The sequence below is a fragment of the Rathayibacter sp. AY1E2 genome (assembly GCF_002932325.1).
Classification (GTDB): Bacteria; Actinomycetota; Actinomycetes; order Actinomycetales; family Microbacteriaceae; genus Rathayibacter.
Genome location: NZ_PSVO01000012.1, coordinates 1 through 109,322, shown reverse-complemented (window position 1 = coordinate 109,322; position 109,322 = coordinate 1). Strand labels below are relative to the sequence as shown.

Genomic DNA, 109,322 nt, shown 5'->3' with positions numbered 1-109,322 from the left:
TCTTTGACGCCCCACCCACCCCCGTGTTACGTTCGCTCTCGGACATGTGACTGGTCGTGCAGGCAGGATCCGACGAAACGCGTAATGAGCGTCGTCGGGTCCTTTTTTTGTGCCCGGACGCCTCCTGACGCTCCGCCGGAGCACCGATGACGGTGCCGGAGGGGGCGGGGACGGCGACGGACGGCCGGGCAGCACAGCGCAGGGAAGCGCGCGTCCCCACACACCCGGAGGAGTACCGATGAGTACCCAGGAGAGCGCGAAGGCGATCCTCGAGCACGTCGGCGGCGCCGCCAACGTGGCGAAGCTGCAGCACTGCTCGACCCGTCTGCGGTTCGCGCTGGCGGACGACGCGAAGGCCGACGTCGAGGCGCTGAAGGCGGTGCCCGGCGTGATCGGCGTCGTCACCGGCCCGCAGACGCAGGTCATCGTCGGCAGCGGCGTCAGCGAGATGTACGCGGCGGTCGAGAAGCTGCGCGGCGGCACCACCGCATCCGCAGAGCAGGCGAAGCAGCCGCGGTCCCTCAAGCGCCTCGGCGCGACGATCATGGACTTCGTGGTCAGCGTCTTCACGCCGATCATCCCGGCCATCGCGGGCGCCGGCATCTTCAAGTCGTTCCTCGTCCTCGCCTCGGCGCTGGGCTGGCTCGACCCCGCGAGCGACAACTTCAAGCTGCTGTCCGCCATCCCGGACGCGGTGTTCGGCTTCCTGCCCCTGCTGGTCGCGTACACGAGCGCTAAGAAGCTCGACGTGAACCGGCCGCTCGCGCTCGGGCTCGTCGGCGTCCTGGTCTTCCCGGCGTTCACGACGCTGCTCAACCAGGAGGGCGGCGTCGCGCTCTTCGGCATCCCGGTGCCGGTCATCGCCTACAACGCGCAGGTGTTCCCGGCGATCCTGGCCGTGCTGCTGCTCTCGGTCGTCGAGCGCTTCTTCACGAAGCACTCGTGGGGCCCGATCCGCACGTTCTACGTGCCGCTGATGTGCCTGGTGATCGTCGCTCCGGCCACGATCTTCCTGCTCGGCCCCCTCGGATACTGGCTCGGCTCGATGCTCACCGGCGCGATGATCGGCCTCTACGGGGCGCTCGGCTGGGTGGCCGTCGCGCTGCTGGCCGGCGTGCTCCCGCTGATCATCTCGGTCGGCATGCACAAGGCGTTCATCCCGCCGACCATCGCGACGATGGCCAGCGCGGGCAAGGACACCTTCTACCTCGCCTCCTCGCTCGCCCACAACGCGGCGGAGGCCGGCTCCAGCCTCGCGATCGCCCTGCGCACCAAGAGTGCGACCCTCCGCGCCACCGCCTTCTCGGGCGGCCTCTCGGCCCTCTTCGGGATCACCGAGCCGGCGCTCTACGGCGTCACGCTGCAGAACAAGCGCGCCCTCGTCTCCGTCATCACGGGCAGCGTCGTCGGAGGCGCCTACATCGGCGCCACGCAGGTCGCCGCGTTCGCGCTGGTCAGCCCCGGCGTCGCCAGCATCTCGATGTTCATCGACGGGCTGAACCCCTGGAACCTGCTCAACGCCGTGATCGGCCTGCTGATCTCGGTCGCCGTCTCGTTCGTCGTCTCCTTCGTCATCTGGCGCGACGACGCCTCCGCCAGCGTCCAGGCGCTCGGCGACGTGGCGGCCGACGCCGGGAGCCCGCTCGCGCTGCAGGCGCCGCTCACCGGCTCCGTCATCCCCCTCTCGGAGGTGCCGGACCCCGTGTTCTCGGCCGGCGTGCTCGGCGAGGGGCTGGCGATCCGCCCCACCGACGGAGCCGTCCGGGCGCCGTTCGCGGGCGAGGTCATCGCGCTGCTCTCCTCCCGCCACGCCGTGGGGCTGCGCCGCGCGGATGGCGTCGAGGTGCTCATCCACGTCGGCATCGACACGGTGCAGCTGGACGGCGCGCCGTTCGAGGCGCACGTCGCGGTCGGCGACCGGGTCGAGGCCGGGCAGCTGCTCCTCACCGCCGACCTGGCCGCGATCACCGCGGCCGGCTACGACACCACGACCCCGGTGCTCGTGACCAACTCCGCCGAGTACACCGTGCTCGTCGAGGCCGCCGAGCGGATCACCGCCGGCGACCGGATCATGACCGTGACGCAGAGAGAGAAGGAGCTCGCCGATGGCGCTTCCTGACGGATTCCGATGGGGCGGCGCCCTCGCCGCCAACCAGGTCGAGGGCGCGTGGCGCGAGGGCGGGCGCGGCCCGGCGGTCAGCGACGTCGCCTCCTACAAGCCGAAGGCGGACCCGAAGGAGTACGCGATCCACCACCGCAACACGGTGGAGAGCATCACGGCGGCGATGGCCGACGACGACACCGAGTACTACCCCAAGCGCCGCGGCATCGACTTCTACCACCGCTACCCCGGCGACCTCGCGCTGTTCGCCGAGATGGGCTTCACCACCCTCCGCGTCTCGATCGCCTGGACCCGCCTCTACCCGACGGGGGAGGAGGCGGAGCCGCTCGAGGAGGGCATCGCCTACTACCTCGCCCTCTTCACCGAGATGCGGCGCCTCGGGATCGAGCCGCTGGTCACGCTCTCGCACTACGACCCGCCGCTCGCGCTTGCGCTGAAGCACAACGGCTGGGTCGACCGCCGCACGATCGGGCTGTTCGAGCGCTTCGCCCGGACCTGCTTCGAGCGCTTCGGCCACCTCGTCGACATGTGGCTGACCTTCAACGAGATCGACGGCATCATCCGCCACCCGTTCACCTCGGGCGGGATCATCGAGGAGACCGTCGAGGGCAGCGTGGAGCAGGCCTGCTACACGGCGCTGCACCACCAGTTCGTCGCCTCCGCCTCGGTCACGAGGACGCTGAAGGAGCTGTGGCCCGAGTCGCGGATGGGCTGCATGCTCACGATGCTGACCACCTACCCCAACACCTGCCACCCCGACGACGTCGCGGCGACGCAGGCGAAGGAGCGGATGCTCTACCTCTGCACCGACGTCCAGGCGGGCGGCGCCTACCCGCGCCTGGCGCTGCGGGCGCTCGAGAGCCGCGGGGTCGAGATCCCGTTCGAGGCGGGCGACGTCGAGCTGCTGCGCGAGCACCCGGTCGACTTCATCTCGTTCAGCTACTACATGTCGATGACGGAGTCCGTCCGCCCCGACGCCGAGCGCACACCCGGCAACACGGTCCTCGGCGTCAAGAACCCGTTCCTCGAGTCGAGCGAGTGGGGCTGGCAGATCGACCCCGTCGGGCTGCGGATCTCGCTGATCGACCTCTACGACCGCTACGGCAAGCCGCTGTTCATCGTCGAGAACGGGCTCGGGATGCGCGACGAGCTGACCGAGGACGGCCGGGTCCACGACCCGTACCGGATCGACTACTTCCGCGCGCACTTCGAGCAGATGATCCAGGCGGTGGACGAGGGCGTGGAGCTGCTCGGCTACGTGAGCTGGGCGCCGATCGACCTGATCAGCGCCTCCAGCTCGCAGATCTCGAAGCGCTACGGGTTCGTCTACGTCGACATGGACGACCTCGGCCACGGCAGCACCGAGCGCTACCGGAAGGACTCGTTCTTCTGGTACCAGAAGGTCATCGCCTCCAACGGCGCGGATCTGGGATGATCCTCCTCTGCCCGGAGGCGCCGTCCGGCTCTCCGGGCAGAGGCCCCGCCACCCCCACCCCAGCCCTGACGCGGCCGTCGACGGAGACACGCATGCAGACCATCAAGAAGGTGCTCAACTCGAGCGTCGTCCTCGTCGTCGACGAGCGCGGCGTCGAGCGCGTGCTCCTGGGCAGGGGGATCGGCTTCGGAGCGAAGGCCGGCGAGGCGATCGAGCCCTCGAGCGTCGACCAGGTGTTCGTGGCGCTGGACGACTCGGATCAGCGCAACCTCGTCGAGCTCCTGGCGCAGATCCCGCCGGAGTTCGTCGAGCTCACCCGCGCGGTCGTCGCCGACGCGGAGAAGCAGGGGCTGAAGCTCGACCCGCACGTGTACCTCGCGCTCACCGACCACCTGCACTTCGCGGTGGAGCGGCAGCGGCGCGGGCTCTCGGTCGCCAACCGGCTGGCCTGGGAGATGCGGACGGTCTACCCCGTGCAGTACGCGGTGGGGGAGCGGGCGGTCGAGCGGATGCGCGAGCGCCTGGACGTGGAGCTGCCCGCCGACGAGGCCGCGAACGTCGCCTTCCACCTCGCCAACGCGGAGCTCGGCAAGGTCGGGATCGACTCGCTCCGGATCGTGCAGCTCATCCGCTCGGTGACCGCGATCATCCAGCACTCCAGCGGAGCCGCGCTCGACCGCGACGACCTCCGCTCCGCCCGCTTCGTGGCGCACCTGCAGTACTTCGCCGAGCGCTTCTTCTCGGGCGGCCTGCTCGAGAGCGAGGACGACTTCCTCTTCACCAGCCTCAGCGCCCGCTACCCGCGCGCGATCGCCTCCGCCGAGCGCGTGCGCTCCTTCGTGGCGGCCGAGTACCAGGCCGCCCTGCCCAACGAGGAGGTCGCCTTCCTGGCCCTCCACATCGCGCGCGCCGCTCCGGAGTAGCGCGCTGACCCCGGAGAACCGCATGCACCGCACCACCCCCGCCCGCCCGACGACGACCGCGAGCGCGCGCCCGTGAGCGGCACGATCCACCTCGTCCGCCACGCCGAGACCCTCTTCAACGTCGCCGGCCAGCTGCAGGGCTGGTGCGACTCGCCCCTGACCGAGCGCGGCGAGCGCCAGGCGGCGGCCCTCGGCGAGCGGATGCGCGACGTGCCGCTCGTCGCGGCGTTCACGAGCGACCTCACCCGCACCCGCACCACGGCGGCGGCGGCGCTCGCCGAGCACCCGTCGCTCGAGGCCGAGCCGATGGTCGAGCTCCGCGAGTGGCACTTCGGCGCCTTCGAGGGGCAGCCGAACGCCTCGCTCTGGGAGCCGGTGTTCGCCGACCACGGCTACTCCTACGTGCCCTCCTCCGCCGACTGGCCGCGGATGACCGACGCCGGTCTCGACTCGGTGCTCGACGCGATCCACCGCCACGACCCCTCCGGCCGGGCCGACAGCGGTGCCACCGTGCGCGCCCGCGTGGAGGCCGCGATCGCGCGGTTCGTGCCGGCGGCCGAGCACGGGGACGTGCTGGTCGTGACGCACGGAGCGGTGCTCGGGAGCATCCTCCGCGCGCTCGACCCCGCGCACCGGCCGCAGCGGGGCTACCCGAACTGCGCGGTCGTGTCGGTGACGGACGGCGTCATCGGCGAGGTCGACGGGAGCTGCGCGACGGCCTGACCCCGCCCCTCCTCCTCCACGGACGCCCCTGTGCGCTCCGGTCGCCGACCGGACGAGCACGGGGGCGTCCGTCGTGCTCGGGACGCAGGCGGCCCGCACCCGGGCCGCCCCCGGACCTGCACGCGCGGCCGCCTCGGGACCTGCACGTCCGGTGATGCGGGACCTGCACTTTCGGCCACCTCGGCGCTGTACCGAAGTACAGGAGCCCGTCGCGAGAGCGTCCGTAGCGTCTGAGGAGTCAAGAGAAACGACTTCGAGGAGATGACATGCGAGGGCTTCAGCTCAGCGGCGTGAGCCGTGCATTCGGCGGCCACCGGGTCCTGCACGACGTGGACCTGTCCGTGGGCCGCGGCGAGATCGTCGGCTTCATCGGCGGCAACGGCGCCGGCAAGACCACGACGATGCGGCTGATCCTGGGCCTGCTCACCCCCGACACGGGGACCATCACCTGGGACGGCGCGCCGATCACCGCCGAGGACCGCCGCTCGATCGGCTACATGCCGGAGGAGCGCGGCCTCTACCCGCAGATGCGGGTCCGCGAGCAGGTGATCCACTTCGCTCTGCTCGAGGGGCACGACGCCCGGGGAGCCCGTGAGACCGCCGAGGAGGTGATCGACGCGCTGGGCCTGGCCGAGCGGGCCGACACGCTGGTGCAGGACCTCTCGCTCGGCAACCAGCAGCGCGTGCAGCTGGCCGTGTCCCTGGTGGGCGATCCGTCGCTCCTGGTGCTGGACGAGCCCTTCTCGGGGCTCGACCCGGTCGCCGTGGAGACGATGGCCGGCCTGATCCGGCAGCAGTCCGCCCGCGGCGTCGGCGTGCTCTTCTCCTCCCACCAGCTCGACCTGGTCGAGCGCCTCTGCGACACCGTCTGCGTGCTCGACTCCGGCCGTGTGACCGCGAGCGGAGCGGTGGCCGAGCTGCAGGACGACGGCCGCAGCCGCTGGCAGCTGCAGTTCTCCCGCCCCCTGGACGACCTGCTCGTCGCCGAGCTCGGCGTCACACCGGGACTGTCGGCCGAGCCGGTCCCCGGTGAGCCGGAGTCGCTGCTCGTCTCGATCGAGGGCAGCGGCCGGGACGTCCCCGAGCAGGTGCTCGCGACCCTCACCCGCCACGGCGGCCTCCGGAGCATCCGCACCGCGCAGCGCTCGCTGACCGAGCTGCTGTCCGAGCGGCTCACCGCCGCCTCCACCCCTGCGGCCGAGCGCCGCCTCGAGATCCAAGGAGCAGGACGATGACCACCACGCACCCCCGCGCCGCCCACGCCCGGACCGCCGAGAGCTCCGCTCCTCCGACGCCGGCCCGGGGAGCCGCGACGATCGTCCGCCGCGAGATCCTGACCCGCACCGGGAACCGCACGATCCTCACCGCGACCCTCGCGCTGGCCGCGATCGCCGGCCTCGGCGCCGGGATCGGCGGCTGGTTCCTGGTCGACGCGACGAGGGAGGCGGGGACCGTGGTCCTCGACACCCGGATCCTGTTCGCGACCGCGATGATCAGCGCCCTGCTCGCCGCGATGGTCTACTCCTCGTCGAGTCTGGCCTCGGGGGTGGTCGAGGAGAAGTCGTCCCGGATCGTCGAGATCCTGCTGACGAAGATCGGCGTCGCCCCGCTGCTCGCCGGGAAGATGATCGGCGTCGGCCTGGTGACCCTGGCCCAGCTGCTCGTGATCGGCGGCGCCGTCGTCGGCGGGTTCAGCGTGGTCGGCGGGTGGTCGGTCCTCGAGATCGAGCTCGGCCCGAGCCTGGTCTGGTTCCTCGTCTGGTTCCTGCAGGGCTACGTGCTCTTCGCGCTCCTCAGCACCCTGCTCGCCTCGACCGTGTCGAGGCAGGAGGACCTGGGCACCGCCGCCATGCCGCTCTCCGTCGTGCAGATGGCGCTGCTGATCATCGCGCTCTACGTGGTGCCGGCGAACCTCGACGAGGCCTGGGTGCACGCGCTCTCCTTCGTCCCCCTCTTCTCCTCCTACCTGATGCCGATGCGCTTCGGCCTCGACTCGGTCGGCACCCCCGAGATGGTGATCGCCGCCGTCGTCGCCGCGATCACGGTGCCGCTGCTGTTCCGCCTGGTCGTCCGCGTCTACCGCAACAACGCGCTCCGCACCGGCTCCCGCGTCTCGCTCCGCGCCTCCCTCAAGGCCGCCGACGCCTCCTAGGCCCGGCTCCCGATATCCACCACCACCACCCCTCGGAAGGACACCACCATGACCACCTCGCGCACCGCCTCGACCCGCCCCTCGCCCCTCAAGAAGCTGCTCGTCAACACCGCCCTCCTCGTCGGGGGAGCGGGCGGCGCCTACCTCGTCGTCACCTACCTCTTCTGATCCGCTCGACCGACCGAAGGACACGATCGTGACTCTCCTCGCGACTCCCGGGCTCCGCCCCGCGACCCCCGGGCACCGCCCCGCGGATCCGGCGGCCCTCCGGGCGGCGGCCTCGACCGAGCGGCTGCTCGGCGGCGGACGCCACCGCGTCGCCGCGATCGACCGCCCCGCCTTCGCCGGCCGGAACGCGTCGTGGACGATGACCCTCGACGACGGCGCCCGCGTCTTCGTCAAGCACGTCTCGCCCCGGACGGCGGGCCCCGCGGCCTTCCGCCGCTCCAGGGACTTCGCCGGCTTCGCCGCCCGGAGCCCCGAGCACGCCCCGGCCGGACCCCGCCTGCTGGCGGCCGACGAGGACGACTCCCTGCTGGTGTTCGAGCACTGCCCCGGCACCAGCCTGGCCCTCCTGCTCGTGGAGGAGCGCGTCCCCGCGGACTTCCCCGAACAGGCCGGCCGGCTCCTGGCCCGGCTGCACGCCGGCCCGGTGGCGGGCCTCACCGCGACCTCGCACCCCAGCCCTCCCGTCGAGATGCTGCGCGTCGGCATCCCGCACACCCGCTACGTCGACCTCACCCTCGCCGAGCTCGCCTTCTGGGGCGACCTGCAGCACGACGAGCAGCTCGTCTCGGCCACGGAGGATCTCCGCGAGTGGGAGAGCGGCAACCGCACGGCCCCGATCCACGGCGACCTCCGCCTCGACCAGTTCCACCTCCGCGACGGGCGCCTCCAGCTGCTCGACTGGGAGGAGTTCGGGATCGGGGATCCGGCCCGCGACCTCGGCACGCTGGCGGGGGAGTGGATCCACCGCGCGGTGCTCGACACCGTGACCACCCGGGAGGGCGCCTCCGCTCCTCCCCTCGCCTTCGACACCGCGGCCGCGGACGCCCGCATCGCGGAGCGGATGGCGGCACTGGTCCCGAGGATCCGGCGGATGTGGCTCGCCTACGCCGCCGAGACCGCCGGCGCGGACGACGCCCTCGCCGTCCGCGCCACCGCCCACCTGGGCTGGCACCTCGTCGACCGCACCCTCGCCCGGGCCTCGATGGTCTCCCGCCTCCCCGGGATCGAGCGGGCCGCCGCCGGCATCGGCCGCCGCGTCCTGCTCGCCCCCTCCGCCTACTCCACCGCCCTCGGATTCGACAGGAGCCCGCGATGACCGCCCTCACCACCCGCTCCGTCCTCGACGAGGCCGTGATCAGCGTCGACGCAGCCCGGCTGCGGGCCGAGGTCGACGGGACCGTGATCGAGGCCACCGGGCCGATCGAGCTGCGGGCCCGACTCGCCGCCACCGTCTACACCCACCTGCACCTCCGGAACCCGCTGCTCGGCGAGACCGCCGGAGGCGACGGCCAGGACCTCGCCCCCCGGCTGATCGACGCGATCCCGCACCGCACGGTCCTGCAGCCCGCTCCCTCCGGGGTGCTCGGCTCCGCCACCGTGCAGGGGGAGGAGCGCCGGGTCGTCGAGCTGGGCCGCGTCCGGGTCCTCGTGCCCGAGGTCGATCTCGTCCGCTCCGCCGACGGGGCCGTCGCCGGCGTCCGGCTGCCGAGCTGGCGCACCCGCACCACTCCCGGCTACCTCCTCGCCCTCGGCCCGATGGGACTCGATCCCGCCGACCGGGTCGTGCGCCTCTCGCTCGTCGCCGACTCGGCGGAGGACGCGCTCGCCCTGTGGGGCCCGCTCCTGGAGGCGCTCGCCGCCTCCGGAGCCCGCCACCAGGCCAAGGCGCTCTCGGACCCGCGGGCCTTCCCCCGCTCCGACGCCCTCGTCGTCTACCTGCCCGCCGACTCCGCCGACGACGTCGCCCGGAGGATCACTCCGCTGCTCGATGCCCGGCCCTCGCCCCGCACCGCCGTCTCGGCCTTCGCCGAGAGGCTCGCCGACGGCCTCGCCTACGCCGAGGACCCGGCCGACGAGCGCTCCTCCTACCGCGGACTGAGCTTCGGCCAGCACCGCTCCCGCGTCCTCGCCGAAGCGCTCCTGCGCTCCTCGGCCGAGACGATCCCCGCCGCCGACGCCTGGGCCGACGCCGCCCGCGCCGCGCGCATCGACCCGGACCGCCCGGGACTCACCGCCCGCTAGGGCCCCACGAACCTCCCCTCGATCCCGAGGGGACCACCACCTCAGCCCGAGGTACTCCACGAAAGGGACACATCATGACCACCATCTCCACCGACGCCCAGTCCGCCGACCTCACCGCCCTCGCGGGAGCGCACGACACCTTCGCCACCGTCGACGAGCTCGGCTCGGACGCCGCGACCGAGGCGCCCGCCACCACGCCCCTGTGCGTCGGCATCATCGTCGGCGCCACCCTCGGCGCGGGCTGCTGACCCGGCCCTCCTCCCGCCCGGGTGCTCCCGCAGCACCCGCTCCCCGGCCCTCCGGCCGGACCACCCGCACCACTCCCCGCACGACCCGGCGGATCCGCCGCCACCACTCATCCAAGGAGAACACCATGTCGACCATCACCGCCCAGACCGTCCAGTCCGCCGACCTCGCCGAGCTCGCCACCGCCCACGACACCTTCACCGCCGCCGACGAGATCGGCACCGACGCCGCCTCCGAGGCGCCCGCCACCACCCCGTTCTGCGCCGGCGTCATCATCGGCGTCACCCTCACCGCAGGGTGCTGACGGGCACGGGGCGACCGGTCCTCGACCGCGTCGCCCCGGCCCCTCCCGGGCGCGTGCCGTCCGCTCGCGCCGTCCGCCCATCCCCGTCCGCCCTTTCCGCGGGCACGGTCCGCCCGTCCGCCGCCGTCCTCACCGCCGGCCGTGACCCGATCCGCCCTCCCGCCCGCCGCCCTCTGAGGAGACCGCCATGACCACCCCGCCCGGTGCGCAGAGCGCCGCACTCTCCGACCTCTCGCTCGGCCGCTTCGGCTACTCCCGGGTGGCCCTCGTCCTGACCGGCTCCGCCATGACCCAGGTCATGCCCTACTGGATCCAGTGGGCGCGCGCCGCCGCTCCGGCGACCGAGTTCCGCGTGCTCGTCCGCGACTCGGCCTACCGCTTCACCACCCGGCACAACCTGGAGTCGCGACTGCGCGGCCGGATCCAGGACGACCGCTGGGACGACGAGATCGTCGTCGCCCACGTCGACCTCGCCGAGTGGGCCGACCTCATCCTGATCTACCCGGCCACCCTCGACTACGCCTCGCGCCTCGCGCACGGCATCACCGACTCCCCATCGCTGCTCGCGGCCCTCACGACGGAGGCGCCGGTGTGCATCGCTCCGTCGCTCCCGCCGCGGGCGCTCGGCAACCCGGTCGTCGAGTCCACCCTCGCGCTGCTGCGCGAGCCGGCCAACTTCACCGTCATCGACCCCGTGCCCGGGCCGAGCGAGTCCAGCGACACGGCGCTCGCCTGGGTGCCGCCTGCGTTCCCCGCGGTGCTGCGCCACCTGGAGTCGCTGCGCACGGCACCGGCTGCCGCGGAGGAGGCGAGGTCGGCGTGAGCACCACTGCCCCTCCGCGGGCCCTCGTCACCGGGCTGCTCGTCACCGAGCTCTCGGCCGGACCAGACGGGACCACCGTCTGGACCCGCCGCCTCGGAGAGCAGGCGCCGCTGCCGTTCTCGCCGGTGCCCGTCCGCCTCGCAGCGCCCGATCCCCGGATCGTGCCGGGAGGCGCCGACCCGTCGATCCGCCGCTACCGCACCACCGCCCGCGCCCTGCTGCCCGCGCTCCTCCACGAGCTGTCGGAGGAGGCGCTCGTCTCCGTCGGCCGCGAGTGGAAGGGCGCGCTGGACGCGCTCCACGGCGCCCGGCCCGCCGGGGAGCCGCTCCCTCCGCGTCCGCTGCAGCGCGCCCGCGGCTGGCTCGCCGGTGGCTGGGCGCCCGCCGCCGAGGAGCTCGGCGCCGGCGGTCTCCTCGAGCTCGCCGACTGGGCGGAGGCGGTCGTCGCCTCGCCGGCCGCGGTCGTGGTCCACGGCCACCCCGGCCTCGCCCACCTCGTCGTCGACGGGACCCGCGTCGCTCTGCTCACGGGCGAGGACGTCGGGCTCGCCGACCCGGTCTGGGACGCCGCCTGGGTGCTCGGGGAGCTCGCAGAGCTGCACGCCTTCCACCCCGCGCTCCGCCCGGCCCTCGACGCGCTCCGCCGCGGACTCTCGCTCGAGGAGGACCACGACGCCGAGCTGCTGCGCGTCGGCACCGCGTTCCGGCTGGCCCAGCACGCCGTCGACTGGCACCGCTCCGGGGGCGCCAGCAGCGATCAGGCGCGGCTGCTGCTGCGCCTGTCCGCCGCACAGCTGGGGGAGCGGGCGGAATGAGCGCCCGCGACGTCCCGACCCTGTCCGCCGCCCTGCCCTCCGGCGCCCGCGCGCTCGTCGTGCACCGGCCGGAGGTCCGCAACGACTCGGTCGCCCTCGCCGTGCCCGCCGGCATGCGCCACGAGCGCGACGGCGAGGAGGGGATGCTGCACCTGATCGAGCACCTCGTCTACCAGGACAGCGAGGGGGTCGCCGGTCTCGTCCGGCAGACCCGCGTCGCCGAGAGCGGCGGCGTCCTCGGCGGTCACACGCACCTCGACTACTCCGAGTTCTTCGAGACGGGTTCTCCCGGGTCGGCCGCCGTGATCGCGGAGCGGCTCGTCGAGCAGGTCTTCCGCCCCGCCTTCCGGCCGGAGCAGATCGCGGAGCAGATCCGCGCGGTCGCCTCTGAGCGGGCCGCGCGCCTCGCCCCCGCTCCGGGCGGCGTGCTGCCGTGGCCGCACCTGACCGCCCGCTACTGGGCCGACGCCCCGAACGCGCACGACGGCAGCGGCGACCTCGACCTCGAGGGCCGCGCGACCGAGCCCGTCCTGCGCGCGCTGCACAGGCGCCACTACCGCCCGGCCGGCTCCGTGCTGGTCGGCGTCACGGCCGACGACCCCGCCCGGCTCCTGGACCGCCTGGTCGCGGTCCTCGCGGAGACGCCCGATCGCGCGGCAGGACCGGTCGCCGTCCCACCTGGGACGGCCCGCCCCGAGTACCGCGCCGAGCCCGCCGCCCGCCGGCTCGCCGCGACCGCCGCCGCGCCGTCGACCCGCGTCTCCGACGAGCTGCTCGGCGACCTGATCGCCGCTGAGGCGCTCGCTGCGCAGGCCGGACTCGACGCGAGCGCCGGACTCTTCGGCCCGGGCGACACCGTCGCCGACGACCTCTTCGTGCTGGTCGACGACACCGCCGTGCCCGTCGATCCGTGGCACCGCCTCCGCGCCCTCGCGGTGAGCGACGACTCCGCCCTCGAGCACGCCCGGCACCGCGCGGTGCTGCGTGCGGAGCGGCTGGTGCACGACGACGAGCGTCTGGCCCGCACCGTCGCCCGGGATGCCCTGCTGCGCGGTGCGCCCGGCTTCGCGGGCGAGCTCGTCGACTCCCTCGCCGCGCGGCCGCCGCGCCCGCTGCTCGCGGACGCCGCGGCCCGCCTCGCCGAGCAGCCCTTCGCCGCACTGGGCGTTCCCGCCGCCTCCACCCGTCCCGGAAGGAGGAGCCCATGACCGCCGCACCCCCGCTCGCCGTCGTCGACGAGCGCTCCCGCTTCGCCGTCGTCGCCCTCGGCTGGCGCGACCCGGCCGGAGACGACGGGCCCGACCGCGCTGCCCGCCTCCGCTCGGCCGTTCCCCCCGGAGCGGTCTCGCTCGCGTGGACGGCGACGGCCGGGGCGCAGAGCCTCACCGCGGTGCTCCCTCCGGAGGGCGCCGCGGCCTGGACCGCCCTGACGCTCGAGCGCGCCCAGGGAGCCGGGGATCCGGTGCTCGCCGTGGTCGGGCCCGAACGCGCCGTCCGCGAGACGTCCCGGCCCGTCTCCGTGCCCGCCGCGGCTCCGCTGCCGAGCGCTCTGCACCAGTCCCGCGAGCAGGGCTACGAGAGCACGATCGTCACCGGCGCGGACCCGTCCGGCGAAGTCGGCCACGCTGCGACGTTCCTGGCGCTGTGCCGCCTCACCGCGGGGGCCGAGCCGCTCGTCCCCGCCGCACTGCGCTCCGCCCGCGGCGATGCGGTCGCCCAGGTCGCGCGGGGCCTGCGCTCGAGCCGCCCCTCCCTCACCTGGCAGGTCGTCTCCCCGGCCGGCCAGGGCATCCCGACCCTCGAGACCGTGCTGCGCACCGTCCTCGACGGCCGCGCCGCGCACGGGGAGGGAGCACGCGCCGCGCACGCGTTCGCGCGGGCGAACCTCCTCCGCGCCTGGCGGTCGCCCGAGACGCTCGCGCGCACCCTGGTGGAGTACGAGGTGATGGGCTGGGGCGGCGCCCTGGTGCTCGATCCGGAGTCGGCGCTCGCCGCGGTCGACGAGAGTGCGCTCGAGCGGGCGGTCGCGGGGCTCCTGCGGCCCGTCGCCGACGTGGTCGGCTGGGGCTGAATCCGGCGGGCTCGATCAGCTCCGGCCGGGACGCGTCCCCAGGTCGACGAGCCCGTGCTCGATCGCCGAGACCAGGATCTGCACCCGGTCGCGCACGCCCAGCTTCTCCATCACCTTCACGAACCGCGCCTTCACGGTCGACTCGGTGACGAACAGCTCCTGCGCCATCTCGCGGTTGCTCATCCCGCGGGCGAGCAGGCGGATCACCTCGAGCTCCTTCTCGGTGAGCGCCTCGAGCAGATCGGGGTCCGGCACCGTCTCCGCCGGCACCGACTCCTCGAGCCCCTTCACCACGTGGCGCGTGACCTCGGCGGAGAGCACGGACTCGCCCGCGAGCACCGCGTGCACCGCCGCAATGATCTCCCGCGGCTTCGTGTCCTTGACCAGGTAGCCGGAGGCGCCCGCGCGGAGCAGGTCGACGACGTAGCGGTCCGTGGTGAACGTGCTGAGCCCGAGGATCGCGATGCCCGGGTGCTCGGCGTGGATCCGCTCGGTCGCGGCGACGCCGTTCATGACCGGCATCTGCATGTCCATCAGGATCAGGTCGGGCTGGAGCGTCGCCGCCTGCTGCACCGCGATCCTCCCGTCGGAGGCCTCGCCCACCACCTCGATCGCCGGGTCCTGCGAGAGGTAGTCGCGGAGGATCTCGCGGGTCATCGATTCGTCGTCCACCAGCAGCACGCGGGTCATCGCTCTCGTCCTTCGTCGGTCGCCCCCGCGACGAGCGCACCGGACGCCCGGCCCTCGAGGGGGATGGTCATGGTCGTGGTCCAGCGGCCGCCGCGGGCTCCCGCGTCCAGCCGCCCGCCGAAGACGGCGCAGCGGGCCGACATCGCCTCGATCCCGAGGTGCGAGGAGACGATCGGAGCCGCGGAGGCGATCGCGTTGGAGGAGCTCAGCTGCACCTCGCCCCCCGACACCTCGAGCCGGAGCTGCACCTCACCGGCGGTGTCGCCGTGCTTGAGCACGTTCGTGCCCAGCTCCCGGACCGTGCGCCGCAGCACCTGGCGGAGGCTCGCGGGCACCTGCGCCACGGAGCCCGCCACGTCGAGGCGGACCCGGAAGCCCGCGCGCTCGATCGCGTCGGCGACGTTCCGCACGTCGTGGACGAAGCCGACAGCGGTGGTCGTGGCGCCCGAGACCTCCGGGGTCCCGAGCAGGTCGGAGTCGCCGCGGGCGGGAGCGCCTGCCTCGTCCTCGTCCTGGAGGAGCGTCACGAGGCTCCGCAGATCCTGCAGCGCCTGCTGCGCCGCGTCGCCGATGCTCTCGAGGATGCGCTCGGTCTTGGCCGGGTCCTCGACCGAGGTCGCGCGGCGGGCCTGCATGGCGATGATGGTGACCTCGTGCGCGACGATGTCGTGCAGCTCGTGCGCGAGCCGGGTCCGCTCCTCGTTGCGGATCCGCGCCTGCTCCTCCTGGATGCGGTCGGCCCGGCGCTCGCTCCGCTCGCTGCGGCCCCGGAAGGCGTTCAGGCCCAGCCCGGCGGTGCCGCCGAAGAGGACGAACGCGCCCAGGACGTAGACGGCCGTGCCCATGGCGCGGTCGACGAGCAGCACCGCGGGCAGGAGGACGAGGGTGCCGAGCACGAAGACGAGCCCCGCGCGCCAGGGGAGGAGGAAGGTGACGAAGCCGACCACCACGATGGTCGGGAAGATCAGCGCCGCGAGCAGCAGCGGCGGGGCGCCGAGCATCAGGACGACGGCGTAGACGAGGTAGAGCGAGACCGCCGCGGGGATCGCGCCGGCGAGCAGCGCCAGGAGCGGCAGGTAGGGGAGCGCCAGCTCGATCCAGCCGCGGACCGACGTGAGGTCGACGCTGCCGCCCATCAGGTCGATGACGACGAGGAGCGTGAAGGAGCCGAGGAGGAGGGACCGGGTGATCCAGCCGCCGGGCAGCGTCCGCACGTCGTTCGTCCACCGCGTCGTCCCCACCACGGGACCAGGGTACCGAAGCCTTCTCCGAGCCCCGTCGGCCTTCCGTACAAGGGCGGACTGGTCTTTCGTACAGGAGCGGTGCGACGGGGCGTCGCCATGCTGGTGGAGCGGTCGAGCCGATCGCACCCCTCGATCACAGGAGAACGACCATGGCCCCGATCCTCGCCGCCGCCGCACTCGCCCTCGGAGCCGTCCTCGCTCCCGCCGCTGCTCCTGCCGCCGCTCCCGTGCAGGCCGCCTCGTCCGCCGGCGTGCAGACGGTCGCCGCCTCCTACGAGCTGCCGAAGGTGCAGAAGCCGGGCGGCATGGAGTCGATCCAGGACCGCGGCGCCCTCTGCAACCTCTTCGGGATGTGCTGAGCGCAGCTCTCGGACCGGGTCAGCCCTTCAGCGGGTCGTTGCCCCAGTTCATCAGGGAGTAGCGCCACTTCGTCTCGGTGACGTCGCCCGAGGGACGCTGCTTCGCGTGCCGGTGCACGTAGCCGACGACCTTCGTCATGTGGGCGTAGTCGTCGTCGCTCAGGTCGGCCTGCTTCGTGCCGAGCAGCTCGACGATGCGGCGCCCGCTCTCGTGGCCGACGGACTCGCCGCCGCCCTCCGGCTTCTGGCCGACCTCCTTCGACTCGTCGGTGCCGAGCCACTCCTCGAGCTCCTTCGCGGTCATGTTCACGGCGTCGTGGAACTCGTCGCGGGTCGTCCGCTTCTCGTCGTCGGTGGGCATCGCGGGGCTCCTCGGGTCGGTCGGTCCGGGTCGGTCGGTGACCTCCAGCGGAGCGTGTCGGAGGGGGAGAGGTCAAGCCCCGTGCGCGGTTCCAGGGCGCGCGTAGCGTCGGAGGAGTCCGCACCAGCCGACCACCGCCGGCGTCCGCCGCCGGCAGAGAAGAGGCCCACATGCCCTCCCGCAACACCCTCGTCCGCAGTCTCCACGACCTCGGAGCCGCCGCCTGGTTCGGCGGCTCGCTCATGGGCGCCGTCGGCCTGAACGGCGCCGCGTCCACCTCGTCCGACCCGGCGGAGCGCCTCCGCCTCTCCTCGAACGGCTGGGCCCGCTGGACCCCCGTGCAGCTCGCCGCGATCGCCGCCCACGGCGTCGGCGGCATCGGACTCGTCCTCGCCAACAAGACCCGCCTGGCCAACCAGCAGGAGAGCCGCACGAACACCGTCGTCAAGACCGTCGTGACCGGGCTCGCCGGTGCCGCCTCGGTGATCGCCGCGGTCGCCGGAGCGACGCAGGCCAAGCACGCCGACGAGGGCGCCCCCGGCGTGACCGAGGCGTCGGAGCAGAACTCGCAGGAGCTGACCACGGCCCTCCGCGTGCAGAAGGTCACCCAGTGGGCCATCCCCGTGCTGACCGCCGTCATCATCGTCCTCGGCGCCCAGCAGGGTGAGCAGCAGCGCCCCGTGAAGGGCCTCTTCGAGACCACGGCGCGGATGTTCCGCAAGTAGTCCCCGCGCTCGCGCGCAGACCGTCGGCCGAGAGTGCCCGCCGTCCCCCGAGGGTGGAGGCGGCTGCTCTCGGCCGACGTTCTGCGTGCGGGGTCCGGCTAGCGGCAGTGTCCGCGGCTGCTGCGGGGTCGACGACCGGATCGCGGAGGCGGACGCGCCTGTGCTCGTCTGCTCGGCGACGTCCCCCCGTGAAGGGTGATGCGTCAGCTGATCCCGCCCTGGTCATCGGAGGATCAGGGCGCCGATCAGGGCGGCGGGGCCGGAACCGACGCCGGTCCTCCTCGGACGGGGGCGGCGCAGTCGTCGAACGTTTGAGGGCCCGACCGAGGCCGAGGAGTGGCGTGGAATCGCCCGGACGCACGGAGGCGGTCCGATTGACCCCGCTATCTCTACATAGGTAGCGTCATCCGTGTGCAGCCACTCCCTCGCCTCACGCCCGCCACCGCGGACGTCCTCCGGACCCTCCTCGACGCCGACGGCCCGACCTGGGGCATGGTCGTGATCAAGGCCACCGGGCGACCGGCGGGCAGCGTCTACCCGATCCTGGAGCGGCTCGAGGGAGCGGGCTGGGTGGTCTCGGAGTGGGAGGCCGCGAGCGAGCGGAGCGGCCCGCGTCGCCGGCTCTACGAGCTGACCGCGGAGGGCGCCCCGGCAGCCCGGGCCGCCGTCGAGCGGATGCGGTCGACCGCGCGGTCGGCGCCGCGAGCGGCGGAGGCGACCGCGTGAGCGCGCTCCTGCGGCTCCTGTCGCTGCTGCTGCCCCCGCTCGCCCGCGAGCGCTACCTCGAGGAGTGGCGGGCCGACCTGGCCGGGGCCGCCGAGCTGGGACTGCCCCGGCGCGGCGTCGTCCTCGGAGCGCTCGCCCTGCTCGCGAGCGTCGACCGCGACCTGCCCGCGCACACCGGCGAAGCGCGGGGCACGCTCCCGCGCCGCCTCGCCCGCCGCGGACTCGCGCTCTTCGCCGCGGCCGCGCTGATGCTCAGCGGCATCGCGCTGACCGGCGGCGGGATCGTCCCCGAGCCGGGCGCCGCCTCCGACACCGCCCTGGCCGCGGTCGGCGCCGCGCAGACCGCGGTGCTCGTCGCCGCCGTCGCGGTCGCGGTCCTCGGCGCGATCCACCTCCTCGGCGCCGCGGCGTCGGCCCGCACGGTGCTCGCGCGGATCTCCCTGGTCGCGGCCGTCGTCGGCCCGGTGCTCACCGCGGCCGGCCTCCTCCTCCCCGGACCCCTCGCCCTCGTCGGCCTGCCCGTCTCCCTCGCCGGACTCGTCTGCGGGGCGATCGTCCTCGGCGGCTCGCGGACCATCGCCCTCGCACCGCGGACGGCGACCCGCGCTCAGCGCCTCCCCGTCGCCCTCGCGGGCCTCGCGCTCGTGGCGGGCGTCACGGTGGTGGGCGCGGTGGATCTGCTGGTATGGAATCCGCAGGCGAAGGTCCCCGGCGTGGCCCTGGCGGAGATCTACGCGACCATGTCCGAGCGCGACGGCTTCGAGTTCGGCTCCCACGCGATCTGGGTCACCGGGTGGGCCGCGTTCTGGACGGCCGCCGCGATCGTCGTGACGGTCGGCGCCCTGGTCGGCCGGAGGTCGCCGCTGACTCCGCGGCGGATCGCGGTGCTCATGCTCGCCCTGGTCGCCGGCGCCGTCGTCTTCCGCTTCTTCGCCGGGTTCGGCTTCGGGATGTCGGTCGCCGACACCTTCGTCACGTCCGGCGGCGACGGCTCCCTGGTCTCGGCGATCCTGCCGCCGCTCGGACAGCTCGCGCTCGCCGGCGCCGCGATCGCGGTGGGCTGGGCGCCCCGGGTCGCCCGGCCGACGGCGGCCTCCGCGGCCTGACAGTGCTCGTGCCGGCGGAGACTTTCGCCCGGTCGGCTCGGGATGCGCGAGAACGGGGCAGCCTGCCGACGTACTTCCCTTCGTGGTGAACACGAACGGCCCGTTCCGGCGCGGCCGAGCGCCCTCCGACCTACTCCAGCCGCCGCAGGAAGCGGGCCGGCTGGTCGAGGAAGCCGCGCCAGGTCCGCACCAGGTCGAGGTCGTCGTAGCGGCAGGGGCGGAGGCCCGTCTCGTCGAGCTCGTAGAGGTCGGCTCCGGGGAGGGCGGCGAGGATCGGCGAGTGCGTGGAGAGGACGACCTGCGAGCCGCCGGCGACCAGGTCGCGCAGCTGCCCGATCAGGGCGAGGCAGCCCGACACCGAGAGGGCCGACTCGGGCTCGTCGAGGAGCCAGAGTCCGCTGATCCGGGAGCGGTTCGCCACGATGTCGAGGAACGACTCGCCGTGGCTCCGCTCGTGGTACCCGCCGTCGATCCCCACCTCCTCCAGGTAGCTGAAGAAGCCGTGCATCGTCTCGGCGCGGAGGAAGAAGCCGCGCTTGGACGCCCCGGCCCCGCGGACCAGCTGGAGGTGCTCGGCCAGGTCCGACTCCGAGGCGCGGGAGGAGTGCATCGCACCCGTGGATCCGCCCTCCGCGTTCAGCCCGTAGGCGAGGGCGACCGCCTCGAGCAGCGTCGACTTGCCCGAGCCGTTCTCGCCGGTGATCACCGTCACCTGGCCGAGATCCCAGCCCTCGGCCAGCACCTGCCGCACGGGCGCGAGCGTCGCGGGCCAGCGCGAGAGGTCGGCGGGGTGCTCGGGTCGGGCCTGCACGCGGCGCACCGGGAGGGTCGAGAACACCCGGTCAGTCAAGCAGGTCGACGCTCCAGCCGGCCTCGGCCAGCGCGCGGGCCGTGTCGGCGCGGGGGGAGTAGGGGAGGTCGTCGGCGCCGACCACGCGGTAGTCGGTGTCGCCGGGGCCGACCCAGAGGACGGAGTCGGACGGGCCGGCCCGGTGCAGCGCGGCGCGGACGGCGTCGGCCGGCTCCGCGATCTCGAGCACCTCGCAGCGCTCGACGCGGCGCGCGCCGTCGACCAGTGCGCGGCGGATCCGCGCCGGGTCCTCGAAGCGCGGGTGGTGGTCGGTGACGATCACCAGGTCGGCGCGCTCGGCGGCGGCCCGGGCCATCGGCGCGCGCTTGCTCGGGTCGCGGTCGCCGTCGGCGCCGAGGAGGACGAGCACGCGGCCGGGCGTCACCTCGCGGAGGGCGTCGACGGTGCGCGCGACCGAGTCGGGGGTGTGCGAGAAGTCGAGGAAGACCCGCGGCCCGTCGGCGCCGGACACGAGCAGCGTCCGCCCGGGCACGGTGACGTCGATCCCGGAGCCGACCGCCGCGGCCACCCGGTCGCGCGCGTGGCCCGCCTCGATCAGCATCACCAGCGCGAGGGCCGCGTTCGAGGCCATGTGGCGGCCGAGGAGCGGGACGGAGGTGGTCGTCGACCAGCCGTCGCGGGCGGTGAGCCGGAAGCGGGTGCGGTCGACCGCGGTCTCGAGCACGTCGATCCGCCAGTCGGCACCGTCCCCGGCCGAGAGCGTGACGACCGGGACGGAGGCCTCGCGGGCGACCCGGCGCCCCGCCTCCGTGTCGACCACCACGACGCCGCGGCGGCTCCGCTCGGGCGTGAACAGCCGCTGCTTGGCGCGGAGGTACTCGTCCAGGTCGCCGAAGTCGTCGAGGTGGTCGTGGCTGAGGTTGGTGAACCCGGCGACGTCGAGCACGATCCCCTCCATCCGGGAGCGCACGAGCGCCTGAGCGCTGACCTCGATCGCCGCCGCCTCGACGCCGTCCTCCGCCATCCGGGCGAGGAGAGCGTGCAGCTCGGAGGCCTCGGGCGTGGTGAGGCGGCTGGCGACCACGTGGTCGGCGCTGCGGCGCTCGGCGGTGGAGCTCAGCCCCGAGACGACGCCCAGCTGCCGGAGCACCGCGTCGAGGAGGTGCACGGTGCTGGTCTTGCCGTTGGTGCCGGTCACGCCGAGGAGCACCGGTCCGCTCCTCGTGCCGTACACCTGCGCGGCGACCGGGCCGAGGGCGGCGCGGGGGTCGTCGCTGAGGAGGACGGGCAGTCCGGAGGCGCGGGCCTCGTCGAGCCCGCCCGCGTCGGTGAGCACGGCGACCGCTCCTGCCGCCGCAGCATCGGCCGCGAACCGGGCCCCGTGGCTCCTCCCTCCGGGGAGCGCGGCGAAGAGGGCGCCGGGGCCCGCCTCGGTGTGCGCGACGGTCACCGCAGTGATGCGGACGTCGGAGCCGTCGCCGTGGAGGCGGAGCCGATCGCTCGCGAGGTCGGCGAGCGCGACACCGGCGGCATGGAGCGGTTCGAGGAGCCGGAACACCGGCATGCGGGCCTCCTGCGGGGCGGGCGGGGCGGTGTCGCCGAGGGCCCGCGGGCGCCGCCGGGCGACCGGAGGGGGAGGGCCGGGAGGCCCATGCCTCAGCCTGCGCGCCGCTCCCCCCGATCGGGGAGGCCCTTGCCACCGCCCGCCCGGGCCGCTACCCGCCTCCGCCTACTGCCGCGAGAACGCCTCCTGGTACAGCGCCGCGAGCTCGGGGGAGCTCTCGCCGCTGAGGCCGCAGGTCAGGATCGTGTCGCCGTCGGCCGCGACCAGGTAGTCGACCCCGGTCTCGAACACGATCGGGGCCCCATCCACCGCCGTGTCTCTGCCCTGGGTGACCGTGACGCCGTCGCCGACCTCGCCCGCGTAGCGCTCGAGCACGTGCAGGGTGACGGTGCTCCCGTCGATCGAGCGGACCTCGGCCCGGAACGCGAGCTGAGCGGGGGCCAGCGCGGCGGCCGTCACCGGCGAGCACGCGGCCATCGGCCCGCCCGTGCTCGGCAGGATCAGCGTCGAGGTGCTGCCCCCGCCCACGCCGAGTGCGAAGGGCAGCAGGAGGGAGGCGGCGGCCCCGGCGCTCAGCGCGCCGACTCCCACGATCAGCCAGGGGGACCGGCGGCGGGAGTGCACCGTCCGCGTGCCCTCACCCGTCGCGGCGGCGATCTGCTCGGCGAGCTCGTCGCGGTCGAGCGCGGGGAGGCTCCGCGCGGGGTCGACCGTGCGGAGGAGGCGGCGGACGTCCTCGTCGTCGGTTCCGGTCATCGGAGTCCCCCTTCGGGCGCGTGCGGGTCGGTGGAGTCGTAGAGCTCGGCGAAGCGGCGCCGCGCGCGGTGCAGGCGGATCGAGACGGCGTTCGCCGTGACTCCGAGGACCGCGGCGATCCCGCGGACGTCGAGCTCCTCCCACGCCCAGAGGCGCAGCAGCTCGGCGTCCTGCTCGCGCATCCGGGCGAGCACGAGGCGCACGGTCTCCTCAGTGCCCGACGCCTCGCCCTCGTCGATCTGCACCTGGGGCGGATCGACGACCGCGATCCGCTGGGCGAGCATGACCTGGCGGCGCTGCATCCGCCGGGCGTTCTGCAGCTGGAGCCGGGCGACGCCGATCGCCCACGGCACCGGGTCGTCCTCGGGCACGTCGGCGCTGCGGCGCCAGAGCACCGAGAGCGTCGCGGCGAGCACGTCGTCGGCGGTGGCGGAGTCGGTGCGCCGCCAGAGGTAGCGGCGGACGGGATCGGCGACCGCGGCGGCGACCGCGGCGAACCGGTCGGGACCCGCGAGGGGAGCTGGCATGTGCCTCATGCTCCCTCCTGTCCGGGATCGGCGCACATCTTTCACCGGCGCGCCGGGCGGGACTCCGCGCTCTCCCAGCAGCGCGGGAGCGCGGGTCGGCGCTCAACGCCGCGAGGCGCCCACGAACTCCAGCCAGCCGGCCACGAACGGCTCGATGTCGTCCACCTCGTCCAGCGCGAGAGCGTCCAGATCGACTCCGCGGCACTCCAGCGTGAGGACGTGCCCCCGCACCCAGGCGGCCGCGCGCACGGCCCCGGCTCCCTCCCAGACCTCGAAGGGCTCCGGAGCCCCGTCGACCGGGATCTCCGCGATCCGCGTGGGAGCGGGCAGCGCCTCCGGCTGCACGAACGAGACGGGCGCCTCCTCGCGGCAGCAGAGCAGCGCGACGTCGTGCCGCGGATCGCCGAGGGTCGTGCGGATCTCGACGGAGGGCCCCGGCCCGCCCGGGACCGCCTCGTCGGCGAGGAACGAGAGCCCCCGGGGGCCGCCCGTCAGCGTCCACTCCGCCAGCAGCCGCGGACCGCTCCAGCCCGAGACCGCCCAGAGCGGGAGGTCGCCGAACGACCCGCGGATCCGCGCGACCCGCTCGGCGAGGTGCGCGGAGAACTCCTCCTCGCCGAGACGCCGCGCTCCGTCCATGGCCCGATCGTAGGTCGGGTGCCGCGGCACGGCCAGACCCCTCGCTACTGTGAACGTCGACCCCCGCCTCCCTTCCCCGCCGAGGAGCCCCATGCCCATCTGGACCCTGCACGGAGACGGCCGCACCGTCGAGCCCGGCGCCGTCGTCGCCCCCGGCGAGCGGCTCGCCTGGCCGGCGACGATCGCCATCGGAATCCAGCACGTCGTCGCCATGTTCGGAGCGACGTTCCTCGTGCCCGTGCTCACCGGGTTCCCGGTCGCCACGACCCTGCTCTTCTCCGGAGTCGGGACGCTGCTGTTCCTCCTGATCACGCGCAACCGGCTCCCCAGCTACCTCGGCTCGAGCTTCGCCTTCATCGCGCCCGTCACAGCCGCGACCGCCGTCGGAGGGACGGGGTCGGCGCTCGCCGGAGTCGTCGCCGTGGGCCTCCTCCTGGCTGCCGTCGGCGTCCTCGTGCAGGTCGTCGGCCTGGGCTGGATCGACAGGCTGATGCCCCCGGTCGTCGCCGGCGCGATCGTCGCCCTGATCGGGTTCAACCTGGCTCCGACCGCGTACCTCAGCTTCAAGCAGGCGCCGATCACCGGGACGATCACGCTCGCCGCGATCATCCTGTCGAGCGTGTTCCTCCGCGGCTTCCTCGGCCGCGTCTCGATCTTCCTCGGCGTGGTCATCGGCTACGTCGTCGCCCTGCTGCGGAACGAGATCGACTACTCCGCGGTCGGCGCGGCCGACTGGTTCGGCCTGCCGCCGTTCACCTTCCCCGACTTCGCCTCCGGATCCACGTGGTCGGGCATCGCGATGTTCCTGCCGGTCGTGCTCGTCCTCATCGCCGAGAACGTCGGACACGTCCGCGGCGTCGCGACGATGACCGACGCCTCCGCCAACGCCAGCACCGGCCGGGCCCTGATCGCGGACGGTGTGGCGACCACCCTCTCCGGCGCCTTCGGCGGCTCCGGCACCACGACCTACGGCGAGAACATCGGAGTGATGGCGGCCACCCGCGTGTACTCGACGGCCGCCTACTGGGTCGCCGGCGTCACCGCGATCCTGCTCAGCCTCTCGCCCAAGGTCGGCGCCGTCTTCAACTCGATCCCGGCCGGAGTCCTGGGCGGCGCCACCACCGCGCTCTACGGCCTGATCGGCGTGATCGGCATCAAGATCTGGATCGACAACCGCGTCGACTTCTCGCGCCCGGTCAACCAGTACACCGCCGCGGTCTCCCTCGTGATCGCGATCGCCGGCTTCTCGTTCTCCTCCGGCGGCTTCGAGCTCGGCGGCATCGTCCTCGGCGCCGGCGCCGCCCTCGTGATCTACCACCTGGGCAACGCCATCGCCCGCTGGCGCCGCACCGGCGCCGACGACGGCGGCCCCCTCCCCGCCATCGGCCAGCTCGGCGGCGACCCGCAGGACCGCTGACCGCGGCCAGCGGCGAGGCGCCGCTCCAGCGCCGAGGCACCGGCCACGACGCGGTGTCTCGGTGCTGAGGGCGGTGTCCGGGTGCGGCGAGTCGCTTCGACGGGCCGGCGCCCCTCGATCGCCCGGGTCGTAGGGTTCGAGGGTGCTGGAACCCCTCGTCCCCGTGCTCTCCTTCACCCGCTACGACATGAGCGCCGCAGGATCGGCGGCATCGCTGTTCCTCGACCGCACCACTCTCTGCGGGATCTACGTCCTGGAGTTCGAGAACGGCCAGCGGTACGTCGGTCAGACCACGAACATCGTGAGCCGGTACGCGACGCACAGACGCCACCACGGCGACGTCGTCGCCTTCCGCTTCGCTCCGTGTCGACGTGACGACCTCGACCGCGCGGAAGTGGCCGAGATCCGGAGGCAGGAGGCCGAGCACAGCCTGCGCAACCTCGCGCTCACCGGCTGGCCGGGAGGCGTCGACGACCTCGGTGTCACCCTGGAGGAGGGGCGGAGCGTCCTTCTGCCCTGGAACAGGGCCGACCGTCCGCGTGTGGGCGAGGAGGGCGAGGCGACGATGCCGGGCCGGTTCTGGGAGCTGGTCCGCCGCGAGGACTACCTCGACCTCTCCGCCGCCCTGGGCAGGTACATCGGCGAAACGGTCCCCGATCCGTTCGGAACACAGCAGATCCTGTGGACGGTGTCCGCTCTGCCGTCCACGAGGCGGACGAAGAAGCGGCGCCGCCTCCTCACTCTGAGCTGCGGAGTGCTGGAGACGGTCTTCGTTCAGGAGGACCTGGAGACCGGGGAGATCGTCATCGCTGTCAATGTCGATGCACCGACGTTCGCGGAGCGGCTGGGTCAGCAGGGAGTCAGTGAGCTCCCGCCCGCTTTCGGCATCGAGTACTCGACCAGCTACAAGAGCGCGGAGGTCAGCGCCTGGGAGTTCGAGTCGTGGGAGCAGTTCTGGGAGGCGCTCGACTTCGAGCCGTTCGTCGAGGCCGCATACAAGCTCAATACGACGCTGATGCGGCGAGGCGGCAGCCCCCTCCGCCGTCATCACAACCCGTTCTTCGCCAGCGACCTGCTGTTCTCCGCGGTCAGGTTCGATGCCGAGGGCGATCGACCGATGGAGGAGCCGGCCGGCTGAGCGGCGCTGCCGCTCCCGAGACGCCGCCGTGCCGTCCGGACGCCGCCCTCCCGCGGACGTCCCGGCGCGCGCACCGCAGCACCGCCTCCGCTTACCACGTTCGGGTCAGTCCGCAACCCGGTGCGTTCCCAGGCGGCTCCCGCCTAACGTCGAGCGTGACGACCGCAGCAGCGGAACGCCGCACACCGAGTGAGACAGCAAGGAGCACCACCGTGCCGCAGATCATCGAGACCGTCGACGTCAACGTCCCCGTGTCCGTCGCCTACAACCAGTGGACCCAGTTCGAGGAGTTCCCGCGCTTCCTCGACGAGGTCGAGTCGATCCAGCAGGTCACCGACACCCTCACCGTCTGGAAGGTGAAGGTCGGCCCCGTCGAGCGCGAGTTCGAGGCGAACATCACCGAGCAGCACCCCGACGAGCGCGTCGCGTGGAACAGCACCGGCGGCGAGACCGACCACGCGGGCGTCGTCACCTTCCACAAGCTCTCCGACACCGAGACCCGCGTCACCGTGCAGCTCGACTGGGAGCCCAAGGGCTTCCTCGAGACGCTCGGCTCGCTCGTCGGCGCCGGCAGCCACGCCGTGAAGAAGGACCTGAACAACTTCAAGGAGTACATCGAGAAGCAGGGCACCCCCGACGGTGCCTGGCGCGGCGACGTCGAGGCCTGAGCCGTGACCGACGCAGCCACCTCGTCCGAGGGCGAGAAGAAGGCGAACGGTCTCGGCGACGACGAGACCATCCCGCACTCCGAGGACGGGCTGGCGGTGGGGGTCTCCGGAGACTCGCACTTCAACCCCGAGGAGGACGCTCCCGAGGAGCCCTCCGAGAGCTGACGCTCTCCTCCGGGGAGCCCGACCGCTCTCCTCCGCGAGATGCCACTTGTGCACACGACACGCCGCGAGGCACGCGCACAGGTGGCATCTCGCGGTTGAAGGCTCAGCGCCAGGCCCGGGTGTACTGCGGCGGCACCGGCAGGTCCGCGCCGAGCTCGTGCGCCATCCGCACCGGAGCGTTCGGATCGCGCAGCAGCTCGCGGGCGAGCAGCACGACGTCGGCGTCGCCGTTCGCGACCACGCCTTCCGCCTGCTCCGCCGTGGTGATGAGTCCCACGGCGCCGACCAGTGCACCGGTCGCCTTCCGCAGGTCGCGCGCGAACGGCACCTGGTAGAGCGGCGCCACCGGGATGCTGGCGTGCACGAGTCCGCCGGTCGACACGTCGAAGAGGTCCACGCCCTCGGCGCGCGCCCACTCCGAAACGGTGATCGTCTCCTCCAGCGTCCAGCCGCCCTCGGCCCAGTCGGTCGCGGAGAAGCGGACGAGCAGCACGAGCTCCCCGATCTCGGCGCGGACCGCGCGGACGACCTCGAGCAGCAGGCGCGCCCGGTTCTCGAGCGAGCCGCCGTAGGAGTCCTCGCGGGTGTTCGAGAGCGGCGACAGGAACTGATGGAGCAGGTACCCGTGCGCGGCGTGCAGCTCGATCACGTCGAAGCCGGCGTCCGCGGCGCGGCGGGCGGAGGCGCGGAACGCCTCGACGAGGCCGGGCAGCTCGTCCGCCGCCAGCTCGCGCGGCTCCGCATAGCCCTCGAACGCGACGGCCGAGGGAGCGACGGTCGGCCAGCCGCCGTCCTCCAGCGGCACGGATCCGCGTCCGCTCCATTCGCGGTAGGTCGACGCCTTCCGGCCCGCGTGGGCGAGCTGCACGCCCGCGAGCGCGCCCTGCCCGTGCACGAACTCGACGATCGGAGCCCAGGCGTCGCGCTGCTCGTCGTTCCACAGCCCGGTGTCCCAGGGGCTGATCCGCCCCTCGGGGACGACGGCGGTGGCCTCCGCGATGACGACGCCAGATCCGCCGCGCGCGAGCCCGCCGAGGTGCACGAGGTGCCACGAGGTGGGCACGCCGTCCTGCGCCTCCACCGAGTACTGGCACATCGGTGCCGCCCAGAGGCGGTTGCGCGCGGTCCTCGAGCGGAGCGTCAGCGGCTGGAACAAGGCGGTGTCGGTCATGTCTCTCCTGTCGTGCTTCTCCGCGGAACGCCGCTTCGGTACGCGATACGCCGGTGAGGGCGCACGCCGGCGGCATCTCGCGGAGGGGGTCACGTGCTCCAACCGGGAGGAGAGCCCCGCTATGCCCGGATCAGCGCGGCCAGGTCGACCCGGGCGCGTCCTGCCAGACGGTGCTCGGCGGAGCGAGCGACTCCAGCTCCTCGAACAGCGCGTCGGGGATCTCGAGCGCGTCGTCGGCCACGAAGGAGTCGTAGTGCTCGGCGGAGGTGGCGCCGACGACCGTCGTCGTCACGCGGAGGTCGCGCGTCGAGAACTGCAGCGCGGCGGCGGCGAGCGGCACGCCCGCCCGGTCGCAGACGGCTCCAATCGCCGCGACGGCGTCGACGATCTCGCGCGGCGCCGGCCGGTAGGCGTAGGAGGCGACCGGCTCCGGCCAGCGCGCGAGGGCGCCTCCGCCGTAGACCGCCGCGTTGACCACGATCACGCCGCGGTCGACGGACGCGTCGATCAGCTCCTCGGAGGAGCGGTCGACCAGCGTGAAGCGGTTGTGGGTGATCACGGCGTCGAAGAGGCCGGTGTCGACATAGTGGCGCAGCATCGGCGCGGGTCCGCCCGAGATCCCGATCGAGAGGGCGACGCCCGCCTCCTTCATCGCGACGAGCGCGCGGACCGGGCCGTCCTCGGCGAAGGCCTCGTCGTACGAGATGCGCTCCGGGTCGTGCAGGTAGAGCAGGGGGAGGACGTCCATCCCGAGGCGCTCGCGGCTCTCGTCGAGGCTGCGGCGCATCCGCTCGGCCGAGTAGCTGCCGGTGCTCGGGTCGCGGTCGAGCTTGGTGACCACGGTGATCCCCTCGGGGACGCCGCCGCGAGCCTGCAGGGCCTCCCCGATCAGGCGCTCGCTGTGGCCGCCGGCGTACTCGTTCGACGTGTCGACGACGGAGACGGCGCGGGTGGCGGCGTCGGAGTCGAGGACGCGCTCGAGGGCCGGCACCCGGTCGAGGTCGGCGACGCGCTCGGGGCGCCAGGAGGTGCCGAGGGTCAGCCGGGTGACGGTGGCGCCGGACGGGCCGAAGGGCCGGAGGCGGGAGGACTGCGGAGTCATCCGCTCAGCCTGGCAGCGCCGGGGTCCTCCCCGCATCCCGCGGAGGATGAACGGTCAGTGGACGAGAGTGCTCAGCCCGACCACGCCGAAGCCCAGGAGCGTCGTCGAGAGCGTCCCGGCGGAGAGGTGGGCGATCCGGAAGACGGCGATGGAGCGGAGCGCCGCGGCAACCTCCGAGGTCGACGAGGTGTCCTGCTCGACGGGGCCTTCCGCGGGGCTCGACGACCGGGCGGCGGACCGGCCCGAGGCCGCCCTCACGGCGGGACGCGGGCCGGTGGTGCGGCCTAGGCTCGGCACGTGACCGTCGATACCGCCGCCGCCGACTCCTCCGCCCGCTCCGCCGCGCTCGACGCTCTCGCCACTCCGGCGCTGGTGCTCGACGAGGCGGTGCTCGACCGCGACATCGCCGCCGTCGCCGCGGCTGCCCGCGAGCGGGGTCTGGCGCTCCGCCCCCACGCGAAGACGCACAAGTCGCTCGAGATCGCCCGGCGCCAGCTCGCCGCGGGGGCTGTCGGGCTCACCGTCGCGACCGTCTCGGAGGCCGAGGTCTTCGCTGCCGGCGGGATCCGCGACCTCTTCATCGCCTACCCGCTCTGGCTCGACGCCGAGCGCGCTGGGCGGCTCCGCCACGTCCTCGCGAGCGCCCGCGTGCGGGTCGGCGTCGACTCGGCGGAGTCGGCCGAGCGCCTGGCCGCGGCCCTGCCCGAGCGCGAGGGGCTCGAGGTCGTCGTCGAGATCGACTCCGGCCACCACCGCAGCGGTGTGCTCCCCGCCGAAGCCGGCGCGATCGCCGCGGCCGCCGTCTCGGCCGGGCTCGACGTCGCCGGCGTCTTCACCTTCCCCGGCCACAGCTACGCGGCCGGCAACGGAGCGGCGGCCGCCCGCGACGAGGCGCGCGCGCTCGCCGAGTCGGTCGCGTCGCTCGCGGCGTCCGGAGTCGAGGCCCGCGTGGTCAGCGGAGGCTCGACCCCCTCGGCCGCGTTCGCCGACTCCTCGGTGCTCACGGAGCTGCGCCCCGGGGTCTCGGCCCTCGGCGACGCCCAGCAGTGGGAGATCGGCACGATGACGCCCGAGGACATCGCCGTCACCGTCCTCGCCACGATCGTGTCCCGCCGCGGCGACCACCTGATCGCCGACGCGGGCAGCAAGGTGCTCTCCTCCGATCGTGGCGCGGCCTCGAGCGGCTTCGGCCGCCTGCCGAAGCACCCGGAGGCGCGCATCCCGGTGCTCTCGGAGCACCATGCGACGATCACCGGTGTCGACCTGCCCGTGGGGACGCGTGTGCGGATCGCGCCGAACCACGTCTGCGTCGCGGTGAACCTGGCCGACGAGTACCGCGTCCTCCTCCGCGACGGCGGCGGCGCCGTCTGGCCCGTCGACGCCCGCGGGCGGAACAGCTAGACGATCCGCGAGCGCGGGATCCGCAGGCCGAGCAGCGCGCTCGCCGCCAGCAGCACGAAGGCGGAGGCGAAGGCCGCGGTCGGCGACGCGGCGTCGGCGAGAGCGCCTGCGAGCAGCGGCCCGATCACGCCGCCCAGGTCGGACGCGGCCTGGAACACCGAGACCGGCTTGCCGCCGCGCTCGCCCGCGGCGTCACCGACCAGCGCACCCGGGGCCGTGCCCATGAAGGCGGCCGCCGCTCCGTAGACGCAGAGCAGCACGACGAGCAGCCACAGCTCCGAGACGAACGGCATCGCCAGCATCGCCACCGCGGCGACGGAGAACCCGCCGATCAGCGCCGGGCGCCGGCCGACCGTGTCGACGAAGCGGCCGGCGGGCGCGAGCGCGATCGTCTGCACCACCGCGGCGATCGCGAACGCGATGCCGGTCCAGGCGGGCTGCCCGCCGAGCCCCTCGACGACGAGCACGGGGACGAGCGTCGCGCGGACTCCCATCGCCGACCAGCCGAGGGCGAAGTTCGCCAGCACCGCGCTCTGGTACCGGCGGTCGCGGGCGACCTCGCGCAGGGGCTTCGTCCTCGCCGCGGCGGACGGTGCCGCGTCGCGCTCCGGCCGCTGCAGCAGGATCAGCCCGACGAGCCCCGCGATCGCGAGCGTGCCGGCGTAGAAGAAGAAGGGGGCGGTGAGCGAGATCGCCGTGAGCACGCCGCCCACCGCGGGGCCCGCCATGCCGCCGAGCAGGAAGCCGCCCTGGTAGAAGCCGATCGAGCGGCCGCGCCGCTCCGGGCTCGCGGTGCGCAGGAGGAGCGTCATCGCCGCGACGGAGAACATCGCGGAGCCGATGCCGCCGACTCCGCGCAGCAGGAGGAGGTGCGGGTAGTCGGAGGCGAAGCCGACCAGCGCCGAGGAGAGCGCGACGATGCCGATGCCGACGGCGAGCACGACCCGCTCGCCGAACCGGTCGACGAGCGGCCCCACGAACGGATTCGCGACCAGCCGCATCAGCGCGAACGCAGAGACGACCGCGCCGACCGCCGTGTAGTCGACGCCGAAGCTGCGCACGTAGGTCGGCAGCACCGGCACGACGACACCGAACCCCAGCATCACGAAGAAGGCGACGACCCCCAGCACGAGCACGTCCCGGGGCAGCCGCTCGCTGTCTCGGGAACGCCAGGGGAATCGCACCTGTCGACGCTACCCCTTCTCGAGGGCCCGGCCCGCGCCTCGATGTGTCGAGTTCGCGCCGACCGTCCGACACCCTCTCCGCGATGAATACGGTCCCAGGACCCGGCGGATCTGCCGGCGAATGAGGAGACGTCATGAAGAGTTCTATGTGGTTCGGGTCCGGTCTCGCTGTCGTCGCGCTGGCGCTGACGTCGGTTCTCGGGGCGCAGGTGGCCTCGGCCGCTCCGATTCAGCCGAACAAGAACTGCGAGTACGAGTTTCAAGGGGGTGCGTGAAGTGGTACACCGGCGTCTCGACCTGCGATCACATCTTCGAGACCAGTGCCCCGGAACATCGCAAGAAGGCCTGCGCGGTCTGGGTCACGACGGGGACGATGCACATCGAGCGATGAACGATGGTGGACCGCACGACCGCCTCATCGGCGGTACTCGTATCCGTGCTGCTCCTCGTGGGCTGCACCGAGCCGGGAGGCGATCAGCAGGCCGCTCCCTGCGTCCCGCTCGAGCGCGCGTGGAACGACTACGCGCCGGAACTCGATCCCGTTCTGCGTCCACCGTTCCGCGAAGCCCTCGCGGGCTTCGACGAGAGCTCCTCGAACTCGATCGCGTCCGACGCTTCTCGTCTCGCCACGAGCAATCTGCTCTCCGCGATCTCCGGGGATCGACGAGCGAGCGAGTACTTCTGGAACGCCATGGACTTGATCGGCCGTGAGTGCGCCGAGGCGGGAGTCCCGCTGTCGTTCGACCACCACGGCGAGCAGCTGACGACGGGGAGCAGCGCCGACCTTGGGCGCCCGCCCTGGGCTCTCGATCCGCCGCCTCAGCCGGAGAGCGGCACGATCGAGCCGACGATCCCGGAGTAGCTCACGTAGTAGAGGACGCCGTCGCGGTGGAGGACGCCGCGGCCGGGGTAGCTCTCGTCCGGTCCGTCGGGCCCGTCGAGGAAGCCCGGAGCCGCGGTGTCGGCGGCGGTGAACCCATCCGCGAGGAGCGCGGCGCTCCGGTCAGGCCACTCCGCGTCCGGGACCGCCAGCTGCCCGACCACGACCGACACGTCGCCCTGGCCGCTCCACCGGCAGAGCACCCCGTCCTCGGCGATCTCCTGCACGACGGGGTAGTCGGCGTCGTAGACCGTCGCCTCGGGTGAGAGGGCGAGACCGTCCTCGGCGAGCGACGCCTCCTCGTCGGCGGTGAGCAGGTCCTCGCAGGGGAGCAGGGCGGTGGCCGGGGTCGCGGTGGGCAGCGGAGTCGCGCTGCCGGCGCTCGCGGTCGGGACGGCACTGCTCGGCGTCGGAGCGCTCGAGATCAGCGGTGGAGCGGTCGTCGGGGCCGTCCCCTCGTCGGCGCTTCCCGTGCAGCCGCTCAGCGCGAGCAGCCCCGCCGCGCAGGCGAGCAGCGCACCGGCGCCCCTCGCGGTCGTCGTCCGGATCATCGCGAGCCCCCTCGTCCGCGGCGGCCGCGTCGCCGCCCCCTCGATCCTCTCCTCCGCTCTCGCCGGCTGTCCACCGCCCCGGGCCGGCGCCGAGGCGACTACCGCTTCGGCCCCGCGCCGATCGCCCAGACCCGCGGCGGCACGGTGCCGTTGACCGCGTGGTCGCCGACGATCCGCGCCTTGAACACCCACGGATTGTGGCTCGCGGCCGTGCGCGCGTTGCGCCAGTGCCGGTCGAGGTTCTTGCGGGTGCTCACCCCGGAGGCGCCCAGCGCGTCGAAGAGGTCGGAGGTCGCCCGGGTGGCCAGCTGCGTCAGGACGATCTGGGCCTGCGCCGTCTCGAGCTCGGCGAGGTCGTTCTGCCGCTCGTCCTCGAGCGGGTCGCCGTCGAGGGCCGCGTCGTGCGCCCGCTGCAGCGCGACCGCCGCGCGCTCCACGATCGCCGCTCCCGCATAGGCGGCGGCCGAGACCTGCCCCACCACCTGCAGGATCTGCGGATCCGCCGCGAACGACTCGGCGTTCCCGTGCGAGAAGATCCGCGTCCGCGCCCGCACCTCGGCTGCGATCTCGCGCTCGGCCCCCGCGATCGAGCCCGCCAGCACGGCCAGCAGCACCGCCTGGTAGAACGCGGTCTGGTAGCGGAACCGGGTCTCGAAGTCGATCACGTCCTCGGCCGCGACCACCGCCTCCGTGAAGGTGCTCGTCCCCGAGCCCGTGGTGCGCTGGCCGAAGCCGTCCCAGTCGTCGGCGTGCTCGACGCCCGCCTGGCGAGCGTCGACGATCGCGATCACCTTCTGCCCGGTGTCGGTGCGCTGGGCGAAGGTGTCGATCCAGTCGGCGAAGACGCTGCCGGTGGAGTAGTACTTCGTGCCGGTCACCGTGAACCGCGTCGGGTCGCCCTCGACCGGAGCGACCTTCGTCTGCACGTCGCCGATCGCGACCGTGCCGACCTCGGTCCAGGCGTTGCCGCCGAGCTCGCCGTCGGCGAAGCGCCGGAGCCAGCGCTCGCGGGTCCCGTCGGTCGCGAGGAGCCGGTCCTCGACCAGGGCGAAGTGGCCGCGGAGCGCCTGGGGGAGGTTGGAGTCGGCGGCGGCCAGCTCCGTCAGCAGGCGGAACAGCTGGGGGAGGCTCGCGCCGGCCCCGCCGGAGTCCAGCGGCACGCGCACCGCGCCGAACCCGGCGTCCGCCAGCGCTCGGATCTGCGCGACCGGCAGCTCGCGTGCGCTCTCCCGCGCCGCCGCTCCCGCCGCGATCTCGGCGAACAGCGGCCGGAACCGCCCCGCCAGCTCCTCGTAGTCCACCTCGGGCACGGCCCGCACGTCGGTCGCGGTCATCGTCGGCTCCTGTTCCGCTGCGCCCACCCCGGGCGGCTCGTGCTCGACGGTAGGGGAGGAGCCCGGTCCGCGGTCCGCCCGTGACGCCCGGTGTCCCTCCGTGACCTCCGGTGTCCCTCCGTGACGCCCGGATCGGGGAATGCCTCGCCCCCGGGGCTGTTAGCCCAGGGGATGTCCTCCACCACTCCCGTCCCCCCGTCCGACCCCCGCAGCGCCCTCGTCGTCGGTGCGACCGGCATCGGCGGCTCCGCCCTCGTCGACCTGCTGGCCGAGCAGGGCTGGCCGGTGACCGCGCTCTCGCGCCGCCCGATCGACGCGCGCCCCGGCGTCACTCCGCTCGCCGCCGACCTGCGCTCCGCCGAGGATCTGGCCCGCGTGCTCGCCGACCAGCGCCCCACGCACGTCTTCTTCACCGCCTGGTCGCGCCAGGCGACGGAGGAGGAGAATATCGCGGTCAACGGCGGCATGGTCCGCGACCTCCTCGCCGCGCTCGCGCACGCTCCCGTCGAGCACGTCGCGCTGGTGACCGGCCTCAAGCACTACCTCGGCCCGTTCGAGGCGTACGGGCAGGGCGCGATGCCCGACACCCCGTTCCACGAGGAGGAGGAGCGCCTCGACGCCCCGAACTTCTACTACGCGCAGGAGGACGAGCTCTTCGCCGCGGCCGGGCGCGCCGGGTTCACCTGGTCGGTGCACCGCTCGCACACGGTCATCGGGCACGCCGTCGGCAACGCGATGAACATGGGGCTGACCCTCGCGGTCGCGGCGTCGATCCACCGTGCCGAGGGCACCCCGTTCGTGTTCCCCGGCTCGCTCACGCAGTGGAACGGACTCACCGACGTGACCGACGCGACGATCCTCGCCGAGCAGATGCTCTGGGCGTCGACGTCGGAGGCGGGCCGAGACCAGGCCTTCAACGTGGTCAACGGCGACGTCTTCCGCTGGCGCTGGATGTGGACCCGGATCGCGGAGCACTTCGGCGTCGAGCCGGTCGGCCCGGGGGAGGAGCCGCAGCCGCTCGAGCAGCAGATGACCGGTGCCGAGCCCGTCTGGCGGCGCCTCGTCGACGAGCACGGGCTGATCGAGCCCGACCTCTCCCGCGTCGCCTCCTGGTGGCACACCGACGCCGACCTCGGCCGGAACCTCGAGGTCGTCACCGACATCGGCAAGTCCCGCCTCGCCGGCTTCACGGCGTTCCACCGGACGGTCGACTCGTTCACGGCGCTCTTCGACCGCTACCGCGCGGAGCGCCTGATCCCCTAGCGGTTCGCTGCGGCGCCCCTCGCGATGAGCACGTCCGGCGAGAGCTGGTGGCGCACGAAGCGGAGGGTGAAGCTGCGGCGGTCTCCTCCGGAGACCCGCTCGGCGAGGACGCGGATGCCGAGGACGGCGACGACGCGCCACTGCTCGGTCTCGTGGGCGACGACGGCGCAGAAGAGGTCGCCCGGGCGCACCTCGTCGACGGTGGTGGTGAGGCTGTTCGTTCCGTGGGTCATCTGGCCGCTCCTGGTTCCGGCGGACCTCGCGGACGGCGCTTCGGGTGCGCCGCGCAGCCGTCCGCCGGTCGCTCGAGAGGGGGGCCCGAGCGGCCGGCGGCCGGTCATGCGTGCGACAGCAGGGACGAGCCCGCCGGAACGACCCCGTGCCGCAGGAGCAGTGTAGGACTGCGACCCTGACCGTGGCGCGGAATGTCAACCACTTGCGAGCGCGCTCCCGGGGTTCTCAGGCCCGGAGACGACGGAACCCGCCTCCCGGGCGGGAAGGCGGGTCGTGTCGGTGTTCGGCGGCGGAGCCTGATCGGGAGCGGCTCCGGCGCGGAGGGTCAGGCGGCGGGCTCGGCGCGGCGCAGCGGGACGGCGGCGTTGCTCGTCGGCTCGGGCACGATGCGGAGGCCGGCGCCGCTGTTGGCGCGCTCCATGAGTGCCTCGACCCACTCCGGGTTGATCGTGGGCTGGCGGCTGCCCTTGAACTCGAACTGGATCGGGATGGTCGGGTGCATCCACACGCCGCGGCGGCCGGTGCCGGCCTGGGGGCTCGCGTCGAGGGTGAGCAGGAAGCGCTCGTCGCGGCGGAACTTGTTGATGATGACGATCTGGAGGTGGGCGAGGGCGCGGTCCTCGACCTCGATGGCGGCGGGGGGAGTGCCGTACAGGATGTTGCCCATGGTGTGCTCCGATCTGACGTGCGAGTGGCTGACGTCCGTCACTCTATATCGCTAGAAAGACTTCCTACTAGTTGAGCTAGCTACTTACGTCGCGGACTGCGTTTTCTGTCCATCGCCGCCGGTCGCCTCGATTCTCCGACGGATCCAGGGCGCGGCAGAAGTCCCTCGGAGTGAACTCTCGGGGACGCACGGCCACGGCCGCGGGGACGCGCGTCAGGCGCGGCGTTGCTCCAGCACGCCGTCGGCGTACTCGCCGATCGGCTCGCCCGCGAGCTCCTGGGCGGCGTCGACCGTCTCGGAGTCGGCCGGGCGCTCGACGATGTCGCGCATCGTCTGCAGGAAGCGGATGACGGTCCCGGCCTCGGAGGGATTGAGCGTCTCGGCCGCCTCGAGCATGCGGCGGTGCATCTCGTCGAGCGTCTCGCGCACCTCGCGGTGGGAGGTGGGGGTGGCGACGATGCGGATGGCCCTGCGGTCGCTCGGGTGCGGCTCGCGGACGACGTGCCCGCTCTTGACCAGCCGGTCGATGAGCACGGTCGTGGAGGCGGAGGAGATGCCGAGGTAGGAGGCCAGGTCCTTCGGGCTGACGTGCAGGCCCTTCTGCTGTCGGCGCATGAGGAACTGCACGGCCAGCAGGTCGTTCTCGCCCATACCCATGGATCCGCGGGTCCGGCGGCGCATCGCGGCCTCCGCCGTGCGGAAGGCGCGCATCGCGGCGAGGACCTCCACCGCTCCGGGCTCGGTCGCCTCACCCGAGAACCAGAAGGCCCCGGGTCGCTTCAGCGTGACCTCATCCATGCCGAACAGTCTAGACAGTCTCGTAGCAAGAAGATCTAGACAAGCCAACCTCCCCCGAGGTGCTTGCCTGGAAGGGCGGCGACCACTACGAAGGGACTACTAGTTAGACGAGCTAGTGACTCATTCGCGAAGGGAGCTGCCCGTGCTGGACGAACTCGACCGCCTGCAGCCGCTCCTGGCCGACGTCGTGGATCCGCTGGTCGGCTCCACCCTCGCCTGTCGCTACCTCGTGCTCGAGCGGGTGGGGGAGGGCGGCAGCGCCGTCGTCTACCGCGCCCGCGACCTCCGCCTCGCCCGCCAGGTCGCGGTCAAGGTCCACCGCGACGTCCCGGACACCCCCAACGAGCGGGCGCGTCGCGAGCGCGAGATCCGCTTCCTGATCGACTCGCGTCACGCCTCCGTGGTGGACGTCCTCGACCAGGGCGAGATCCCCGGCGAGGAGGGGGACCTCGCGTTCCTCGTCCTCGAGTACTTCGACCGCAGCGACCCGGCGGCCGACTGGTTCGCCTCCGGCGACCAGCGGCTCGTCGCGGAGGTCGGCGCCCAGGTGGCCGACGCTCTCGCGCACCTGCACGCGCAGGGCGTCCTCCACCGCGACGTGAAGCCCGAGAACGTCCTCGTCCGCTCGCGCGCCACCGCATCCGGCTTCTCCGCGCACGAGGCCAAGCTCAGCGACTTCGGGATCGCCCGCTCGGTCGACGACGCCCGGCTCACCCGCTCCGACGTGCTGGTGGGCACCGCCGCGTACCTCAGCCCCGAGAGCCTCGGCTCCGGCCCGGTCGGACCGGCGTCCGACGTCTACTCGCTCGGGCTGGTCCTCCTCGAGGCCGTCTCGGGCCGCAGGGCCTACACCGGCACGACGCTCGAGATCTCGATCCAGCGCCTCCACCACGCGCCCGTCGTCCCGGAGACGGTCCCGGCGGAGTGGCGCGAGCTGCTGACCGCGATGACCGCTCTCGATCCGGCCGACCGCCCCTCCGCCGAGGAGGTGGCACGCCGGCTCTGGGCGCGCCTGGCCGGCGGCCCCGCCGCAGCCCCCTCCCGCAGCGGAGTCACGGGCACGGTCGCCCTCGTCGCCGCGGGCCTGGTCGGCGCGGTGACGGCCCTCTCGCTCACCGGCTGGCTGGGCTGAGCACCCCGAGCGGTCCCCGTCCGCTCAGGTTCCTCGCGAGCGTGCTCCCGTAGGCTCCGGGCGACCCTCGACCGACCCCGAGCCGCGTCGCCGCGGACCGAACGGAGCCGATCCCATGAGCCCGCGCCGCCTCTTCCGCCTGCTGTCGATCGTCGAGGCGGTGACCTGGACTCTCCTGATCGTGGGGATGCTGCTGAAGTACGCGGCCGGAGCCGGCGACTGGCCGGTGAGCGTCGCCGGGCCGATCCACGGGTTCGCGTTCCTCGCCTACGGAGCCGCGGCCCTGGTGCTCGCGGTGAACCAGCGGTGGTCGGCGGGCGCGACGGCGCTCGCGGTCGTCAGCGCGGTCGTGCCCTATGCGACGGTCCCGCTGGAGCGCGGCTTCGAGCGCCGCGGCCTGCTGGAGGGCCCGTGGCGGACGCACGCCACGGACGACCCGCGCGACCGGCGCGTGACGAGCCGGCTCCTCCGCTGGGCGCTCGCGCGGCCCGTGCTCGCCGGGGCGCTGGTCCTGGCTCTGGTCGCCGTCGTCTTCGCGGCGCTGCTGGTGGTCGGCCCGCCCGGGGGCGGCGAGGCCTGATCCCGCGCGCGGCGCGCCTCAGACGGGGCGCGTCTCCGCGTCGATGAGGATCTCGGCGGCGCGACGCGCGTGCAGGGCGGCCTCCGGGGTTCCGGCGATGGCCGCGGTGGTCTGGGCGCCCTCGGCGAGGATCGCGAGCTGCGCGGCGAGCTCGGCGCCGCCTCCCGCCTCCTCAGCGAGGGTCGCGAGGAAGCGCTGGAACGTTTCCTTGTGGTCGCGCGCCATCTCGGCGACCATCGGGTTCGACGAGCCGAGCTCCCCGAAGGCGTTGATGAAGCCGCAGCCGCGGAACGAGTCCTCGGAGAACCAGTCGAAGAGGAAGTCGTAGATCGCGAGCAGCTTGCCGCGGGGTCCGTCCGCCGCGGCGACCCGGGTGGTCACGCCGAGGGTCCACTGCTCGTGCCGGCCGTGCAGGACGGCGACCACCACCGACTCCTTGCTCGGGAACTCCGAGTAGAGGCGCTTCAGCGAGACGCCCGCGGCCGTGCGGAGCTCGTCCATCCCGACGGACTGGATGCCGCGCTCGTAGTAGAGCCGGTCGGCGGCCGCGAGGATCGCCTCGCGGGGAGGGCGCTCGTCGAGGATCGGGGACATCCCTTCATGGTAGGCGGTACCAGAACGGGCGTTCTCGGTCGGCTGCCGCGCTCGCCGCAGGGGGTCCGGGGGTCGGACGCTGCTGCTAGCGTCGCGCTCGGGTGCGCAGGCGCCCGGGGACGGGAGGCGGACGCATGGTCGTCGCGATGCAGGCCGAGGGATTCGACGGGCCGGAGGCGCTGCGCGCCGTCGAGGTCGATCCGGGGGAGCCGACGCCCGGCAGGGTGCGGATCGCGGTACGCGCCGCGGGCGTGAACCCGGCCGATGCGAAGCTCCTGCGCGGGATGTTCGGGCGCGGTCGGGTGCCGGTCCGGCCGGGCAGCGAGGTCTCCGGAGTCGTGACCGCGGTCGGCGAGGGGGCCGAGGGGCCGCTCGGACCGATCCGCGTGGGCGACGAGGTCGTGGCGTTCCGGGTCTCCGGCGGCTACTCCGACGAGCTGGTCGCGCCCGCGAGCGCGGTCCTGCCCAAGCCCGCCGGGCTCGGCTGGGCGGCGGCCGCGGGCCTGCTGCTGGCCGGGACGACCGCCGAGCACCTCGTCGAGGCCACCCGCGTCTCCTCCGGGGTCACCGTCCTGGTGCAGGGGGCGAGCGGAGCCGTCGGCTCGCTCGCTGTGCAGCTCGCGGTCGCCCGCGGAGCACGGGTGCTGGGCACCACGAGCGAGCGCGGCGAGGAGGTCGTCCGCCGCTTCGGCGCGGAGCCGGTCCGCTACGGCGCCGGGCTGGAGGAGCGCGTGCGCGTCCTGGCCCCCGGCGGCGTCGACGTCGCACTGGACACGGCGGGCACCGACGAGGCGCTGGACGCCTCGGTGGCTCTGGTCGCCGACCGCTCGCGCATCGCCACCGTCGCCGGCTTCGAGCACGCCGCCCGCCTCGGCGGGATCCTGATGCTCGGTGGCGGACCGGGAGCCGATCCCGGCACCGCGCTCCGCGACGCCGCCCGGCCGGGCCTGCTCGACCGCGCCGGTCGCGGGGAGCTCGAGGTCGTGCTCGGGCCCTCCTTCCCGCTGACCGAGGCGGCCGCCGCGCTCGCCCTCGTCGAGTCGGGCCGCGCGCGCGGCAAGACGGTCCTGCTCCCCTGAACGAGACGTCCTCCCTCGACCTGCCGGCCCTCGGGCCCTTCGACTCCGCCGGCGCCGCGAGCCTCCTCCGCAACCACGCCCTCCCCGGAGTGGAGCGGGTCTCGGCCGACGGCCGGCGCCTGGAGCGCCTGCTCACCCTCGACGGGGCGCCGCGGCCGATCGTGCTCGAGGTGACGGAGACCGGGCTGCGGGTGGAGGCGGAGCCGGACGTGCTGACGCCGGCGGCCGCGGTCGTCCGTGCCTGGTTCGACCTCGACTCCGACGTCGTGGCGATCGGCGCCGAGCTCTCGCGGGACCCGCTGCTCGCCCGCTCCGTCGCGGCCCGACCGGGGCTGCGCGCGACGCAGTACCCGGAGGCGTTCGAGGCGGCGGTGATGGCGGTCCTCGGCCAGCAGGTGTCCGTCGCCGCGGCCCGGACCTTCGGCGGACGGACCGCCGCGGCCTTCGGCGCCCCGGGGGAGCGCGGTCTGCTGGCGTTCCCCGAACCCGCCGCCCTGCTCGCGCCGGAGTTCGAGGCGCTGCGCTCGGCGATCGGGATCACCAACGCCCGGGCGCGGACGGTCCGTGCCGTCGCCGAGGCCTTCGCCGCCGGACCCGTGCTCGACCGCGCGGGCGACCTGCCGGAGCAGCGGCGCGCGCTCCTCGCGATCCCGGGCATCGGGCCGTGGACGGCCGACTACCTCGCGCTCCGGTTCCTCGGCGATCCGGACGCCTTCCCCGCCGGCGACCTGGTGCTGCGGAAGGCGCTCGGCCGGGTGAGCACGGCGGAGGCGGAGGCGGCGTCGCAGGCGTGGCGGCCGCACCGGGCGCACGCGGCGTTCCACCTGTGGGCGAGCACCGGAGCGGTCTGAGCGGGCGGACGACCCGAGTCGAGAGCCGCGCCCGGACCGGCGGCCGGGACCGGCCGCCGACGGATCAGGTCAGGTACTCGACGTCGTCGTACAGGATCGGCGCGTCCTCGGCGTCCGGATCCTCGACCGGGACGTCCTCGTGCTCGAGGATGACCGCGACGCCCGGGGAGACCAGCACGCAGACCTCGCGCTCGCCGGCGACCGTGAAGCTCACCATGTCGCCGCGGTTGCGCACGGCCTCGACCAGGCGCTTCTCGAGCTCCTCGGTGTCGAGGGAGACGGCGAGGAGGAAGCGGCGGCCGTCGATGCTGAGCGTGGTGCGCCGCATCGTCGCCTCGGGCTCGGGAGGCGTGCCGCGTCCGCCGCGGCCCGGCGTGACCGCCTTGACCCGCAGCGACGAGGCGTGCATCCGGATGACGGCGTTCACGAGCCCGCCTCCGGGCGCGACTCGTGATGGCGGCGGCCGCCGGAGCGGCGGTCCTCCTTCATCTCGGACTCGAAGAGGTGGCGGCGTCCGCCGGCGAGCTCGTCGCGCGCGGCGCGCTCCTGCTCCCGGAACGCGGCGTAGTAGGTGTCGTCGTAGTCCTCGACGATCTGGAAGGTCCAGCGCCCCTCGATGACGTTGCGGCCGACGAGCTCGGCCTCGATCCGCTCGGCGGTCGCGGCGTGGCCGGCCTCGCGCAGCGCGTCGACGGCCTCGCCCAGAGCGAGGTCGGCCGCGCCGGTGAGCCGGTGGAAGCCGTAGAGCAGACCGCGGGCGTGCTCGACCGTCTCGAGCGCCTCCGAGAGCTTCCCGAGCGCCGCCACGGTGGCGTCGTCGAGACCCTCCGGGCGCAGGTGCGCGGAGTCGGGGTGGTCGTGTGAGCTGCTCATCCAGGTGAGCTTAGGCCGACCTAAATGCTCTGTGACCCCCTTGCGCCGCCGCCGGGAATGGTTCGTGCCCGGAGCGGCAGGGCGGTCAGGTGCACGTCGCGGAGCGCTCCGTCGTCGGCGACGGCGGTCAGGAAGGTGCAGGCCGGCTGGCGCCTCCGATCCGTCGGGGAGCCCGGATTGAGCAGGCGGAGACCCGCCGGGGAGACGGTGTCCCAGGGGATGTGGCTGTGCCCGAAGACGAGCACGTCGGCACCCGGATGGGCGGCGTCGGCGCGGGTCTCGCGGCCGGTCGCCGCTCCGGTCTCGTGCACCACGCGGACGTCGAGGCCGGCGACGCGGGCGCGCGCGACCTCGGGCAGGCGGGCGCGCAGCGGCTCCGGATCGTTGTTGCCCCACACGGCCAGCAGGAGCGCCGCCCGCTCCTCCAGCGCGTCCAGCGTCGCCTCGTCGACCCAGTCGCCCGCGTGCACGACCAGGTCTGCCTTGTCGACCGCGCGCCACACCTCGTCCGGGAGGGCCTTCGCCCGCTTCGGGAGGTGCGTGTCGGCGAGCAGGAGGAGGCGGACCGGACCGTCGACCTCGGGTGGAGAGCCGTCGGGGCCGGGCTGGAGCAGGGGCATCAGCGGGCGGGGCCGGGCGTCGGCTCCACTCCGCCGTCGGCACCGGGCTCGGTCGCGGTCCCGGAGCTGCGGAGGCGGGCGTCGAGCGCCTCGAGGTCGGCGGCGAACCAGAGGTGGTCGCCGCGGTTCGACTCGACGACGAAGGCCTGCAGCGCGCTCGACTCCGCCACCGGCCCGCTGACGTCGCCGAGGATCACCAGCCGCTTGCCGTACGAGACGAACTTCTGCACGAACTCGCCGGCGATGCCGGAGCGCAGGCGGAGGAACTCGGGGTCGAGCCGGCCGACGGGCACCACGATCGTCTCGACGTCGCCGCCGTAGGTCTCGCCGATCAGCGCGATCGCGTCGTCCGGGGTCGAGAGCGCGCCTCCGTCGTCGTCGACGAGCAGGAGGGGGACGCCCTGACGGGTCTCGGTTCTCATCGGGCCAGCCAATCACGTCGGCCGGGGAGAGGCGAGCAGTGCCGTCCGGGCCTCCGCTCGGATCGTCCATTCCTGGGCCGGCCGTGCTCGCGGGGACAGCCGATCGGGCGTCCGGACGGGCTGCCCGCGCCGCCGCTACGAGCCCGGCAGCTCGACGCGGCGCTTGAAGCCCACGTGCGAGTCGACGAAGCCCAGGCGCAGGTAGAAGCGGTGGGCGTCGGTGCGGGCGGCGTCCGAGGTCAGCTGGACGAGAGGCGTGCGGAGCTCGATCGCAGCCACGTCCAGCACCCAGCGCATCAGGGCCGTGCCGATCCCGGCCGACCGCTCGGCGCTCGCCACCCGGACCGCTTCGACGAGCAGGCGGGAGCTGCCCCGGCGCGCCATCCCGGGGATCACGGTCAGCTGCAGCGTCCCGACCACGGCTCCGGCGCCGTCCACCGCGACCACGAGATCGTTGCCCGGGTCCTGCGCGATGCTCCGGAAGGCGGCCTCGTAGGCGGCCTCGTCCTCCTCGGCGGCGACGTCTCCGCGCCCGGCGCTGATCGGGTCGTCGGAGAGGAGCCGGACGAGCGCGGGGAGGTCGTCGAGCACCGCGCGGCGGAGGAGGAGGAGGCTCCTCTCCCCGGGGCCGACGTCGCAGGGGAGGGTCAGGTCGGCGATCATGCCCTCATCCTCCCGCGGCCGCTCGCTGCTCCACCCCGGGAGCGGTCGTCGGAGGCGGGCACGACGCGGCTGAGAGCGGCAGGGGGATCCTGGTGCCCGGTCCGCACGTCCACGCGCCGCGTCCCGCAGCCGACGCAGCGGACGTACACGACGACGCCCTCGCTGGTCCGGTGGGCCGACTCGGTCGTCCAGCCGTGCTCGTGCGGATCGACGGCGGGAGCGAGCGGCTCGGAGGGGTGCGGGGAGGGGGTGGAGGTGCGCATGGGAGCCACTGTGCTGTCATGGTCTTATGCAGCTCAACCCTTACGGCGAGTACGCGGTCCTGCTCGCCGCCTCCCTCGCGAACGACTGGCCGTCCGACCGCGAGGGCATCGAGGCGCGCACGCGCGAGTTCGGCATGACGATGGCCTTCGAGTCCGGCCCGGACGACCACGCCCGGACACGCGACGTGATCGACGAGTGGCTGGAAGTGGTCGACGCGCCGACTCCGAGCGACCGGGCGACGTCGCTGAACCGCCAGATGGCCGCGATCGCCGCGTATCCGCGCCTGACCGACCACGACGACGAGGGCTGGCACCTGCACTACCGCGACCAGGACCAGTCTCTGGCGCACGTCCTCCACGCCGTCATCGCGGTGGGCACGGCGCTGCACCTGACGACCCGGGGGATGAGCCGTCTCCTGCGGTGCGAGGCCGGTCGGGCGCCGGGCGACCACTGCAGGAACGTCGTCGTCGACGTGACGCGGAACGGCCGGCAGCGGTACTGCTCCGTCCGCTGTGCGAACCGGGCCGCGGTCCGGCGGCACCGCCTGCGGCACGCGGAGTGAGTCCGCGCCGCCCCGTCACTCCGCCGCGTCGCCGCCCGGCTTCATCCAGAACGGGGAGTAGTGGTAGCCGTCGAGGTCGTCGAACTGGCGCTGGTACATGAAGGGGTAGTCGTCGGTGTCGCCGGTCCGGCCGCCTGCGGCGGCGGCCCGCTCGACGAGCTCGTCGACGGCCTCGCGGCTGTCGAGGTCGAACGAGACGGTCACCTTCGAGGGGGTGCCGGGGGCGCCGATCAGCTCCTCGGTGGCGCCGACGCTCTCGTACATCGCGCGGCTCGCCAGCATGACGGACGTGTCGGGACCGATCGCGAAGCAGGAGACGTCCTCGCGGGACATCTCGGTGTTCAGGGTCCAGCCGAGCGCGGTGTAGAAGGCGGTGGCGCGCTCGACGTCGTCGACCGGGCAGGTGATGAAGAGGCTCATGCGCTCACCCTCGCCATCCGCGGGCGGGCCGTCAAGAGCTCCGCGAGGGAACTCCGGACGGCCCGCCGGGACTCAGCGGAACGACCGCAGCCGCAGGCTGTTCAGCACGACGAAGACGCTCGAGAACGCCATCGCGGCGCCGGCCACGAGCGGCCCCAGGAGTCCGGCCATCGCGAGCGGGATCGCGGCCACGTTGTAGGCGAAGGCCCAGAAGAGGTTGCCCCGGATGACCGCGAGGGTGCGGCGCCCGAGGCGCAGGGCGTCGGGCACCCGGCCGAGGTCGTCGCCGACGAGGGTGATGTCGCTCGCCTCGATCGCCGCGTCCGATCCGGCGCCCATCGCGATCCCCACGTCCGCGGCGGCCAGCGCGGCGGCGTCGTTCACACCGTCGCCGACGAAGGCGACGTGGCGGCCCTCCGCACGGAGGCGCTCGATCACCGCGAGCTTCTCCTCCGGCAGCACCTCGGCGACGACCTCGTCGATGCCGACGGCCGAGGCGACGGCCTGCGCCGCCCGCGGGTTGTCGCCGGTCAGCACCATCACCCGCAGGCCCCGCTCGCGCAGGGCGCGGACGGTGCGGGACGCCTCCGGCCTCGGCTCGTCGCGGAGGACCGCGAAGCCGCGCAGCGCCCCCTCCCAGCCGACGCCGACGACGGTGCCGCCCTCGGCGGTCGCTCGCTCGGCGCGCTCGGCGAGACCGCCCGGCGCGAAGCCCCACTGCTCCTCCAGCCAGCGCAGCCGGCCGGCGACGACCAGGCGGCCCTCGACCCGGGCACGCACGCCGAACCCGGTGCTGGAGCGGAATCCGGTCGCCTCGGGGACGTCGAGGTGCGCGGCCCCGGCCACGATCGCCGCGGCGAGCGGATGCTCCGACCCGCGCTCGACGGCGGCGAGCAACCGCAGGCTCTCGTCGTCGCTGGACTCGACGACCTGGAACGCGCCGGTGGTGAGCGTGCCGGTCTTGTCGAGCACGACCGTGTCGATCCCGCGCCCGGCCTCGAGCACCTCCGGCCCGCGGAGGAGGATCCCGAGCTGGGAGCCGCGGCCGGTGCCGACGAGGACGGCGGTCGGGGTGGCCAGGCCCAGCGCGCACGGGCAGGCGACGACGAGGACGGCGACGGCGGGAGAGACGGCGGCGGCGAGGTCGGCGCCGGCGATCAGCCAGCCGGCGAGGGTGGCCAGGGCGAGCACCACCACGACCGGCACGAAGACGGAGGAGACGCGGTCGGCGAGCCGCTGGACGCGCGCCTTGCCGGCCTGCGCGTCCGAGACGAGGCGGCCCATCCGCGCGAGCGTGGTCTCGGAGCCGACGCGGTCGACGCGGACGGAGAGCAGGCCGTGGGCGTTGAGCACTCCGCCGGTCACGGTCGAGCCCGGGCCGACCTCGACCGGCACGCTCTCGCCGGTGAGCATGCTCGCGTCGATCGCGCTCGAGCCCTCGAGCACGGTGCCGTCGGCGGCGACGGTCTCGCCGGGGCGCACGCGGAGGAGGTCGCCGACGGCGAGCGAGGACGCGGGCACGCGCTCCTCCTGCCCGTCGGCGGCGACGCGCACGGCGTCCTTCGCGCCGAGGCGGAGGAGCGCCCGGAGTGCCGCACCGGCGTCGCGCTTCGACCGCGCCTCCAGGTAGCGGCCGGCCAGCACGAGGACGGGGACGGCGGCGGCGACCTCGAGGTAGATCTCGTCGTGGCCGGAGCGGCTGCCCAGCAGCTCGAACGGCATGCTCATGCCGGGCCGCCCCGCGTCGCCGAGGAACAGAGCCCAGACCGACCAGGCGAAGGAGGCGCTGACACCGAGGCTGATCAGGGTGTCCATGGTGGTGGAGCCGTGCCGCAGCGCCCGCCAGGCGTTGCGGTGGAAGGGGAGCGCGCCCCAGACCGCGACCGGTGAGGCGAGGGCGAGGCACAGCCACTGCCAGTTCGCGAACTGCAGCGGCGGGATCATCGAGAGCAGGACCACCGGCACGGCGAGCAGCGCGGAGACGCGGAGCCGGGTGCGCAGGGCGCGCCGCTCGCGGTCGTCGTCGCTCTGCTCCTCCTGCTCCTCCGTGGGAGCCGCCTCGCCGATGGAGGGGACCGACGCGCTGTAGCCCGCGGCCTCGACGGCGGCGATCGCGTCGGCCGGAGTCGTGCCGGGCGGGAGGGTCAGCGTCGCGCGCTCGAGGGCGAGGTTGACGGTCGCGTGGACGCCGGGGAGCGCGTCGAGGCGCTTCTCGACCCGCGCGACGCAGGAGGCGCAGGTCATCCCTCCGATGGCGAGCTCGAGCGGGGTGCCGGTGGTCTCGGCCACGTCAGCTCAGGGGAGCGAGGCGGTAGCCCGCGTCGGCGACGGCGGCGGCGATCTCCTCGCGGCCGAGCGGCCGGGAGGAGCCGACCGTGACGGTCGAGACCCCGTCGGGGGCGAGGGACACGTCGACAGCCGAGACCTCGGGGTAGGCGGCGAGCTCCTCGGTGACGCTGCGGACGCAGTGCTCGCAGGTCATGCCCGCGACGCCGAAGCTCTGCACGGACGCGGCCGACAGGGAGCCCTGCGCCGCGTGGCCGGCGTCGGAGCGGCCGGCGCCGCCGTGGCCGCCGCACGCGCAGGCGCCGCCTCCGCCGCAGCCGCAGCCTCCCGTCGATCCGCTCGCGGTCAGGCCGAGGTCGATCCTGGTGCTCATGGGTCCTCCTGTGTCGTGCGTCCGGTCCGATCCGGTCGATCGGCCCGGTGGGCGTCCGGTCGGCACGCCGGTCGCGGCATACCCCCGGGGGGTACTCCATGGTAAGCCCGCCGAGCCCTCTCGGCAAGGCGGGAGGGCGGAGGAGGGATGATCTCAGGGGCGGCTCGGAGCCGCGCGAGGAGGGAGGGGCGCATGGATCCCGCATCGACGCCGCACTGGGGCGAGCCCCCGCCGCGCACGCCGCCGGCGGTCCCGCTGCCCCCGCGCACGCGGTTCGAGCCGACGGCGCTGCTCGCCGCGCCCCTGCCCGCCCCGGCCGCCGTCCGGGCCCGGGTCCGTCAGGCCGCCCCGGAGCGGCAGCGCCGGCTGGCGGCGCTCGCCGCCGTCACCGAGGGGTTCGCCGTCCTGCGCACTCCCGAGCTCGCCCGGGCGCTGCGCCGGATCGCGGCACCCGCCTCCGCCGCTCCGGCCGCCGCCGCCGCGGTGCTGGCCGTCGGCCGCGACGGACTCGAGCTCGCCGCCGAGCGCGCGGACGCCCTGCGCATCGCCGAGTGGGATCGGATCGTCTCGGTGGGCGTCGGCACCTCGCCCTCGGGTGCCCACCGGGTCCGCGCACTGGTCCTGGCGGTCCTCGCCCCGCCGCCCGCCTCCGCCGTCCTGCGTGCGGCGAGGCGGCGCCCGCGCACCGTCCTCGTGCCCCTGGTCGTCGCCGCCCCGGCCGCCCTCGGCTGGCGCGTGGCCGACGACCGCACGTTCCTCCTCGCTCTCGACCGCCTCCAGCGCGCCCTCGAGGAGCGTGCCCGGTGAAGGCGCGGCTCCGCTTCGCCCTCGCGGCCGTCGCCGTGCTCGGCCTGGGCCTGGCGCTGCGGTTCGTGCTCACGGGGCTGCTCGCCGACCTCGCCGGCGGAGTGGCCTACGTCTTCCTGGTGGCGCTGCTGATCGCGGTGCTCCTGCCGCGCATCCCGGGCGTGACGGCTGCCGGGATCGCGCTGGCCTGGTCGATCACGATGGAGCAGCTGCAGGCGATCGGAGTCGCAGCGCGCCTGGTCGAGCTGTGGGCGCCGCTCCGCCTCGTCGTCGGCACCACCTTCTCCTGGCTCGACATCGCGGCCTACGTCCTCGGCGCGGTCGTCGCCGCGGCCGTGCACCTCGCCGTCGCTCCGCGCGAGCAGTCCGCCTGACGGGAGTCCGCGCCCCCCGTCTTCTGTTCGCCCGTCGGCCGGGCTGCCGCGGGGCGTCCCGGCGTCCGCCGAGGCGCCGGCCCCGCCCCCGGGCCACGGCCGAGGTGTCCCTGCGCTCCCCGAGGCGCCGCCGTCCCCGCGGTGCCTCGCCGGCGGACGCGGTGTCTCGGCGGAGCAGCGACACCGGCCGCCGGAGCGGCGCGGTCCCTCCGCCCCCGCGCCCCTGATTAGGGTGAAGCCATGAGCGAGCCGGCACTCCCCGAGACGACGGCCCCGCGGGCCTCGGCCCCGCACGACCACCGCCGCGACCGGCGCATCCCCGAGCCGGTCGACCGGTTCGCCACCGGCGAGGAGTACCCCGAGTACCGCGTCGACCTGGAGCGGATCCGCTTCTCGCCGTACTTCGCCCGACTCTCCGCGGTGACCCAGGTCATCTCGCCCTCGGGCGTCGGCCAGGTCGTGCACAACCGGCTCACGCACTCGATCAAGGTCACCGCGGTCGCCCGCGCGATCGCGATGCAGCTGACCACCACCGATCCCGCCCAGCGCGAGCTGGTCGAGCGGCTCGGCGGCTGCGACCCGGTGGTCGTGCAGGCCGCGGCCAGCGCGCACGACCTCGGCCACCCTCCGTTCGGCCACCTCGGCGAGCAGGCGCTCGACCGCCTCGCGCGCGAGCGGCTGGGGCTCGCGGAGGGCTTCGAGGGCAACGCGCAGTCGTTCCGGATCCTCTCCGAGCTCGACGTCTGCGAGACGGTGGAGGTGGGGCTGAACCTCACCGCCGCCTCCCGAGCCGCCGTGCTCAAGTACCCGTGGGGGCGGACGGTCCACCGCCCCGGCATCGACTCCGCCGACCCGACCGAGCTGCCCCGCGGCTCGACCGCCAGCCGGTGGGAGACCGCACCGCCGAAGTTCTCGGCGTACACGCTCGACCTCGACGACCTGCTCGACGCCCGCTCCGGCTTCGCCGCGATCGCCCCCTGGCAGCAGACCCTCGAGTGCTCGGTGATGGACGTCGCCGACGACATCGCCTACTCGCTGCACGACCTCGACGACTTCTACCGCGCGGGGGTGCTGCAGCAGGCGGCCGTCGCCGTGGAGTTCCGCGCGTTCCTCCGCGAGCAGAACGCGCTCGCCGCCCTCGACGCCGAGGAGCTGTGGGCGCGGGCCCCCGGGCACTCGCTCGAGATGCTCCGCCGGAGGCTCGTGGCCCGCGACCCGTGGATCGCGAGCGACGAGCACTTCCGCGCCTCCGTGGAGCGGGTGTCGACCGAGCTGGTCGAGGGGCTCCTCGCGCTCCCCTTCGACGGATCGACGCGCACCGAGCGCGCGATCGAGGCCTTCGTCTCCTCCTGGATCGGCCGTCTGCAGCGCTCCGTGGTGGTGCTCGCCGAGCCGAACGTGCGCTCGGGCCACCTCTCCCTCCTCCCCGACGCCTGGCACGACGTGGCCGTGCTGAAGTTCGTGCACACCCGCTTCGTGATCGATCGGCCGGACTTCGCCACCTACCAGCGCGGCCAATCGCAGGTGCTCGAGACGCTGGTGACCCACCTCGACGCCTGGCTCGAGGATCCGCGCGACGGCTCGCGGGCTCCGCAGAAGCTGCTCGACCTGATCGAGCTCGCGACCGACGGCTACTTCCGCCTGCGCGCCGACCACCCCGACTGGCTCCCGTCGGACGAGCGCGGCCGGCCGACCTCCGACCCGGCCGCGCTGCAGCGGCTCGGCCGGGGGCGCGGTGTGGTCGACTACGTCGCGACCCTGACCGACGAGCAGGCGATGGCGCTCGCCGCCCGCCTCCGCGGCGATCGCGAGCCGTGGGCGATGGGGACCTGACGCCCCGGCGGGTGGGTTGACACCGCGCGTCGCGTGTGGCATCGGCGGCTCCTCGCCCGTCGTTCCGGGGGAGGAGCCCCCGCCCGGCCGCCGAGGACGCGTTCCGCGACCGCCCAGCGGGCGTCCAGGAAGCGCAGCCTGAACGACAGCGTAAAATCACGGAGGCACATGCCAGGATCGACAACTCGACAGGGAGTTCCGTTGGACGGAAACGCAACGACCACGCACCGCAACGTCGCATTGCTGTCCGTCGCGACCACGCTGGCTCCGCGCGTGACCACCTCGGCCGAGATCGAGGCGCGGCTCGCTCCGGCGCTCAAGCGCCTGCGGCTCCCCACCGGGCTCCTCCAGCGCGTCGCCGGAGTGCACGAGCGCCGCAACTGGGGCACCGAGCAGGGCTTCGACGGAGCGGCGATCGACGCGGGAAAGCGCGCTCTCGCCGAGGCCGGCGTCCGCGCCGACCAGATCGGCCTGATCATCAACACGTCGGTGACCCGCAAGCACCTCGAGCCCTCGGTCGCCGTGCGCCTGCACCACGGGCTCGGCCTGCCCTCGTCGGCCATCAACTTCGACATCGCGAACGCGTGCCTCGGCTTCGTCAACGGCATGACCCTCGCCGCGCAGCTGATCGACTCCGGCCAGATCCGCTACGCGCTCATCATCGACGGCGAGGACGCCGACGAGATCCAGGTCAACACCATCGAGCGCCTGAGCCGCGAGGGCGTCAAGCGCAAGGACTTCATGAGCGAGTTCGCGAGCCTGACCCTCGGCTCCGGCGCCGCCGCGGCCGTCCTCGGCCCGGCCGACGAGCACCCCAAGGGCCACCGCATCCTCGGCGGCATCACCCGCGCGGCCACGCAGTTCAACGAGCTCTGCGTCGGCAGCGTCGACGGCATGTTCACGGACGCGAAGGCGCTGCTCAAGGGCGGCATGGAGCTCGTCCTCTCGGCGTGGAAGGAGGCCACCCGCGACTGGAACTGGAGCGGGATGGACCGCTACATCACGCACCAGGTGTCGGACGTGCACACCGACGCCCTGGTGAAGGCCGTCGGCATCGACCGCAGCCGCGTCCCCACGACCTACCCCACCCTCGGCAACGTCGGCCCGGCGTCGATCCCGATCACCCTGGCCCAGGAGGCCGAGACCCTGCAGCCCGGCAACCGGGTGCTGCTCATCGGAGTGGGCTCGGGCATCAACACCGCGATGCTCGAGATCGCCTGGTGACCGCGCCCCACCCGGCCGAGCGGATCCGCGGAGCGCTCGGCTCCACGGCCGCCGCGCAGCTGCCCCCGGCCGGGCTCGACGGGCTCGATCCCGCGTGGTCGCGCCTCGTCGACGCTCCGGACGCCCAGGGCGTGCCGCGCCGCTGGCACCTGCTCGACACGGGCGAGGCCCTCGGCACGGAGCCCGTCGGCACCGTCCTCTGCGTGCACGGCAACCCCACCTGGTCCTACCTCTGGCGCCGCCTCGCGGCCGCCACGCTCGAGTCCGCCCGCCGCGGAGGCCCCGCATGGCGGGTGGTCGCTGTCGACCAGCTCGAGATGGGCTTCTCCGAGCGGACCGGCGCCCTGCACACGCTCGCCGACCGCGTGCGCGAGCTCGCCAACCTCACCGACGTGCTCGGCCTCGACGACGTGGTCACCCTCGGCCACGACTGGGGCGGAGTCGTCTCGCTGGGCTGGGCGGTGGACCACCCGGAGCAGCTGCGCGCCACGATGCTCCTGAACACCGCGATCCACCAGAGCGCGGACGAGCCGATCCCGGCCCCGCTCCGGCTCGCGCTCGCCTCGGGCGTGCTCGGCGCCTCGACGGTCGGCACGCCGGCCTTCCTCGAGACGACCCTCGCGCTGGGGCACCCCGCCCTGCCCTCCGCGGTGAAGGAGGGGTACCGCGCGCCCTACCGGTCCGCGTCGCGCCGCGGCGGAGTGGGCGGCTTCGTCGCCGACATCCCGGTCGACTCCGCGCACCCGAGCGACCCGGAGCTGCAGCGCATCGCCGAGGGCGTCAGCGCCCTGACGACGCCGGCCCTGATGCTCTGGGGCCCGCTGGACCCGATCTTCTCCGACCGCTACCTCGACGACCTCGTCGACCGCCTCCCGCACGCGCAGGTCCACCGCTACGAGGGAGCGGGCCACCTGGTGACCGAGGACGTCGACTACTCGTCCGCCGTCCTCACCTGGCTGGGCGACCTCTCCGACGGCGAGGAGCCGTTCGGCGGCGACCCCGCCCCCGACGTCCGCCGCCCGACCGCGCCGGTCGAGCCGCTCTGGGCGCACCTCGACCGCAACGCGCAGGACGACTCGCTCGCCCTGGTCGAGATGGCGCCTCCCGGAGGCGGCGGGCCCCGCTCGGTCTCGTGGCGCCTGCTCTCGCAGCGGGTCCGCGAGCTCGCCGCCGGGCTCCGCGCCTCCGGCGTCTCCCCGGGCGACCGCGTCTCGCTCCTCGTGCCGCCCGGCGCCGACCTGACGGCGCTGCTCTACGCGTGCCTGCGCATCGGAGCCGTCGTGGTCGTGGCCGACGCGGGCCTGGGCCTGCGCGGTCTCACCCGCGCGGTCCGCGGCGCCTGGCCGGATCTGGTGGTCGGCGCCCTGCCCGGCCTCGCCGTCGCGCGGGCCCTCCGCTGGCCCGGCGGCCGGGTCTCGACGCAGACCCTGCCCCGCGCCTCCGCCTCGGCTCTCGGGGTCGACACCTCGCTCGGGCAGCTGATCGAGCTCGGCCGCGCCGAGCTGGCCGCCGACCCGGAGGCGCTGGGCGAGGCGCCCGCCGCCGACGCCGTGGCCGCGATCCTGTTCACCTCCGGCTCGACCGGCCCCGCCAAGGGCGTCGTCTACACGCACCGCCAGCTCGCCGGCGTCCGCGACGCGCTCGCCCGCCAGTACGGGATCGGACCGGGCACAGGGCTCGTCGCGGGCTTCGCGCCGTTCGCTCTGCTGGGCCCCGCGCTGGGCACGCGCTCCGCGACTCCGGACATGGACGTCACCGCGCCCCGAACGCTCACCGCGGCCGCCGTCGCCGCGGCCGCCGCCCGGGTCGACGCGACCGTGCTGTTCCTCTCGCCGGCCGCACTGGCCAACGTCGTGGCCACCGCCGGCGCGCTCGACACTGACGACCACCGCGCCCTCGCCGGCGTGCGCACCTTCCTCTCGGCCGGGGCCCCCGTCTCGGCGGGACTGCTCGGCGAGGCGCAGGCGCTCATGCCGAACGCCTCCGCCCGCACTCCCTACGGCATGACCGAGGGGCTGCTGCTCACCGACGCGTCGCTGGAGGGCATCCGCGAGGCCGCCTCCGACGACGATCCGCGCGGAGGCGTCTGCGTGGGCGTGCCCGCCGCGGGCGTCCGGCTGCGGATCGCCCCGCTCGACGCCGACGGCCGCGCCGCGGACGAGCCGGAGGAGATCACCGGCACGACCGGCGAGATCGTCGTCTCGGCAGGTCACGTCGAGGACCACTACGAGCGCCTCTGGCTCACCGACCGCGCCGCCCGCATCGGCGCCGTCCCGGGTGAGCGCTGGCACCGCACCGGGGACGTCGGGCGGATCGACTCCGCCGGCCGCCTCTGGGTCGAGGGCAGGATGCCGCACGTCGTCGTCACGCCCGACGGCGTGGTCACGCCGGTCGGACCGGAGCAGCGGATCGAGGCGCGCGTGGCCTCGGTCGCCCGCGCCGCGATCGTCGGAGCCGGCCCGCGCGGAGTCGCGCAGCTGGTCGCCGTGGTCGAGCTGCGCTCGGGCGCGCGCCGCGTGGTGCTGGCCGAGGAGGCCCTCGCCGCCGAGGTGCGCGCGGCCGTCGGCCGGCCCGTCGCCGCGGTGCTCGTCGTCCCGGCGCTGCCCACCGACATCCGCCACAACTCCAAGATCGACCGGGCCGCGCTCTCGCGTTGGGCCGAGGGCGTGCTCGCCGGCGGCCGGATGGTGGCTCCGTGAGGGTCCTGGTCACCGGCGCGAGCGGCCTGCTCGGCGGTGCGGTGGCCGCGGGCCTCGTCGCCCAGGGGCACGAGGTCCGCACCTTCCAGCGCCGGCCCTCCGGGGTCGCGGGCGTCGAGGAGGCGCGGGGCTCGCTGACGGATCCGCGCGCGGTCGAGGAGGCGGTCGACGCGGCCGAGGGCGTCGTGCACCTCGCCGCGAAGGTCTCGCTCGCCGGCGATCCGGGCGACTTCGACCGCGTGAACATCGACGGCACCCGGCGTCTGCTCGCCGCCGCCGCCCGCGCCGGTGTGAGCCGCTTCGTCCAGATCTCGTCGCCCTCCGTCGCCCACTCCGGCTCCTCGATCACCGGCGACGACGCCGAGCCCGCCGATCCGGACCGCGCCCGCGGCGACTACGCGCGCACCAAGGCCCGCGCCGAGCTGCTGGCGCTGGCGGCCGACGCCCCGGGCTTCGCGGTGGTCGCCGTGCGCCCGCACCTGGTCTGGGGTCCGGGCGACACCCAGCTTGTCGCCCGCATCGTCGAGCGGGCGCGCGCCGGCCGGCTGCCGCTCCTCGGGCACGGCCAGGCGCTGATCGACTCCACTTACATCGACAACGCCGCCTCGGCGATCGTCGCCGCTCTCGGGCGGGCGGAGGAGGTGCACGGCCGCTCCTACGTCGTCACCAACGGCGAGCCGCGCCCGGTCGCCGAGCTGCTCGCCGGGATCTGCCGCGCCTCGGGCGTCGAGCCGCCGCGCTGGTCCGTCCCCCCCTCCGTCGCCCGCGCCGCGGGCTCGCTCGTCGAGCGCGCGTGGGCCGTGCGGCCCGGCGCCGACGAGCCGCCGATGACCCGCTTCCTCGCCGAGCAGCTCTCGACCGCGCACTGGTTCGACCAGCGCCGCACTCGCGCCGATCTGCAGTGGAGCCCGTCGGTCACCCTCGACGAGGGCCTGGCGCGCCTGTCCGCCGCCCGCTGAGGCGCCGGCTCCGGAGACGACGGAACGGACGGGACTCCGTCGCCGAGGCGAGGGGGTCCCGTCCGTCCGGGGGCTCCCGCGACGGATCGCGGGAGGGGAGCCGAGGTCAGTCGGCGAGGATGAGGTACAGCGCGCGACGGGTCTCGTCGAGCTTGGCGGAGGCGGCGGCGCGCTGCGCCTCGGTCGCTCCGCGGAACTGCTGCACGACGCCCATCAGCTTGCCGACGTTCTCCATGAAGGCGCGATCGGCGTCGCTCGCGCCGGGAGTGGCCTCCCAGGCCGCGTCGAGCTCGTCGGCGTGCTCGCGCACGTAGGTGCCGCCCGCGTCCGTGAGCTGGTACTCGGTGCCGCGGCCCTCGCCGACGGCCGTGATGAGGCCCTCGTCGACGAGCTGCTGGAGGGTGGGGTAGACGGAGCCGGGGCTGGGACGCCACGATCCGTTCGTCTTCTCGGCGATGGCCTTGATCAGGCCGTAGCCGTTCGAGGACTTCTCGGAGAGGAGGGAGAGGAGGGCCGCGCGGACGTCACCGCGTCGGGCGCGTCCTCCGCCGCGGCCGAAGGGGCCGCCGAAGCCGGGGCCGAAGCCCGGGCCGAAGCCGAAGCCGGGCCCGAAGCCGCGGCCGTGACCGCCGGGTCCGCGGCGCTGTCCGCGGCCGGGGTGCTCGTGGCGGGAGGAGTGGTCGCCGTCGCAGGAGTCGCGGCGGTCGTCGGAGAAGAAGGTCCTGGAGTTCATGGGTGTGCTGCTCTCTGTCGTGAGGGGATCCCTTTCGATCGGATCCGGTCGCCCGTCGGGAGCGGCTGCTTCCGATCTGTCGGCGATGCAGTAACGATATATCGGCGACGGATCGGATGTCAACACCTGAACTGCCCGTAGCCTGGGAGCTCCCCGTCGATCGAGAGGTCCCGCATGCCGCGTCCCGACTCCGAGCTCGAGGCGTACCTCGACTCCTCCCTCCTCGCCGGGGACGTCCTCACCGGCCGCGCGAGCAACCTCGGCAACCTCCGCGGCCTCGCCGCCCGCGAGCCCGCGCACCTCTACGGGGTGGACGTGGCCGAGCACTGGACGCTCGAGAGCCTGCTCGCCCTGATGGGGGAGCGCGTGGGGATCAGCACCGACCCCTCCTTCGAGAGCGGGCAGGACCGGATCGACGCCCGCCTGACGGTCGCGGGTCTCGCCCGCTACCGCGACCGGTTCGCCGCCGCTGTCCGCGAGGGGGCGCTCCTCCTGTTCGCCACCGCGCACCCGGCGACCCTGATGGACGTCTACCGCCGCCTCGCTGCTGCCGCGACGGAACGGGGCGCTCGCGTGATCGACGTGAATGCGCTCCCGTTCGCCGCCCCCGACGGGATCCGCGTGCCTCTCGCGGACGAGCACCAGGCTCTGTGGTGCACCGGCGGGGTCACCTGCGTCTACCGCGGGGGAGGGCTGCAGCACACGCACTCGCCGGAGCCGATGGACGCGCTGCTCGACCGCCTCGACGAGCTCGGCATCCGCCCCGACCTGGTCGTCGCCGACCACGGCTTCGCGGGCGCGGCCGGCCGGCGGGGGCTGCCGGTCATCGCGATCGCCGACTGCAACGACCCGGCGGTGTTCGTCGCCGAGGCGCAGGGCTCGATCGAGGTGGTCGTCCCGATCGACGACGGGCTGGCCGTCCATCTCTACGAGCCGGTGATCGACTTCGTCCTCCGCGCCCTCTCGGAGCCCGCGCGCACCTGACGGCTCGTAGAATCGCCTTCGGCTCGTCGCGATCCCGGATCCGACGGGCCGACCGTTTTCGCGAGTCCCCGCGCTCGCCCACCACTGCAGACGGAGCATCCGTGACCCAGCCCCACGACGGCCTCCTCCCGCGCTTCGCCGTCGGCGTCGACATCGGGGGGACGTCGATCAAGGCGTCCCTCGTCGACGTCACCACCGGCGAGCGGGCGGCTCGGCGCTTCGCGGTCGCGAACCCGCTGGGCAAGGAGCCCGAGGACTTCGCCGAGGCGATCGCCGGCATCGTCCGCGACGTCTCGCCGATCGCGGGCACGCCCGTGGGCGTCGGCTTCCCCGGGATCGTCCGCGGCGGCGTCGTCCGCCAGACCACCCACGTCTCGCAGCGCTGGGTCGGGCTCGACGCGCAGGCCCTCCTCTCGGAGGCGACCGGGGTCGACGTCGTCGTCGTCAACGACGCGGACGCGGCAGGAGTCGCCGAGCGCGAGTTCGGGGCCATGCGCGGACGCGAGGGCCTCCTCCTGCTGACCACCCTCGGCACCGGTATCGGGACGGCGCTCGTCCACGAGGGCGTGGTGATCCCCAACTCCGAGCTCGGTCACCTGCACATCGACGGTCCCGACTTCGAGCCGAAGGTCGGCTTCTCGGCCGTCCGCCGCGAGGGCATCACCCTCGAGGAGTGGGCGGGTCGCCTCAGCGTCTACTACCGGCACCTCGAGATGCTGCTCTCGCCGCAGCTGTTCGTGATCGGCGGCGCGGCGGCGCACGTCTTCGACGAGTTCGCCCGCTTCCTCGACATCGGCACCGAGATCGTCCCCGCCCGCTTCGGCAACGACGCCGGATTCACGGGCGCCGCGATGGTCGCGGTCTCGCCCGACCGCCTCGCGCCCTGGTACCGCTCCACCCGCGGCGCCCGCCTCGACCCCGGGGCCCCCGCCATCGCCGACTGACCCCCTCCCTGCACCGAGGGGACCCCGACCCGTCGAGGTGACCCGGCGGAGCGGGGTCCGTCGACGGTCCGGGGTTCCTTCAGTGAGCCGACAGGCCGCGGTAGACGGCGTCCAGCCGGGCGGCTGCGGCCGGCCAGGAGTGGGCGGCCGCCCAGTCGACGCCGCCGCGGCGGAGGCGCGCCAGCTCACCGGGCGAGCCCAGCAGGGTCAGAATCGCCTCAGCCCACGCCGCGGGGGAGTCGGAGTCGAGCAGCACGCCGCTCCCGCCGTCGCGCACCGCGTCCACCAGGCCGGTCGTCCTGCGTGCGAGTACCGGAGTGCCGCTGCCGGCCGCCTCGAGCGCGATCAGCCCGAAGGTCTCGGCCGCCGAGGGCACGAGCGCCAGCTGCGCGCTCCGGAGCCGCTCCGCCACCCGGTCGCGGTCGGCGGCCCCCTCGATCAGCACTCGGTCTCCTAGCGGAGCCGCCGCGGCGCGCACCGCGTCGAGGTACGACTCCCGGCCCGGTGCCGCCCCGCCCACCAGCCGCAGCACCGGCCGCTCCGCCGGCGCGATTCTCGCGAGCGCCTCGACCGCCAGCAGCTGGCCCTTGAGCGGCTGCACCCGGCCGACCAGGACGACTCCGGAGCGCTCGCCGCCGCCCGGGCGGAACCGCGCGTCGACTCCGGGCGGCACCACGACGACCCGGTCCGGATCCGCGCTGTACCCGCTGACGACGTCCTCCTGCTCCGAGGCGCCCGCCACCACGATCGCGTCGGCGGAGGCGAGCACGGCGCGCTCCGCGTCGATCCGCTGCTGCGGCTCCGCGACGTCGCCCGGGGCGAGCCGGGCGTTCTTCGCGAGCGAGCCCGAGTGCATCGAGTGCACGTGCGGCCTGCCGGTGAGCGCCCCCGCGAGGCCCGACACCCAGTAGTGCGAGTGCACGACGTCGGCCCCCTCCGCGGCGCGCGCGAACTCCGGCGCCGCGGCCGCCAGCGCGTACTTGTCGCCCGCCGGCACCGGCACGCCGACCACTCGCACACCCGGCGCGAGCATCCGGACGCCCTCGCCGCGGGTCAGCACCTCGATCTCCCAGCCGAGCGCCGCCAGCTCCGGGAGCACCGCCGCGAGGTACACGTTCATCCCGCCCGCGTCGCCCGTCGACGGCTGCTCGAGCGGGGAGGTGTGCGCTGAGACGACGGCCAGACGGGGCATCCCTCCATCGTAGGGACGGCCGTGCGTCCTCCACGGATCCCGGCCCGCGGCTCGCAGCGCCTCCGGAATCGGGTTGAATAGACGGATGCGCTCGTTCGAGCGCGGAGAGCGTGAGGTCCATGGCCCGCCAGAGTCCCCCCGGTGAGGTGCTGCCGTCGGCCGCACCCGGGCCGGTGACCGCCGGCCACGAGCCCTTCTCCGAGCAGGACATCCGCGCCCTCGTCGGAACCGCCGCCGTCGAGAAGGGCACCGCGTACGCGGACGAGGGCCGCGTGCGCGAGCTGCAGTGGTTCGGCGGGCGCACCCGCCTCTTCGGCCAGGTCCGCGGATCCGGGCGCTCGCCGTACGCCGTGAGCGTGCAGCTCCGCGACGAGGGCGAGCACTGGACCCTCCTCGGCGGCGCCTGCAGCTGCCCGGTCAAGCACGAGTGCAAGCACGTCGCCGCCGTTCTCATCGAGGCCCTGCGCCGCGAGCGCGAGGGCGGAGTGGCCGGTCCCTTCCCGGGCGAGGCCGCTGTCGACGCCGTCCCGGAGTGGCGCAGCGCGCTCGCCCCGCTCCTCGCCGGCGCGGAGCGCTCGCACACCGGCATCCCGCTCGGCCTGCAGTTCGAGCTGCTGCCCGGCGAGCCCGTGCGTCGCCCGCCCGGCCGCTACAACTCCTACCGGCCGCCGCCCGAGCCGCGCCCGCGCCTGGGTGTGCGCCCGGTGCGGATGGGCGACCGCGACCGCTGGGTCCGCACCGGCACCAGCTGGCGCGACCTCGGCTACCTGCACTACAGCCACGACTACGACGAGCGCCAGATCGACGTGATCCGCGAGATGCAGGGCCTGCTCTCCGGGCACAGCGCCTCCAGCTACTACTCGCCCGACACCTGGCTCTACCTCGACCAGTGCCGGAGCGAGGCGATCTGGGCGGCACTGCACGGCGCCGTCCGCGCGGGCATCGGCCTGGTGATGGGCGACCGCGACCAGACGCCGCTGAAGATCCTCGACACGACGGCCACCGCCTCCATCGACGTCACGCGCACCGCCGCCGGCCTCGAGCTGCGCTCGCTCGTCGCGATCGGCGACCACCCGGCGCCCGAGGAGTTCGGCTTCATCGGCGACCCGGCCGTCGGCCTCTACACGTGGGAGGGCGGCGACGAGATGCGCGCCCGCCCGGTCACGCTCATCCCGTTCGCCGCGCCGCTGCTGTCCTCCGCGCGCACGTTCCTCTGGAGCCGCGAGGCCATCCGCATCCCGGTGGCCGAGGAGTCGGCGTTCCTCACCGAGCACTACCAGCGGCTGCACCGCCTGTTCGACATCGTCTCCCGTGACGGCTCCTTCGAGGCGCCCGCGGTGCCCGAGCCGCGCCTCGGCCTCACCCTCGAGCACACCGACGGCGCGGGCCTGCGCGGCTCGTGGTGGTGGCGCTACGGAGTGGAGGGGGCGCGCGGCGGCGTGGACGCCGAGCGGCTCCCGTTGCGGGTCGGCGAGGACGCGGGCTACCGCGACCCCGAGGCCGAGCAGCGGATCCTCGACTCCCTCGTCGGAGCGGGTCTCGACCCGGAGTCGACGCCCGCCCTGGTGTCGCCGTCGAGCAGGCGCCTGCGCCCCACCTTCGACCTGCGCGGCATGCAGACCGTCGGCTTCCTCACCGGCGAGGTCGAGCGGCTCCGCGAGCTCGGCACCGTCGAGATCGAGGAGATCGGCGAGCGCGTCGAGTACCGCGAGGCGCAGACCGCGCCCGTGGTCGCCGTGCAGACCGTCGCCCAGCCCGACAGCCGCGACTGGTTCAACCTCGAGATCTCCGTCACCGTCAACGACGAGGCGGTCCCGCTGGCCGAGATCTTCCTCGCGCTCGCCCGCGGCGACGAGTACATGGTGCTGCCCAGCGGCGTCTACTTCGCCCTCGACGACGAGCGGTTCGGCCGCCTCCGCGAGCTGATCGCCGAGGCCCGCGAGCTCTCGGACGACCCCGGCGAGACCCTGCGGATCAGCCGGTTCCAGTCCTCCCTCTGGGACGAGCTGGTCGAGCTGGGCGTCGTGGAGGCCCAGGCCGCCGCGTGGCGCCGCTCCGTGGAGGGGCTCTCCGGCTTCACCGCGACCGGTGCGCTGGAGTCGCGGGTCCTGCCCGAGGGCTTCGCCGTGGAGCTGCGGCCCTACCAGCAGCTCGGCTACGACTGGCTCTCGTTCCTCTACGACAACCAGCTCGGCGGCGTGCTCGCCGACGACATGGGCCTGGGCAAGACCGTGCAGTCCCTCGCCCTGGTCACCCGGGTGATGCAGGAGCAGCGCGCCGCGGCCGCGGAGGCGGGGACCTCGCCGCGCCCGTTCCTCGTCGTCGCGCCCACCAGCGTGGTGCCCAACTGGGTCGGCGAGGCCAAGCGCTTCGCCCCGGACCTCCGCGTCGTCGGGATCGACGAGACGTCGAAGAAGAAGCGGAAGGCGCTCTCGAGCGTCATCGGCGAGGCCGAGCTGGTCGTCACCTCCTACGCCCTGTTCCGGCTCGACTACGAGTCGTACTCGGGAATCCAGTGGTCGGGGCTCCTCCTCGACGAGGCGCAGTTCGTCAAGAACCGCCAGTCGGCGACGCACCAGCTCGCGCGCCGGCTCGACGTGCCCTTCAAGCTCGCCATCACGGGAACGCCGATGGAGAACAACGTGATGGAGCTCTGGTCGCTGCTGTCGATCGTCGCTCCGGGCCTGTTCCCCTCGCCCGCCGGGTTCGTCGAGTTCTACCAGAAGCCGATCGAGCGCGAGGCCGACAGCGAGAAGCTCTCGCAGCTGCGGCGGCGCATCCGCCCGCTGATGCTGCGGCGCACCAAGGAGCTCGTCGCCAAGGAGCTGCCGCCCAAGCAGGAGCAGACCCTCGAGGTCGAGCTCGGCCCGAAGCAGCGGAAGGTCTACGACACGTACCTGGCGCGGGAGCGGCAGCGCGTGCTGGGCCTGATCGGCGACTTCGAGAAGAACCGCTTCGCGATCTTCCGCGCGCTGACCGTGCTGCGCCAGGTCGCGCTCGACGCGGCACTGGTCGACGAGGCGCACGAGAGCGTGCCCTCCACCAAGCTCGACCTGCTCGACGAGCTGCTGGGCGACGCACTCGGCGAGGGGCACCGCGTGCTGGTGTTCAGCCAGTTCACGCGGTTCCTCGGCCGGGTCCGCGGGCGGCTGGACGCGGCGGGCATCGAGTACGCCTACCTCGACGGAGCGACGAAGAAGCGCGACGAGGTCATCGATCGGTTCCGCTCGGGCGCGGCGGGCGTGTTCCTGATCTCGCTCAAGGCCGGCGGCTTCGGGCTCAACCTCACCGAGGCCGACTACTGCATCCTGCTCGACCCGTGGTGGAACCCCGCCACCGAGTCGCAGGCGGTCGACCGCGCGCACCGCATCGGCCAGACCCGCTCGGTCATGGTCTACCGCCTGGTCGCGAAGGACACGATCGAGGAGAAGGTGATGGCCCTCAAGGAGGCGAAGGCCGCGCTCTTCGCCGCGGTCATGTCGGACGACGGCGCGGCGGCCACCGGCGGGATCACCGCCGAGGACGTGCGCGAGCTGCTGGGCTGAGCGCCGCCGCTACTCGCGCACCTGCTCCAGCAGGGTCGTGACGGCGGCGCGGGTGTCGGCGGCGAGCCGTCCGAGGCGGTGCGCGGCACGGATCGACACCGGCCGGTACGGGTGCACGAGCCGCCGGGCCGCCGTGCAGGGCAGCGCGAACGCCGCGACGACGCCCGCGTCGATCCCGTCGAGTCCGCCGTCGTCCCGGCCGAAGACGAGCTCCCGACCCTCGCGGGCGAGAGCCTCCGGCAGGTCGGCCTCGCCGATCGGGAGGCGCAGCACGGCGAGCAGGCCGGCCGCCTGCACCCGGCGCGGCAGCGGGCGTCCGAGGCGTCCCGCCGCGTGCACCGTGAAGAAGTCGGCCTGCCGCTCGAGGATGCCCGTGACCGTCTCGGCGAGGCGCTCCATCTCGGGGTGCAGCGAGAGCCGGGCGAGCCGGCGGTAGCCGTGCACCGCGACCCGGGCGTCCACCGCGAGGGCCAGCGCGACGGGGCCGGCGAGGGAGGCCGCGGCGCGGTCGAGGAGCGGGCGCGACCTCACCGTCGGCTCCGGCGGGCGGACGTCGATGCCGCGGATCTGCGGCGAGGCCGCGAGCACGTCGCCCAGGGCGTCGGCGATCCGGTGCCGCTCGGCGGCCCAGACGGACGCGAACGCGCGGACCTGCTCGTCGGGGTGGGCGCGCGCGAGGGGGAGCACCCGGGCCACGGTGGCGTGCTCGATCGCCCGCAGGTACGCGGTGGCGACGATGGCCTCGCGGTCCAGCGGCACCTCCTCGAACTCGCGCACCGAGAAGTGCTCGCGCAGGGCGCCGTGCGCGCTGCGGTGGTGGTCCTCGAGGTCGAACGGTTCCGCGATGCCCACGTCGTGCTCCTCCGCTAGTCCGGTCCCTCCATCCTGGGCCCCCGGTGCGAGAGGCGGAAGAGCACGCGCCCATCCCTGGGACACTGGGAGCCGGTCATCAGGCGGCCGGGGGAGCGAGGCGGGATGAGCGGGGCCCGGACCTCGGCGATCGGCGCCGTCCTCCTCGCCGCCGTCTGCTTCGGCACGACGGGGACCGCCCAGGCCCTCGGAGCGGCGGGCGTCGATCCGCTCCTGCTCGGGGCGGCGCGCATCGTCCTCGGCGGCGCCCTGCTGGCCGCTCTCCTCGGCGTGGAGGCTCTGCGCCGGCGGAGCCGCTCCCGCCCGACCCGCGCCGTCGTGCTGCTCGTCGTGCTCGGAGCGGTCGGCGTCGCCGCGTACCAGCCCGCCTTCTTCACCGGCACCGCGCAGAACGGAGTCGCGGTCGGCACGATCGTCGCCCTCGGCTCCGCTCCCGCCTTCACCGGCCTGCTGGAGTGGCTCGTCCTGCGGACGACCCCGAGCCCGCGCTGGTTCGCCTCGACCGCGCTCGCCGCGGTCGGCGTGGTGCTCCTCAGCGGCGGCGGATCCGGCGGCGTGACGCTCCCCGGCCTCGCCGCCTCGGCCGGCGCCGGCGCCTCCTACGCGCTCTACGCCGTCTGCAGCAAGCTGCTGCTCGAGCGCGGGCTCAGCCCCGTCGCCGCCATGGGAGCCCAGTTCGGAGCCGCGGCGCTGCTCGCGCTCCCGTTCCTGCTGCTGGGCGATCCGTCGCGGCTCTCCGGCTCGATCCCGGCCGTGCTCTGGCTCGGAGTGGTGACGGTCGCCGTGGCCTACACCTTCTTCGCGCGCGGCCTGCGAGCGCTTCCCGCGGCGACCGTCTCGACGCTCACCCTCCTGGAGCCGGCGACCGCGACTCTCCTCGGCGTGGCGGTGCTGGGCGAGCGGCTGACCACGGGAGCCGTCCTGGGCGTCGCGGTGCTGGTGGCGGCGGTGCTGCTGCTGGCGGTGCGGGGGCGCGGCCGGCGGTCGAGACGGGCCGAGTGAGGATCCGCGACGATCCGGAGGCGGCCGTCACGCGGTGGAGAGGTCCGCGGCCGTCGAGTCCGCAGCCCAGCTCGCCAGCATAGTCAGGCCGTCCTGGGAGCGGGAGGCGGCAGCGGCAGTGAAGACCAGCAGCTGGAGTCCCGGCTCCGAGGCGAGGTCCATGGCCTCGAAGTGGAGGTCGAGATCACCGACGAGCGGGTGGCGGATGCTCTTCGCGCCGGTGCTGTGCTCGCGGACGTCGTGGGAGGACCACATGCGGCGGAAGAGATCGCTGCCCGTCGAGAGCTCGTCGACCAGGTCGCCGAGGACCCGATCGAAGGGGCTCCGCCCCGCCTCCCTGCGCAGGACGGCGACCATCTGCCCCGCACCGTTCTCCCAGTCGCGGTAGAAGGTCCGGGCGCGCGGGTCGAGGAAGGTGAACCGAGCCGCATTCGCAGGGCCCGCCCGGCCGACGAGCATCTCCGAGAAGAGCGCTCGCCCCAGACGGTTGGTCCCGATGCAGTCGAGTCGCCCGTTCTGCACGTAGACCGGCACCGTCGACATCGCGTCGATCATCCGCTGGACGTCGGGACGGAGGGTCCGCGCGCGCGGCGCGGGGCGGCTTCCGCGGGTCGGGCGCCCTGGCGCGGCGCCGCGGACCAGGTCGAGCAGATGGGCGTGCTCCGCCTCGTCCAGGCGCAGCGCCCGGCTGATCCCCTCCAGGACGGCCTCGGAGACGCTGGCCGCGGTACCGCGCTCGAGTCTGCGGTAGTACTCCGGGCTCATCCCCGCGAGCAGAGCGACCTCCTCCCGGCGCAGTCCCGGGACTCGTCGACGACCGCCGAAGTCGGGCAGCCCGGCCTGCTCGGGCGTCAGGCGGGCGCGCCTGGTCGTCAGGAACTCCCTGAGGTCGTCGTGGCTGTCCATGTCTCGACGCTAAGGCCTGCGGCTGCTCGGAGCGGGGTACTGCCGGTGACCCCGTCGGCAGGGCCTCCCGCTCCTTCGAGCGACGAGCGGAGACTGGGGCGTCCCGATACGACAGAAGGAGCAGGGCATGAAGAACGCACGTCTCGGAGGCCTGACCGTCTCGAGGATCGGCCTCGGCGCCATGACCATGGCCGGCACTTACACGACCGGAGGAGCTCTCGACGACGACGAGTCGATCCGGACGATCCACCGGGCGCTCGATCGCGGAGTGACCCATCTCGACACCGCGGAGATCTACGGTCCCTTCCACAGCGAGGAGCTCGTCGGCCGGGCCGTCCGCGGCCGCCGCGACGAGGTGCGAATCGCGACCAAGTTCGGCCTCGTCTCGCACTCCGGGGGAGGACCAGGCGTCGTCGACAGCAGTGCGCGCAACATCCGGGCCGCTGTCGAGGGCTCCCTCCGCCGGCTCGGCACCGACCGCATCGACCTCTACTACCAGCACCGGGTCGACCGCGGGACGCCGATCGAGGAGACCGCCGGAGCTGTCGCCGAGCTGATCTCCGAAGGCAAGGTCCTCCACTTCGGGCTCTCCGAGGCCTCGCCTGCGACGATCCGGCGCGCCCACGCCGTCCAGCCGGTGTCGGCGCTCCAGACCGAGTACTCGCTCTGGACGCGCGACGTCGAGGCGGAGATCCTGCCGCTCCTCCGCGAGCTCGGGATCGGATTCGTGCCCTACTCGCCTCTCGGTCACGGGCTGCTCACCGGACAGCTGCGCTCGGTCGACGACATCCCCGAGGGGGACTGGCGGAAGTCGAACCCCCGCTTCATCGGCGACAACTTCCGCCGCAACCTCGCGCTCGCCGACGAGGTCCGCGCCATCGGTGCGGAGATCGGAGCGACTCCGGCGCAGACCGCGCTCGCGTGGATCCTGACCCGCGGAGACGACATCGCCCCGATCCCGGGGACCCGCCGCGTCGCTCGGGTGGAGGAGAACACCGCGGCCGACGCTGTCGAGCTCGGTCCCGAGCTGATCGAGCGCCTCGAGAGGCTCGAGCCGGCCGCGGGGGATCGGCACGACGAGGCGAACACGGCGACCATCGACCGGTGACCGCACCCGCTGCGGACCGGTGCGCCTCGGGGCGGACAGGTGCGACAGAGGCGCCGCCGCGCTCCGCGGAGTAGCGTCGACTCCCACCGACCCGACGACGAGGCGGAGCGCATGACCAACCCGTGGCTGGCCCGCCCTGGCAGCGGTCGGCGGCGCGCGCTGGTCGAGGAGTCGTGGGAGCGCGCGCGGCGGCGGCGCCTCGATCCGGACCGGCTGACTGCGCCGCTCTCGTTCTCGGGCGACGACCTCCGCGAGTACCGCACCGGGCATCCGCTCGCCTCGGTCCTCCCGGTGATCCGCCGCCTGCTGGTGCGCGACGCCGACGAGGACAGCGGCGTGCTCGTCGCGGTGGGCGACGCGCTCGGGCGGCTGCTCTGGATCGACGGGGACCAGCACCTCAAGAGCCTCGCCGAGGGGATGTCGTTCGTCGAGGGCGCCGCGTGGGCCGAGCCCGACGTCGGGACGTCCGCGCCGGGGACGGCCCTCGTGCTCGATCACGGCGTGCAGATCCACGGCGCCGAGCACTTCGCCTCGCTCGTGCACCCGTGGAGCTGCACCGCAGTCCCCGTGCACGACCCCGAGACGCACGAGATCCTCGGAGTGATCGACATCACCGGCGGCGCCGACGTCGTCGCCCCGCAGACCCTCCCGCTGATGGAGGCCACGGCCGCCGCCGTCGAGAGCGAGCTGATGGTGCAGCGGCTCCTTCGCCCGCGGCGGCCCGCTGCACGGAGCACGGCGGCGGCCCGGGCGCCGAGCCTGCGGGTCCTCGGGCGCGAGACGGGCCTGGTGACGGCCGCCGGAGCGACGCTCGAGCTCAGCAGCCGGCACGCCGAGATCCTGACCCTGCTCGCCTGGCATCGGGCCGGGCTCTCGGCCGAGCAGCTCGCCCTCCTGCTCCACGGCCGGGATGACGCGGTGGTCACCGTCCGCGCCGAGATGGTGCGGCTGCGCCGCGCGCTCGAGCCGACCCTCCCGCGCCTGGTGCCCCTCTCGCGCCCCTACCGCCTGGCGAGCCCGGTCGACCTCGACGCCCGCCAGGTGCTGGGCCTGCTCGACCGCGGCTCCCACCGCCTCGCCCTGGACGCCTACCGGGGCGCGCCGCTGCCCTCGTCCGAGGCGCCGGGGATCCGGGCGATCGCCGGCGAGCTGCGCCTGCGGGTGCGGGCGAGCGTCCTCGCCGATGCGGCGCCCGCGACCCTCCTCGCCTGGGCGGAGGGCCCTGACGGCCGCGACGACGCGGAGGTGTGGCGGGAGCTCCTGCGCGTCCTCCCGCCCCGCTCGCCCCGGCGTGCCGGTGTCGCCGCGCACCTCGAGACGATCGAGGCGGAGCAGCGCTGAGCCGTTCCGGTCGCTCCCGGGAGTGCCGCCGGAGCCGTCCGGCCGCGGAGCCGCCTCGCTAGCCTCGACGCATGAGCACCCTCGCACCACCTCCCCGGGCCCTCGCGAGCGGAGTCGCGGGGGGCCTGCTCCTGATGGCGGTCTTCACGATGTGGTGGGCGAGCGACACCACGGTCGGCTGGCCGGCACCGGCGGCGACGACCGCCGTGGCCGTCTGCGCGCTCGCGGCCGTGGTCTTCGCCGTGCAGGCCGTCCGCCTCCTCGTCGCCCGGCGGAGGATGGCGGTGGAGCTCACCGACGCCGACCACGCGGCGAAGCCGAACGGTCTGCTGTTCGGAGCGGTCTTCGCCGCGGAGGGCGTGCTGATCGGTGTCGCGGTGGGTGTCCTCACCGGCACCGGGCTCGAGCGGTTCCTCGTGCCGGCCATCGCCGTGATCGTGGGCCTGCACTTCTACCCGATGGCGAGGATCTTCGGCCGGACCCTCGACCTCTGGCTCGCCACCTGGACGACGCTGGTCGGAGCGATCGGAGTCGTCGTGGTCCTCGTCGACGGCTCCGCCTGGCCGCAGGTGTGGTCCTGGGTCGGCGCGGGGGCCGCAGCGGCCACGGTGACCTACGGCGTCTACATGAGCCGGATCGCCCAGCGCCTGCTCGCGAGCGTCTGAGGTCCGGGCCGCGGGGCCCTCCTCCTCGGGCGGCCGCGTCTCCGCCCGGCCGGTCCGGCCTCCGTCCTCGCCGCTCCCGCCGGTGCGTCGACCCGTGCAACGTCGTGCAACCCCCCGCGACGTAGCGTCAGGACCGGGCGCCCACCCCGCGCCCACGACAACGACGTCGATGGAGGTCCACATGACGCTGTACGCCGACCAGGTCGCCGAGCAGGCACCCCAGGAGCCCGGTTCCACGGTCTACGCGAATCCAGGCACGGAGGGATCCGTCGCCTCCTTCCGCTCGCGCTTCGACCACTACATCGGCGGCGAGTACGTCGCCCCCGCGAGCGGCCAGTACTTCGAGAACATCACCCCGATCACCGGGAAGCCCTTCTGCGAGATCGCCCGCGGCACCGCCGCCGACGTCGACCGCGCCGTCGAGGCGGGCTGGAAGGCGTTCGCGAGCTGGGGGAAGACCAGCCCCGCCGAGCGCTCGAACATGCTCCTGAAGATCGCCGACCGCATGGAGGCGAACCTCGAGCTGCTCGCCGTCGCCGAGACGTGGGAGAACGGCAAGCCCGTGCGCGAGACCCTCGCCGCCGACATCCCCCTCGCCATCGACCACTTCCGCTACTTCGCCGGAGCGATCCGCGCGCAGGAGGGAGGCGTCTCCGAGATCGACCACGACACGATCGCGTACCACTTCCACGAGCCGCTGGGCGTGGTCGGGCAGATCATCCCCTGGAACTTCCCGATCCTGATGGCCGTGTGGAAGCTCGCGCCGGCGCTTGCCGCGGGCAACTGCGTGGTGCTGAAGCCGGCCGAGCAGACGCCGGCGTCCATCCACGTGCTGCTCGACCTGATCGGCGACCTCATCCCCGCCGGTGTGCTCAACGTCGTCAACGGATTCGGGTTCGAAGCGGGCGCACCGCTCGCCTCCCACCCGCGCATCCGCAAGATCGCCTTCACCGGCGAGACGACCACCGGCCGCCTGATCATGCAGTACGCCAGTGAGAACCTCATCCCGGTGACGCTGGAGCTGGGCGGCAAGAGCCCCAACGTGTTCTTCGCCGACGTCGCCGCGGAACGCGACTCCTTCTACGACAAGGCGCTCGAGGGCTTCTCGTTCTTCGCCCTCAACCAGGGCGAGGTCTGCACCTGTCCGTCGCGGGCGCTCGTGCAGCGCTCGATCTACGACGACTTCGTCGGAGACGGCCTCGAGCGGGTCAAGCGGATCAAGCAGGGCAACCCGCTCGACACCGCCACGATGATCGGCGCCCAGGCCTCGAACGACCAGCTGGAGAAGATCCTCTCCTACATGGACATCGGCAAGCAGGAGGGAGCGAAGCTGCTCATCGGCGGCGACCGCGCCGACCTCGGCGGCGACCTCAGCGGCGGCTACTACGTCAACCCGACGGTGTTCGAGGGCCGCAACTCGATGCGCATCTTCCAGGAGGAGATCTTCGGCCCCGTCCTCGCCCTCACCTCCTTCGACGACTTCGACGACGCGATCGGCATCGCCAACGACACCCTCTACGGCCTCGGCGCCGGAGTGTGGAGCCGCAACGGCGCCCAGCTCTACCGCGCCGGCCGGGCCATCGAAGCCGGCCGCGTCTGGTCGAACACCTACCACCAGTACCCCGCGCACGCGGCGTTCGGCGGCTACAAGCAGTCGGGCATCGGACGCGAGAACCACAAGGTGATGCTCGACCACTACCAGCAGACGAAGAACCTCCTCGTCTCCTACGCGGAAGGACCGATGGGCTTCTTCTGAGTCGGTTCGCACGGGCTCCTCGTTCCTCGTCGCCCGTGCCGCGGTCGGTTCGCCGACGTGGCCGGGTGGGGAGGAGCGGGGAGCGTCCGCACCGAGACGGATCCGCTGGCACGCGGATCCGCCGTTCGGTGCTGGTTGGCACGGGCTCCTCGTTCCTCGTCGTCCGTGCCGCGGTCGGCTTGCGGAGGTGGCCGGGTGGGGAGGAGCGGGGAGCGTGCGCACCGAGACGGATCCGCTGGCACGCGGATCCGCCGTTCGGTGCTGGTTCGCACGGGCTCCTCGTTCCTCGTCGCCCGTGCCGCGGTCGGCTTGCGGAGGTGGCCGGGTGGGGAGGAGCGGGGAGCGTCCGCACCGAGACGGATCCGCTGGCACGCGGATCCGCCGTTCGGTGCTCGGCCCTTCGGGCGAGGCACCTGCGGCGCGCGGAAGGACGGTACTCGGCCCTTCGGGCGAGGCATCGGACGAGGGGGCGCCCCCTCATGTTGATCGAGTAGTCCGCGCAGCGGCGTATCGAGATGCCGCCCGGAGGAGCGTCCGCCGTCAGCGGGCGGGCGCACACAGACATTCCGCACCACGAGCGAAGGAGCACCAATCATGACCTCCACGAGGGTCGACGTCACTGCGGAGGCGGCCGGCATGCTCCGCCGGATGACGGCGCTGCACGGGCCGCTTATGTTCCACCAGTCGGGCGGATGCTGCGACGGCAGCTCCCCGATGTGCTTCCCCGCCGGGATGTTCCGCACCGGCGCCTCGGACGTGCTCGTCGAATCGCTCCGGCTCGACGGCCTGGATCCGATCGACTTCTGGATGTCCCGCTCCCAGTTCGAGTACTGGAAGCACACCCACCTCACCGTCGACCTCGTCGACGGACGGGGCAGCGGATTCAGCGTCGAAGCCCCCGAGGGCAAGCGCTTCATGATCCGCAGCCGACTGCTCACCGACGACGAGCTCGTCGAGTTCGGGCTCCTCCCCGCCGGAGCCGTCGGGCCCTGAGCCGGCTTCCCTGACCCGTTCCCCCTGACCCGTTCCCGTCGCAGATCCTCGCCGACCGGCGACATCCCGGTCCAGCGGTGTCAGCCGCCCGGAGCAGGAGCGGGCGGCGCCTTCCCCGTGCTCAGCTGCACGCCCACCACCGATCCCTTGTCCACGCGGGTGCCCGCGGCCGGACCGGTGCCGGCCACGGTGTTCATCGGCTGCGTCGAGTCGACCTGCGACGTCGCTCCGGGAGTGAGCCCTGCTGCGGTCAGCGCCTGAGCGGCGGAGTCGCTGGTCCGGCCCGACAGGTCCGGCACGGTGACCTGCGGCGCCGCGATGAGCGACTGGTCGGCCTGCGGGAAGTCGGAGCCGCCGTAGCGGGAGTCGATCGCCGTCATCAACGGCTTCCAGATCCGGTGGCGTGCCGAGGGCGCCCAGCCGCTGTCGAAGTCGATCGAGTCGAGGTTCACCCTCGAGCCGTCCGCGCGTGCCGAGATGCTGCCGACCCAGACCGCGAGGGAGGTCTCGGTCGAGGCCCCGATGGCCCAGGTGTCGGCGGAGTTGTCGGTGGTGCCCGTCTTGGTGATGTGCTGGATGCCGTTCTTCGGATCGTCCTCGACGCCCGTGCCCTCGGCGGTCACCTTGAGCATCGTGTACTGCATCGCCGAGGCGACCCTCGACGACACCGCCCGGCTGCAGGTCGTCTCCACCGGCTCGATCTCGCGGCCGTCGGCTCCGACGATCGCCGTGATCGCGACGGGGGTGCAGGTCGTGCCGTTCTCGGCGATGCCGGAGTAGGCGGTCGCCATGGTGAGCGGTGCGATCTCGTTGGTGCCGAGGACCGCTCCCGGCGACTGCACGAGCGCGGTCCCGTCCGCGCGGTGCACTCCGAAGGCCTCGGCCTGCTTGCGGATCTCGCACTGGTCGAGCAGGTGCGACATCCCGGTGAAGCCCGTGTTCAGCGAGTAGATCGTCGAGTACAGCGCCGTCTGGGTGTCGGTGTAGCCGCCGTCGCCGGCGTTCTTGGGGTTGTAGGAGTCGTAGTCCCAGGTGCCCTCGCAGCTGTCGGCGAAGCCGGTCCAGTTCTTCTGCTTCGAGTCGAACTGCTCGAGCAGGGTGTGCCCGCGGTCGAGCCACTCGGCGAGCGTGAACACCTTGTAGGCGGAGCCGGTCTGGAAGCCGTTGCCGCCGCCCGCGGACGCGTCGACGTTGAGGTTGATCGCCGAGAACTCCGGCCCGCTCGCGATCACGTCCGGGTCCTGGCTGTAGCGCTTGTTCTGCACCATCGTGAGGATGCGCCCGGTGCCGTTCTGGACGGCGACCGCCGTCGCCCCGACGTCGAAGCGCGGATCGGAGGAGGGGACCTGCTCGTCCATCAGCTCCTGCGCGGTCCTCTGCAGGTCGAGATCGATCGTCGTGTAGACCTTGATGCCGCCCTGCTTGATCGCCGCGTAGCGCTCGTCGTCGGTCGCTCCGAGCGCCGGGTCGTCGCGGAGGACGTGGGTCACGTAGTCGCAGAAGTAGGCCGCGCTGCCGGCCGTCTGGCAGCCGGTGGACGGTGGGGTGATGTCGGGGGTGATCGCCTCGGCGGCCGCGGCGTCGTGCGCGGCCTGGTCGATGCTCCCCGTCTCGAGCATCCGGTCGAGGATGTAGTCGCGCCGCTCGCGGGTCTGCGCGTAGCCGTTCGCCTCGCCGTTGGCCGTGTCGTCCGGTCGGTCGAAGCGGAACTTCTCGGGGTTGTTCACGATCGCCAGGAGCGAGGCGGACTGCGCGAGGGAGAGGTCGGCCGCCGTGATGCCGTAGTAGTACTCCGCCGCGGCCTCGATGCCGTAGACGGTGCCTCCGAACAGCGCGATGTTGAGGTAGCCGAGGAGGATGTCGTCCTTCGAGGACACCTTCTCGAGCCCGATCGCGAGCCGCATCTCCTTGAGCTTGCGCTCGGCCGTGGTCGCCGTCGCCTCCGCGTACGCGCGGTCGCGGTCCGCCTCGTCCGGGATCGACTCGGCCTTCTGCACCAGCACGTTCTTCACGTACTGCTGCGTGATCGACGAGCCGCCCTGGGTGTCGCCGTCGAGGAGGTAGGTGCTGGCGATGGCGCGGAGGGTGCCCTGCAGGTCGATCCCGCCGTGGTCGTAGAAGCGCGGGTCCTCGCTCGCGACGAGCGCGTCCTTCACGGAGTCGGCGATCCGGTCGGCCGGGACCTCGATCCGGTTCTGGTCGTAGAAGGAGGCCAGCAGCGTCGGATCGTCCGGGTCGCCCGCGTAGACGTCGCTCTTCTGCATCAGGCGCCCGACCTCGAGGTAGCTCGGGAGGGACTGGAACGCCGAGATGGTGCCGGAGGTCGCCGCGCCGGTGAGCGCGGCGGCGGGGGCGACCACGAGCGAGGCGAGCAGACCCGCCAGGACGCTGACGATCACGAATCCGAACAGCGCGCCGAGAGCCCCGTGGACGGTTCGACGGGGCTGGAAGACGGGGACGTTCGGTCGCTTCAGGATGGATCCTCTCGCTGCACCAGCACCCTAGGCGAGGCCTGCGACATCCCCGACGAGGCGCGCCACGGCCGCGCAGGACGCCCGTCCGCCCGGAGTCGGCGCGACGGCGCCCGCGCAGGCCCGGCGCCTGCGACAGCAGAAGGGGCCGACCCCGGAGGGATCGGCCCCTTCACGGGACGGGCGACGTCTCTACTCGATCAGGTCGCCGTTCAGGTCCGAGATGTCGTTCGGATTGGCCGGAGCCTTGCCCGTGCTCACCTGGAGGGGGATCACCCCGCCGGCGACCGCCGTCTCCTCCGCGCTCGGCGTCGTCGACACGACGGAGCCCTCCGGGATCGTCGCGGAGTCGACCGACTCGTGCATCCCGACGACGAAACCGGCGGCGGTGAGGATCGCCGTGGCGCTCTCGACCGTCTCGCCCGTGACGTCGGGGACCTCGGAATTCGCCGCCGATCGCGGCGAGTACGCGAGCATCGAGGCCGGCGGTGCCGTGAAGTCGTCGCCGCCGTACTTCTCGTCGAGCGCCGTCATGATCGGCTTCCAGATGGCGTGCCGGGCGTTGGAGGCGCGGATGGTGCCCTTCTCGCCCGTCAGGCTGATGAAGCGCAGGTTCTGCTTGGTGTTGTCGGCGAAGCCGTTGATGCTGCCGACCCAGACCGCCAGGGAGGCGGCCTTGCTGGCGCCCGCCGTCCACACGTCGGCGGCCTCGTCGGTGGTGCCCGTCTTGCCGATGTGCTCGATCCCGTCGAAGGGGTTCGAGGCGTAGGCCGTTCCGGAGGTCATCACCCGCTGCATCGCGTACTGCATCCCTCGGGCGACCTCGGGCGACACGGAGGGCGTGCACGCCGATGCCGGGGCGGCGACGGCGTTGCCCTCGCTGTCGGTGATCCGGTCGATGACGATCGCCGAGCAGGTCGTGCCGTCGTTCGCGATCCCCGCGTAGGCGTTGGCCACCGTCAGGGGCGCGATCTCGTTCGTCCCGAGGACCGAGGCCGGCCCGTTGGCGAGCTCGCGGCCGTCGGCGCGGTGCATCCCGAACGACTCGGCGGTGGTGCGGATGTCGCAGAGGTCGAGCTGCTGCGCCATTCCCATGAAGCCGGTGTTGATCGAGTTCGTGGTCGCGCCGAGCGCGCTCATCGAGCTCGCGTCCTCCGACGGGTCGTCGTTGCGAGGCGAGAACCTGCCGTAGTAGCCGCCGTCGCCCTCGACGTTGCACTTCTGGGGGTAGGAGCTGAAGCCGGAGGTGGGGGAGGCGAACGACTCGTTGACGGTGTGCCCCGCCTTCAGCCACTGCGCCAGCGTGAACACCTTGTAGGTCGATCCGGTCTGCACGCCGGAGCCGCCGCCCATGCTGAGGTCGACGTTGAGGTTGATCGCGCTGTAGCCGGGGTTCGCAGCGAGGAACTGCTCGTCCTGGCTGTACTGCGTGTTCTGCACCATGGAGAGCACGCGGCCCGTCTTCGCCTCGACGGAGGCGGCTGTCGCGCCGACCTGGAAGCGCGGGTCGACGGAGGGGATGTAGGCGTTGAGCGCCGCCTGCGAGACCTGCTGGATGTCGAGGTCGAGGGTCGTCACGACGTCGAAGCCGCCCTGGCGGATGCGCTGGTAGCGCTCGTCGTCGGTCGCCCCGAAGACGGAGTCGTTGCGGAGGACGTTCAGCACGTAGTCGCAGAAGTACGCGGCGTTGCCGGCGGTGGTGCAGCCGGTCGAGGGCTCCGTGATGTTCGGGGTGATCGGCTCGGCGACGGCGGCGTCGTGCGCGGCCTGGTCGATCCGGCCGTGCTTGAGCTCCTCCGAGAGGATGTAGTCGCGGCGCTCCTTGGTGGCGGCGTAGCCGTTGGCGGCGCCGTTCGCCTCGTCGCCCGGGTTGTCGAAGCGGAACTTCGCCGGGTTGTTCACGATCGCCAGCAGCGCGGCCGCCTGCGAGGTCGAGAGCTGGCTCGCGGGGATGCCGTAGTAGTAGTTCGCCGCGGCCTCGATGCCGTAGACGGTGCCCCCGAAGAGGGCGATGTTGAGGTAGCCGAGCAGGATGTCGTCCTTCGACGCCTCCTTCTCGAGTCCGATCGCGAGGCGCATCTCCTTGAGCTTGCGCTCGGGGGTCGGGTCCGTCGCCTCCTGGTAGGCCTTGTCGCGCGCGGCCTCGTCGGTGATCGACTCCGCCTTCTGCACCAGGACGTTCTTCACGTACTGCTGCGTGATCGACGACCCGCCCTGCAGGTCGTCGCCCGTGAGCGTGACGGCGATGGCCCGGAGCGTGCCCTGGAGGTCGATGCCGCCGTGCTCGTAGAAGCGCGGGTCCTCGCCGGCGACGGCCGCGTCCTTCGCGGACTGCGCGACGTCGTCCCAGCCGACCTCGACGCGGTTCTGGTCGTAGACGGAGGCGAGGAGGGTCGTCCCGTCGCTCGCGTAGACGTTGGTGCGCTGCATCAGCTGGCCCACGTCGAGGTAGCCCGGCAGGTTCTGGAACATGCCGATCGTGTTGCTCGTCGCCAGGCCCGTCAGCGCGAGGGCCGGCGTGACGCCGACGGTGATCAGGACGCCCGCCACGGCGCTCATCCCGATGAACCCCATGACCGCCCGCAGCGACATCCCGAGCGGCCGGACGGAGCGGCGGGATGCAGTGGGAAGTGCCATGGAGCGGTCGTCCTTTCGACGCGGCGCCGGGCCGCGGAGATGTGAGGGAGGGTGGCGAGAAGCCTCGCGAGCAGTCGCGCGATCCCCCGGGTTCATGGTACGTGACGGGTGCGCCCGCGGGGCGTCCTCCTCCCGGTGGAGATGAGGAGCTGGCGGGTGATGCGCAGGAGCGGGCGCGTCCGGGGTGCTGACCTCGGGTCGATGCATCCGTATCGTGGGGGGAGCGCCGCTCCGAGGGGCGCTGCAGCACCCGTTCCACCCACCGCTCCGGGGCCCCGGGCGGCCGGCCCCGGCAGAAAGCGCACACCATGGCACGCATCCACGACGACGTGACCCAGCTCGTCGGCAGGACCCCTCTCGTCCGCATCAACCGGCTGGAGGGCGCCGATCAGGCGACGGTCCTCGCCAAGCTCGAGTTCTACAACCCCGCGAACAGCGTGAAGGACCGCATCGGCGTCGCCATCATCGACGCGGCCGAGGCCTCCGGCGAGCTGCCCCCCGGCGGGACGATCGTCGAGGGCACGAGCGGCAACACCGGCATCGCGCTCGCGATGGTGGGCGCCGCCCGCGGCTACAAGGTCGTCCTCACGATGCCCGAGACGATGTCCGTCGAGCGCCGGGTCCTCCTCCGCGCCTACGGAGCCGAGATCGTGCTCACCCCCGGCAGCGAGGGCATGCGCGGAGCGGTCGAGCGCGCCCGCGCGATCGTCGACGAGACCCCCGGCGCGATCCTCGCCCGCCAGTTCGAGAACGCCGCCAACCCCGAGGTGCACCGCCGCACCACCGCGGAGGAGGTCTGGGAGGACACCGACGGCGCGGTCGACGTCTTCGTGGCCGGCATCGGCACCGGCGGCACCATCACCGGAGTCGGCCAGGTGCTCAAGGAGCGCAAGCCCGGCGTGCAGATCATCGGAGTGGAGCCGATCGACTCCCCGCTCCTCACCCAGGGCACCGCCGGGCCGCACAAGATCCAGGGCATCGGCGCCAACTTCGTCCCCGCGATCCTCGACCGCGAGGTCTACGACGAGATCATCGACGTGACGCTCGACGACTCCGTGCGGGTGGCCCGCGAGATGGCCGCGCAGGAGGGGATCCTCGGCGGCATCTCCTCCGGCTCGATCATGTGGGCCGCGCTCGAGGTCGCGAAGCGCCCCGAGAACGCGGGGAAGACCATCGTCGCCATCGTCTGCGACTTCGGCGAGCGGTACATCTCGACCGTCCTGTACGAGGACCTCCGCAGCTGAGCCCCTCGAGACGAGGCGGGACGCCCCGCTCCGGACGCGACGGTCGGCCGGAGCGCCGCGTCCCGTCCGGACCGGAGCGTCCCGGGCTCCTCGCCCTGCTCCGCGAGGACGTCCGCACCGCCCGGGAGCGCGACCCCGCCGCCCGGAGCGCGGTGGAGGTCGTCCTCTCCTACCCGGGAGTGCACGCGGTCTGGGTGCACCGCGTCGCGCACGCCTGGTGGCGGCGGGGCCTCCGCCTGCCCGCCCGGCTGCTCAGCCAGGCGGCGCGCGCGGCGACCGGAGTGGAGATCCACCCCGGTGCGACCATCGGCCGGCGTCTGTTCATCGACCACGGCATGGGCGTCGTCATCGGCGAGACCGCGCGGATCGGCGACGACTGCATGCTCTACCACTCCGTCACGCTGGGCGGGAGGTCGGCCCGGCGCGAGCGTCGGCACCCCACGCTCGGCGACCGGGTGGTCGTCGGCGCCGGCGCGGTCGTCCTGGGCCCGCTCGTGCTCGGATCCGACGTCAGCGTGGGCGCGAACGCCGTCGTGGTGAAGGACGCGCCCGACGGAGCGGTGCTCGTCGGCATCCCGGCCCGCGATCTGCGCGATCAGGGCGGGGAGGAGGACCCGCTCGCCGGGTCCGGCCGCTCCACCGGACCGGCGGGACGCGTCTAGCCGGCGACGCTCAGTCGTCGCCCCGCGGCGAGATGTCGCGCGGGGCGCTCTTGATCTGCGCGAAGGCGTCCAGCGCGTGCGCCCGCGTCTCCTTGAGGTCGACGAGGGGCGCCGGGTAGCCGTCCGCGCCTCCGGTCAGCGTGTCCTCGAGCGTCCACGGCTCGTGCACGGCGGCGCCCTCGACTCCGCCCAGCTCCGGCACGTTGTGGCGGATGTACTCGCCGGCCGGGTCGAACTTCCTCGACTGCGTGACCGGATTGAAGACCCGGAAGAACGGCGACGCATCGGCTCCCGAGCCCGCGACCCACTGCCAGTTCGCGGCGTTGCTCGCCGGGTCCGCGTCGACCAGGGTGTCCCAGAACCACTCCTCGCCCACCCGCCAGTCGACCAGCAGGTTCTTGATCAGGAACGACGCGGTCACCATCCGGACCCGGTTGTGCATGTAGCCGGTGCTCCAGAGCTCGCGCATGCCGGCGTCCACCAGGGGGTAGCCGGTGCGCCCCTGGTGCCAGGCGTCGATCGCCTCCTGGCCGGGGCGTCCCCACGGGAAGGAGTCGAACCGGGTGTCGAAGTTCGCGGTCGCCAGATCCGGCCAGTGGAACAGCAGGTGGTAGCAGAACTCGCGCCAGAGCACCTCGGAGAGGAACCGGTCGCTGCCGTCGCCGCGGTGCAGGCCCTTCGCGTGCGCCTCCTCCAGGGCGTGCCACACCTGGAAGGGGCTGATCTCGCCCCACCTCAGGTGCGGGGAGAGGTTCGAGGTGGCGTCCTCCGCCGGCCGGTCGCGGCCATCGGCGTAGTCGTCGAGCTGCTCCGCGAGGAATGCGCGCAGCCGGTCGGCCGCCGCCTTCTCGCCGGGGACCCAGCGCTCGCGCAGCCCTCCCGCCCAGTCGGGACGCGTGGGCAGCAGCTCCCAGTCGTCGAGGGAGTCGGAGGCGATGTCTCCCGTGACGCCGTCGAGCGAGCGGGGGCGGGGGAGCGGCGCGCGCGGCGTCGGCTTGGCGCGGCAGGCGCGGGCGAAGGGCGTGTAGACGGAGTAGGGGCCGCCGGCGCCGGTCTGCACGGTCCACGGCTCGAACATCAGCGAGCCCTGGTGGCTCTCGGCCTCGAGGCCGCCGTTGCGGAGCGATTCCTTCACCGCCGCGTCGACGGTGCGCTCGGCCCTCCCGTAGCGGCGGTTCCAGTGCACGGCTCCGGCGCCGATCTCCTCGGCGAGCTGGAGGACGACGGCCTCGGCCGGCCCGCGGCGCAGGATCAGCGGGGCGCCGTGCTCGCGCAGGTCGGCGGCGAGGGCTGCGAGGCTGCCGTGCAGCCACCAGCGGGAGGCGCCCCCGAGCGGACGGATGCCCGCCGACTCCTCGTCGAGCACGTAGCAGACCGCGACGGGGCCGCCACGGTCGATCGCGGCGCGCAGAGCGGGGTTGTCGGCCAGGCGCAGATCGTCGCGGAGCCAGACGAGGGTGGGGGAGGTGTCACTCATGGTGACCCCCATGATCCGCGAGTCCCGCGCCGCGGCGAAGACCTGGCCGGTCGCTGCGGCCCGTGCTAGCGGGGACGGATCAGGAGGAGGCGATGCCGTCGCGGAGCTTGTCGCAGAGCGCGGTCAGCTGCTTCAGCTCGTCCTCGTCGAGGACGCCGCCGACCTGCTCCGAGATGGTCCTCATGTGGGTGAGCGCGACGCGGCGGAAGAGCGCGTAGCCCTCGTCGGTGATCGCGATGATCGTGCCGCGGGCGTCCGCCGGATCCTCGCTCTTCTCGACGCAGCCGCGGGCGGCGAGCCGGTCGATCAGCCTGCTGACGCTGGGCTGCGTCAGGAGGACGTGCCGGTTCAGGTCGCGCAGCCGTGCGCGCCGACCGGGCTGCCGGGTGAGGTTGAAGAGCACGTCGTACTCGTTCATCGAGATCTCCCGCGAGGGGAACTCGGTGCTCAGGGTGCGCATCACCTGGACCTGGGCGCGGAAGAGCGACTCCCAGGCGGCGACGGCCTCTCTCGACCCCACTGGTCCTCCTTCTCGGCACTCAGGAAGCGGTTCCCTGACATCCAGACGCCGTACAGCCTACGCCGGGGAGCTGGGAAGAGGGGAGTCGGACGAGGGGGGCCGGGGGAATGACAGAAGGCCGGCCGCTGAGGCGAGCGGCCGGCCTTCGTTCCCTTGCACCAAGAGTGTCCTGCAATCACTTCTCGCGCTTCCCGCCACAGCAAACGGTCGACGCACTTGAACTATATAACGACCCGGTAACGACGCAACCCTCTCTTTCCTGAATCCTCCCTGAGCCCTCCCCGCCTGGCCCGCCGCCGCGCCCGCCCGCGCTCCGCACGACTCTCTCCTGACCCAGGACGCCCCGTCTGCTGCCTCTGACGTCCGCACCGAACCGCAGCCCATCCCTGACCGTTGACGGACACGACGAGCACCCCCTGCCCTCGTCCCCCGCCGACGCGGCCCGGCCCCGTCGTCCTGCCCCGTGAGGCGCGACCCGCCCCGCCACGGCTTCGACCACGCAGCGGGCCGTCGAGCAGCCCTCCCCATGTGAGGGGCGGTGCGCGCACATCCCCGGAGGTCGGGAGGACGTTCCGCCCTCGAGGCGAACGCGGGAAACGCGTGTCAGCGTTTCCCGCTAGCCGGTCGCGACCCGCTCTCCGAATCGCGACCACTGGTGAAGCCGACCGCGGTAAGGAGAGCGCAAGCGCTCTCCTTACAATTCAGAACAGATCCGGCGACGGCGTCGACGCGTAGCGGATGGCGACGTCGGCGTGGCGGTCGAAGCGGTAGCCGACGCCGCGGACGGTGCGCACGATCTCCTCGTAGCGGCCGAGCTTGGCGCGGAGGCGGCGGACGTGGACGTCGATGGTGCGCTCGTTCGGTGCGTCGTCGTCCGCGGCGCCCCAGAGCGAGGCGATGAGCTCGGCGCGCTCGATGGTGCGGCCCTCGCGGAGCACGAGGTACTGGAGGAGCTCGAACTCCTTGTAGGTGAGGGGGGTGGTCTCCTCGTCGAGGATGACGCGCTTGCGGGAGATGTCGATGACGACGCCGCCGGGTGCACGGTCGGGGTCGGGCTCGGCGTCGGAGCGGCGCTTGGCGACGGCGGCCGGGTCCTGCAGCGCGAGGCGGACCACGTCCACGTCGCGGCCGCCGGCGCCCTGCGGAGCGAGGGCGACGGAGGCGTACGTCTCGGCGTCGGGGGCGAGCTGCGCCGTGACGCGCTTGAGCTCCTCGACCAGGCGGCCGAGGTCGACTCCGGCGGCGCGGGCCTTGGCCTCGTCGATGCCGACGTAGAGGGCGAAGCCGCGGGCCTCGGTGCCCTGGGGGACGGCGCGGAGGCGGGGCGCTGCGGGCGCGGCGTCGGCGACCGGCTGGAGGCGGGGCGCCTCGGTGGGGGTGGTGGCGGTGCGGGTGTGGAGGAGGGTCATGACGAGTCCTTGGCTGGTCGGATCCGGGACGAGTGTCCGAGGGAGCGGATCCGGGTGTGTGCGATCGAGCCGGCCCGCGGTGCGCGGTGGCGGCAGAGACGGATGCGGAGCATCCAGGGGATCGTCCGCGCCTCGGACGCTCAGCCGATCGTGACGATCAGCGGGCGGAGGCGGTGCGGGGATCCGGCGAGGTCAGTTCCTCATGCACACATTCGACAGCACATGACGGGGCCACCGGCCATCATCATGCCGGCATTCCCGATGGCCTCGAGGGAGGTCGGGGCGTGCAGGGTGTCAGTCATGTCCGTCAGTAAAGCGGAGGCCGGTGCACGGCGTCAACACTTCCGTGGGGATGGACGGCGCGTCGGGGGTGGTTCCGGTGCTCGGGAGGAGGCGCGAGCCGTGACGGGGGATCCCGATGCGCCCGCTGCGCGGACTGGTCGATCAGCAGGACGGGCGGTGCCGGACGGCCGCGGTGGGGGGTGTCGAGACCCTCGCTGCGCCGGTCGACCGGCACGGCTCAGCGGGGCTCCCTGTTCCGGGGCGCGACGCGAGGCCCGCTCGTCCGGGGGCCGGCGGGCTCAGCCCGCGAGGCCGTAGAGGCGGTCGCCCGCGTCGCCGAGGCCGGGGACGATGTAGCCGAGCTCGTTGAGCTTCTCGTCGAGGGAGCCGAGGACGATGGTCACGTCGCGGTCGCCGAAGGCCTTCTCGACGGCGGCCAGGCCCTCGGGGGCGGCGAGCAGGCAGACGGCGGTGACGTCGACCGCTCCCCGGTCGAAGAGGAACTGGATGGCCGCGACGAGCGAGCCGCCGGTCGCGAGCATCGGGTCGAGGACGAAGCACTGGCGGTTCGACAGGTCGTCGGGCAGGCGCTCCGCGTACGTGGTCGGCTCGAGCGTCTCCTCGTTGCGCGCCATGCCCAGGAAGCCGACCTCGGCGGTCGGGATGAGCTTGACCATGCCCTCGAGCATCCCGAGGCCGGCCCGGAGGATCGGGACGACCAGCGGCTGCGGGTCGCTGAGCGCGAGGCCGGTGGTCTGCGTCACGGGGGTCTCGATGGTGACGGTGCGGGTGCGGACGCCGCGGGTGGCCTCGTAGGCGAGGAGCGTCATCAGCTCCTCGGCGAGCTGCCGGAAGGTGGGGGAGGGGGTGCGCTTGTCACGCAGCACGGTGAGCTTGTGGGTGATCAGCGGGTGGTCGGCTACGTGGACGCGCATAAGCTCAATCTACTGGCCGGAGCGGCGCCCCACCGGCCGCAGCGGGCCGCCGCAGGAGGGGGAGCGATGCGCGACAGCGATCTCCGCGTCCCCCGCCGCTCCGAGGAGTGGATGGGCCTGGCGCTCGACGAGGCGCGGCGGGCCGCGGGTTGGGGCGACGTCCCCGTGGGCGCGGTGGTCCTCGACTCGGAGGGGGTCGTGCTCGGGCTCGGGCGCAACGAGCGCGAGCTGCGGCGGGATCCGACGGCGCACGCCGAGGTGGTCGCGATCCGCGCGGCGGCCGAGGCCCGCGGCGACTGGCATCTCGAGGGCTGCACGCTGGTGGTCACGCTCGAGCCGTGCGTGCTCTGCGCCGGAGCGATCCTGGCGGCGCGGATCGACCGCGTCGTCTTCGGCGCGTGGGACGAGAAGGCGGGCGCCTCCGGATCCGTGCACGACCTCCTCCGCGACCGCCGGCACAACCACGTGGTCGAGGTGTACCCCGGGGTCCGCGCCGCGGAGTGCTCGCGGCTCCTGCTCGACTTCTTCGCCGACCGCCGCTGACGCCGACCGCCGCTGACGCCGACCGCCGCTGACGCCGAGCGCCGCCGAACCCCTCAGCTCGGAGCGCCCAGCCACTCCGTCAGCGCGAGCCGCGTCGCCGCGTGCATCCGCTCGAAGCGCTCCGCCGCGACGTCGTCGGCGAGCACGGCGGCGTCGTAGCCCGCCGCTCCTGCCCACTCCCCGTCGCCCTCGAGCCACTGCGCGGCCATCGTGCCGGTCAGCTCGGGGTGGAACTGCACGCCGAGGAGCCAGTCCTCCACGGCGAACGCCTGCACCTCGCCCGCCGGCGACGACACCAGCAGCGCCGCTCCGCTCGGCAGCGCGAAGGTGTCGCCGTGCCACTGCATCACGTGGACGCCGGCCAGGTGCCGGAGCGGGGAGCCGGCGCCCTCCTCCGTGAGCACGACCGGGCGGAAGCCGACCTCGCGGGCCGATCCGGGATGGACGGACTCGCCCAGGGCGGCCGCGATCAGCTGCGCTCCGAAGCAGACGCCCAGCGTGGGACGGCGGTGGTGCATCCGGTCCTGCAGGAGCGCGATCTCGGGGCTGATGAAGGGGTGCCGCGAGGTCTCGTAGACGCCGGCGCTGGAGCCGAGCGTGACGACGAGGTCGGGGGCGAGGATGTCGATCGCGTCGAGGTCCGTCCCTGCGACAGCGTCGACGGCGAACCCCCGCTCGGTCAGCATCGGCTCGAGCGCGCCGAGCCCGGCACCGCGCTCGTTGACGATCGCCAGGGCCCGGCGCATCTCAGGCGCTCCCGTGCGGCGCGGCCGGCGGGGAGGCGGCGGGCGGAGCGGAGGCGGCCGGAGCGACCGCAGCGGCCGTCCCTTCCACCTCCGTCACGGCCGGACGGGTCGCCGCCGATCCTGCGCGTCCACGGTCGACGTCGGGCTCGAGGTAGATCGTGGTGGCGGCGGGGACGGCCTCGCGGATCCGCTTCTCCGCGGCATCGATCCCGGCGGCGACGTGCTCGAGGGTCTCGGCGGCCGGGAAGGCGAGCTTCGCGGCCACGAGGATCTCGTCCGGTCCGAGGTAGAGGGTGCGCATGTGGATGACGCGCTCGACGTCGCGTCCGGCCTCGAGCGCGGCGCGGATCGAGGCGGCGTCGGCGGGAGTCGCCCCCTCGCCGACCAGCAGGCTCTTCGTCTCGACGCCCAGCACGATCGCCACCACGATCAGCAGGGTGCCGATCATGATCGTTCCGATCGCGTCGTAGACCGAGTCGCCGGTGATCACGGTCAGCCCGACCCCGAGCAGCGCGAATGACAGACCGGTGAGCGCGGCGACGTCCTCGAGGAGCACGACCGGCAGCTCCGGCGCCTTCGCCCGGCGGATGAACTGGAACCAGGACTGCGAGCCGCGGACCCGGTTCGACTCCTTCACTCCGGTGCGCAGCGAGTAGCCCTCGAGGCAGATCGAGATCACGAGGACCAGGATCGGCAGCCAGGCGTTCTCGAGCTCGTGCGGCTCGGCGATCTTCTCGATGCCCTCGTAGAGCGAGAAGACGCCGCCGACGGAGAACAGGATGATCGACACCACGAAGGCGTAGACGTAGCGCTCGCGCCCGTAGCCGAACGGGTGCTCCTCGTCGGCGGCCTTCCGCGACTTGCGGCCGCCGAGCAGCAGGAGCAGCTGATTGCCGGAGTCGGCGAGCGAGTGCACGCCCTCGGCGAGCATGGAGGCGGATCCGGAGAAGAACCAGGCGACGAACTTCGTCAGGGCGATGCCGAGGTTGGCCGCGAGCGCCGCGATGATCGCGGTGCCGCCTCCGGATGCGCTCACGTGGTCTCCTCGGGCTCGCCGCTGGATGGTCGGGCCATCCTACGAGGCGCCGGACCGCACCCGGACCCCCTTGCCGCGGGCTCTTCGTAGGATGAGCGGCGTGACCGATGCGCCCGTCCTGCTCCCGTCCATCGCCGTCCTCGGCATCGGCTCGATGGGGGGCGCGATCCTCCAGGGCCTGCTGGCTCCCGGCGTGCGCGTCGAGGGGGGCGTGCGGGTGACCAACCGCGACTCCGCGAAGGCCGCCGCGTGGGACGGCCACCCGGTGGTCACCGCCTTCGCCACCGCGGACGACCCGGAGGCCAACCGGCGCGCGGTCGAGGGCGCGGCGATCGTGCTCGTGGCCGTCAAGCCGCACATGGTGCCGGACCTGCTCGACGAGATCGCCGACGCGCTCGCCCCGGGCGCGGTCGTCGTCTCCGTCGCCGCCGGCGTGACCGCGGCCACGTTCGAGCGGCACCTGCCCGCGTCCGTCGCCGTGCTCCGCTCGATGCCGAACACTCCCGCGGTCGTGGGCCGCGCCGTCACCGGCCTCAGCGCGGGCACGCGGTCCGGCGACGAGGACCTGGCGCTCGTGCGCCGCCTGTTCGAGACGGTCGGCGAGGTGGTCGAGGTGCCGGAGTCGCAGCTCGACGCGCTCTCGACGATCTCCGGCTCGGGGCCCGCCTACGTGTTCCTGCTGATCGAGGAGCTCGTCGCGGCCGCTGTCGCGAAGGGCTTCACTCCGGAGCAGGCGTCGACGATGGTGGTCGGCACGTTCCGCGGCGCGGCCGAGCTGCTCGCGGACTCCGGCGAGGAGCCCGCGGAGCTGCGCCGGCGGGTCACGAGCCCGAAGGGCACCACCGAGCGGGCCGTCGCGGTCCTGCAGGAGGCCGACCTCGCCGCCCTCTTCACGCGGGCGACCGACGCCGCGCTGGCCCGCGCCCGCGAGCTCGCCGCCTCCTGACTCCGCCCTCCTCTCCGCGAGACGCCGCTCGGGTACGCGACACGCCGGAGCGGGCGTACCGGAGCGGCATCCCGCAGAGGAGGAGGCGGGAGGGGGCGCGGGTCAGGAGCCGAGGGCCGCGAAGCGCTCGATGTCGCTGGGGGTGCCGCTGACCACGATGAGGTCGTGGTTCGAGACGACGGTCTGCTCGGTCGCGTAGGTGAAGGGCTTGCCCGGGCTCTTGACGCCGACGACGGTCACGCGGTGCTTGCGGCGCACGCCCGACTCCGTGAGCGTCAGCCCCCGGATCGGCTTGGGCGGGTACATCTTCGCGAGCACGAAGTCGTCGTCGAACTCGATGAAGTCGAGCATGCGGCCCGAGACCAGGTGCGCGACGCGCTCGCCCGCCTCCGCCTCGGGGTAGATCACGTGGTTCGCGCCGATCCGCTCGAGGATCTTGCCGTGCGAGCGCGAGATCGCCTTCGCCCAGATCTGCGGGATCTTGAGGTCGACGAGGTTCGCGGTGATCAGCACGGACGCCTCGATGGAGGAGCCGACCGCGACGACGGCGACCTGGAAGTCCTGCGCGCCGATCTGCGCGAGGGCGTCGAGCGAGCGGGCGTCGGCCTGCACCGCGTGGGTGACCCGCTCCGACCACTTCTGCACGAGACCGGCGTCGGCGTCGATGGCGAGGACCTCGCGGTCGAGGCGGTCGAGCTGGCCGGCCGTGGCGGCTCCGAAGCGCCCGAGGCCGATCACCAGCACCGGGGCGTCGTACCTGATGCGGTCAACCAACGATGGGCCTCTCTTCCGGTCGTCTGAACAACTGCCTCCGCTGGCTCGCGGCGAGCGCGGCGGCGAGAGTCACGGTACCAACGCGGCCCATGAACATCGTCAGCGCGAGGATGTAGACCCCGGACGGCGGCAGCTCCGCGGTGAGCCCCGTCGAGAGCCCGGAGGTCGCGAAGGCCGAGATCACGTCGAAGAGCACGTGGTCGAGCGAGGCCTTGGTGATGTGCAGGATCAGGACGGACGACACGGCGACCGTCGTCGCGCCCCACAGCACGACCGAGACGGCCAGGCGCAGGACGTCGTTCGGGATCCGGCGGCCGAAGGCCTCCATGTCGTTGTTGCCGCGGGCCTCGGCGAAGGCGGCCAGGAACAGGATCGCGAGGGTCGTGACCTTGATCCCGCCGGCCGTGGAGGCCGATCCTCCGCCGATGAACATCAGCATGTCCGTCACGAGCAGGCTCGAGCCGTTGAGGTCGGGGACCGAGATCGTCGAGAAGCCGCCCGACCGCGTCATCGTCGAGAGGAAGAAGGACTGGAAGACGGTGTCTCCCGCATCGAGGCTGCCGAAGGTCCTCGGATTGTCGAACTCGAGCACGATGTAGAGGACGGCCCCGGCGACGAGCAGGATCACGGAGGTGACCAGCGTCAGCTTCACGTGCACCGACCACTTGCGCGGGCGCCGCCAGCCGCGGGAGAAGGCGTAGATGACGGGGAAGCCGATCGAGCCGAGGAAGACGCCGAGCATCAGGATGCCGAGGAACCAGTAGTCGTCCTCGAACGGGGTGAGTCCCGCGGCGTTCGGGGCGAAGCCGGTGTTCGTGAACGCCATCGCGGAGTAGTAGAAGGAGTGCCAGACGGCCTCGCCGATCGGGATCCCGTCGATCAGCATCCGCGGGAACAGCAGGAGCGCGACGATGATCTCGATCGCGGCGGCGCTGATCGCGACGGTGGCGAGCAGCCCGCCGATCTCGCCCAGGCGCACGGCCTGGCCCTCGGCGACGGGGCCGGAGTGGATCCGCAGAGGATTCGAGTCGCTGGCGACCATGAGCTTCGCCCGGAGCCCGAGGCGGCGCGAGATCGCCAGGCCCATGATCGAGGCGAGCGTCAGCACTCCCAGAGCGCCGATGTTCACGCCGACGAAGATGATCGAGTGGCCGAACGCCGACCAGTGCGTCGCCATGTCGACCGTCGCGAGGCCGGTCACGCAGATCACCGACATCGCGGTGAAGAAGGCGTCGTGCAGCGGAGTGACGGTGCCCGTGGTGCTCGACACCGGCAGCGAGAACAGCAGGGTGAAGACGAGCACGAGCGCCGAGAAGATGAGGATCGCGAAGCGGGACGGCGAGCGTCCGGCGAAGTCGTCGATGAGGTCGCGGGCCCGCTCGAACCCCGACCAGGGGGAGACGGGCGAGACGCCCACGGGGCTGCGGAACTGCTGCCGAACCACCACGGCGGATCCTCCACTCGATCGCGGCCATGCTACCCGCTCGGTGCCGGGCCCCCGGGGCGCTGACTAGCCTGGGCGCATGGCTGACATCTTCGGGGTGATCGCGGACGGGACCCGCCGGGACATCCTCGCCCTGCTGCTCGAGCAGCGGCGGGACGGCTCGGCTGAGGGCATGAGCGTGTCGCGGATCGTGGCCCGCCTCGAGCTGAGCCAGCCGACCGTCTCGAAGCACCTCAAGGTGCTGCGCGAGACCGGCCTCGTCACGGTGCGCGAGAGCGGACAGCACCGCTTCTACGCGCTCGAGTACGCGCCGCTGGCGGAGGTCGAGGACTGGCTGCTGCCCTTCCTCGCCGAGGACGAGGCGGCCGGCGCCCTGCTCGACGCTCCGACCGCGGCCCGGGCGGAGTCGCTGGGTCGGGCGCTCGCCGAGCGCACCCACCAGGTCAGCACCGTGGTGCAGGACATCCAGCGGGGCGTCAGCGAGGGAGCGACGAAGGTGGCGGAGGCGCTGCGCATCCGCAAGTGAGGGGCGCCGAGGAGCCGGAAACGGTGGAGCCCCGGGTCGTGTAAGCTCGCGGGAGCCAGTTTTTCGTAAGCGGCCGCCCGTCGGGCGGTCGACCCCCTGAACGTTGTGAGGTCTTCGTGGGTTCTGTCATCAAGAAGCGTCGCAAGCGTATGGCGAAGAAGAAGCACCGCAAGCTGCTTCGCAAGACTCGCCACCAGCGTCGCAACAAGAAGTAGGCTCGCGCCTCTTCCCACTCGAGCGTCCGCCCTTCCGGGGTCGGGCGCTCGTCTGCGTTCACGGATCATCCCGGCGGCGCTCGCCGTCTCGGCGCCCGTCGCCGGGGCCGCCGTACACTGACCGCATGGTGGACGTGGAGCTGACGCTCGTGGGCAAGCCGGGCTGTCATCTCTGCGACGACGCGCGGACCGTGGTCGAGCAGGTGGTCGCCGACCTGGGCGCCGAGGCGTCGGTCGCCGTCTCGGAGGTGTCGATCCTCGACGATCCCGAGCTGCACGAGCGCTTCGTCGAGGAGATCCCGGTGGTGCTGATCGACGGGCGCGTGCACACCTTCTGGCGAGTCGATCCCGTGCGGCTCCGGCGGGCACTCCTCCATCGCGGGTGAGCCTCGATCGGGCCGTCCGGACGGAAGCACGACCGCGACGTCCCTCTGACGGGGGACAGGACGGCTCGCGATAGCTCGCCTCTCGCCCTTACCCTCGTGAGGGGGGAGTGCGCTCCTCCGTGCGCGGACGCAGATCGTCGCCCGTGGAGGAAGGAACCGCCATGCCGTCATCCCGCCGACTCGCCCTGCCCGCCGCCGCTCTCGCGGCGCTCGTGCTCGGCCTGGCCCTCCCCGGAGCGGCCGTCGCGGCCCCCTCCGCCTCGACGGTCTCGACCACGGTCGAGCAGCCGGCCGCGACGACCATACCCGGCGTGCCGGAGGATCCCGAGCAGCCGGGCGACGGCGGCTCCGACCCCGTTCCCGGCGTCCCCGAGGAGCCGTCCGTTCCCGGAGTGCCCGAGGAGCCGGCAGAACCCGAGCAGCCCGCGCCCGTCGACCCCGCGCCCGTCGACCCCGCGCCCGTCGACCCCGCGCCCGTGGACCCCGCGCCGGTCGATCCGGCACCGGTCGACCCCGCGCCCCAGCAGCCGAGCCAGCCCTCCACCGGCGGCGGATCCACCGGCGGCGGATCCACTGGCGGCGGCGGCCAGCAGGGCGGCTCCGGCGGCGGCCAGCCCTCCACCGGCGGAGCGACGTCCGGCGGCACCTCCGGCGGCGGCACCACCTCCGGCACCACCACGTCCGGCACCGCCGGCTCCTCCGGTGCGGGCGCCGTCACTCCGGCGGCGTCGGCCCCCGGACGCACCGAGCTCGGCACCTCGACCGAGGGCGCGAAGCCGGCGGCCGGTGCCGCGACCGCGGACGTCTTCCTCACCCGCGAGCTCGCCGTGCAGCCGGAGGCGCTCACCGTCGAGCTCGCCCGCTTCTACGGCGTCGGCTTCTCGTACACCGGCTTCGCCAGCGGCGAGGCCGTCTCCGCGGTCCTCCGCGACCCGAACGGCACCAAGACCCCGCTGACCCTCGAGGCGGGGAGCGGCACCGCGACCGTGCCGACCGCGCTGATCACCAAGTCGGGCGCCTTCACGGTCGACCTCACGGGCGACCAGGGCTCCGCCGCCAAGGTCGTCTTCCGGCTCGCGCCCTCCACCGGCAACGGCCTCCTGCTCGAGCCGCGCGAGCTCGGCGACGGCAGCACCGAGGCGCCCCGCGGCGCCGTCTGGGGCTTCGACGCCGACGAGGAGGTCGCCGTGGGCGCCTTCGAGACCTCCGGGTCCCGCGCCGACCTGGCCGCCGGCGACGTCGCCGTGCAGTCCGACTCCATCGGCTGGGCCGAGCTGGCGCTGGGCGACGCGGTCATCGCCGACCCCGACCCCTCCGTCTACTGCGTCGTCGCCTTCGGCCGCGAGTCGCACCGCACGGCAGCCGTGACCGTCTCCTACCGTGACAGCGACACCACGGCCGCACCGTGGGAGGCGCAGCAGGTCTGCGGCACCGCGATCAGCGCCGCGCGCACCGCATTCATCAGCACGGCCGCCTCGGCGGGACCGGCCGGCATCACGCCGACCACCGCGCTGATGATCGGCGGAGGTGCGGTCGCCGCGTCGCTCGTCGCCTGCGCGGCCGTCCTGGTCGTGATGCGCCGCCGGCGCATGAACACGGACCTCTTCATCGGCGGACCGCTGCCGCGCACGCAGAGCGACTGACGCGTCCCGAGGACGAGGGAAGGCCCGCGGGACGCGATCCCGCGGGCCTTCCCTCGTCCTCTTCCGGCGCTCAGCCGGCCGCGGTGAAGCGGAGGAGGATCGTCCGTGCCTCCGGCCGCAGCTGGAAGTCGGGCCACACGTCCGGACCGCACGCACGGGAGCCCAGGCCGTGCTGGGCGGCGTCGATCACGAGGACCGCGCGCTCCGACGCCGGCAGCTCGTGCGGGTGCGCGGCGGCCGTGATCTCCTGCGGCGTGTGCCGCGCCAGGGTGAAGCCGGGAAGGCGCCCGTGCAGGTCGCGCGCGGCTTCGATGCGGAGCCGGGGCGAGCCCGCCTCCGTCAGCGTCAGCTCGCGCACGCTGCTGCGGTGACCGCTCTCCTGCGGGCGGGCGTACGGAGTCGTCAGCCGGTCCATCTCCGCCGTGAAGCGCCCCACCCGCGCGGCCCGGAGGCTGTCGGGGTAGGACTCGAGTGGGCCGGTGCCGAACCACTCCGCGCCGTCGATCGACGCGGGCAGGTCGATCCGGATGCCCAGCCGCGGCCAGACCGAGTCCCAGCCCCGGGTCGGCACGAGGTCGACGCGGAGGACCGTGCTCTCCCCGTCGACGCTCCAGCGCTCCTCCATCAGGAGTCCCGCATCGAGGTCCGCGGCCGAGAAGCGGGTCACGCGGCGGAGCCCGGCGGAGGCGTCGACCTCCTGCACGCGGCCGACCAGGCGGTCGAGTCCGGCCTCGCGCCAGCGGGCGGCGGAGGAGGGGGCCGGCGTCCCGCGGCCGTCGCCGTCGTACGGGTCGCCGGTGACGTAGCCGGGGAAGCCCGCGCCCTCGTCGTTGTCGGTCGGGGCGCGCCAGAGCTCGGCGCGCGGTCCGTCGACGGGCAGGCCGGCGAGGAAGGCGAGCCGGCCGTCGCGGAACCGCGCGACTCCGAGCGCGCCGCCCTCGAGGGGCGGAGCCGAGCGGACGGCGCGGGTCCACGCGGGCACCGCCGACGGCGCGGCGAGGAGGTGCTGACCGGTGGAGAGCACGTGGCCCTCCTCCGCCCAGGCGGTCGGGGCGTCGAGGACCGCGTCGACGGTGAGCCAGGTCTCGCCGCCGGGACGCACCTCGAGCGGGGGGAGCTCGACGTGCACGGCGTCGCCGGCCGCGATGACCGGGGCGTCGAGCACTCCCTCCGCGGTGACCCGCCCGTCCCGCTCGACCCGCCACGCGAAGCGCAGATCGGCGGTGGAGGCGTCGTGTCGGCGGTTCTCGATGACGACGCCGTCGCCGCGGACCGTGAGGCGCACCGGAGCGACGATCTGCTTCCACTCGAACAGGCCCGGGCTGGGCGTGCCGTCGGAGAGCACCATGCCGTCCATCACGAAGTTGCCGTCGTGCACCACCTCGCCGAAGTCGCCGCCGTACGCGTAGTACTCGACGCCCTCCGGCGTGCGCGCCCGCAGGCCGTGGTCGCGCCACTCCCAGACGAAGCCGCCGTGCAGCCGCGGGAAGCGGTCGACGAGGTCCTCGTACTGGTCGATCGCTCCCGGGCCGTTGCCCATCGCGTGCACGTACTCGCAGAGCAGGAAGGGCTTGGATCGCTGCCGAGCGGACTCGCCGGGGGAGCAGCCGAGCAGCGGAGTGAGTGAGCCGTCGGTGCCGATCCGCTCGGTCTCGGGGATCGAGGAGTACATCCGCGAGTACACGTCGGTGCACGCGCCGGTGTAGTCGCCCTCGTAGTGGACGGGGCGCTCGGGGTCGCGGCCGTGCACCCAGGCGGACATCGCGGCGAGGTTCGCGCCGGTGCCCGCCTCGTTGCCGAGGGACCAGAGCACGATGCTCGGGTGGTTCTTGTCGCGCTCGACGGTCCGCTCGATGCGGTCGAGGTAGGCCTCGCGCCAGGCGGGGTCGTCGCTGGGGTTGCCCGCCCAGCCGACCCGCTCGAAGCCGTGGGTCTCGAGATCGCACTCGAGGACCACCCAGAAGCCGAGCTCGTCGGCGAGGTCGAGCAGACGGGGATGCGGCGGGTAGTGGCTGGTGCGGATGGCGTTCACGTTGAAGCGCTTCATCATCGCGAGGTCCTCGCGGGCGGAGTCCTCGTCGAACGCTCGACCGCGGTCGGGGTGCGTCTCGTGGCGGTTGACTCCGTGGAAGACGACGCGCTCGCCGTTGACCAGGAAGCGGTCGCCGCGGATCTCGACCGTGCGGAAGCCGAGCCGCAGCGAGACCGTCTCGCCGGCTGAGGCGAGCGTCGCGTCGTAGAGGCGCGGAGCCTCCGCCGACCACGGCTCGACCTCGGGGACCTCGATCGCGGCGATCTCCTCCGCCGAGGCCCAGACCGTCTCGATCCCGAGCCCGGGCACGCGCAGCGTCAGCGGGAACGCGTCGGCCGCGGCGGTCACCTCCGCCTCGATCCGGCCCGCGCCGCCGGCGAAGGAGGAGCGCAGCCACACGTCCTCGATCCCGCCGACGGGGCGCGCGAGCAGGTGCACCGAGCGGAAGATCCCCGGCAGCCACCACTGGTCCTGGTCCTCCACGTAGCTCGAGGCCGACCACTGGTGCACGCGGACCACGACGAGGTTCTCGCCCGGGCGGACGACGCCGGTGACGTCGAACTCCTGCGCGAGCCGGCTGCCGGAGCCGATGCCGATCTCGACGCCGTTGACCCAGACGCGGTACCGCGACTCGACCCCGTCGAAGCGCAGGACGACCGCCTCGGCGGAGTCCCACTCCTCCGGGACCACGACGGTGCGGCGGTAGTCGCCCGTCGGGTTCGCGTCCGGAACGAACGGCGGCTCGGTCGGGAACGGGAACTGCACGTTCGTGTAGGCCGGCAATCCGTAGCGCCCGTCGCCCTGCAGCACCCAGTGCGAGGGCACCGGCATCAGGTCCCAGCCGGAGTCGTCGAACGACTCGTCCCCGACGGCGTCCACGCCCTCGCCCTCCGGCAGCACGCCGGCGCCGCCCGGGGTCCCCGGAGCGGCGGGGAGCAGGCGGAAGCGCCACTCCCCGTCCAGCGGGAGCGCCGGGGCGTCGGTGTGCAGCCACGAGCGGGGGGCCCGGCGGCGGCCGGAGCCCGGTCCGGTGTCCGTCAGGTAGTGGGAGGTCGTCGGGGGAGTCGTCACTTCACGGAGCCTTCCGTCAGGCCGCCGCGCCAGAAGCGCTGCAGCACGATCATGGCGATGGCGAGCGGGATGATCGACAGCAGGACGCCGCCGGTCGTCAGCTCGTAGAACTCGGGCAGGCGGTCGACCTGTCCGAGCCAGTTGTTCAGTCCCAGTGTGATCGGGAACAGGTTCGTGTCCGAGAGCATCACCAGGGGCAGGAAGTAGTTGTTCCAGATCCCGACCAGCTGGAAGAGGAACACGGTGACCAGCGCGGGAGTCAGGATGCGCAGCCCGAGCGTGTGGAAGATCCGCAGCTCCCCGGCGCCGTCGATGCGCGCCGCCTCGATGATCGCGGTGTCCACGGTCGCCTGAGCGTAGATCCGGCAGAGGAACAGCCCGAACGGCGAGACGAGCGAGGGGATCAGCACGCTCCAGTAGGTGTTCGCGATGCCCATCTGGCTGAAGAGCAGGAACAGCGGCAGAGCGGTCGCGGTGCCCGGCACCAGGACGCCCGCGAGGATCGTCCCGAACACGAGCCTGCTGCCGCGGAACTCGTACTTGGCCAGCGCGTAGCCGCCCGCCGCGGCGAGGTAGGTCGCGAGCAGGGCGCCCACTCCGGCGTAGAGGACGGAGTTGAGGAACCAGCGGACGAAGATGCCGTCGCCGTAGGTCAGCACTTGCGTCAGGTTGTCCCAGAGCGCGAACGTCGGGGCGAACCAGAAGCCGTAGGTGGCGAAGAGGTCCTCGGTCGTCTTGGTCGCCGCGACGACGACCCAGTAGACGGGGATGAGGAAGTAGACCGCCACGACGACGAGGATCGCGGTGACGATGATGGTCGAGGCGCGGTTGCGGCCGGCCGAGCGGTCGGGCCCGCGTCCGGCCTTCACGGGGCGGTCGGCGGTGACGACTCCGGTGGTCGTGGTCGGCGGGGTCTCGGTGCGGCTCATGACGACCTCCTGTTCGAGATCGAGAGGAACGTGAAGGAGAGCAGGAACGCGACCAGCGCGATCAGGACGGCCTGGGCGGCGGCGACGTTGTAGTCGTTGTAGGCGAAGGCCGTGGTGTACGCGCTGAGGTTCGGCGTGTACTGGCTGTCGATCGCCGGAGCGACCGTCTTCAGCACCTGCGCCTCGGCGAACAGCTGGAGCGTTCCGATGATCGAGAAGATCGTCGTCAGCACCAGCGCGGGGCGGATGAGCGGCAGCTGGATGCTGCGGGCGACGCGCCAGGTGGAGGCGCCGTCGACCTTCGCCGCCTCGTAGAGCTCGACCGGGATCGCCTTGAGCTGGGCGACGATGATCAGCATGTTGTAGCCGGTGTAGCTCCAGAGCGAGATGTTCGCGATCGACCAGAGCACCGTGTCCGCACCGAGGAAGTCGGGCTGGAGCCCGACCACGTTCGCCGCGTCGATGAGCGGGCTGAGGCCGGGCACGTAGAGGAACGACCACAGGATCGTCGCGATGACTCCGGGCACTCCGTAAGGGAGGAAGTAGGCCGCCCGGAAGAAGCCGGGGAACTTCGCCGACGCCGACTCGAGCATCAGCGCGAGGACGGTGCAGAGGGCGATCATCACCGGCACCTGGACGATGCCGAAGAGGAACATCCGCCCGATGGAGGCGATGAAGTTGCCGTCGGCGAGGGCCTGCGCGTAGTTGTCGAAGCCCGCGAACCCGCTGGTGACCCCGGCCTCGCCGAAGAGGCCGGAGCGCGTCACCTTCGTGAAGCTGGAGCCGACGGCGACGACGATCGGGACGATGAACGTGAGGACGAACAGGGCCAGGAAGGGTCCGAGGAGGATCCACGGGGCGCGGGCGACCGCGCGGCTGCGCCGGGGCGCGCCCGGCGTCCGCGTGGTGGCCGCGACCGCGGCGGCGGCGGGGGAGGTCGTGGTGGTCATGCGGAGGCCCTCCTGATGCTCAGGCCCTTGTTCTCGAAGACCGTGATGATCTGCTGCTCCGCCTCGGCGACCGCGTCCACGAGCGAGAGCCCGGACGCCTTCTTCCGGAAGCCGTCGCTGAGGATGTTGAAGGACTGCTGCGTGACGGGCCACCAGGACCAGTCGGGGTTCTGCTCCTTCGATGCGGGCACGAGGACGTCCTCGTTGTAGTTCTGCCCGCTGAAGAAGTCGCTCGGACCCTTGCGGGCCGTGCCGATCTCGCCGACCGCGGGAGACCAGCCGATGCCGCTGTTGGCGATCATCGCGTCGATGCCCTCCTGCGTGGTGGTCATCCAGACGGCGAACTCGATCGCCTCCTCCGGGTGCTTGCTGCTCGAGAACACCGCCGCGGTCGATCCGCCGAGGAAGCTCGAGCCGAAGCCGGTGTCGCCCCAGACGGGCATGGGAGCAGCGCGCCACTTGCCCGCGCCTCCGCTGACCCCCTCGATCAGGGCGTCGCCCCAGCTGCCGGTGGCGCAGGAGGCGATGCCGCCCTTCGCCGCGGCCGCGAACCACGCGGGGGAGTAGGCGCCGTAGCCGGTCTGCACCAGGTCCTGGTCGATGGCCGTGTCGAAGAAGGAGGCGACGCGCGTCGTGGCGTCGTCGGTCATGTCGATGACCCAGCCGTCCTCTTCCGGGCGCAGCCACTGCGCACCGGCCTGCGTCGCGAACGCGGCGAAGACCGAGGCGTCGGCGAGGGGGAAGCAGTCGATGTAGGAGCCGGCTCCGCGCAGCTCCGTCGCCACCGCTGCCCAGTCGTCCCAGGTCGTCGGCGGCTCCGCACCCACCTTCCCGAACACCTCGGGCTGGTAGAAGAGCGCCATCGGGCCGCTGTCCTGCGGGATGCCGTAGACGCCGCCGGTGTAGCTGACCTGGCCCCAGAGCGTGGGGTCGTACAGGTCGCGATACTGCTCGACGCCGTACCGGGTGAGGTCGACGAGGCCGTTGACGAGCATGAACTCGGGGACGGAGCGGATCTCGACCTGGCCGAGGTCGGGCCCGCCGCCCGCGGCGAGGGCCGAGTAGAGCTTCTGGTACCCGCCCGCGTTGCCGCCGGGGATCCAGACGGCCTCGACCTGGATCTCGGGGTGCGAGGCGTTCCAGACGTCGCAGACCTTCTGCAGGTCCTTCAGCCAGCCCCAGTACTGCAGGCGGACCGGGCCGGTGGCCGGGGCGATCGTCGGCGCTGTGTTGACCGAGACGGTGCCCGGTGTCGCGCAGGCCGTCAGGCTCCCGAGTGCCGCGGTGCCGAGACCGGCGGCGATGAGCTGTCTCCGGGTGAACGGATGCATCTTCCCTCACTTCGTCGTGGTGGAGAGCCGGGGAGTCTCACCCGGCGATGATCGGGACGCTACCACGAATTCGAGTAGGTACTCGAAATTGGCGGCACTGCTCCTCCGCCGCCGCTACGCTGGCCGTTCGAGGGGCACGGCGAGGCGCCTCCAGTGCGGAGGAGGGGTCGATGGCGGAGGCGACGAGGCGACGCGGCCCGTACGCGAAGTCGGCCGAGCGCCGCCGCGCCATCATCGAGGCCGCGCACCAGGTCTTCGCCGCGCGGGGCTACGCCCGCGGCTCCCTCCAGGAGGTCGCCGACCGCGTCGGGCTCAGCCAGACGAGCCTCCTGCACTACTTCCCGTCGAAGACCGACCTGCTCTTCGCGGTCCTCGAGCACCGCGACCTGATCACGGGCGACGGTTCCTCGCCGCCGGACCCGGAGGAGGGGCTGGTCGCCGGCGTCCTGCGGCAGACCCGCTACAACGAGACGGCGCCCGGAGTGATCGAGCTGTACGCCGTGCTCTGCGGCGAGTCGACGACGCAGGAGCACCCGGGGCGCGACTTCTTCGCCGCGCGGTTCCGCCGGCTCCGCAGCGAGTACGCGGCCGAGCTGCGCGAGCTCCAGGCCGCCGGGCGCCTGCGCGAGGGGTCCGATCCGGAGCGGGTGGCGGCGTCGATCATCGCGCTCTGGGACGGCGTGCAGCTGCAGTGGCTGCTCGAACGCGACGCGGTGGACATGGTGGCGTGCCTGGCCGACTACCTCGACCTCGTGGTGCTGCCGGCTCCCTAGCCGCCGGCGCGAGGGAACCCCGGCCCGTCGAGGGGACCCGCCGTCCGCGGCGGTCTCGATGGTCCGGGGTTCCCGCGACCGTGGTGCGCGCCTAGGGCAGCAGGCGGGTCGGGCCGCGGAACAGGTAGGTGACCTCGCGGAGGTTCGCCTGGTTCAGCATCAGCATGATCACGCGCGAGAGGCCCATGCCGAAGCCGCCGTGCGGCGGGACGCCGTAGCGGAAGAAGTCGAGGTAGAACTCGAGCTCCTCCGGGTCCAGGCCCTTCTCGCGGGCCTGCTCGACGAGGACGTCGACGCGGTGCTCGCGCTGCGCTCCGGTCGAGATCTCGACGCCGTTGTAGATGAGGTCGTAGCTGTTGGTGATCGTCCCGTCGCCCTCGCGGCGCATGTGGTAGAACGGCCGGATGCTCGACGCGTAGTCGGTGAGGAACACGAAGTCGTGCCCGAACTCCTCCTGCACGTAGGCCGCGATGCGGCGCTCGCCCTCGGGGTCCATGTCGTCGTCGGCGCGGGGCACCTCGTAGCCGCGCTCGGCGACGATGCGCTTGGCCTCGGCGAGCGGGATGCGCGGGAACGGCGTGGTCGGGACGGTCAGGTCGATGTCGAAGAGCGCCTTGACCTCGGCGCCGTGCTTCTCGACGACGGCGGTGAGGCCGGCGACCATCAGCTGCTCGTGCAGCTCCATGACGTCCTCGTGCGAGTCGATCCAGGAGACCTCGGCGTCGACGCTCGTGAACTCGGTCGCGTGACGCGAGGTGAAGCTGGGGTCGGCGCGGAAGGCGGGGCCGACCTCGAAGACCTTGCCGAAGCCGGCGGGCTGCGCCATCTGCTTGAAGAACTGGGGGCTCTGCGCCAGGTAGGCCTTCGTCTCGAAGTACTCGACCTCGAAGAGCTCGGCCCGCGACTCCGAGGCGCTCGCCATGAGCTTCGGGGTGTGGATCTCGATGAAGTCGTGCTCGATCCAGTACGTGCGCAGCGCGTGCTCGAACGTGGTCTGCACACGGGCGATGAGGTTCTGCTCGGGACGGCGCAGGTCGAGGAAGCGCCAGTCCATGCGCTTGTCGATGCCGGAGTCGGGCGCGATCGGCGCCTCCGGGATCGACGCGGCGACGACCTCGAGCGTCTCGAGCTTGACCTCGATGCCGCCGAGCTTCACGCGCTCGTCGTGCTTGAGCGCGCCGGTGACGGTGATGAAGGAGCCCTGGGCGAGGCCGGAGATCTCCTCGGTGATCGCGAGGCGCGCAGCCGACGCGTCGTCGCCCTCGACGGCCTCGCGCACGGCCGGGTTCACCAGCTGCACGGCACCCGACTCGTCGCGCAGGACGACGAACTGCACCTTCTTCTGGTCGCGCACGGTCTCGACCCAGCCGGACACGCGGACGGGTCCGTCCTCGAGCGCGGCGAGCTTCTTGACAGTGGTTCGGGGGAGGCGGGTCTCGTCGGTCACGGTAGGGGAGTCTACTCGGGGGCAGTTCGCGCGCCCTCCGAGTTCTCTGCAGCCCTTCGCGTCGATCCCGCTCGCGGAACCAGCGGAGTCTGACTTGAGCGGCCGAGAAACCGCCGAAAAAACATGACAGATGCTCGGATACGATCTAGAGGAATTGTGCATTTCTGAAATTCACTCGCTAATTGGCGAGCAATATACGTATGAAGCTTTTGTGATCCTGCGCGTCATCGTCGGTACACTTGTACCGTGGATCTTCAACGGATTGAGACTCAAGCGCGCGCATTGCTTCACGCGGCTAGTCGATATACACATCCTACCGAGAAACAGGCCTTTGCGGATCTGGCTGCCAATGGTGATGTGTCATGGAGAGAGGATCCCGAGCGGGTACGCCTGAATGCAAGATCAATTGACGTTCTTGAGCGGCTAAGGTTTATTGAACCCGCGATTAATGGATATGGTTCGCAAATTTCGCAGGCAGGTCGCCGAGCGCTTAGTGATCCTGCGCTTCTCACGGAGAAGGCGCAGTGGCTAGACGAATGGATTGAACTCGAAGAGCTTCGCGAGCAACTCGACCTAGAGCGAGCTTCATCGACAAATACCTTAAGCGAGCTGACGATAACGAATTGGAGACAGTTTTCCGCGGTGAGCATCGTCTTTCATTCCTCGCTCACCGTGCTGACTGGGGCGAATGGAGCAGGCAAGACTACGTTGCTCAACATTCTCGGACCACATTTCAACTGGCCAGCGCAGCTGCTGGTCAGTGGAGATGACCGCTCAGGCGCCGAAAAGACAGGTTCAGTCGGAACATTATATTACTCCAACGGGGCGCGAACGGACCTACTGCAGTCTCACGGTTCCGGAACGCGGAATGCTCCACTACAAATGAGTTCCATGCAGACCGTGCCGGGTATCTTCATAAATTCCCATCGGTCGGTCAGCTTTTATCAGCCACTAGAGTCTTTACCGCCACGCTTTTCGGAGTCGGACACCCTCCTGCAACAATTCTCCTCTGAAATTCAGGTGAGATATGCTGGCGGGGCTTCGAATCACTCTCCTCTCTACCGCATGAAGGAGGCATTGGTTGCTGCAGCAATGTACGCCTACGGGAACACTGCTGTGCGCCAAAATGAAGCGGCGCGCGACGTGTGGGAGGGTTACCAGCGAATTCTCCGGACGTTTCTTCCTAAAGCCCTCGAGTTTGATCGCTTACTAGTCGACGATGCGGAAATAATCCTCGTAACAAAAAACGCCGAGTTTCCGCTCGAGGCTGTGTCAGGAGGAATAGGCGCAATGCTAGAGCTCTCTTGGCAGATCTTTCTCCGGCAGAGAAACCAGTTGGCGTTTACGGTTTGCATTGACGAGCCGGAAAATCACCTCCATCCCGAACTTCAGAGGTCGCTTATACCTTCACTCTTGCGGGCCTTTCCTAATGTCAATTTTATCGTTGCTACCCATAGCCCTTTGGTTGTAACTGCAGTTCGCGACGCGAATGTTTACGCATTGAGCAAGGGCGAAGATGGTCGAGTTCGCTCCCGAAGGGTCGAGAATATCAACCCGACAGCTACGCCTGATGAGACGCTTATGTCTGTTCTTGGTCTTGACTCTGCGCTACCAATCTGGGCCGAAACTGAGCTTGAAGGTCTAATGAGTGGTCTCGGGGAAAGTCCGTCGGCAGATGAATTACGCGCCTTCCGCTCGGAGCTGAAGCGGTTGGGTCTTGATCGGCAATTTCCTGCTGCGGTTCGAGCAATCGAGGCGCGGGGCTAAATGCGAAGACTTAGCAAGAACTCGGCACCGGAATGGCTCCAGCTGCATCAGGAAGAAAAGACGCGCGAATATTTAGCAGCGCCGAAAGATCATAAACCCCGGCCGTGGAGTAACACTGAAGTGATAAATGCGCTGAAGATCGAAGCGTCACACAAATGCATTTACTGCGAAAGCATCATCGATGATGTCTCCTATTCTACGGTCGACCATATCAAGCCAAAAAAAGTGTTTCCAGATATGGTTCTCGATTGGAAAAATCTGGGAATTGCATGTTCGCGATGCAACACAAATAAGTCTGATTATTGGACGAATGATGAGGGCCTGAGACTGCTCAACCCATTTGAGGACGACATTGAGGAGCATCTACAGTTCCTTGGCCCTTTAACCGTCGCCCTTCTGTCGAGTTCTCGTGGTAAGAATACACTTCGGCAACTTAAATTTGTCGAACGGGAAGATTTGCTTATTTCAAGAATGCGCAGGATAGAGGACCTGGACCGGATATTACGAATCTGGGCAGACACGGACAATCCTGAGTACAGAGCAGTATACGCCGAGGATGTGCGGGACTGCATAGGCGAATCCCGAGAATTTGCAGGAGTCCTTCGTTCGTATGCAGCGTCTCTAGGATTTGAAGTTTAAGACCGACGGCGCCGACTCGGCTGGCCAAGGAGTACTGGTTTCGGGAATTTACTTACAAATTTTTGTGAGGTCATGCTGACTGACGGGTTTGCCAAGTCTGGTAGTTACTTGAACGCCTTGCTGGCAGTGCCGGAAATGCCACGCGCAGGATCGACGAGGGCTACTCGCGCGGCATGCTGTGACGCACGCCGATGCGATTAAGCCCGGATCTGCTGGCCTTCGTCCATGGCTGACGCTGAGGGCCCGCGAGGGAGGCGGGGTTGAGCGCCGGACTCGCGAGCGCCGACTCGCCGGTCCTGCGGTCTGGCGTGCGTGGAGGGAGGCCATGATCGCCTCTTGCGCGTCGGACGCATGCGGTCGCGAGCACGCGAGGGGCGTTACGGGCGCACCGAGGGAGGGGAACAGCGGATGCGGCACGTCACGCGTCTCGCCGGGTGGGTGCGGCGGATGCTGGTGCCGAGCGGGGACCTGCGCGAGCGGCGCATGTTCGGCGGGATAGCGTTCCTCCCCGAGCGCCGGCCCTTCGTCTGTGTCTCATGCCGAGAGGCGGCCTGGTGGCGCGGGTGCCGCTCGAGAGGGACGGGGACTTCGCGTCGCTCGTCGGCGCTCGCTGCCGAGCGATGGGGCGGTGCCGGCCGAGGGGCTCAGGCTGGATCGACGTCGACGCCGACGCCGTGGAGCGCGACGGCGATCTGTAGCGCTGAAGTGACGTCGCGCTTGACTTCCATACCTGCGGAGGGTTCGGAGGATAGGCGGAGCCAAGCCGCGGTGTCGCGCAGCCAGCCCCACTAGCGTCGCAGCATGAGCACCGCACTGATCACCGGCGCGTCCTCCGGCATCGGCCTCGCCTTCGCCCGGGCGTTCGCGCGCCGCGGCTGGAGCCTCGTCCTCGTCGCCCGCAGCGAGCAGCGCCTCCAGGAGGCGGCGGCCGGACTGCGCGGCCTCGGCGCCGCGGCGGTCGAGGTCCTGCCCGCGGACCTCGGCGACCGCGAGCAGGTCGAGCGCGTGCGCGCGCGGCTCGTCGATCCGGCCCGTCCGGTCCGCGTCCTCGTCAACAACGCCGGCTTCGGGATCGACGGGACCTTCGCCGAGCCGGACGTCGCCGCCCAGGACCGCGCCTTCGAGGTGATGGTGCGCTCGGTCGCCGTGCTCTCGGGCGCGGCGGCGGAGGCGATGACCACCCGCGGCCGCGGCGCGATCCTCACGGTCTCGAGCGTCGCGGGCTTCGTGCACCTCGGCCCCTACTCCGCGGTGAAGGCGTGGGCGACCGCCTTCGCGCAGTCGCTGGCCGTCGAGCTGCGCGGCACCGGCGTCCGCTCGGCCGCGCTCTGCCCGGGCTGGGTGCGCACCGAGTTCCACGAGCGGGCGGCGATGGACACCTCCTCCATCCCCTCCTTCCTCTGGCTCGATGCGGACGCGGTGGTGGAGGAGTTCCTCCGCGACGTCGCGCGCGGCTCCGTCGTCTCGGTGCCGTCGGTGCGCTTCGGGGTCCCGATGGCCGTGGTGCGGCACCTGCCCGGACCGCTCGTGCGGCGGCTGTCGGCGGCGGTCTCGGCGCGCCGCTGAGGCTCCGCTCAGGTCCGGCTCAGGCGACCCTTTCCCGGCGTTCCCCCACGCCGCGTTCCGTACACTTGACGCTCGTGGTTGCCGATCAGATCCATCTCGTGCGGCACGGCGAGGTGTTCAACCCCGACCGGGTCCTCTACGGACGACTCCCGAACTTCCGGCTCTCGGATCTGGGCCACCGGATGGCCCGCTCCGCCGCCGACGACCTGCTCGAGCGCCGGCGCCACGTCACGGCGCTGATCGCGTCGCCGCTCCAGCGCACGCAGGAGTCCGCGCAGCCCATCTCGCAGGCGTTCGAGCTCGAGATCCGCACCGATGAGCGGGTGATCGAGCCGAGCAACCGCTTCGAGGGGAAGTCCCTCGCCGCGCGCAACTCCGCCCTGCGGAACCCCAAGCACTGGCCCTGGCTCCGCAATCCCTTCGAGCCCAGCTGGGGCGAGCCGTACCTCTCCATCTCGGCGCGGATGTACGCGGCGATCGAGTCGGCGTGGGAGAGCACGGAGGAGGGCGACGCCGCGATCGTCAGCCACCAGCTCCCCATCTGGACGGTCCACCGCGCCCTCGCCGGCGAGCGCCTCTTCCACGATCCGCGCAAGCGCCGCTGCGCGCTCTCGAGCATCACGACCCTCGAGCGGCGCGGGGACGGCTTCGTCGAGGTCGGCTACTCCGACCCGGCCGCCGGCCTGCAGGGCCTGGCCACCGACGTGGGAGCGGTCTGATGCGCCGGACGGGGCGGCTCCGCGCAGCGGGCGTCCTCGCGCTGGCCGCCGCGCTCGCGCTGACGGGCTGCTCCGAGGATCCGCTCGCCGACCAGTACCGCAACGGCAGCAACAAGGGCTACATCTCGGGGGACGGCACCGTCACCGAGATCGCCGCCGCCGACCGGGACGACCCCATCGTCTTCTCCGGCACCGATGAGACCGGCGCCACCATCGACTCCGCCGACCTCGCCGGGCAGGTCGTCGTCGTCAACTTCTGGTACGCCAGCTGCGCCCCGTGCCGCGCCGAGGCCGCGGACCTCGAGACGGTGAACACGGAGTTCGCCGACAAGGGCGTGTCGTTCGTCGGCGTCAACGTGCGCGACCAGGCCCCCACCGCAGCCGCCTTCGCCGAGACCTTCGGGCTCGGCTACCCCTCCATCGTCGACACCGACTCGTCGGTGCAGCTCGCCTTCACCGGCACCGTCCCGCCGAACGCCGTACCCACGACGCTCGTCCTCGACAGGGAGGGGCGCGTCGCGTCGCGCATCCTCGGCCAGCTCCAGGAGGCGTCGATCCTCTCGACCCTCGTGGGCGACACGCTCGCCGAGGGGGAGTAGCGGCGTGGGCGACATCGTCGTCAGCGGTCAGCTCCTGCTGGCCGTGCCGATCGCGCTCCTGGCCGGGCTCGTGTCCTTCGCGTCGCCCTGCGTGCTCCCGCTGGTGCCCGGCTACCTCGCCTACGTCGGCGGATTCACCGACGCCGACGAGCGGGCGGCCCGCGGACGCCGCCGGGTCGTGCTGGGCGTCCTCCTCTTCGTGCTCGGATTCTCGCTGGTGTTCGTCCTCTACGGTGCGGCGGCGGGCACGGTCGGCTTCTGGCTGCGCCAGTACACCGACCTGATCACCCGCGTCCTCGGGCTCGTCGTGATCGCGATGGGGCTCGTCTTCATCGGCCAGTTCTCGTTCCTCCAGCGCACGCTCCGGCCCGGGATCCGTCCCGCCACCGGGCTGATCGGAGCGCCGCTGCTCGGCATCGTCTTCGGCGTCGGCTGGACGCCCTGCCTCGGCCCGACGCTGAGCTCGATCCTCGCCCTCAGCTACGGCGTGGGCTCGCCCTGGCGCGGCGCCCTCCTCGCCCTGGTCTACTGCCTAGGACTCGGCATCCCCTTCCTCCTCGTCGCCTTCGGCTTCAGCTGGGTGACCAGCACGCTCGCCTTCGTGAAGCGCCACATCCGCGTGGTCAACATCCTCGGCGGCGCCGCCCTCGTCCTGATCGGAGTCCTGATGGTCACGGGCATCTGGAACACCGTCGTCTACGGATCCCTCTCGGCGGTGATCGATGGCTTCCAGCCGGCGATCTGAGCCCGAGGAGAGCACGCGCCGCCCCGACGAGGCCGCGCAGCGGAGGACGGACGCCTCCTTCCGCCCCGCCGACCACTACGACTCCGACGGCACCGTCACGCAGCCGGCGCTCGGGTTCACCGGCTGGCTCCGCTGGATGTGGCGCCAGCTCACCAGCATGCGCACGGCGCTGTTCCTGCTGCTGCTGCTGGCGATCGCGGCGGTCCCCGGATCGCTCGTGCCGCAGCGCTCCTCCGACCCCAACGGCGTGACCCAGTACTTCGTCGACAACCCCGACCTCGCGCCCCTTCTCGACAGGGTGCAGGCGTTCGACACCTACACCTCCGCCTGGTTCTCGAGCATCTACCTGCTGCTGTTCATCTCCCTGATCGGCTGCATCGTCCCGCGCACGCGCCACCACTTCCAGGCCATGCGGTCGCGGCCGCCGCGCACCCCGGCACGCCTGCAGCGCCTCGCCGGCTACACCGTCCGCGAGGTCGAGGGCGCGACGGAGGAGGAGGCCGTCGCCTCCGCCCACTCCGTCCTGCGCCGGGCGGGCTACCGCGTCGAGCGCTACGACGACCCGCGCGGCCGCTGGTCGAGCGTCTCGGCCGAGCGCGGCTACCTCCGCGAGACCGGCAACCTGGTCTTCCACTCCGCCCTGGTCGGCATCCTCGTCGCCGTCGGAGTGGGCGGCGGATTCGGCTACAGCGGGCAGCGCGTGCTGGTCGAGGGCTCCCAGGGGTTCGCGAACAACCTCGCGGCCTACGACTCCTTCAACCCCGGCCGCTTCTTCGACAGCAGCCAGCTCGACCCGTACCAGCTGACCCTCGACAGCCTCGACGTGAAGTACGAGGAGCAGAACCAGTCGGCGCTCGGCCAGCCCGTCGACTTCACCGCGAACGTCACGACCTCCGAGCGCGGCGGGGGCACCGAGGACCGCACGATCAAGGTCAACGACCCGCTCGCGATCGGCGGCACGAACGTCTACCTCCTCGGCAACGGCTACGCCCCGACGATCACGGTCCGCGACCCCTCGGGCCGGGCGATCTTCACCGACTCGGTGCCGTTCCTCCCGCAGGACGCGAATCTGACCTCCGTCGGCGTCGTGAAGGTGCCGGACGGGCTCTCCGAGCAGCTGGGCCTCACCGGCTTCTTCTACCCGACGCAGGACACGCTGGCCTCCGGGGCGTCGACCTCGATCTTCCCCGACCTGCAGTACCCCGTGCTCTCGCTGAACGTCTTCGCGGGCGACCTCGGCCTCGACGGGGGAGTGCCCACGTCCGTCTACGTGCTCAACACCGACTCGCTGACCCGGCTCACCGGCGGCACCACCGGCGTCGCGCCGATCACCCTCAAGCCCGGCGACACGGCCGAGCTCCCGAACGGGCTCGGCAGCGTGACCTTCGACAACACGGGCGCCGACCCCACGCGGATCGGCACCGACAGCGTCAAGCGCTTCGCCTCGTTCGACATCCACCACGACGCGACCCAGGGCTGGGTGCTGCTCTTCGCGATCCTCGTGCTCGCCGGACTCCTCACCTCGCTGTTCGTCCCGCGGCGTCGCGTGTGGGTGAAGGCGACCGCCCAGGACGACGGCGGCCTCCTCCTCGAGTACGCGGGACTCGCCCGCGGCGAGGACCCCCAGCTGGTGCGCGCCGTGCGGACGATCGCCGACCGGCACGCCCCGCTCGACTGACCCGGCTCCCGGACGCGCCGGAGACCCCTCCAGAGGCGCCGCCCGGCTGGGCAGGGGCCGAGTCTGTGCAAGCGCGAAGGGGCGGGCGGGGCGGCGAGCGATTACCCTGAGGAGGTGATCGCGACCCTCTCGCAGTACTCGGTGCTGTGCCTCTCCTCCGCCATGGGCATCTACGCCATGGCGTTCGTCTTCTTCGCGATCGACCTCGCCCGCCGCGCCTCCCTGGCCGACGGCGAGTCGATCGAGGTCGTGCAGGAGGCGGAGCGCGTCGCCTCCGCGGCCGCCGCCGACCGCGCGGCCAGCGGCAAGGCCACCGTCGCCGCCGCAGGCTCCGGACGCACCGCGACTCTCTCCCGCATCGGCAGCCGCGTCGAGGACGAGGTCTACCGCGCCCCCGCCCGCTCGAAGACCATGCGCATCGGGTTCTCGCTCACGCTCCTCGGCTTCGTGCTCCACCTCGCCGCGACCGTCCTCCGCGGCGTCGCCGCCGGCCGCGTCCCCTGGGCGAACATGTACGAGTTCTCGATGACCGGGACGCTCATCATCATCGGCGTCTTCCTCGCCGTCCAGCTGCGCTGGGACCTCCGCTTCCTCGGAGCGTTCATCACCGGCCTCGTCCTGGTGCTCCTCGGCATCGCGACCGTCAACTACTACGTCGCCGTCGTCCCGCTCCCGCCGGCACTCCAGTCCTACTGGCTGGTCATCCACGTGCTCGTCGCGATCCTCGGCACCGCGTTCTTCGCCCTCGGCTTCGCGCTCTCGGTCACCCAGCTCCTCCAGGCCCGCCGCGAATCCTCCGGCGACAGCCCCCGCTCGGTCCTCCGCTTCCTGCGCACCCTGCCCAGCTCCCTCACCCTCGAGAACCTCGCCTACCGCGTCACGATCCTCGGCTTCATCCTCTGGACCTTCACGCTCATCGCCGGCGCCGTCTGGGCCGAGAAGGCCTGGGGCCGCTACTGGGGCTGGGACACCAAGGAGGTCTGGACCTTCATCATCTGGACCATCTACGCCGGCTACATCCACGCCCGCGCCACCCGCGGCTGGCGCGGCACCCCCTCCGCCTGGCTCGCCATCGTCGGCTTCGCCGCCGTCATGTTCAACTTCGGCGTCGTCAACGTGTTCTTCAAGGGACTCCACGCCTACTCCGGCCTCGACACCGGCATGTGATCGGCGGGGCCTGG

General features: G+C 72.8%; 109 protein-coding genes. 63 read left to right on the top strand and 46 right to left on the bottom strand.

Annotated features, from left to right (window positions below):
- Positions 1 to 238: 238 nt before the first annotated feature.
- The 14 genes from C5C49_RS10630 to C5C49_RS10575 all read left to right on the top strand — a co-directional run bounded on the left by C5C49_RS10630 (position 239) and on the right by C5C49_RS10575 (position 13,864).
- Positions 239 to 2,119 (top strand): beta-glucoside-specific PTS transporter subunit IIABC, encoded by a 1,881-nt coding sequence (locus C5C49_RS10630; protein WP_104307928.1) that lies wholly within the window; start codon positions 239 to 241, stop codon positions 2,117 to 2,119.
- Positions 2,106 to 3,557: a glycoside hydrolase family 1 protein gene (locus C5C49_RS10625; RefSeq protein WP_104291724.1), complete on the top strand. Its 1,452-nt coding sequence runs from the start codon at positions 2,106 to 2,108 to the stop codon at positions 3,555 to 3,557. The genes C5C49_RS10630 and C5C49_RS10625 overlap by 14 nt, the downstream gene beginning before the upstream one ends.
- Before the next feature lie 92 nt (positions 3,558 to 3,649).
- Positions 3,650 to 4,480: a PRD domain-containing protein gene (locus tag C5C49_RS10620; protein WP_104346132.1), complete on the top strand. Its 831-nt coding sequence runs from the start codon at positions 3,650 to 3,652 to the stop codon at positions 4,478 to 4,480.
- Positions 4,481 to 4,552: 72 nt separating this feature from the next.
- Entirely contained in the window at positions 4,553 to 5,203 is a 651-nt protein-coding gene (locus C5C49_RS10615; RefSeq protein WP_104346131.1) for a histidine phosphatase family protein, read from the top strand.
- Between the two features lie 266 nt (positions 5,204 to 5,469).
- Positions 5,470 to 6,438: an ABC transporter ATP-binding protein gene (locus C5C49_RS10610; protein ID WP_104225128.1), complete on the top strand. Its 969-nt coding sequence runs from the start codon at positions 5,470 to 5,472 to the stop codon at positions 6,436 to 6,438.
- On the top strand, positions 6,435 to 7,355 hold the full coding sequence (locus C5C49_RS10605; RefSeq protein WP_104225127.1) for an ABC transporter permease: 921 nt from the start codon (positions 6,435 to 6,437) through the stop codon (positions 7,353 to 7,355). The genes C5C49_RS10610 and C5C49_RS10605 overlap by 4 nt, the downstream gene beginning before the upstream one ends.
- A 196-nt stretch (positions 7,356 to 7,551) precedes the next feature.
- The gene (gene lxmK, locus C5C49_RS10600) at positions 7,552 to 8,679 is read left to right on the top strand and encodes a class V lanthionine synthetase subunit LxmK (protein WP_258059357.1); all 1,128 of its coding nucleotides are present in this window, start codon (positions 7,552 to 7,554) and stop codon (positions 8,677 to 8,679) included.
- Positions 8,676 to 9,605, top strand: coding sequence for a T3SS effector HopA1 family protein (locus tag C5C49_RS10595; protein ID WP_104225969.1), 930 nt, complete (start codon positions 8,676 to 8,678; stop codon positions 9,603 to 9,605). Before lxmK ends, C5C49_RS10595 begins: the two co-directional genes overlap by 4 nt.
- A 74-nt stretch (positions 9,606 to 9,679) precedes the next feature.
- Positions 9,680 to 9,853 carry a hypothetical protein gene (locus C5C49_RS17020; protein ID WP_181027122.1) on the top strand — a complete coding sequence of 58 codons (174 nt, stop codon included), beginning with the start codon at positions 9,680 to 9,682 and terminating at the stop codon, positions 9,851 to 9,853.
- Positions 9,854 to 9,978: 125 nt separating this feature from the next.
- Complete coding sequence (locus tag C5C49_RS17015) at positions 9,979 to 10,155, top strand: hypothetical protein (RefSeq protein WP_181027123.1); 177 nt, start codon at positions 9,979 to 9,981, stop codon at positions 10,153 to 10,155.
- A gap of 187 nt (positions 10,156 to 10,342) precedes the next feature.
- The gene (locus C5C49_RS10590; RefSeq protein WP_104225100.1) at positions 10,343 to 10,978 is read left to right on the top strand and encodes a flavoprotein; all 636 of its coding nucleotides are present in this window, start codon (positions 10,343 to 10,345) and stop codon (positions 10,976 to 10,978) included.
- Positions 10,975 to 11,793: a hypothetical protein gene (locus C5C49_RS10585; protein ID WP_104225099.1), complete on the top strand. Its 819-nt coding sequence runs from the start codon at positions 10,975 to 10,977 to the stop codon at positions 11,791 to 11,793. Before C5C49_RS10590 ends, C5C49_RS10585 begins: the two co-directional genes overlap by 4 nt.
- Complete coding sequence (locus C5C49_RS10580; protein WP_104346130.1) at positions 11,790 to 13,001, top strand: pitrilysin family protein; 1,212 nt, start codon at positions 11,790 to 11,792, stop codon at positions 12,999 to 13,001. Before C5C49_RS10585 ends, C5C49_RS10580 begins: the two co-directional genes overlap by 4 nt.
- Positions 12,998 to 13,864: a hypothetical protein gene (locus tag C5C49_RS10575; RefSeq protein ID WP_104346129.1), complete on the top strand. Its 867-nt coding sequence runs from the start codon at positions 12,998 to 13,000 to the stop codon at positions 13,862 to 13,864. The genes C5C49_RS10580 and C5C49_RS10575 overlap by 4 nt, the downstream gene beginning before the upstream one ends.
- A 15-nt stretch (positions 13,865 to 13,879) precedes the next feature.
- Here C5C49_RS10575 and C5C49_RS10570 read toward each other — a convergent pair whose 3' ends face one another.
- Together C5C49_RS10570 and C5C49_RS10565 are read right to left on the bottom strand one after the other, a co-directional pair.
- Complete coding sequence (locus tag C5C49_RS10570) at positions 13,880 to 14,554, bottom strand: response regulator transcription factor (RefSeq protein ID WP_104225096.1); 675 nt, start codon at positions 14,552 to 14,554, stop codon at positions 13,880 to 13,882.
- Positions 14,551 to 15,798, bottom strand: coding sequence for a sensor histidine kinase (locus C5C49_RS10565; RefSeq protein ID WP_258059356.1), 1,248 nt, complete (start codon positions 15,796 to 15,798; stop codon positions 14,551 to 14,553). Before C5C49_RS10565 ends, C5C49_RS10570 begins: the two co-directional genes overlap by 4 nt.
- A 149-nt stretch (positions 15,799 to 15,947) precedes the next feature.
- Here C5C49_RS10565 and C5C49_RS10560 point away from each other — a divergent pair, with 149 nt between their 5' ends.
- Complete coding sequence (locus C5C49_RS10560) at positions 15,948 to 16,157, top strand: hypothetical protein (RefSeq protein WP_104225965.1); 210 nt, start codon at positions 15,948 to 15,950, stop codon at positions 16,155 to 16,157.
- Positions 16,158 to 16,176: 19 nt separating this feature from the next.
- On the opposite strand, the gene C5C49_RS10555 is transcribed toward C5C49_RS10560, so the two are convergent.
- Complete coding sequence (locus tag C5C49_RS10555) at positions 16,177 to 16,518, bottom strand: DUF3140 domain-containing protein (RefSeq protein WP_104237815.1); 342 nt, start codon at positions 16,516 to 16,518, stop codon at positions 16,177 to 16,179.
- 170 nt (positions 16,519 to 16,688) lie between these two features.
- Between C5C49_RS10555 and C5C49_RS10550 the strand changes: the two genes are divergently transcribed.
- The 3 genes from C5C49_RS10550 to C5C49_RS17010 all read left to right on the top strand — a co-directional run bounded on the left by C5C49_RS10550 (position 16,689) and on the right by C5C49_RS17010 (position 19,075).
- Positions 16,689 to 17,243 (top strand): hypothetical protein, encoded by a 555-nt coding sequence (locus tag C5C49_RS10550; RefSeq protein WP_104225093.1) that lies wholly within the window; start codon positions 16,689 to 16,691, stop codon positions 17,241 to 17,243.
- 411 nt (positions 17,244 to 17,654) lie between these two features.
- Positions 17,655 to 17,969, top strand: coding sequence for a PadR family transcriptional regulator (locus tag C5C49_RS10545; RefSeq protein ID WP_104346128.1), 315 nt, complete (start codon positions 17,655 to 17,657; stop codon positions 17,967 to 17,969).
- Positions 17,966 to 19,075, top strand: coding sequence for a hypothetical protein (locus C5C49_RS17010; RefSeq protein WP_181135756.1), 1,110 nt, complete (start codon positions 17,966 to 17,968; stop codon positions 19,073 to 19,075). The genes C5C49_RS10545 and C5C49_RS17010 overlap by 4 nt, the downstream gene beginning before the upstream one ends.
- 130 nt (positions 19,076 to 19,205) lie before the next feature.
- On the opposite strand, the gene C5C49_RS10535 is transcribed toward C5C49_RS17010, so the two are convergent.
- From C5C49_RS10535 to C5C49_RS10515, 5 genes are all read right to left on the bottom strand, one after another.
- The gene (locus C5C49_RS10535; RefSeq protein WP_258068440.1) at positions 19,206 to 19,913 is read right to left on the bottom strand and encodes an AAA family ATPase; all 708 of its coding nucleotides are present in this window, start codon (positions 19,911 to 19,913) and stop codon (positions 19,206 to 19,208) included.
- A gap of 4 nt (positions 19,914 to 19,917) precedes the next feature.
- A complete protein-coding gene (locus C5C49_RS10530; protein WP_104346127.1) occupies positions 19,918 to 21,450 on the bottom strand; it encodes a Mur ligase family protein in 1,533 nt (510 codons plus the stop codon).
- A 165-nt stretch (positions 21,451 to 21,615) separates the two neighbouring features.
- Positions 21,616 to 22,206 carry a hypothetical protein gene (locus C5C49_RS10525; RefSeq protein WP_104346126.1) on the bottom strand — a complete coding sequence of 197 codons (591 nt, stop codon included), beginning with the start codon at positions 22,204 to 22,206 and terminating at the stop codon, positions 21,616 to 21,618.
- The gene (locus C5C49_RS10520; protein WP_181135755.1) at positions 22,203 to 22,733 is read right to left on the bottom strand and encodes an RNA polymerase sigma factor; all 531 of its coding nucleotides are present in this window, start codon (positions 22,731 to 22,733) and stop codon (positions 22,203 to 22,205) included. The genes C5C49_RS10525 and C5C49_RS10520 overlap by 4 nt, the downstream gene beginning before the upstream one ends.
- A 102-nt stretch (positions 22,734 to 22,835) precedes the next feature.
- Positions 22,836 to 23,372 carry a hypothetical protein gene (locus C5C49_RS10515; protein WP_104225957.1) on the bottom strand — a complete coding sequence of 179 codons (537 nt, stop codon included), beginning with the start codon at positions 23,370 to 23,372 and terminating at the stop codon, positions 22,836 to 22,838.
- 91 nt (positions 23,373 to 23,463) lie between these two features.
- On the opposite strand from C5C49_RS10515, the gene C5C49_RS10510 reads away from it, so the two are divergent.
- The 4 genes from C5C49_RS10510 (at position 23,464) to C5C49_RS17005 (ending at position 26,760) form a co-directional block, all read left to right on the top strand.
- Positions 23,464 to 24,789: a uracil-xanthine permease family protein gene (locus C5C49_RS10510; protein ID WP_104225956.1), complete on the top strand. Its 1,326-nt coding sequence runs from the start codon at positions 23,464 to 23,466 to the stop codon at positions 24,787 to 24,789.
- A 142-nt stretch (positions 24,790 to 24,931) separates the two neighbouring features.
- Positions 24,932 to 25,927: a GIY-YIG nuclease family protein gene (locus C5C49_RS10505; RefSeq protein WP_104249738.1), complete on the top strand. Its 996-nt coding sequence runs from the start codon at positions 24,932 to 24,934 to the stop codon at positions 25,925 to 25,927.
- Positions 25,928 to 26,139: 212 nt separating this feature from the next.
- Positions 26,140 to 26,595, top strand: a complete 456-nt coding sequence (locus C5C49_RS10500) for an SRPBCC family protein (RefSeq protein ID WP_104224157.1) — start codon at positions 26,140 to 26,142, stop codon at positions 26,593 to 26,595.
- 3 nt (positions 26,596 to 26,598) lie between these two features.
- Positions 26,599 to 26,760, top strand: coding sequence for a hypothetical protein (locus C5C49_RS17005; protein WP_167299017.1), 162 nt, complete (start codon positions 26,599 to 26,601; stop codon positions 26,758 to 26,760).
- Positions 26,761 to 26,863: 103 nt separating this feature from the next.
- Here C5C49_RS17005 and C5C49_RS10495 read toward each other — a convergent pair whose 3' ends face one another.
- The 3 genes from C5C49_RS10495 to C5C49_RS10485 form a co-directional block, all read right to left on the bottom strand.
- Entirely contained in the window at positions 26,864 to 27,931 is a 1,068-nt protein-coding gene (locus tag C5C49_RS10495; RefSeq protein WP_104282465.1) for an NADH:flavin oxidoreductase/NADH oxidase, read from the bottom strand.
- Positions 27,932 to 28,061: 130 nt separating this feature from the next.
- A complete protein-coding gene (locus tag C5C49_RS10490; protein ID WP_181135754.1) occupies positions 28,062 to 29,033 on the bottom strand; it encodes an aldo/keto reductase in 972 nt (323 codons plus the stop codon).
- 54 nt (positions 29,034 to 29,087) lie between these two features.
- The gene (locus C5C49_RS10485; RefSeq protein WP_146084876.1) at positions 29,088 to 29,291 is read right to left on the bottom strand and encodes a hypothetical protein; all 204 of its coding nucleotides are present in this window, start codon (positions 29,289 to 29,291) and stop codon (positions 29,088 to 29,090) included.
- 39 nt (positions 29,292 to 29,330) lie between these two features.
- On the opposite strand from C5C49_RS10485, the gene C5C49_RS10480 reads away from it, so the two are divergent.
- Positions 29,331 to 30,434 carry an alanine racemase gene (locus C5C49_RS10480; protein WP_104346121.1) on the top strand — a complete coding sequence of 368 codons (1,104 nt, stop codon included), beginning with the start codon at positions 29,331 to 29,333 and terminating at the stop codon, positions 30,432 to 30,434.
- Here C5C49_RS10480 and C5C49_RS10475 read toward each other — a convergent pair.
- The gene (locus tag C5C49_RS10475; protein ID WP_258068439.1) at positions 30,431 to 31,618 is read right to left on the bottom strand and encodes an MFS transporter; all 1,188 of its coding nucleotides are present in this window, start codon (positions 31,616 to 31,618) and stop codon (positions 30,431 to 30,433) included. The genes C5C49_RS10480 and C5C49_RS10475 overlap by 4 nt on opposite strands.
- A 134-nt stretch (positions 31,619 to 31,752) precedes the next feature.
- On the opposite strand from C5C49_RS10475, the gene C5C49_RS17000 reads away from it, so the two are divergent.
- On the top strand, positions 31,753 to 31,893 hold the full coding sequence (locus tag C5C49_RS17000) for a hypothetical protein (RefSeq protein WP_181135753.1): 141 nt from the start codon (positions 31,753 to 31,755) through the stop codon (positions 31,891 to 31,893).
- A 119-nt stretch (positions 31,894 to 32,012) separates the two neighbouring features.
- Positions 32,013 to 32,480 (top strand): hypothetical protein, encoded by a 468-nt coding sequence (locus C5C49_RS10470; RefSeq protein ID WP_104346120.1) that lies wholly within the window; start codon positions 32,013 to 32,015, stop codon positions 32,478 to 32,480.
- Here C5C49_RS10470 and C5C49_RS10465 read toward each other — a convergent pair.
- Positions 32,438 to 33,049 (bottom strand): hypothetical protein, encoded by a 612-nt coding sequence (locus C5C49_RS10465; protein ID WP_104346119.1) that lies wholly within the window; start codon positions 33,047 to 33,049, stop codon positions 32,438 to 32,440. The two genes, C5C49_RS10470 and C5C49_RS10465, sit on opposite strands and share 43 nt — an antisense overlap.
- Positions 33,050 to 33,147: 98 nt before the next feature.
- The gene (locus C5C49_RS10460) at positions 33,148 to 34,383 is read right to left on the bottom strand and encodes an acyl-CoA dehydrogenase family protein (protein ID WP_104346118.1); all 1,236 of its coding nucleotides are present in this window, start codon (positions 34,381 to 34,383) and stop codon (positions 33,148 to 33,150) included.
- Between the two features lie 171 nt (positions 34,384 to 34,554).
- Here C5C49_RS10460 and C5C49_RS10455 point away from each other — a divergent pair, with 171 nt between their 5' ends.
- Positions 34,555 to 35,646 (top strand): SDR family oxidoreductase, encoded by a 1,092-nt coding sequence (locus C5C49_RS10455; protein WP_104346117.1) that lies wholly within the window; start codon positions 34,555 to 34,557, stop codon positions 35,644 to 35,646.
- On the opposite strand, the gene C5C49_RS10450 is transcribed toward C5C49_RS10455, so the two are convergent.
- The 3 genes from C5C49_RS10450 to C5C49_RS10440 all read right to left on the bottom strand — a co-directional run bounded on the left by C5C49_RS10450 (position 35,643) and on the right by C5C49_RS10440 (position 37,345).
- A complete protein-coding gene (locus C5C49_RS10450; RefSeq protein WP_104225949.1) occupies positions 35,643 to 35,879 on the bottom strand; it encodes a hypothetical protein in 237 nt (78 codons plus the stop codon). The genes C5C49_RS10455 and C5C49_RS10450 overlap by 4 nt on opposite strands.
- 326 nt (positions 35,880 to 36,205) lie before the next feature.
- A complete protein-coding gene (locus tag C5C49_RS10445; RefSeq protein ID WP_104224199.1) occupies positions 36,206 to 36,547 on the bottom strand; it encodes an ATP-dependent DNA ligase in 342 nt (113 codons plus the stop codon).
- A 213-nt stretch (positions 36,548 to 36,760) separates the two neighbouring features.
- Positions 36,761 to 37,345 (bottom strand): MarR family winged helix-turn-helix transcriptional regulator, encoded by a 585-nt coding sequence (locus C5C49_RS10440; RefSeq protein ID WP_104282456.1) that lies wholly within the window; start codon positions 37,343 to 37,345, stop codon positions 36,761 to 36,763.
- A 142-nt stretch (positions 37,346 to 37,487) separates the two neighbouring features.
- On the opposite strand from C5C49_RS10440, the gene C5C49_RS10435 reads away from it, so the two are divergent.
- Both C5C49_RS10435 and C5C49_RS10430 read left to right on the top strand, forming a co-directional pair.
- Complete coding sequence (locus tag C5C49_RS10435) at positions 37,488 to 38,477, top strand: serine/threonine-protein kinase (protein WP_181135752.1); 990 nt, start codon at positions 37,488 to 37,490, stop codon at positions 38,475 to 38,477.
- A 115-nt stretch (positions 38,478 to 38,592) separates the two neighbouring features.
- Complete coding sequence (locus tag C5C49_RS10430) at positions 38,593 to 39,057, top strand: DUF3817 domain-containing protein (protein WP_104225947.1); 465 nt, start codon at positions 38,593 to 38,595, stop codon at positions 39,055 to 39,057.
- Between the two features lie 18 nt (positions 39,058 to 39,075).
- Here the strand turns inward: C5C49_RS10430 and C5C49_RS10425 are convergent, their stop codons facing one another.
- Positions 39,076 to 39,651, bottom strand: coding sequence for a TetR/AcrR family transcriptional regulator (locus C5C49_RS10425; RefSeq protein WP_104224170.1), 576 nt, complete (start codon positions 39,649 to 39,651; stop codon positions 39,076 to 39,078).
- 134 nt (positions 39,652 to 39,785) lie between these two features.
- On the opposite strand from C5C49_RS10425, the gene C5C49_RS10420 reads away from it, so the two are divergent.
- Positions 39,786 to 40,730 (top strand): NADP-dependent oxidoreductase, encoded by a 945-nt coding sequence (locus C5C49_RS10420; protein ID WP_258068438.1) that lies wholly within the window; start codon positions 39,786 to 39,788, stop codon positions 40,728 to 40,730.
- Entirely contained in the window at positions 40,727 to 41,581 is an 855-nt protein-coding gene (locus tag C5C49_RS10415) for an AlkA N-terminal domain-containing protein (protein WP_308471227.1), read from the top strand. The genes C5C49_RS10420 and C5C49_RS10415 overlap by 4 nt, the downstream gene beginning before the upstream one ends.
- A gap of 64 nt (positions 41,582 to 41,645) precedes the next feature.
- On the opposite strand, the gene C5C49_RS10410 is transcribed toward C5C49_RS10415, so the two are convergent.
- The 6 genes from C5C49_RS10410 to C5C49_RS10385 form a co-directional block, all read right to left on the bottom strand.
- The gene (locus C5C49_RS10410) at positions 41,646 to 42,008 is read right to left on the bottom strand and encodes a hypothetical protein (protein WP_104224172.1); all 363 of its coding nucleotides are present in this window, start codon (positions 42,006 to 42,008) and stop codon (positions 41,646 to 41,648) included.
- Positions 42,005 to 42,454: a hypothetical protein gene (locus C5C49_RS10405; RefSeq protein WP_104224173.1), complete on the bottom strand. Its 450-nt coding sequence runs from the start codon at positions 42,452 to 42,454 to the stop codon at positions 42,005 to 42,007. The genes C5C49_RS10410 and C5C49_RS10405 overlap by 4 nt, the downstream gene beginning before the upstream one ends.
- A gap of 20 nt (positions 42,455 to 42,474) precedes the next feature.
- Positions 42,475 to 43,074 carry a metallophosphoesterase gene (locus C5C49_RS10400; protein WP_104346115.1) on the bottom strand — a complete coding sequence of 200 codons (600 nt, stop codon included), beginning with the start codon at positions 43,072 to 43,074 and terminating at the stop codon, positions 42,475 to 42,477.
- Positions 43,074 to 43,496 carry a DUF4180 domain-containing protein gene (locus C5C49_RS10395; RefSeq protein ID WP_104247004.1) on the bottom strand — a complete coding sequence of 141 codons (423 nt, stop codon included), beginning with the start codon at positions 43,494 to 43,496 and terminating at the stop codon, positions 43,074 to 43,076. The genes C5C49_RS10400 and C5C49_RS10395 overlap by 1 nt, the downstream gene beginning before the upstream one ends.
- Before the next feature lie 135 nt (positions 43,497 to 43,631).
- Positions 43,632 to 44,159, bottom strand: a complete 528-nt coding sequence (locus tag C5C49_RS10390) for a GNAT family N-acetyltransferase (RefSeq protein WP_104346114.1) — start codon at positions 44,157 to 44,159, stop codon at positions 43,632 to 43,634.
- A complete protein-coding gene (locus tag C5C49_RS10385) occupies positions 44,156 to 44,422 on the bottom strand; it encodes a hypothetical protein (RefSeq protein ID WP_104346113.1) in 267 nt (88 codons plus the stop codon). The genes C5C49_RS10390 and C5C49_RS10385 overlap by 4 nt, the downstream gene beginning before the upstream one ends.
- Positions 44,423 to 44,448: 26 nt before the next feature.
- Between C5C49_RS10385 and C5C49_RS10380 the strand changes: the two genes are divergently transcribed.
- Positions 44,449 to 44,985, top strand: a complete 537-nt coding sequence (locus C5C49_RS10380; protein WP_104328864.1) for a CGNR zinc finger domain-containing protein — start codon at positions 44,449 to 44,451, stop codon at positions 44,983 to 44,985.
- Positions 44,986 to 45,000: 15 nt separating this feature from the next.
- Here C5C49_RS10380 and C5C49_RS10375 read toward each other — a convergent pair whose 3' ends face one another.
- The 3 genes from C5C49_RS10375 to C5C49_RS17375 form a co-directional block, all read right to left on the bottom strand.
- Positions 45,001 to 45,405: a VOC family protein gene (locus C5C49_RS10375; RefSeq protein WP_104346112.1), complete on the bottom strand. Its 405-nt coding sequence runs from the start codon at positions 45,403 to 45,405 to the stop codon at positions 45,001 to 45,003.
- Positions 45,406 to 45,477: 72 nt separating this feature from the next.
- A complete protein-coding gene (locus tag C5C49_RS10370; protein WP_258068437.1) occupies positions 45,478 to 47,694 on the bottom strand; it encodes a cation-translocating P-type ATPase in 2,217 nt (738 codons plus the stop codon).
- Position 47,695: 1 nt separating this feature from the next.
- On the bottom strand, positions 47,696 to 48,064 hold the full coding sequence (locus C5C49_RS17375; RefSeq protein WP_104233449.1) for a heavy-metal-associated domain-containing protein: 369 nt from the start codon (positions 48,062 to 48,064) through the stop codon (positions 47,696 to 47,698).
- Positions 48,065 to 48,256: 192 nt separating this feature from the next.
- On the opposite strand from C5C49_RS17375, the gene C5C49_RS16995 reads away from it, so the two are divergent.
- The 6 genes from C5C49_RS16995 to C5C49_RS10340 all read left to right on the top strand — a co-directional run bounded on the left by C5C49_RS16995 (position 48,257) and on the right by C5C49_RS10340 (position 55,960).
- Complete coding sequence (locus C5C49_RS16995) at positions 48,257 to 48,871, top strand: hypothetical protein (RefSeq protein ID WP_181067801.1); 615 nt, start codon at positions 48,257 to 48,259, stop codon at positions 48,869 to 48,871.
- Positions 48,868 to 49,245: a DUF2809 domain-containing protein gene (locus C5C49_RS16990; protein WP_181135751.1), complete on the top strand. Its 378-nt coding sequence runs from the start codon at positions 48,868 to 48,870 to the stop codon at positions 49,243 to 49,245. Before C5C49_RS16995 ends, C5C49_RS16990 begins: the two co-directional genes overlap by 4 nt.
- 240 nt (positions 49,246 to 49,485) lie before the next feature.
- Entirely contained in the window at positions 49,486 to 51,078 is a 1,593-nt protein-coding gene (locus C5C49_RS10355; protein WP_104224182.1) for a deoxyguanosinetriphosphate triphosphohydrolase family protein, read from the top strand.
- Positions 51,079 to 51,246: 168 nt separating this feature from the next.
- Complete coding sequence (locus C5C49_RS10350) at positions 51,247 to 52,302, top strand: 3-oxoacyl-ACP synthase III (RefSeq protein WP_104225938.1); 1,056 nt, start codon at positions 51,247 to 51,249, stop codon at positions 52,300 to 52,302.
- A complete protein-coding gene (locus C5C49_RS10345) occupies positions 52,299 to 55,001 on the top strand; it encodes an alpha/beta fold hydrolase (protein WP_258068436.1) in 2,703 nt (900 codons plus the stop codon). The genes C5C49_RS10350 and C5C49_RS10345 overlap by 4 nt, the downstream gene beginning before the upstream one ends.
- Complete coding sequence (locus tag C5C49_RS10340; protein WP_104346110.1) at positions 54,998 to 55,960, top strand: NAD(P)-dependent oxidoreductase; 963 nt, start codon at positions 54,998 to 55,000, stop codon at positions 55,958 to 55,960. Before C5C49_RS10345 ends, C5C49_RS10340 begins: the two co-directional genes overlap by 4 nt.
- Positions 55,961 to 56,066: 106 nt before the next feature.
- On the opposite strand, the gene C5C49_RS10335 is transcribed toward C5C49_RS10340, so the two are convergent.
- Positions 56,067 to 56,693, bottom strand: a complete 627-nt coding sequence (locus C5C49_RS10335; RefSeq protein WP_104224185.1) for a PadR family transcriptional regulator — start codon at positions 56,691 to 56,693, stop codon at positions 56,067 to 56,069.
- A 174-nt stretch (positions 56,694 to 56,867) separates the two neighbouring features.
- Between C5C49_RS10335 and C5C49_RS10330 the strand changes: the two genes are divergently transcribed.
- Both C5C49_RS10330 and C5C49_RS10325 read left to right on the top strand, forming a co-directional pair.
- Entirely contained in the window at positions 56,868 to 57,677 is an 810-nt protein-coding gene (locus C5C49_RS10330; RefSeq protein WP_104346109.1) for a phosphatase, read from the top strand.
- 101 nt (positions 57,678 to 57,778) lie between these two features.
- Positions 57,779 to 58,621 carry an ROK family protein gene (locus C5C49_RS10325; protein ID WP_258061252.1) on the top strand — a complete coding sequence of 281 codons (843 nt, stop codon included), beginning with the start codon at positions 57,779 to 57,781 and terminating at the stop codon, positions 58,619 to 58,621.
- Between the two features lie 79 nt (positions 58,622 to 58,700).
- Here the strand turns inward: C5C49_RS10325 and C5C49_RS10320 are convergent, their stop codons facing one another.
- On the bottom strand, positions 58,701 to 59,813 hold the full coding sequence (locus C5C49_RS10320; protein ID WP_104346108.1) for a glycosyltransferase: 1,113 nt from the start codon (positions 59,811 to 59,813) through the stop codon (positions 58,701 to 58,703).
- 119 nt (positions 59,814 to 59,932) lie between these two features.
- Between C5C49_RS10320 and C5C49_RS10315 the strand changes: the two genes are divergently transcribed.
- Positions 59,933 to 63,358 (top strand): DEAD/DEAH box helicase, encoded by a 3,426-nt coding sequence (locus tag C5C49_RS10315; RefSeq protein WP_104233442.1) that lies wholly within the window; start codon positions 59,933 to 59,935, stop codon positions 63,356 to 63,358.
- A 9-nt stretch (positions 63,359 to 63,367) separates the two neighbouring features.
- Here C5C49_RS10315 and C5C49_RS10310 read toward each other — a convergent pair whose 3' ends face one another.
- Complete coding sequence (locus C5C49_RS10310) at positions 63,368 to 64,210, bottom strand: hypothetical protein (protein ID WP_104249760.1); 843 nt, start codon at positions 64,208 to 64,210, stop codon at positions 63,368 to 63,370.
- 123 nt (positions 64,211 to 64,333) lie between these two features.
- Between C5C49_RS10310 and C5C49_RS10305 the strand changes: the two genes are divergently transcribed.
- Positions 64,334 to 65,230 carry an EamA family transporter gene (locus C5C49_RS10305; RefSeq protein ID WP_104346107.1) on the top strand — a complete coding sequence of 299 codons (897 nt, stop codon included), beginning with the start codon at positions 64,334 to 64,336 and terminating at the stop codon, positions 65,228 to 65,230.
- Between the two features lie 27 nt (positions 65,231 to 65,257).
- Here C5C49_RS10305 and C5C49_RS10300 read toward each other — a convergent pair whose 3' ends face one another.
- Positions 65,258 to 66,136 (bottom strand): helix-turn-helix transcriptional regulator, encoded by an 879-nt coding sequence (locus C5C49_RS10300; protein WP_104346106.1) that lies wholly within the window; start codon positions 66,134 to 66,136, stop codon positions 65,258 to 65,260.
- A gap of 127 nt (positions 66,137 to 66,263) precedes the next feature.
- Here C5C49_RS10300 and C5C49_RS10295 point away from each other — a divergent pair, with 127 nt between their 5' ends.
- From C5C49_RS10295 to C5C49_RS10275, 5 genes are all read left to right on the top strand, one after another.
- Complete coding sequence (locus C5C49_RS10295) at positions 66,264 to 67,244, top strand: aldo/keto reductase (RefSeq protein ID WP_104328855.1); 981 nt, start codon at positions 66,264 to 66,266, stop codon at positions 67,242 to 67,244.
- Between the two features lie 111 nt (positions 67,245 to 67,355).
- Positions 67,356 to 68,585, top strand: coding sequence for a GAF domain-containing protein (locus C5C49_RS10290; protein ID WP_104233439.1), 1,230 nt, complete (start codon positions 67,356 to 67,358; stop codon positions 68,583 to 68,585).
- A 71-nt stretch (positions 68,586 to 68,656) separates the two neighbouring features.
- Positions 68,657 to 69,250, top strand: a complete 594-nt coding sequence (locus tag C5C49_RS10285) for a hypothetical protein (protein WP_104346105.1) — start codon at positions 68,657 to 68,659, stop codon at positions 69,248 to 69,250.
- A 181-nt stretch (positions 69,251 to 69,431) separates the two neighbouring features.
- Entirely contained in the window at positions 69,432 to 71,006 is a 1,575-nt protein-coding gene (locus C5C49_RS10280; RefSeq protein ID WP_104346135.1) for an aldehyde dehydrogenase family protein, read from the top strand.
- A 594-nt stretch (positions 71,007 to 71,600) separates the two neighbouring features.
- Positions 71,601 to 71,999: a DUF779 domain-containing protein gene (locus tag C5C49_RS10275; protein WP_104247017.1), complete on the top strand. Its 399-nt coding sequence runs from the start codon at positions 71,601 to 71,603 to the stop codon at positions 71,997 to 71,999.
- An 80-nt stretch (positions 72,000 to 72,079) separates the two neighbouring features.
- Here the strand turns inward: C5C49_RS10275 and C5C49_RS10270 are convergent, their stop codons facing one another.
- On the bottom strand, positions 72,080 to 74,398 hold the full coding sequence (locus C5C49_RS10270; RefSeq protein WP_104337633.1) for a transglycosylase domain-containing protein: 2,319 nt from the start codon (positions 74,396 to 74,398) through the stop codon (positions 72,080 to 72,082).
- A 264-nt stretch (positions 74,399 to 74,662) separates the two neighbouring features.
- On the bottom strand, positions 74,663 to 77,107 hold the full coding sequence (locus C5C49_RS10265; protein WP_181028729.1) for a penicillin-binding protein: 2,445 nt from the start codon (positions 77,105 to 77,107) through the stop codon (positions 74,663 to 74,665).
- Between the two features lie 308 nt (positions 77,108 to 77,415).
- On the opposite strand from C5C49_RS10265, the gene cysK reads away from it, so the two are divergent.
- Both cysK and epsC read left to right on the top strand, forming a co-directional pair.
- Complete coding sequence (gene cysK, locus C5C49_RS10260) at positions 77,416 to 78,351, top strand: cysteine synthase A (RefSeq protein WP_104346104.1); 936 nt, start codon at positions 77,416 to 77,418, stop codon at positions 78,349 to 78,351.
- Between the two features lie 95 nt (positions 78,352 to 78,446).
- Positions 78,447 to 79,013 carry a serine O-acetyltransferase EpsC gene (epsC, locus tag C5C49_RS10255; protein ID WP_104224204.1) on the top strand — a complete coding sequence of 189 codons (567 nt, stop codon included), beginning with the start codon at positions 78,447 to 78,449 and terminating at the stop codon, positions 79,011 to 79,013.
- A 10-nt stretch (positions 79,014 to 79,023) separates the two neighbouring features.
- Here the strand turns inward: epsC and C5C49_RS10250 are convergent, their stop codons facing one another.
- From C5C49_RS10250 to upp, 4 genes are all read right to left on the bottom strand, one after another.
- Complete coding sequence (locus C5C49_RS10250) at positions 79,024 to 80,490, bottom strand: deoxyribodipyrimidine photo-lyase (protein WP_104237825.1); 1,467 nt, start codon at positions 80,488 to 80,490, stop codon at positions 79,024 to 79,026.
- A 79-nt stretch (positions 80,491 to 80,569) separates the two neighbouring features.
- A complete protein-coding gene (locus C5C49_RS10245; protein ID WP_104247054.1) occupies positions 80,570 to 80,950 on the bottom strand; it encodes a MarR family winged helix-turn-helix transcriptional regulator in 381 nt (126 codons plus the stop codon).
- A gap of 761 nt (positions 80,951 to 81,711) precedes the next feature.
- Positions 81,712 to 82,419: a winged helix-turn-helix domain-containing protein gene (locus C5C49_RS10240; RefSeq protein WP_104346103.1), complete on the bottom strand. Its 708-nt coding sequence runs from the start codon at positions 82,417 to 82,419 to the stop codon at positions 81,712 to 81,714.
- Positions 82,420 to 83,000: 581 nt separating this feature from the next.
- Positions 83,001 to 83,636, bottom strand: coding sequence for a uracil phosphoribosyltransferase (gene upp / locus C5C49_RS10235; RefSeq protein WP_104224850.1), 636 nt, complete (start codon positions 83,634 to 83,636; stop codon positions 83,001 to 83,003).
- Positions 83,637 to 83,702: 66 nt separating this feature from the next.
- On the opposite strand from upp, the gene C5C49_RS10230 reads away from it, so the two are divergent.
- Complete coding sequence (locus tag C5C49_RS10230; RefSeq protein WP_258068435.1) at positions 83,703 to 84,179, top strand: nucleoside deaminase; 477 nt, start codon at positions 83,703 to 83,705, stop codon at positions 84,177 to 84,179.
- Positions 84,180 to 84,232: 53 nt separating this feature from the next.
- On the opposite strand, the gene C5C49_RS10225 is transcribed toward C5C49_RS10230, so the two are convergent.
- Positions 84,233 to 84,925 carry a gamma-glutamyl-gamma-aminobutyrate hydrolase family protein gene (locus tag C5C49_RS10225; protein ID WP_104346102.1) on the bottom strand — a complete coding sequence of 231 codons (693 nt, stop codon included), beginning with the start codon at positions 84,923 to 84,925 and terminating at the stop codon, positions 84,233 to 84,235.
- A gap of 1 nt (position 84,926) precedes the next feature.
- Positions 84,927 to 85,961, bottom strand: a complete 1,035-nt coding sequence (locus C5C49_RS10220; RefSeq protein ID WP_104346101.1) for a cation diffusion facilitator family transporter — start codon at positions 85,959 to 85,961, stop codon at positions 84,927 to 84,929.
- A gap of 154 nt (positions 85,962 to 86,115) precedes the next feature.
- Between C5C49_RS10220 and proC the strand changes: the two genes are divergently transcribed.
- Complete coding sequence (gene proC, locus C5C49_RS10215; RefSeq protein ID WP_374953849.1) at positions 86,116 to 86,907, top strand: pyrroline-5-carboxylate reductase; 792 nt, start codon at positions 86,116 to 86,118, stop codon at positions 86,905 to 86,907.
- A 102-nt stretch (positions 86,908 to 87,009) separates the two neighbouring features.
- Here proC and C5C49_RS10210 read toward each other — a convergent pair whose 3' ends face one another.
- Together C5C49_RS10210 and C5C49_RS10205 are read right to left on the bottom strand one after the other, a co-directional pair.
- Positions 87,010 to 87,681: a TrkA family potassium uptake protein gene (locus C5C49_RS10210; protein WP_068255410.1), complete on the bottom strand. Its 672-nt coding sequence runs from the start codon at positions 87,679 to 87,681 to the stop codon at positions 87,010 to 87,012.
- Entirely contained in the window at positions 87,674 to 89,044 is a 1,371-nt protein-coding gene (locus tag C5C49_RS10205) for a TrkH family potassium uptake protein (RefSeq protein WP_244229642.1), read from the bottom strand. The genes C5C49_RS10210 and C5C49_RS10205 overlap by 8 nt, the downstream gene beginning before the upstream one ends.
- A 160-nt stretch (positions 89,045 to 89,204) precedes the next feature.
- Between C5C49_RS10205 and C5C49_RS10200 the strand changes: the two genes are divergently transcribed.
- From C5C49_RS10200 to C5C49_RS10185, 4 genes are all read left to right on the top strand, one after another.
- Positions 89,205 to 89,651: a helix-turn-helix transcriptional regulator gene (locus C5C49_RS10200; RefSeq protein ID WP_104224854.1), complete on the top strand. Its 447-nt coding sequence runs from the start codon at positions 89,205 to 89,207 to the stop codon at positions 89,649 to 89,651.
- Positions 89,652 to 89,767: 116 nt separating this feature from the next.
- Positions 89,768 to 89,866: a 30S ribosomal protein bS22 gene (locus C5C49_RS10195; RefSeq protein WP_003792170.1), complete on the top strand. Its 99-nt coding sequence runs from the start codon at positions 89,768 to 89,770 to the stop codon at positions 89,864 to 89,866.
- Between the two features lie 125 nt (positions 89,867 to 89,991).
- Positions 89,992 to 90,252 (top strand): glutaredoxin family protein, encoded by a 261-nt coding sequence (locus tag C5C49_RS10190; protein ID WP_104346099.1) that lies wholly within the window; start codon positions 89,992 to 89,994, stop codon positions 90,250 to 90,252.
- Between the two features lie 161 nt (positions 90,253 to 90,413).
- On the top strand, positions 90,414 to 91,895 hold the full coding sequence (locus C5C49_RS10185) for a hypothetical protein (protein ID WP_104346098.1): 1,482 nt from the start codon (positions 90,414 to 90,416) through the stop codon (positions 91,893 to 91,895).
- A gap of 70 nt (positions 91,896 to 91,965) precedes the next feature.
- On the opposite strand, the gene C5C49_RS10180 is transcribed toward C5C49_RS10185, so the two are convergent.
- The 4 genes from C5C49_RS10180 to C5C49_RS10165 are packed head-to-tail and all read right to left on the bottom strand — an operon-like array spanning position 91,966 to position 98,208.
- Positions 91,966 to 94,998 carry a glycoside hydrolase family 2 TIM barrel-domain containing protein gene (locus tag C5C49_RS10180; RefSeq protein WP_219814588.1) on the bottom strand — a complete coding sequence of 1,011 codons (3,033 nt, stop codon included), beginning with the start codon at positions 94,996 to 94,998 and terminating at the stop codon, positions 91,966 to 91,968.
- Positions 94,995 to 95,927: a carbohydrate ABC transporter permease gene (locus tag C5C49_RS10175; protein WP_104225919.1), complete on the bottom strand. Its 933-nt coding sequence runs from the start codon at positions 95,925 to 95,927 to the stop codon at positions 94,995 to 94,997. Before C5C49_RS10175 ends, C5C49_RS10180 begins: the two co-directional genes overlap by 4 nt.
- On the bottom strand, positions 95,924 to 96,877 hold the full coding sequence (locus tag C5C49_RS10170; RefSeq protein WP_104225918.1) for a carbohydrate ABC transporter permease: 954 nt from the start codon (positions 96,875 to 96,877) through the stop codon (positions 95,924 to 95,926). Before C5C49_RS10170 ends, C5C49_RS10175 begins: the two co-directional genes overlap by 4 nt.
- Complete coding sequence (locus C5C49_RS10165) at positions 96,874 to 98,208, bottom strand: ABC transporter substrate-binding protein (protein WP_104224859.1); 1,335 nt, start codon at positions 98,206 to 98,208, stop codon at positions 96,874 to 96,876. The genes C5C49_RS10170 and C5C49_RS10165 overlap by 4 nt, the downstream gene beginning before the upstream one ends.
- A gap of 170 nt (positions 98,209 to 98,378) precedes the next feature.
- Here C5C49_RS10165 and C5C49_RS10160 point away from each other — a divergent pair, with 170 nt between their 5' ends.
- Positions 98,379 to 98,981, top strand: a complete 603-nt coding sequence (locus C5C49_RS10160) for a TetR/AcrR family transcriptional regulator (RefSeq protein ID WP_104280984.1) — start codon at positions 98,379 to 98,381, stop codon at positions 98,979 to 98,981.
- Positions 98,982 to 99,072: 91 nt separating this feature from the next.
- Here the strand turns inward: C5C49_RS10160 and aspS are convergent, their stop codons facing one another.
- Positions 99,073 to 100,428 (bottom strand): aspartate--tRNA(Asn) ligase, encoded by a 1,356-nt coding sequence (gene aspS / locus C5C49_RS10155; RefSeq protein WP_244229585.1) that lies wholly within the window; start codon positions 100,426 to 100,428, stop codon positions 99,073 to 99,075.
- Between the two features lie 246 nt (positions 100,429 to 100,674).
- Here aspS and C5C49_RS10150 point away from each other — a divergent pair, with 246 nt between their 5' ends.
- From C5C49_RS10150 to ccsB, 8 genes are all read left to right on the top strand, one after another.
- A complete protein-coding gene (locus C5C49_RS10150) occupies positions 100,675 to 102,195 on the top strand; it encodes an AAA family ATPase (protein ID WP_104346095.1) in 1,521 nt (506 codons plus the stop codon).
- Positions 102,196 to 102,834, top strand: a complete 639-nt coding sequence (locus tag C5C49_RS10145; protein WP_104346094.1) for an HNH endonuclease — start codon at positions 102,196 to 102,198, stop codon at positions 102,832 to 102,834.
- Between the two features lie 801 nt (positions 102,835 to 103,635).
- On the top strand, positions 103,636 to 104,400 hold the full coding sequence (locus C5C49_RS10140) for an SDR family oxidoreductase (RefSeq protein ID WP_104262951.1): 765 nt from the start codon (positions 103,636 to 103,638) through the stop codon (positions 104,398 to 104,400).
- 74 nt (positions 104,401 to 104,474) lie between these two features.
- The gene (locus C5C49_RS10135; protein WP_104346093.1) at positions 104,475 to 105,119 is read left to right on the top strand and encodes a histidine phosphatase family protein; all 645 of its coding nucleotides are present in this window, start codon (positions 104,475 to 104,477) and stop codon (positions 105,117 to 105,119) included.
- Positions 105,119 to 105,718, top strand: a complete 600-nt coding sequence (locus tag C5C49_RS10130; protein WP_104249773.1) for a TlpA disulfide reductase family protein — start codon at positions 105,119 to 105,121, stop codon at positions 105,716 to 105,718. Before C5C49_RS10135 ends, C5C49_RS10130 begins: the two co-directional genes overlap by 1 nt.
- A gap of 4 nt (positions 105,719 to 105,722) precedes the next feature.
- A complete protein-coding gene (locus C5C49_RS10125) occupies positions 105,723 to 106,463 on the top strand; it encodes a cytochrome c biogenesis CcdA family protein (protein WP_258068433.1) in 741 nt (246 codons plus the stop codon).
- Positions 106,441 to 108,141, top strand: coding sequence for a cytochrome c biogenesis protein ResB (locus tag C5C49_RS10120; RefSeq protein ID WP_104225914.1), 1,701 nt, complete (start codon positions 106,441 to 106,443; stop codon positions 108,139 to 108,141). The genes C5C49_RS10125 and C5C49_RS10120 overlap by 23 nt, the downstream gene beginning before the upstream one ends.
- Before the next feature lie 162 nt (positions 108,142 to 108,303).
- The gene (ccsB, locus tag C5C49_RS10115) at positions 108,304 to 109,308 is read left to right on the top strand and encodes a c-type cytochrome biogenesis protein CcsB (RefSeq protein WP_104249832.1); all 1,005 of its coding nucleotides are present in this window, start codon (positions 108,304 to 108,306) and stop codon (positions 109,306 to 109,308) included.
- The last annotated feature ends 14 nt before the right edge of the window (positions 109,309 to 109,322 follow it).

Bases quoted from the DNA above. Each gene is read 5' to 3' on its own strand.
- C5C49_RS10530 (WP_104346127.1), bottom strand. From the start codon at position 21,450: ATGCCGGTGTTCCGGCTCCTCGAACCGCTCCATGCCGCCGGTGTCGCG.
- C5C49_RS10395 (WP_104247004.1), bottom strand. From the start codon at position 43,496: ATGAGAACCGAGACCCGTCAGGGCGTCCCCCTCCTGCTCGTCGACGAC.
- C5C49_RS10295 (WP_104328855.1), top strand. From the start codon at position 66,264: ATGAAGAACGCACGTCTCGGAGGCCTGACCGTCTCGAGGATCGGCCTC.
- C5C49_RS10460 (WP_104346118.1), bottom strand. From the start codon at position 34,383: ATGACCGCGACCGACGTGCGGGCCGTGCCCGAGGTGGACTACGAGGAG.
- C5C49_RS10380 (WP_104328864.1), top strand. From the start codon at position 44,449: ATGCAGCTCAACCCTTACGGCGAGTACGCGGTCCTGCTCGCCGCCTCC.
- C5C49_RS10445 (WP_104224199.1), bottom strand. From the start codon at position 36,547: ATGGGCAACATCCTGTACGGCACTCCCCCCGCCGCCATCGAGGTCGAG.
- C5C49_RS10355 (WP_104224182.1), top strand. From the start codon at position 49,486: ATGAGCGAGCCGGCACTCCCCGAGACGACGGCCCCGCGGGCCTCGGCC.
- upp (WP_104224850.1), bottom strand. From the start codon at position 83,636: ATGCGCGTCCACGTAGCCGACCACCCGCTGATCACCCACAAGCTCACC.
- C5C49_RS10285 (WP_104346105.1), top strand. From the start codon at position 68,657: ATGAGCACCCTCGCACCACCTCCCCGGGCCCTCGCGAGCGGAGTCGCG.
- C5C49_RS10495 (WP_104282465.1), bottom strand. From the start codon at position 27,931: ATGACCGACACCGCCTTGTTCCAGCCGCTGACGCTCCGCTCGAGGACC.
- C5C49_RS10490 (WP_181135754.1), bottom strand. From the start codon at position 29,033: ATGACTCCGCAGTCCTCCCGCCTCCGGCCCTTCGGCCCGTCCGGCGCC.
- C5C49_RS10515 (WP_104225957.1), bottom strand. From the start codon at position 23,372: ATGGACGGAGCGCGGCGTCTCGGCGAGGAGGAGTTCTCCGCGCACCTC.
- C5C49_RS10290 (WP_104233439.1), top strand. From the start codon at position 67,356: ATGACCAACCCGTGGCTGGCCCGCCCTGGCAGCGGTCGGCGGCGCGCG.
- C5C49_RS10425 (WP_104224170.1), bottom strand. From the start codon at position 39,651: ATGTCCCCGATCCTCGACGAGCGCCCTCCCCGCGAGGCGATCCTCGCG.
- C5C49_RS10250 (WP_104237825.1), bottom strand. From the start codon at position 80,490: ATGAGTGACACCTCCCCCACCCTCGTCTGGCTCCGCGACGATCTGCGC.
- C5C49_RS10130 (WP_104249773.1), top strand. From the start codon at position 105,119: ATGCGCCGGACGGGGCGGCTCCGCGCAGCGGGCGTCCTCGCGCTGGCC.
- C5C49_RS10225 (WP_104346102.1), bottom strand. From the start codon at position 84,925: ATGCGCCGGGCCCTGGCGATCGTCAACGAGCGCGGTGCCGGGCTCGGC.
- C5C49_RS10320 (WP_104346108.1), bottom strand. From the start codon at position 59,813: ATGCCCCGTCTGGCCGTCGTCTCAGCGCACACCTCCCCGCTCGAGCAG.
- C5C49_RS10455 (WP_104346117.1), top strand. From the start codon at position 34,555: ATGTCCTCCACCACTCCCGTCCCCCCGTCCGACCCCCGCAGCGCCCTC.
- C5C49_RS10590 (WP_104225100.1), top strand. From the start codon at position 10,343: ATGACCACCCCGCCCGGTGCGCAGAGCGCCGCACTCTCCGACCTCTCG.
- C5C49_RS10280 (WP_104346135.1), top strand. From the start codon at position 69,432: ATGACGCTGTACGCCGACCAGGTCGCCGAGCAGGCACCCCAGGAGCCC.
- C5C49_RS10265 (WP_181028729.1), bottom strand. From the start codon at position 77,107: ATGGCACTTCCCACTGCATCCCGCCGCTCCGTCCGGCCGCTCGGGATG.
- C5C49_RS17375 (WP_104233449.1), bottom strand. From the start codon at position 48,064: ATGAGCACCAGGATCGACCTCGGCCTGACCGCGAGCGGATCGACGGGA.
- C5C49_RS10420 (WP_258068438.1), top strand. From the start codon at position 39,786: ATGGTCGTCGCGATGCAGGCCGAGGGATTCGACGGGCCGGAGGCGCTG.
- C5C49_RS10440 (WP_104282456.1), bottom strand. From the start codon at position 37,345: ATGGATGAGGTCACGCTGAAGCGACCCGGGGCCTTCTGGTTCTCGGGT.
- C5C49_RS10625 (WP_104291724.1), top strand. From the start codon at position 2,106: ATGGCGCTTCCTGACGGATTCCGATGGGGCGGCGCCCTCGCCGCCAAC.
- ccsB (WP_104249832.1), top strand. From the start codon at position 108,304: ATGGGCATCTACGCCATGGCGTTCGTCTTCTTCGCGATCGACCTCGCC.
- C5C49_RS10555 (WP_104237815.1), bottom strand. From the start codon at position 16,518: ATGCCCACCGACGACGAGAAGCGGACGACCCGCGACGAGTTCCACGAC.
- C5C49_RS17015 (WP_181027123.1), top strand. From the start codon at position 9,979: ATGTCGACCATCACCGCCCAGACCGTCCAGTCCGCCGACCTCGCCGAG.
- cysK (WP_104346104.1), top strand. From the start codon at position 77,416: ATGGCACGCATCCACGACGACGTGACCCAGCTCGTCGGCAGGACCCCT.
- C5C49_RS10175 (WP_104225919.1), bottom strand. From the start codon at position 95,927: ATGAGCCGCACCGAGACCCCGCCGACCACGACCACCGGAGTCGTCACC.
- C5C49_RS10230 (WP_258068435.1), top strand. From the start codon at position 83,703: ATGCGCGACAGCGATCTCCGCGTCCCCCGCCGCTCCGAGGAGTGGATG.
- C5C49_RS10610 (WP_104225128.1), top strand. From the start codon at position 5,470: ATGCGAGGGCTTCAGCTCAGCGGCGTGAGCCGTGCATTCGGCGGCCAC.
- C5C49_RS10400 (WP_104346115.1), bottom strand. From the start codon at position 43,074: ATGCCCCTGCTCCAGCCCGGCCCCGACGGCTCTCCACCCGAGGTCGAC.
- C5C49_RS16995 (WP_181067801.1), top strand. From the start codon at position 48,257: ATGGATCCCGCATCGACGCCGCACTGGGGCGAGCCCCCGCCGCGCACG.
- C5C49_RS10185 (WP_104346098.1), top strand. From the start codon at position 90,414: ATGCCGTCATCCCGCCGACTCGCCCTGCCCGCCGCCGCTCTCGCGGCG.
- C5C49_RS10140 (WP_104262951.1), top strand. From the start codon at position 103,636: ATGAGCACCGCACTGATCACCGGCGCGTCCTCCGGCATCGGCCTCGCC.
- C5C49_RS10575 (WP_104346129.1), top strand. From the start codon at position 12,998: ATGACCGCCGCACCCCCGCTCGCCGTCGTCGACGAGCGCTCCCGCTTC.
- C5C49_RS10595 (WP_104225969.1), top strand. From the start codon at position 8,676: ATGACCGCCCTCACCACCCGCTCCGTCCTCGACGAGGCCGTGATCAGC.
- C5C49_RS10620 (WP_104346132.1), top strand. From the start codon at position 3,650: ATGCAGACCATCAAGAAGGTGCTCAACTCGAGCGTCGTCCTCGTCGTC.
- C5C49_RS10245 (WP_104247054.1), bottom strand. From the start codon at position 80,950: ATGCGCACCCTGAGCACCGAGTTCCCCTCGCGGGAGATCTCGATGAAC.
- C5C49_RS10275 (WP_104247017.1), top strand. From the start codon at position 71,601: ATGACCTCCACGAGGGTCGACGTCACTGCGGAGGCGGCCGGCATGCTC.
- C5C49_RS10405 (WP_104224173.1), bottom strand. From the start codon at position 42,454: ATGAGCAGCTCACACGACCACCCCGACTCCGCGCACCTGCGCCCGGAG.
- C5C49_RS10560 (WP_104225965.1), top strand. From the start codon at position 15,948: ATGGCCCCGATCCTCGCCGCCGCCGCACTCGCCCTCGGAGCCGTCCTC.
- C5C49_RS10350 (WP_104225938.1), top strand. From the start codon at position 51,247: ATGCCAGGATCGACAACTCGACAGGGAGTTCCGTTGGACGGAAACGCA.
- C5C49_RS17020 (WP_181027122.1), top strand. From the start codon at position 9,680: ATGACCACCATCTCCACCGACGCCCAGTCCGCCGACCTCACCGCCCTC.
- C5C49_RS10305 (WP_104346107.1), top strand. From the start codon at position 64,334: ATGAGCGGGGCCCGGACCTCGGCGATCGGCGCCGTCCTCCTCGCCGCC.
- C5C49_RS10190 (WP_104346099.1), top strand. From the start codon at position 89,992: ATGGTGGACGTGGAGCTGACGCTCGTGGGCAAGCCGGGCTGTCATCTC.
- proC (WP_374953849.1), top strand. From the start codon at position 86,116: ATGGGGGGCGCGATCCTCCAGGGCCTGCTGGCTCCCGGCGTGCGCGTC.
- C5C49_RS10335 (WP_104224185.1), bottom strand. From the start codon at position 56,693: ATGAACTCCAGGACCTTCTTCTCCGACGACCGCCGCGACTCCTGCGAC.
- C5C49_RS10510 (WP_104225956.1), top strand. From the start codon at position 23,464: ATGCCCATCTGGACCCTGCACGGAGACGGCCGCACCGTCGAGCCCGGC.
- C5C49_RS10120 (WP_104225914.1), top strand. From the start codon at position 106,441: ATGGCTTCCAGCCGGCGATCTGAGCCCGAGGAGAGCACGCGCCGCCCC.
- C5C49_RS10465 (WP_104346119.1), bottom strand. From the start codon at position 33,049: ATGATCCGGACGACGACCGCGAGGGGCGCCGGTGCGCTGCTCGCCTGC.
- C5C49_RS10240 (WP_104346103.1), bottom strand. From the start codon at position 82,419: ATGACCCTCCTCCACACCCGCACCGCCACCACCCCCACCGAGGCGCCC.
- C5C49_RS10375 (WP_104346112.1), bottom strand. From the start codon at position 45,405: ATGAGCCTCTTCATCACCTGCCCGGTCGACGACGTCGAGCGCGCCACC.
- C5C49_RS10390 (WP_104346114.1), bottom strand. From the start codon at position 44,159: ATGATCGCCGACCTGACCCTCCCCTGCGACGTCGGCCCCGGGGAGAGG.
- C5C49_RS10525 (WP_104346126.1), bottom strand. From the start codon at position 22,206: ATGACCGGAACCGACGACGAGGACGTCCGCCGCCTCCTCCGCACGGTC.
- C5C49_RS10630 (WP_104307928.1), top strand. From the start codon at position 239: ATGAGTACCCAGGAGAGCGCGAAGGCGATCCTCGAGCACGTCGGCGGC.
- C5C49_RS10605 (WP_104225127.1), top strand. From the start codon at position 6,435: ATGACCACCACGCACCCCCGCGCCGCCCACGCCCGGACCGCCGAGAGC.
- C5C49_RS10580 (WP_104346130.1), top strand. From the start codon at position 11,790: ATGAGCGCCCGCGACGTCCCGACCCTGTCCGCCGCCCTGCCCTCCGGC.
- C5C49_RS10570 (WP_104225096.1), bottom strand. From the start codon at position 14,554: ATGACCCGCGTGCTGCTGGTGGACGACGAATCGATGACCCGCGAGATC.
- C5C49_RS10200 (WP_104224854.1), top strand. From the start codon at position 89,205: ATGGCTGACATCTTCGGGGTGATCGCGGACGGGACCCGCCGGGACATC.
- C5C49_RS10170 (WP_104225918.1), bottom strand. From the start codon at position 96,877: ATGACCACCACGACCTCCCCCGCCGCCGCCGCGGTCGCGGCCACCACG.
- C5C49_RS10160 (WP_104280984.1), top strand. From the start codon at position 98,379: ATGGCGGAGGCGACGAGGCGACGCGGCCCGTACGCGAAGTCGGCCGAG.
- C5C49_RS10300 (WP_104346106.1), bottom strand. From the start codon at position 66,136: ATGGACAGCCACGACGACCTCAGGGAGTTCCTGACGACCAGGCGCGCC.
- C5C49_RS10145 (WP_104346094.1), top strand. From the start codon at position 102,196: ATGCGAAGACTTAGCAAGAACTCGGCACCGGAATGGCTCCAGCTGCAT.
- C5C49_RS10430 (WP_104225947.1), top strand. From the start codon at position 38,593: ATGAGCCCGCGCCGCCTCTTCCGCCTGCTGTCGATCGTCGAGGCGGTG.
- C5C49_RS10330 (WP_104346109.1), top strand. From the start codon at position 56,868: ATGCCGCGTCCCGACTCCGAGCTCGAGGCGTACCTCGACTCCTCCCTC.
- C5C49_RS10470 (WP_104346120.1), top strand. From the start codon at position 32,013: ATGGTGGACCGCACGACCGCCTCATCGGCGGTACTCGTATCCGTGCTG.
- C5C49_RS10315 (WP_104233442.1), top strand. From the start codon at position 59,933: ATGGCCCGCCAGAGTCCCCCCGGTGAGGTGCTGCCGTCGGCCGCACCC.
- C5C49_RS10550 (WP_104225093.1), top strand. From the start codon at position 16,689: ATGCCCTCCCGCAACACCCTCGTCCGCAGTCTCCACGACCTCGGAGCC.
- C5C49_RS10165 (WP_104224859.1), bottom strand. From the start codon at position 98,208: ATGCATCCGTTCACCCGGAGACAGCTCATCGCCGCCGGTCTCGGCACC.
- C5C49_RS10385 (WP_104346113.1), bottom strand. From the start codon at position 44,422: ATGCGCACCTCCACCCCCTCCCCGCACCCCTCCGAGCCGCTCGCTCCC.
- C5C49_RS10450 (WP_104225949.1), bottom strand. From the start codon at position 35,879: ATGACCCACGGAACGAACAGCCTCACCACCACCGTCGACGAGGTGCGC.
- C5C49_RS17000 (WP_181135753.1), top strand. From the start codon at position 31,753: ATGAAGAGTTCTATGTGGTTCGGGTCCGGTCTCGCTGTCGTCGCGCTG.
- C5C49_RS10520 (WP_181135755.1), bottom strand. From the start codon at position 22,733: ATGCCAGCTCCCCTCGCGGGTCCCGACCGGTTCGCCGCGGTCGCCGCC.